Source organism: Microbacterium sp. Be9 (assembly GCF_011754135.1).
Taxonomy (GTDB): Bacteria; Actinomycetota; Actinomycetes; order Actinomycetales; family Microbacteriaceae; genus Microbacterium; species Microbacterium maritypicum_A.
Genome location: NZ_WNWT01000006.1, coordinates 1,346,077 through 1,434,501, shown reverse-complemented (window position 1 = coordinate 1,434,501; position 88,425 = coordinate 1,346,077). Strand labels below are relative to the sequence as shown.

Annotated in this window: 78 protein-coding genes (1 of these 78 only partly in view); 31 read left to right on the top strand and 47 right to left on the bottom strand. The window is 69.6% G+C overall.

What is annotated here, in order from left to right; genetic code table 11:
• Positions 1–186: 186 nt before the first annotated feature.
• Both GLO27_RS17985 and GLO27_RS17980 read left to right on the top strand, forming a co-directional pair.
• Positions 187–555, top strand: a complete 369-nt coding sequence (locus GLO27_RS17985) for a multidrug efflux SMR transporter (protein ID WP_167256120.1) — start codon at positions 187–189, stop codon at positions 553–555.
• Positions 552–875, top strand: a complete 324-nt coding sequence (locus GLO27_RS17980; protein ID WP_167256118.1) for an SMR family transporter — start codon at positions 552–554, stop codon at positions 873–875. Before GLO27_RS17985 ends, GLO27_RS17980 begins: the two co-directional genes overlap by 4 nt.
• A gap of 67 nt (positions 876–942) precedes the next feature.
• On the opposite strand, the gene GLO27_RS17975 is transcribed toward GLO27_RS17980, so the two are convergent.
• From GLO27_RS17975 to GLO27_RS17955, 5 genes are all read right to left on the bottom strand, one after another.
• Positions 943–1,167 carry a hypothetical protein gene (locus GLO27_RS17975; protein ID WP_167256116.1) on the bottom strand — a complete coding sequence of 75 codons (225 nt, stop codon included), beginning with the start codon at positions 1,165–1,167 and terminating at the stop codon, positions 943–945.
• A gap of 121 nt (positions 1,168–1,288) precedes the next feature.
• On the bottom strand, positions 1,289–1,954 hold the full coding sequence (locus tag GLO27_RS17970; protein WP_021199875.1) for an SDR family oxidoreductase: 666 nt from the start codon (positions 1,952–1,954) through the stop codon (positions 1,289–1,291).
• Positions 1,955–1,985: 31 nt separating this feature from the next.
• Positions 1,986–2,522, bottom strand: coding sequence for a hypothetical protein (locus GLO27_RS17965; RefSeq protein WP_167256114.1), 537 nt, complete (start codon positions 2,520–2,522; stop codon positions 1,986–1,988).
• Positions 2,523–2,710: 188 nt separating this feature from the next.
• The gene (gene murQ, locus GLO27_RS17960) at positions 2,711–3,646 is read right to left on the bottom strand and encodes an N-acetylmuramic acid 6-phosphate etherase (protein ID WP_029259632.1); all 936 of its coding nucleotides are present in this window, start codon (positions 3,644–3,646) and stop codon (positions 2,711–2,713) included.
• The gene (locus GLO27_RS17955) at positions 3,636–4,529 is read right to left on the bottom strand and encodes a BadF/BadG/BcrA/BcrD ATPase family protein (protein WP_167256112.1); all 894 of its coding nucleotides are present in this window, start codon (positions 4,527–4,529) and stop codon (positions 3,636–3,638) included. The genes murQ and GLO27_RS17955 overlap by 11 nt, the downstream gene beginning before the upstream one ends.
• A 109-nt stretch (positions 4,530–4,638) precedes the next feature.
• Between GLO27_RS17955 and GLO27_RS17950 the strand changes: the two genes are divergently transcribed.
• Positions 4,639–5,496, top strand: a complete 858-nt coding sequence (locus GLO27_RS17950) for a MurR/RpiR family transcriptional regulator (protein WP_167256110.1) — start codon at positions 4,639–4,641, stop codon at positions 5,494–5,496.
• Positions 5,497–5,607: 111 nt separating this feature from the next.
• Here GLO27_RS17950 and GLO27_RS17945 read toward each other — a convergent pair whose 3' ends face one another.
• The 4 genes from GLO27_RS17945 to GLO27_RS17930 form a co-directional block, all read right to left on the bottom strand.
• Positions 5,608–6,723, bottom strand: a complete 1,116-nt coding sequence (locus tag GLO27_RS17945; RefSeq protein WP_021199880.1) for a sugar-binding protein — start codon at positions 6,721–6,723, stop codon at positions 5,608–5,610.
• 62 nt (positions 6,724–6,785) lie between these two features.
• Positions 6,786–8,156: a multiple monosaccharide ABC transporter permease gene (gene mmsB, locus GLO27_RS17940; RefSeq protein ID WP_021199881.1), complete on the bottom strand. Its 1,371-nt coding sequence runs from the start codon at positions 8,154–8,156 to the stop codon at positions 6,786–6,788.
• Complete coding sequence (gene mmsA / locus GLO27_RS17935) at positions 8,153–9,673, bottom strand: multiple monosaccharide ABC transporter ATP-binding protein (RefSeq protein WP_208323964.1); 1,521 nt, start codon at positions 9,671–9,673, stop codon at positions 8,153–8,155. The genes mmsB and mmsA overlap by 4 nt, the downstream gene beginning before the upstream one ends.
• 260 nt (positions 9,674–9,933) lie before the next feature.
• Positions 9,934–10,947, bottom strand: coding sequence for a LacI family DNA-binding transcriptional regulator (locus tag GLO27_RS17930; protein WP_021199883.1), 1,014 nt, complete (start codon positions 10,945–10,947; stop codon positions 9,934–9,936).
• A gap of 180 nt (positions 10,948–11,127) precedes the next feature.
• Here GLO27_RS17930 and GLO27_RS17925 point away from each other — a divergent pair, with 180 nt between their 5' ends.
• The 14 genes from GLO27_RS17925 (at position 11,128) to GLO27_RS17860 (ending at position 31,163) form a co-directional block, all read left to right on the top strand.
• Positions 11,128–12,615 carry an amidohydrolase family protein gene (locus GLO27_RS17925; protein ID WP_167256108.1) on the top strand — a complete coding sequence of 496 codons (1,488 nt, stop codon included), beginning with the start codon at positions 11,128–11,130 and terminating at the stop codon, positions 12,613–12,615.
• On the top strand, positions 12,612–13,940 hold the full coding sequence (locus tag GLO27_RS17920; protein WP_167256106.1) for a serine hydrolase domain-containing protein: 1,329 nt from the start codon (positions 12,612–12,614) through the stop codon (positions 13,938–13,940). Before GLO27_RS17925 ends, GLO27_RS17920 begins: the two co-directional genes overlap by 4 nt.
• Positions 13,941–14,082: 142 nt before the next feature.
• Positions 14,083–15,471, top strand: a complete 1,389-nt coding sequence (locus tag GLO27_RS17915) for a serine hydrolase domain-containing protein (protein WP_167256104.1) — start codon at positions 14,083–14,085, stop codon at positions 15,469–15,471.
• Complete coding sequence (locus GLO27_RS17910; RefSeq protein WP_318387307.1) at positions 15,468–16,385, top strand: serine hydrolase; 918 nt, start codon at positions 15,468–15,470, stop codon at positions 16,383–16,385. The genes GLO27_RS17915 and GLO27_RS17910 overlap by 4 nt, the downstream gene beginning before the upstream one ends.
• A gap of 77 nt (positions 16,386–16,462) precedes the next feature.
• Positions 16,463–18,058, top strand: a complete 1,596-nt coding sequence (locus GLO27_RS17905) for an ABC transporter substrate-binding protein (RefSeq protein ID WP_167256102.1) — start codon at positions 16,463–16,465, stop codon at positions 18,056–18,058.
• 21 nt (positions 18,059–18,079) lie between these two features.
• Positions 18,080–19,078 carry an ABC transporter permease gene (locus GLO27_RS17900; RefSeq protein WP_167256100.1) on the top strand — a complete coding sequence of 333 codons (999 nt, stop codon included), beginning with the start codon at positions 18,080–18,082 and terminating at the stop codon, positions 19,076–19,078.
• Positions 19,078–21,036: a dipeptide/oligopeptide/nickel ABC transporter permease/ATP-binding protein gene (locus tag GLO27_RS17895; protein WP_021199890.1), complete on the top strand. Its 1,959-nt coding sequence runs from the start codon at positions 19,078–19,080 to the stop codon at positions 21,034–21,036. Before GLO27_RS17900 ends, GLO27_RS17895 begins: the two co-directional genes overlap by 1 nt.
• A complete protein-coding gene (locus GLO27_RS17890) occupies positions 21,033–22,076 on the top strand; it encodes an ABC transporter ATP-binding protein (protein ID WP_081860137.1) in 1,044 nt (347 codons plus the stop codon). The genes GLO27_RS17895 and GLO27_RS17890 overlap by 4 nt, the downstream gene beginning before the upstream one ends.
• A gap of 18 nt (positions 22,077–22,094) precedes the next feature.
• Complete coding sequence (locus tag GLO27_RS17885) at positions 22,095–25,427, top strand: serine hydrolase (RefSeq protein WP_167256098.1); 3,333 nt, start codon at positions 22,095–22,097, stop codon at positions 25,425–25,427.
• The gene (locus tag GLO27_RS17880) at positions 25,427–26,578 is read left to right on the top strand and encodes a M20 family metallopeptidase (RefSeq protein WP_167256096.1); all 1,152 of its coding nucleotides are present in this window, start codon (positions 25,427–25,429) and stop codon (positions 26,576–26,578) included. Before GLO27_RS17885 ends, GLO27_RS17880 begins: the two co-directional genes overlap by 1 nt.
• Entirely contained in the window at positions 26,575–27,486 is a 912-nt protein-coding gene (locus GLO27_RS17875) for a GNAT family N-acetyltransferase (protein WP_208323822.1), read from the top strand. Before GLO27_RS17880 ends, GLO27_RS17875 begins: the two co-directional genes overlap by 4 nt.
• The gene (gene menC, locus GLO27_RS17870) at positions 27,483–28,589 is read left to right on the top strand and encodes an o-succinylbenzoate synthase (RefSeq protein ID WP_021199895.1); all 1,107 of its coding nucleotides are present in this window, start codon (positions 27,483–27,485) and stop codon (positions 28,587–28,589) included. The genes GLO27_RS17875 and menC overlap by 4 nt, the downstream gene beginning before the upstream one ends.
• A gap of 124 nt (positions 28,590–28,713) precedes the next feature.
• Positions 28,714–30,384, top strand: coding sequence for a helix-turn-helix domain-containing protein (locus GLO27_RS17865; protein ID WP_167256264.1), 1,671 nt, complete (start codon positions 28,714–28,716; stop codon positions 30,382–30,384).
• Positions 30,385–30,701: 317 nt separating this feature from the next.
• A complete protein-coding gene (locus GLO27_RS17860; RefSeq protein WP_167256262.1) occupies positions 30,702–31,163 on the top strand; it encodes an Lrp/AsnC family transcriptional regulator in 462 nt (153 codons plus the stop codon).
• A 12-nt stretch (positions 31,164–31,175) separates the two neighbouring features.
• Here the strand turns inward: GLO27_RS17860 and GLO27_RS17855 are convergent, their stop codons facing one another.
• The 3 genes from GLO27_RS17855 to rsmA are packed head-to-tail and all read right to left on the bottom strand — an operon-like array spanning position 31,176 to position 34,086.
• Positions 31,176–32,108 carry a 4-(cytidine 5'-diphospho)-2-C-methyl-D-erythritol kinase gene (locus tag GLO27_RS17855; RefSeq protein WP_021199898.1) on the bottom strand — a complete coding sequence of 311 codons (933 nt, stop codon included), beginning with the start codon at positions 32,106–32,108 and terminating at the stop codon, positions 31,176–31,178.
• Between the two features lie 7 nt (positions 32,109–32,115).
• Positions 32,116–33,183: an L-glyceraldehyde 3-phosphate reductase gene (gene mgrA / locus GLO27_RS17850; RefSeq protein ID WP_021199899.1), complete on the bottom strand. Its 1,068-nt coding sequence runs from the start codon at positions 33,181–33,183 to the stop codon at positions 32,116–32,118.
• Positions 33,184–33,192: 9 nt separating this feature from the next.
• Positions 33,193–34,086: a 16S rRNA (adenine(1518)-N(6)/adenine(1519)-N(6))-dimethyltransferase RsmA gene (gene rsmA / locus GLO27_RS17845; protein WP_021199900.1), complete on the bottom strand. Its 894-nt coding sequence runs from the start codon at positions 34,084–34,086 to the stop codon at positions 33,193–33,195.
• Positions 34,087–34,140: 54 nt separating this feature from the next.
• On the opposite strand from rsmA, the gene GLO27_RS17840 reads away from it, so the two are divergent.
• Complete coding sequence (locus GLO27_RS17840) at positions 34,141–35,445, top strand: MFS transporter (RefSeq protein ID WP_292775753.1); 1,305 nt, start codon at positions 34,141–34,143, stop codon at positions 35,443–35,445.
• On the opposite strand, the gene GLO27_RS17835 is transcribed toward GLO27_RS17840, so the two are convergent.
• The 10 genes from GLO27_RS17835 to rsmI all read right to left on the bottom strand — a co-directional run bounded on the left by GLO27_RS17835 (position 35,424) and on the right by rsmI (position 48,199).
• Complete coding sequence (locus GLO27_RS17835) at positions 35,424–36,302, bottom strand: TatD family hydrolase (RefSeq protein WP_029259614.1); 879 nt, start codon at positions 36,300–36,302, stop codon at positions 35,424–35,426. The genes GLO27_RS17840 and GLO27_RS17835 overlap by 22 nt on opposite strands.
• 30 nt (positions 36,303–36,332) lie before the next feature.
• Positions 36,333–37,925, bottom strand: coding sequence for a methionine--tRNA ligase (gene metG / locus GLO27_RS17830; protein ID WP_167256094.1), 1,593 nt, complete (start codon positions 37,923–37,925; stop codon positions 36,333–36,335).
• Between the two features lie 39 nt (positions 37,926–37,964).
• Positions 37,965–39,509, bottom strand: a complete 1,545-nt coding sequence (locus tag GLO27_RS17825) for a molybdopterin-dependent oxidoreductase (RefSeq protein WP_167256258.1) — start codon at positions 39,507–39,509, stop codon at positions 37,965–37,967.
• A 75-nt stretch (positions 39,510–39,584) separates the two neighbouring features.
• A complete protein-coding gene (locus GLO27_RS17820) occupies positions 39,585–40,754 on the bottom strand; it encodes a family 1 glycosylhydrolase (protein WP_021199905.1) in 1,170 nt (389 codons plus the stop codon).
• A gap of 39 nt (positions 40,755–40,793) precedes the next feature.
• Positions 40,794–42,521 (bottom strand): ABC transporter ATP-binding protein, encoded by a 1,728-nt coding sequence (locus tag GLO27_RS17815; protein WP_167256092.1) that lies wholly within the window; start codon positions 42,519–42,521, stop codon positions 40,794–40,796.
• Positions 42,518–43,432 carry an ABC transporter permease gene (locus tag GLO27_RS17810; RefSeq protein ID WP_021199907.1) on the bottom strand — a complete coding sequence of 305 codons (915 nt, stop codon included), beginning with the start codon at positions 43,430–43,432 and terminating at the stop codon, positions 42,518–42,520. Before GLO27_RS17810 ends, GLO27_RS17815 begins: the two co-directional genes overlap by 4 nt.
• Positions 43,429–44,409, bottom strand: coding sequence for an ABC transporter permease (locus GLO27_RS17805; RefSeq protein ID WP_021199908.1), 981 nt, complete (start codon positions 44,407–44,409; stop codon positions 43,429–43,431). The genes GLO27_RS17810 and GLO27_RS17805 overlap by 4 nt, the downstream gene beginning before the upstream one ends.
• Positions 44,406–46,055: an ABC transporter substrate-binding protein gene (locus tag GLO27_RS17800; protein ID WP_021199909.1), complete on the bottom strand. Its 1,650-nt coding sequence runs from the start codon at positions 46,053–46,055 to the stop codon at positions 44,406–44,408. The genes GLO27_RS17805 and GLO27_RS17800 overlap by 4 nt, the downstream gene beginning before the upstream one ends.
• A gap of 207 nt (positions 46,056–46,262) precedes the next feature.
• On the bottom strand, positions 46,263–47,375 hold the full coding sequence (locus GLO27_RS20340) for a LacI family DNA-binding transcriptional regulator (protein WP_292775749.1): 1,113 nt from the start codon (positions 47,373–47,375) through the stop codon (positions 46,263–46,265).
• On the bottom strand, positions 47,372–48,199 hold the full coding sequence (gene rsmI, locus GLO27_RS17790; RefSeq protein ID WP_167256090.1) for a 16S rRNA (cytidine(1402)-2'-O)-methyltransferase: 828 nt from the start codon (positions 48,197–48,199) through the stop codon (positions 47,372–47,374). The genes GLO27_RS20340 and rsmI overlap by 4 nt, the downstream gene beginning before the upstream one ends.
• Before the next feature lie 62 nt (positions 48,200–48,261).
• Here rsmI and GLO27_RS17785 point away from each other — a divergent pair, with 62 nt between their 5' ends.
• Positions 48,262–49,815: a phospholipid carrier-dependent glycosyltransferase gene (locus tag GLO27_RS17785; RefSeq protein ID WP_167256088.1), complete on the top strand. Its 1,554-nt coding sequence runs from the start codon at positions 48,262–48,264 to the stop codon at positions 49,813–49,815.
• 26 nt (positions 49,816–49,841) lie between these two features.
• On the opposite strand, the gene GLO27_RS17780 is transcribed toward GLO27_RS17785, so the two are convergent.
• From GLO27_RS17780 to GLO27_RS17740, 9 genes are all read right to left on the bottom strand, one after another.
• Positions 49,842–50,714, bottom strand: a complete 873-nt coding sequence (locus GLO27_RS17780) for a hypothetical protein (RefSeq protein ID WP_167256086.1) — start codon at positions 50,712–50,714, stop codon at positions 49,842–49,844.
• 30 nt (positions 50,715–50,744) lie between these two features.
• The gene (locus GLO27_RS17775; protein WP_021199914.1) at positions 50,745–51,227 is read right to left on the bottom strand and encodes an Lrp/AsnC family transcriptional regulator; all 483 of its coding nucleotides are present in this window, start codon (positions 51,225–51,227) and stop codon (positions 50,745–50,747) included.
• Between the two features lie 2 nt (positions 51,228–51,229).
• Positions 51,230–52,633: an amino acid permease gene (locus GLO27_RS17770; protein ID WP_021199915.1), complete on the bottom strand. Its 1,404-nt coding sequence runs from the start codon at positions 52,631–52,633 to the stop codon at positions 51,230–51,232.
• Complete coding sequence (gene hisC, locus GLO27_RS17765; protein WP_167256084.1) at positions 52,630–53,748, bottom strand: histidinol-phosphate transaminase; 1,119 nt, start codon at positions 53,746–53,748, stop codon at positions 52,630–52,632. The genes GLO27_RS17770 and hisC overlap by 4 nt, the downstream gene beginning before the upstream one ends.
• 140 nt (positions 53,749–53,888) lie before the next feature.
• Positions 53,889–54,632 carry an SUMF1/EgtB/PvdO family nonheme iron enzyme gene (locus GLO27_RS17760; protein WP_167256082.1) on the bottom strand — a complete coding sequence of 248 codons (744 nt, stop codon included), beginning with the start codon at positions 54,630–54,632 and terminating at the stop codon, positions 53,889–53,891.
• A 68-nt stretch (positions 54,633–54,700) separates the two neighbouring features.
• A complete protein-coding gene (locus tag GLO27_RS17755; protein WP_167256080.1) occupies positions 54,701–56,503 on the bottom strand; it encodes a DUF255 domain-containing protein in 1,803 nt (600 codons plus the stop codon).
• A 33-nt stretch (positions 56,504–56,536) separates the two neighbouring features.
• The gene (gene msuE / locus GLO27_RS17750; RefSeq protein ID WP_029259601.1) at positions 56,537–57,106 is read right to left on the bottom strand and encodes an FMN reductase; all 570 of its coding nucleotides are present in this window, start codon (positions 57,104–57,106) and stop codon (positions 56,537–56,539) included.
• 90 nt (positions 57,107–57,196) lie between these two features.
• Complete coding sequence (locus GLO27_RS17745; RefSeq protein WP_029259600.1) at positions 57,197–58,033, bottom strand: aldo/keto reductase; 837 nt, start codon at positions 58,031–58,033, stop codon at positions 57,197–57,199.
• Positions 58,034–58,087: 54 nt separating this feature from the next.
• A complete protein-coding gene (locus GLO27_RS17740; RefSeq protein WP_021199921.1) occupies positions 58,088–58,696 on the bottom strand; it encodes a TetR/AcrR family transcriptional regulator in 609 nt (202 codons plus the stop codon).
• A 150-nt stretch (positions 58,697–58,846) separates the two neighbouring features.
• Between GLO27_RS17740 and GLO27_RS17735 the strand changes: the two genes are divergently transcribed.
• Positions 58,847–59,632 (top strand): SDR family oxidoreductase, encoded by a 786-nt coding sequence (locus GLO27_RS17735; protein WP_021199922.1) that lies wholly within the window; start codon positions 58,847–58,849, stop codon positions 59,630–59,632.
• 57 nt (positions 59,633–59,689) lie between these two features.
• Here the strand turns inward: GLO27_RS17735 and GLO27_RS17730 are convergent, their stop codons facing one another.
• Complete coding sequence (locus tag GLO27_RS17730) at positions 59,690–62,899, bottom strand: LamG-like jellyroll fold domain-containing protein (RefSeq protein WP_243844860.1); 3,210 nt, start codon at positions 62,897–62,899, stop codon at positions 59,690–59,692.
• Positions 62,900–63,210: 311 nt separating this feature from the next.
• On the bottom strand, positions 63,211–64,413 hold the full coding sequence (locus GLO27_RS17725; protein ID WP_292775728.1) for a heparan-alpha-glucosaminide N-acetyltransferase domain-containing protein: 1,203 nt from the start codon (positions 64,411–64,413) through the stop codon (positions 63,211–63,213).
• A gap of 63 nt (positions 64,414–64,476) precedes the next feature.
• Here GLO27_RS17725 and hrpA point away from each other — a divergent pair, with 63 nt between their 5' ends.
• Both hrpA and GLO27_RS17715 read left to right on the top strand, forming a co-directional pair.
• Complete coding sequence (gene hrpA, locus GLO27_RS17720; RefSeq protein WP_167256078.1) at positions 64,477–68,427, top strand: ATP-dependent RNA helicase HrpA; 3,951 nt, start codon at positions 64,477–64,479, stop codon at positions 68,425–68,427.
• Between the two features lie 38 nt (positions 68,428–68,465).
• Positions 68,466–69,410 (top strand): NADP-dependent oxidoreductase, encoded by a 945-nt coding sequence (locus GLO27_RS17715; protein WP_021199926.1) that lies wholly within the window; start codon positions 68,466–68,468, stop codon positions 69,408–69,410.
• 15 nt (positions 69,411–69,425) lie between these two features.
• On the opposite strand, the gene GLO27_RS17710 is transcribed toward GLO27_RS17715, so the two are convergent.
• The 8 genes from GLO27_RS17710 to GLO27_RS17675 all read right to left on the bottom strand — a co-directional run bounded on the left by GLO27_RS17710 (position 69,426) and on the right by GLO27_RS17675 (position 78,399).
• The gene (locus GLO27_RS17710; RefSeq protein WP_167256076.1) at positions 69,426–70,034 is read right to left on the bottom strand and encodes an alkylhydroperoxidase domain protein; all 609 of its coding nucleotides are present in this window, start codon (positions 70,032–70,034) and stop codon (positions 69,426–69,428) included.
• Entirely contained in the window at positions 70,031–70,663 is a 633-nt protein-coding gene (locus GLO27_RS17705; protein WP_167256074.1) for a CMD domain protein, read from the bottom strand. The genes GLO27_RS17710 and GLO27_RS17705 overlap by 4 nt, the downstream gene beginning before the upstream one ends.
• Positions 70,660–71,700, bottom strand: a complete 1,041-nt coding sequence (locus GLO27_RS17700; RefSeq protein WP_167256072.1) for a putative FMN-dependent luciferase-like monooxygenase — start codon at positions 71,698–71,700, stop codon at positions 70,660–70,662. Before GLO27_RS17700 ends, GLO27_RS17705 begins: the two co-directional genes overlap by 4 nt.
• Positions 71,697–73,313 (bottom strand): ABC transporter ATP-binding protein, encoded by a 1,617-nt coding sequence (locus GLO27_RS17695; RefSeq protein ID WP_021199930.1) that lies wholly within the window; start codon positions 73,311–73,313, stop codon positions 71,697–71,699. The genes GLO27_RS17700 and GLO27_RS17695 overlap by 4 nt, the downstream gene beginning before the upstream one ends.
• On the bottom strand, positions 73,310–74,206 hold the full coding sequence (locus GLO27_RS17690) for an ABC transporter permease (protein WP_167256070.1): 897 nt from the start codon (positions 74,204–74,206) through the stop codon (positions 73,310–73,312). Before GLO27_RS17690 ends, GLO27_RS17695 begins: the two co-directional genes overlap by 4 nt.
• Positions 74,203–75,192: an ABC transporter permease gene (locus GLO27_RS17685; RefSeq protein WP_167256068.1), complete on the bottom strand. Its 990-nt coding sequence runs from the start codon at positions 75,190–75,192 to the stop codon at positions 74,203–74,205. The genes GLO27_RS17690 and GLO27_RS17685 overlap by 4 nt, the downstream gene beginning before the upstream one ends.
• Before the next feature lie 16 nt (positions 75,193–75,208).
• Positions 75,209–76,843 (bottom strand): TIGR04028 family ABC transporter substrate-binding protein, encoded by a 1,635-nt coding sequence (locus GLO27_RS17680; protein WP_167256066.1) that lies wholly within the window; start codon positions 76,841–76,843, stop codon positions 75,209–75,211.
• A 143-nt stretch (positions 76,844–76,986) separates the two neighbouring features.
• Positions 76,987–78,399 carry an NtaA/DmoA family FMN-dependent monooxygenase gene (locus tag GLO27_RS17675; RefSeq protein ID WP_167256064.1) on the bottom strand — a complete coding sequence of 471 codons (1,413 nt, stop codon included), beginning with the start codon at positions 78,397–78,399 and terminating at the stop codon, positions 76,987–76,989.
• A 105-nt stretch (positions 78,400–78,504) separates the two neighbouring features.
• Between GLO27_RS17675 and GLO27_RS17670 the strand changes: the two genes are divergently transcribed.
• Together GLO27_RS17670 and GLO27_RS17665 are read left to right on the top strand one after the other, a co-directional pair.
• Complete coding sequence (locus GLO27_RS17670) at positions 78,505–79,491, top strand: Gfo/Idh/MocA family oxidoreductase (RefSeq protein ID WP_021199935.1); 987 nt, start codon at positions 78,505–78,507, stop codon at positions 79,489–79,491.
• A 2-nt stretch (positions 79,492–79,493) separates the two neighbouring features.
• Positions 79,494–80,465 carry an NYN domain-containing protein gene (locus tag GLO27_RS17665; protein WP_136024188.1) on the top strand — a complete coding sequence of 324 codons (972 nt, stop codon included), beginning with the start codon at positions 79,494–79,496 and terminating at the stop codon, positions 80,463–80,465.
• A 105-nt stretch (positions 80,466–80,570) separates the two neighbouring features.
• On the opposite strand, the gene GLO27_RS17660 is transcribed toward GLO27_RS17665, so the two are convergent.
• Together GLO27_RS17660 and GLO27_RS17655 are read right to left on the bottom strand one after the other, a co-directional pair.
• Positions 80,571–81,725 (bottom strand): Gfo/Idh/MocA family oxidoreductase, encoded by a 1,155-nt coding sequence (locus GLO27_RS17660; protein WP_167256062.1) that lies wholly within the window; start codon positions 81,723–81,725, stop codon positions 80,571–80,573.
• Positions 81,725–82,531 (bottom strand): sugar phosphate isomerase/epimerase, encoded by an 807-nt coding sequence (locus tag GLO27_RS17655; protein WP_167256060.1) that lies wholly within the window; start codon positions 82,529–82,531, stop codon positions 81,725–81,727. Before GLO27_RS17655 ends, GLO27_RS17660 begins: the two co-directional genes overlap by 1 nt.
• A gap of 108 nt (positions 82,532–82,639) precedes the next feature.
• Between GLO27_RS17655 and GLO27_RS17650 the strand changes: the two genes are divergently transcribed.
• The 3 genes from GLO27_RS17650 to GLO27_RS17640 are packed head-to-tail and all read left to right on the top strand — an operon-like array spanning position 82,640 to position 84,905.
• A complete protein-coding gene (locus GLO27_RS17650) occupies positions 82,640–83,257 on the top strand; it encodes a TetR/AcrR family transcriptional regulator (protein ID WP_167256058.1) in 618 nt (205 codons plus the stop codon).
• A 50-nt stretch (positions 83,258–83,307) separates the two neighbouring features.
• Positions 83,308–83,940 carry a DUF4166 domain-containing protein gene (locus GLO27_RS17645; protein ID WP_021199940.1) on the top strand — a complete coding sequence of 211 codons (633 nt, stop codon included), beginning with the start codon at positions 83,308–83,310 and terminating at the stop codon, positions 83,938–83,940.
• Entirely contained in the window at positions 83,937–84,905 is a 969-nt protein-coding gene (locus GLO27_RS17640; protein ID WP_136024184.1) for a DUF1731 domain-containing protein, read from the top strand. The genes GLO27_RS17645 and GLO27_RS17640 overlap by 4 nt, the downstream gene beginning before the upstream one ends.
• On the opposite strand, the gene GLO27_RS17635 is transcribed toward GLO27_RS17640, so the two are convergent.
• From GLO27_RS17635 to GLO27_RS17625, 3 genes are read right to left on the bottom strand one after another with little or no spacing between them, the layout of a single operon-like run.
• The gene (locus GLO27_RS17635) at positions 84,902–85,291 is read right to left on the bottom strand and encodes a PLDc N-terminal domain-containing protein (RefSeq protein ID WP_021199942.1); all 390 of its coding nucleotides are present in this window, start codon (positions 85,289–85,291) and stop codon (positions 84,902–84,904) included. The two genes, GLO27_RS17640 and GLO27_RS17635, sit on opposite strands and share 4 nt — an antisense overlap.
• Before the next feature lie 38 nt (positions 85,292–85,329).
• Positions 85,330–86,265 carry an aldo/keto reductase gene (locus GLO27_RS17630; protein WP_029259579.1) on the bottom strand — a complete coding sequence of 312 codons (936 nt, stop codon included), beginning with the start codon at positions 86,263–86,265 and terminating at the stop codon, positions 85,330–85,332.
• Positions 86,266–86,291: 26 nt separating this feature from the next.
• A complete protein-coding gene (locus GLO27_RS17625; RefSeq protein WP_243844859.1) occupies positions 86,292–86,522 on the bottom strand; it encodes a helix-turn-helix transcriptional regulator in 231 nt (76 codons plus the stop codon).
• Between the two features lie 94 nt (positions 86,523–86,616).
• On the opposite strand from GLO27_RS17625, the gene GLO27_RS17620 reads away from it, so the two are divergent.
• The 3 genes from GLO27_RS17620 to GLO27_RS17610 are packed head-to-tail and all read left to right on the top strand — an operon-like array spanning position 86,617 to position 88,037.
• On the top strand, positions 86,617–86,991 hold the full coding sequence (locus GLO27_RS17620; RefSeq protein WP_231479904.1) for a helix-turn-helix transcriptional regulator: 375 nt from the start codon (positions 86,617–86,619) through the stop codon (positions 86,989–86,991).
• A gap of 24 nt (positions 86,992–87,015) precedes the next feature.
• On the top strand, positions 87,016–87,426 hold the full coding sequence (locus GLO27_RS17615; RefSeq protein ID WP_268741825.1) for a zinc metallopeptidase: 411 nt from the start codon (positions 87,016–87,018) through the stop codon (positions 87,424–87,426).
• Between the two features lie 8 nt (positions 87,427–87,434).
• A complete protein-coding gene (locus tag GLO27_RS17610; RefSeq protein ID WP_021199947.1) occupies positions 87,435–88,037 on the top strand; it encodes a GNAT family protein in 603 nt (200 codons plus the stop codon).
• Positions 88,038–88,093: 56 nt separating this feature from the next.
• Here GLO27_RS17610 and GLO27_RS17605 read toward each other — a convergent pair whose 3' ends face one another.
• Positions 88,094–88,297 (bottom strand): hypothetical protein, encoded by a 204-nt coding sequence (locus GLO27_RS17605; RefSeq protein WP_021199948.1) that lies wholly within the window; start codon positions 88,295–88,297, stop codon positions 88,094–88,096.
• Between the two features lie 90 nt (positions 88,298–88,387).
• Here GLO27_RS17605 and GLO27_RS17600 point away from each other — a divergent pair, with 90 nt between their 5' ends.
• Positions 88,388–88,425 carry the beginning of an NAD(P)H-dependent oxidoreductase gene (locus GLO27_RS17600; RefSeq protein WP_029259577.1) on the top strand. The gene runs 574 nt beyond the window's last position, so the window shows 38 of its 612 coding nt (coding positions 1–38); its start codon is at positions 88,388–88,390; its stop codon lies beyond the right edge, outside the window.

Here is an 88,425-nt window from a genome sequence, read left to right as displayed (position 1 = left end):
ACCACCGACATTCGAAGCTATGTTCGAATGAATACCGGCATATCAGCGGTGACACGATCCCTCTCCTGTCCGACGTCGACAGCTCGCTCCCGTCCGGCTCTCGACCGCCATCGATTCCACACGCGCCGGGAATCCTGCACGCCGACCTCGCGTTCTCCCCTTCGGACCCTCCACGAAAGGCCCCCGATGACAGATCGTCCTCGCCGTTCGGCATGGCCGCCCCTGCTGCTCGCGATTGCACTGGAGGTCACCGCGACCCTCTCGCTGCGTGCGGCAGAGGGATTCACGCATCCGCTCTGGCTGATCGTCGTGGTTCTGGGCTACTCCGGCTCACTGTGGCTGCTGTCGGTGGTGCTCGATCGCGGCATGGCCGTCGGGGTCGCGTACGGCATCTGGTCGGCGATCGGAGTCGTGCTGACCGCTGTGCTCGGCACCGTGCTGTTCGGCGAGCTGCTGGGACCGGTGCAGATCGTCGGCGTCGGCGTGATCGTGGTCGGCGTGCTGCTCGTCGAGCTCGGCTCCCACACGCGCGAGACCAGGGAGGTGGCGCAGTGACCTGGCTGCTCCTCTCCCTCGCGATCGTCAGCGAGGTCACCGCGACGTTGAGTCTGCGCGCATCCGAGGGGCTGCGACGTCGCCGTTGGATCCCCGTGATCGTCGTCGGCTACCTCGCGGCATTCACACTGCTCGGCACGATCCTGGCGATGGGAATGCCGGTGGGCGTCGCCTACGGAATCTGGGCCGCCGCCGGCGTCGCACTGACCGCCGTGCTGGGACGGGTGATCTTCAAAGACCATTTCTCGAGCATGATGGCCGTCGGCGTCGCACTCATCGCCGTCGGGGTCGGGATGATCGAGTTCGGCGGCGGGCACTGACGATCATCGTGCCGACTCGTTTCCGCGCCGTGCAATCGGCAGAAGACGACCCGCGTGCCGGAATTCCTCAAGCGTTGAGAACCGCCGCCTTCGCGGCGTTCACGAGCTCCGTGTAGTTCGGCATCAACGGCTCGACGAGCTTCGTCTCGAGTTGCGATTCCAGATCCCGCAGCACGCGATGCTCCGCCTCATCGACGATGAGCTCTTTCGCGTCGTTCATCGCCGCGAGCCACTCGAACAGCACCAGCGCTTCGGCGGTCGTCAGCCGCAACTCGACGTTCTCGTCCGTCATGCCAGCTCCTTCGCGATGCTCCCAGCGACCTGTGCGCCGTTCCGAAGCCTAGCGAGCCACCCCGTCAGATGCATTCCCGGAGCGGCTCCGGCTCTCCACCGCTCGCGACATGCCGCACCCCTCAGTACTGCGCCGAGAACGCGCCGTCGGACTTCAGCAGTTGCCCGGAGATCCAGCGCCCCTCGTCCGACACGAGGAACTCCACCACCGCAGCCACGTCCGCCGGCTGCCCGAGGCGCCCGAGGGGCGTCATCCCGGCCAGACCCGTGCGCGTCTCGTCGTCCATCCAGCCGGTGTCGATGGGCCCGGGGTTCAGCACGTTCGCCGAGATCCCGCGCGGACCGAGCTCGCGCGCCGCAGAGATCACGAGGCGGTCGAGGGCGCCCTTGGATGCGCCGTATGGGAGGTTGCCGGTGACGTGGTCGCTGGTGAGCGCGAGGATCACTCCCCCATCGTCGCCGATCTGCCGCGCGAACGCGGCGATCAGCAGCAGAGTCGCCCGCGCGTTCACGGCGACGTGCAGGTCGAAGCTCTCGGCGGTCGTGTCGAGGATGCCCGACTCCACGTCGTGCGCGTGGCTCAGGATGAGGGCGGTGATCGGTCCGTGCGCGGCGGTGACCTCGGCGATCAGCGCCTCCGGTCCCTCGTGCGTCGAGAGGTCGGCCGGGTGGTCGGCATCGTGCAGGTCGCTAGTGACGACGGTCCATCCGGCGGCGCGCAGTCGAGGGACGATGCCGGCGGCGATGCTGTCGGCACGGGCGGCACCGGTGATCAGAGCGAGGGGCATGTCGCCACGCTATCGGAACCCGGAACTCCCCTCACGTCGCCAGGCACATCAGGGCGACCCCGGCGGCCAGCGCCCACGATTCGGTCGCGACCATTCGCGCGGTGCGCCCGTGATGGACGGGCTCGACGAACCAGTCCGCCACGACGGTCCACAGCACCACGCCGATCACGCCGGCGACGATCAGGACCGACAGCAGCCCCGAGAGACCTCCATGACCTCCGTGCGCCCCCGCACCGGCCTCTGGAGCCTCGCCTGTCACCGCACTCTCGAACGCGCAGACGGCGAGGAGCAGGGCGATGAGCGCACGACGGAAGCACTCGCCGGCAGCCGAGGTTCCGCGCACCCCCACCGTGCCGAGCATGGCGGAGAGCAGAAGCACGACCCCCAGTCCCAGACCGACCATCGGGGCATCTCCGGCGAGCGCGGCCACGAGCATCGCGGCCGCCATGACCAGCACGGCCTGTCGACCCTGCCACGGCACGGCGCGCCCCGCGATCAGCGAGGCCACCGCCGCGACGACGGCCGCACCGACGAGCAACCAGGGCGCCGCCGGAACGAGATCATCCACACCCGAATCCTATTGACGTCGGAGCGCCCCGGGGCCGCGCCCGGCGTCCGGAATCAACGCCGCACGCGGCAGCCTGAATCAACGCCGCACGCGGCAGCCGGAATCAATGCAGCACGCGACGTCCGGAATCAGCACCGCGCCCGGCGTCCGAGAACCAGGTGCGCACCGACCTCAGGGGCGCGCCACGTTCAGGCGAGTGCCGCGATCGCGTCGCGAAGGATGCCGTCGGCCTCGTCGAGGGCGGATGCCGCATCCTCGGGCGTCGCGTCGGCGGCGAGCATGAGGAGTGCGAGCTTGACCGAGCCGTCCGCCGCCTGCAGCGCCCCGGCCGCCTGATCGGTGTCGACGCCGGCGAGCTGCGACACCGTGCGGATGGAGCGGGCGTGGAGCTTCTCGTTCGTGGCCAGCAGGTCGACCATCACCCCTCGATATGTCTTGCCGAGGTTGATCATCGACAGCGTGGTGAGCATGTTGACGACGAGCTTCTGCGCGGTGCCCGACTTGAGCCGGGTGGATCCGGAGATGAACTCGGGACCGGTGACGACCTCGATCGCGATCTCGGCGGCCGCACCGATCTCGGAGTCGGCGTTCGAGGCGATCGCGACAGTGAAGGCGCCGACGCTGCGCGCGTAGGTCAGCCCTCCCACGACATAGGGGGTGCGGCCGGATGCCGAGATGCCGACCACCGTGTCGCTCTCCGAGAGTGCGAGCCTCCGCAGCGAAGCCTCCGCGGCGGTGTCGTCGTCTTCGGCGTTCTCCACGGCCGAGCGGATCGCGGTCTCTCCGCCGGCGATCAGACCGACCACCATCGAGGGATCGGTGCCGAAGGTCGGCGGGCACTCGCTCGCGTCGAGCACGCCGATACGGCCTGCCGTGCCGGCGCCGATGTAGATGAGGCGCCCCCCGCGCCGGAACCGCGCGGTGATGCCGTCGACGGCGGCCGCGATCTCCTCGGCGTGCTCGGCGACGGCCTCGGGCACCCGCCGGTCCTCGGCGTTCATGCGCCGGACGAGCTCAGCGGTGCCGAGCAGGTCGAGGTCGCCGCGCTCGGTCGTCGAGGCCTCGGTGTCGAGGCGGTCGAGCACGGAGAGGAGGGCGGCGAGGCGGGAATCGTCATTCGGCACGGTGGACGAACCTTTCGTGGGGGAGGTCGGTGCGGCGTGCGAGCAGCAGCGCACCGTCGAGGGCGTCACCGCGCGCGGGGACGACCCGACGCCCGGCAGCCTGCAGGGAGGAGGTGAGGCACTCGCGGAACCACGAATGCGCGGTGAGTCCGCCATGGAGCACGACGTCGGCCGTGAGCGCGGACGCGGCGGACGCCGTCGCCGTGAGCAGTCGGATCCCCTCGGTGACGATCGCGCCGGCGACGACGTCGCCCGACTGCGCGGCGTCGAGGACGAGCGGGGCGAGCGTCGCGAGGCGCCGAGGGAGCGGACCGCCGCCCGCGAGCCAGGACTGGATGTCGGTGACCGCGCCGACGGGCTCGGCGATGGCCTCGGTGAGCACTGTGTCCGGCGCCAACCCGTCGTCGGCGCGCAGCACCGCACGCAGCGCTTCGCGCCCGAGCCACGAACCGCTGCCGAAGTCGCCGAGATCCGGCCCCCAGCCGTCGACGAGCCGTGCGTCATCGACGTCGATGCCGAGCGCCACCGCTCCGGTGCCCGCGATGAGGAGCACTCCCCCGGCCCCGTCGAGCGCACCTGCGTGGGCGGTGACCACGTCGGAGGCGACAGCGACTGCGGCACCGGTCTCGGCGGCGAGCCGAGAGGACAGCCCCTGCGCCGCATCCGGTGCCATCCAGGCTCCCGCGGCACCGACGCCGATCCGGTCGAGTCGCTCCCCCGCCAGGAGCGGGAGGATGGCGTCGAACGCGCTGGCCACCCCGCCTGCTGCGGCCAGGCCGGGAGCGCCGACACCGTCACGTTCGATCCGGCCCTCGGCGTCGGAGACCAGGACACGACACCGCGACTTGCCGAGATCGACGGAGGCGCTCTTCTGCACGCTCATCGGCTCTCCTCGGATCGGCGGAAAAAGGCTATGAAAAGAGACTACATGCGAAGTAGACTCTGCAAAAAGAATTTTCACCGCACCGGCGGCACCGCACGATGGAGGACCGATGAGCATCCAGTCGACGATCGAAGCCGCGGCCTCCACCCTCACGCCGTCGCTCGCCCGCATCGCGCTGGTCGTCCGGGAGAACCCCTCGGTCGTGATCGACAACACGATCAACGAGCTGGCCGCGGAATGCGAGACCTCGATCGCGTCGGTCGTGCGCTTCTGCCGCGCCATCGGCTTCAGCGGCTACGCGCCGCTGCGCATGGCCCTGGCCGCCGAGCTCGGCAAGGAGGCGGCGCAGTTCTCGACACGCGGAGCCTACGGGTCGGAGATCTCCGACGACGACACCCTGCAGGAGGCGGTGTCGAAGGTCGCAGCTCTCGAACTGCTGGCGATCGAGGAGACCGTCGCCCGTCTCGACTTCGCCGTGCTCGAAGCCGCGGTCGATGCGCTCGATCGCGCCGACCGCATCCTCCTCTACGGGCTCGGCGCCAGTCGGTTCGTGGCCGAAGACCTCACCCACAAACTCCTGCGCGTCGGTCGGAACGCGCACATGCCGGCAGACCCGCACGAAGCCGTGGCCGTCTCGGTGCTGCCCACCGCTCTGACCGTCGCGATCGGCTTCTCCCATTCGGGGTCCACGCTCGAGACGGTGCGCTTCCTAGAGACCGCACGCGCCAGCGGTGCCGCCACGATCGCGGTGACGTCGGCCAAGGATTCTGCCCTCGCGCGTGCGGCCGATCACCCGCTCTTCACCGAGGTGCGCGAATCGACCTTCCGCGCCGGCGCCATGGTGAGCCGCATCGCCCAGCTCACGCTCGTGGACTGCCTGTTCATCGGCGTCGCGAAGCGTCGATACACCGAGACCGTCGATGCTCTGCAGCGCACGGGCCAGGCCACCCGCGCCCTCCGCGGCTGAGGAAAGCGGCGGACGGACCACGCCGGTGCCGAACGCGAGCGAGCCGCCCCGACCCGAAGGTCAGGACGGCTCGCCGTTCCACGACGGTGAGCGTCGTGAAGAGGGTGCGTCTTACTGGTACGACTTCACGATCTCGAGGAGGCTCGGGACGTTGGCGTAGGCCTCTGCCGCGTTCTCCTTCGTGACGATGATCGGGTCGAGCAGGTAGGCCGGAACGACCTTCACGCCGTTGTCGTACTGCTCGGTGTCGTTGACGTCGACCTTCTCACCCTTCTGCAGCTGGCCGACCATCTTGATCGACTGCTCGACGAGGAGCGTGGTGTCCTTGTTGATCGTGGAGTACTGCACACCCTCCATGATCGACTTGACCGACTCGACCTCGGAGTCCTGACCCGTGACCACCGGGACCGGCTTGCCCGCACCCTGCACCGAGGTGATGATGGCGCGAGCGAGGGTGTCGTTCGGGGACAGGACGCCGTCCAGCGTCTCGGAGCTGTACGTCGACGTCAGGATCGAGTCCATGCGGCGCTGTGCGTTCTCCGCCTTCCAGCCCTCGGTCGCCGTCTGGGCGATCTCGGTCTGACCGGACACGACCTTCAGCGTGCCGTCGTCGATCTTCGGCTGAAGCACGTCCATCGCACCGTTGAAGAACACGGCCGAGTTCGCGTCATCGGGCGAGCCCGAGAACAGCTCGATGTTGTACGGAGCTTCATGACCCGCGCGCTCGGCGAGCCCGTCGAGCAGAGCCTGACCCTGCAGCTGACCGACCTTGAAGTTGTCGAACGCGACGTAGTAGTCGACGGCTTCGGTGTTCTCGATCAGACGGTCGTAGGCGATGACGGTGACGCCGGCGTCACGGGCGGCCTCGACCTGGGTGGCGAGCTGCTTGCCGTCCTTCGCACCGATGATGATGACCTTGGCGCCACCGGTGACCATCGCCTGGATCTGGTTCTGCTGCTCGGCGACCGTGTTGCTGGCCGGCGCGTACTGCACGTCAGCCTTGAACCCGGCCTTCTCCAGGCCGTCCGTGAACAGCTGACCGGCGAGGACCCAGTTCTCCGAGGTCTTGTCCGGAAGGGCGACGCCGATCGTGGCATCGGCGGCGAAGCCCTTGGCCTCGTCCCCCGATCCGGAACCGGTGTCACCGCCGCGCTCCGAGGAGCAGCCGGTGAGGGCGAAGGCGCCCGCGACGACAAGCGCTGTCGCCGACAGAAGAATCTTCTTCATGTGATCTCTTTCTCTGGTGTGTGAAGGTCCAGGTGCGCGTGCGGTACGCGCCTGGGCCCCTACTATCCGCGCGTCTCTTCGACGGCGGGGGCTTCGTACTTCTGGCTCGTGGGGTAGTTCGTCTTGGTCGGATCGAACGTGTCGGTCGCCGGGTCCTGCTTGCGGCCGAAGCGACGCGTGAGGAATCCGATGATCGACGGGCGGCCCTGCTGCTTGTTCCAGACGTCGACCCCGACGGCGAACAGGAGCACGAGGCCCTTGATCATGGAGACGACGTCGGCTCCGGCGCCCAGGAGGGCGAGGCCGTTGTTGAGGAACGCCATCACGAGACCACCGATGATCGACCCGATCACGGTTCCGATTCCACCGGAGACGGCTGCGCCACCGATGAAGACAGCGGCGATGGCATCCAGCTCCCAGCCGTTGCCGTCCTGCGGGCCGGAGGCCGTCGCCCTGGCGACGTAGATCATGCCGGCCAACGAGGCGAGCACGGACATGTTCATCATCACGAAGAAGTCGACCCAGCGGTCCTTCACACCCGACAGTCGCGCGGCCTGCCGGTTGCCGCCGACCGCGTAGATGTGGCGACCGAAGACGGTGTTGTTCGTGATGAACGAGTAGAGGATGACGAGGGCCAGCAGGATGATGCCCGAGATCGGGAAGCTGGTGCCCTCGCGCCCGGTGGCGAACAGCCAACCGGCGACGAGGATCACGACCGAGATGAGCACGACCTTGGTGACGCTCACCCAGAGCGGCGCCATGTCGGCGCCCATCTTGTGCTGGATGCGACGGGTGCGGATCTCCCAGAACACGATCCACGCGACGCCGGCGAGAGCGAGGAGCATGGTGAAGACGTTGAAGGGCACCGGGATGAACGACAGCTCGGGAAGGTATCCCGCGCCGATGACCTTGAAGCCCTGCGGCACCGGAATCGACAGCGAGTCGCCCACCGCCTGGTTCGCCCCTCGGAAGAACAGCATGCCGGCCAGCGTCACGATGAACGCCGGCACCCCGACGTAGGCGACCCAGAATCCCTGCCAGGCACCGACCAGCACGCCGACACCGAGACCGAGGAGGATGCCCAACGGCCAGGGGAGGTTCCAGTCCTGCATGGCCTTGGCCACGACGATGCCCGTGAACGCGGCGACGGATCCGACGGAGAGGTCGATGTGACCCATGATGATGACCATCACCATGCCGATGGCCAGGATCAGGATGTACGAGTACTGGTTGACGACGTTGATCAGGTTGCCGGAGGACAGCGTCAGTCCGGTGCCCTTGAAGATCCACGTCAGCACCTGGAAGACGACCAGGATCACGACCAGGCTGCCGAGGATGCCGAACTGACGGAGGGTCGACTGCCCTCCCCCGAACATCTTCGTGATGTCCTTGAAGTGGAAGCCGCGCTTCGTTGCGGTGGTGTCGGTGGTCATGCGGATGCTTTCTGGGTCGCGGAGGTCATGCTGCGCATGAGGTCCTCAGGTGTCGCCTGGTCGGCCGGGATGCAGTCGGTGACCCGACCTTCGAAGACGGTGTAGATGCGGTCGGAGATGCCGAGGAGTTCGGGGAGCTCGCTGGAGATGACGATGACGCCCTTGCCCTGAGCCGCGAGTTCGTTGATGATCGCGTAGATCTCGTACTTCGCACCGACGTCGATGCCACGCGTGGGCTCGTCGAGGATGAGCAGGTCGGGGTCGGTGAACATCCACTTCGCCAGCACGACCTTCTGCTGGTTCCCACCGGACAGCTTGCCGACACCCTCTTCGACGGAGGGCGTCTTGATGCGAAGCGCCTTGCGATAGCGCTCAGCCACCGAGAACTCCTCACGGGAGTCGACGACGCCGTTGTGCGCGATCTTCGAGAGCTTCGCCGCGACGATGGACCGCTTGATCGTGTCGAGCAGGTTGAGTCCGAGCACCTTGCGGTCCTCGCTGACGTACGCGAGCCCGTGCTTGATCGCCGAGGCGACGTCGTGCAGGGCGACCTCCTGGCCGTCCTTGATCAGGGTGCCGGAGAGGAAGGTGCCGTAGGAGCGCCCGAAGATGCTCATCGCGAACTCGGTGCGACCCGCGCCCATGAGACCGGCGATGCCGACGACCTCGCCGCGGCGCACGTTGATGTTCGAGCCCTTGACGACCATGCGCTCCGGCACGGTCGGGTGCTGCACCCGCCAGTCCTTGACCTCGAAGAACACCTCGCCGATCTCGGGGGTGCGATCCGGGTAGCGGCTCTCGAGCGAACGACCGACCATGCCGCGGATGATGCGATCCTCGTTGATCTCCCCGCGTGAGATGTCGAGCGTCTCGACCGTGCGGCCGTCTCGGATGATCGTGATCTCGTCGGCGATCTGCTCGATCTCGTTGAGCTTGTGGCTGATCATGATCGACGCGATGCCCTTGGCCTTCAGCCCCAGGATCAGGTCGAGCAGGTGCTGCGAGTCGTTCTCGTTGAGGGCAGCGGTCGGCTCGTCGAGGATGAGCAGCTTGACGTCCTTGTTCAGCGCCTTGGCGATCTCGATGAGCTGCTGCTTGCCGACGCCGAGGGTCTTGATCGGCACGTCGGGGTCTTCGCTCAGCCCGACGCGGGCGAGGAGCTCGATGGCCCGCTCCTTCTGAGCCGTCCAGTCGATGCGTCCGCCGCGCTGGATCTCGTTGCCGAGGAAGATGTTCTCGGTGACCGAGAGTTCGGGGATGAGCGCGAGCTCCTGGTGGATGATCGCGATACCCGCCTGCTCGCTGGCCGCGATGTCCCTGAACCGCTGCTCCTCACCGTAGAGCAGGATCTCGCCGTCGTAGGTTCCGTAGGGGTAGACCCCGGACAGAACCTTCATCAGGGTCGACTTCCCGGCGCCGTTCTCCCCGCAGATCGCGTGGATCTCGCCGGCGCGGACGGTGATGGAGACGTCGGCCAACGCCTTGACCCCAGGGAACTCCTTGGTGATGCTGCGCATCTCCAGGATGGGGCCTGACACGGTAGGCAACGTTGCTGTGGTGCTCACGGATCTTCCTCGCGACGTGCGGTCACCTTCGATGTGACCGTTCACATCGGTATATCGTCGTCTTCCGTGGGACCGGTGTCAAGTCGGCACCGGCAATTCGAATCCGGACCGTGACACTGTTGCTGCCGGCGCCATCTCGATCCACCACGCGACGGCACGGATCGAAAGGATTCGATGAATTCGAGCGGCGCGCCAGCGCTGCACGGAACGCGTCAGCGGATCGCGGCGGACTCGCGCGCGCGCAGGATCGTCTGCAGCGGCCCGAACGTCGGCGGCTGCTCCCCCCGGATCTGCGCGAGCAGGATGCGCACTGCTCGACGACCGAGCTCGGGGAAGTCCTGGTGCACGGTGCTGAGCGTGGGAGCCACGTGCGCCGCGACCGGGATGTCGTCGAAGCCGATGACGCTCACATCGTGCGGCACCCGCACACCGGAATCACGGAAACCGTGCATCAGCCCGATCGCCATCAGATCGTTCGCGGCGAACACCGCAGTGAAGTCACGCCGGAGCGACAGCTCCTTGCCGGCGAAGTAACCGAAGTCGGCCGTCCAGTCGCCGCGGATCGGCGGGAACGTCGGCAGATCGGCCTCGCGCAGACCGTCGAGATAGCCGCGCATGCGCGACTCCGCCTCGATCCAGTCCTGGGGACCGGCCAGGTGCAGGATGTCGCTGTGACCGAGCGAGATCAGGTGCTCGGTCGCCGCTTTGGCACCCGCGACCTGATCGGCGGACAGGCTCACGCCATCGGAACCCGAAGCCGTCTGCAGGGTCACGAACGGCATGTCGACCGACATGCCGCGCAGCACATGGAACACCCGCACCTGCGGGGCGAGCACCACGATGCCGTCGGCCTGCTCACGCGACAGCTGCCGCACCGCATGGCCGATGGCTTCCGGTGTCGTGTCGGCGAGGTTCAGGGTCGAGACCGAATAGCCCTCCTCCCGCGCCGCATCCTCGATGCCGGCGATGGACGAGGTGGGTCCGAACTCGCCGATCGTCGCGGACAGGATGCCCAGCATGTTCGACTTGCTGGTGACCAGGGCGCGCGCGGCGAGGTTCGGCCGGTAGTCGAGGACCGAGATGGCGTCGAGCACCTTGGCCTTCGTCTCGGGCCGGATGCTCGGATGATCGTTGAGCACGCGGGACACGGTCTGATGCGAGACACCGGCGAGGCGGGCGACGTCGCGAATGCTCGGCAGGCGGGCGCGCTCGGAGGCGGTGGACATCACTTGCCTCCTTGCGTGTGCACGGTCACATCCCCATTACATTATGTCGGTCGACGCCGGCGCGTGCACCTCTCGACGTCGGGACCATCGCCGAACGACTTGTGCCCGGGCACCGGAATGACCCCCCGGTTTCGTCGGGCGGCACCGGATCCACTCCGGCCTGCATGGCATGGTGACGACGTGGACACTCTGCTGCGCGGCGGGCGCGTGATCGACCCGAAGACGGAGACCGACCGGATCACCGATCTGCTGATCGCGGGCGGGCGGGTGGCGGCGGTCGGCGACGGGCTCACGGCGCCACCCGATGGCGAGGTCATCGATGCCGCCGGCCTCATCATCGGGCCGGGTTTCGTCGACCTGCACAGCCACGTGCACTCGATCGCGGGGCACCGGCTGCAGGCGATGGACGGTGTCACCACCGCCCTCGACCTCGAAGCAGGGCTCATGCCGATCGCCGAGGCCCTCGCGCGCGCCGCGGCCGACGGGCGCCCCCTGAACTACGGGTTCTCGGCCTCCTGGTCGCAGGCACGGGCATACGCGCACCTCGACCGGGTGCCCGTCGCCGACTTCACCGCGTCGATGGATCTGCTCGGCACGCCCGAGTGGCAGCGCTCCTCCTCCCCCGCGGAACGCCGCCGCTGGCTCGGTCTGCTCGAAGACGAGCTGGGGGCGGGGGCTCTCGGCATCGGCGTTCTCATGGGATACGCACCACGGTCCGATCCCGACGAATATCTCGACCTCGCACGTCTGGCCGCCGCAGCGCACGCCCCGACCTTCACGCACGTGCGGGAGCTGATCGAAGCCGACCCCCGCACGCCGATCGACGGCTCGGAAGAGCTCGTGCGCGCCGCTGCCGAGACCGGGGCCGCGATGCACCACTGCCATGTGAACAGCACCTCGCTGCGCCACGTCGACCGCGTGCTGGGCCTGCTCGACCGCAGCCGCGCCGCCGGATCCCGCGTCACCGTCGAGGCGTACCCCTACGGGGCCGGCAGCACAGCGATCGGCGCCTTCTTCCTGGCGCCGGAGAAGCTCCCAGGCCTCGGCATCACTCCACGGTCTCTCGTGCTCGTCGACACCGGCGAGCGCATCGCCGATGAGGCCCGCCTGCGCGAGGTACGCGCGACGGACCCCGGCGCCACCTGCATCGTCACGTTCCTCGACGAGGGCGACCCGTTCGACCGCGCACACCTGCACCGTGCCCTGGCCTACCCGGATTCGATCGTGGCGAGCGATGCGATGCCGATCTCGTGGAACGCGAGCGGCGGACGCACCGTGTACGAACAGCGCGACTGGCCGCTTCCCGCCGGCGGCCACACTCATCCGCGCACCGCGGGTACCTTCGCGAAGTCGTTGCGGCTCATGGTTCTCGAGAGCGGCACGTGGAGCTGGCTCGAAGCCTTCCGCCGCTGCTCGTTCCTCCCCGCGCGGGTCCTGGACGAGGTCTCGTCCGGCATGCGGGGCAAGGGACATCTGGCGGTCGGGGCGGATGCCGACATCGTGGTGATCGACCCGACGACGTTGACCGACAGGGCGAGCTACGCCGACCCGATCCGACCGTCGCGGGGCGTCCGGGAGCTCTACGTCCGCGGCACTCGCGTCGTGCACGAAGGAGAGATCGTGACCGCAGCCCTGCCGGGCCGCGCCGTACGAGGGGATGCCGCGTGAACGACGACCTGCAGGAGTTCTTGGACGCCACCGCCGCAGACCTGGGCGTACCCGGCGCGGTGGTCGGTGTGATCGACGGGGATCGGGAGCTCATCGCGACGACCGGCGTCGCCGCGGTCGACACCGGCGCCGCGGTGACGGAGAGCACCCTGTTCCAGGTCGGCTCGACCTCGAAGACCTTCACGGGAACCGTCGCGATGCACCTGGTCGAGAACGGCGCGCTCGACCTGGACACACGCGTGGTCGACGTGCTCCCCGACTTTCGTCTCGCCGACGGGGAGGCCCTCGCGGCGCTGCGCATCCGGCACCTCCTCACGCATTCCGGAGGGTTCCTGGGTGACGCGGATGATCAGCCAGGGTGGGATGACGACGCCCTCGCCCGCAACGTGGCCACCTTCTCCGATCTTCCGCAGTTCTTCGCGCCCGGTACCATCGCCTCTTACAGCAACGCCGGCATCCGGCTGCTGGGTCGCGTGATCGAGACGATCACGGGTGAGACGTTCGAGCAGGCGGTGCAGCGCGTCGTCCTCGATCCGCTGGGCATGACGGAGACGTTCTTCTTCCCGTGGGACGTGATCGCTCGCCCCCATGCGGTGGGGCATGTCCCCGGCGAGAACGGAGCGATGGCGACCTTCCCGCACTGGCCCCTGACTCGCGACATCGCGGCCGAGGGCGGCATCGTGTCGTCGGTGCGCGATCAGCTCGCCTACGCCCGTTTCCAGATGCGCGGCGAGTCCGAGGGCACGCCACCCGTGGGCGACGCGACCCGGCTCCTGATGCAGCAGCCCCACCTCGCCGCCGGTCCGCCCATCGACGCGATCGGTCTGCCCTGGCTGCTCAGCCGACACGGTTCGGCTCGCGTCGTGATGCACGGGGGGAACATCTCCGACACGCAGCTGAGCGAGTTCGTGATGGCTCCGGAGGAAGACCTGGCCGTCACCGTGCTGACCAACAGCGGCAGCGGCAAGGCACTCGGGGCGCAGCTCGTCGACTGGTGCTTCGCACGGCTTCGCGGCATCGAGAAGCCCCCCGAGACGGCGGAGCTGCACGCGGTGGAGCTGCTCGAGGAGATGGTCGGCACCTACGACGCCGGGCAGTGGCGCTACGACGTCACCCGTGTCGGCGATGCGCTCGAGTTCGCGATGGTGCTGCGTGAGGACATCGCCGCCCTCGGCATCCCGGCCCGCCCGCCGCTGCGGCTGCGCGTGCGCGCCGACGGCGCCCTCATCACCGACGCCGATCAGCCCGTCGGGCGCGTGCTCGACGCGGCTGAGGGCGGTCCCGAGCTGCTCCACGTGGGCATGCGCGCCGTGCGACGCCGCTGACCGCCGATCCTTCGTCCGAGCGCACCAAGGTCTGGGGAAGTCTCGTCGCCGGGCACCAACGAGGCGATGGAGCACGCGAATAGTCTCGGCCCCATCGCCGTCGCCCGAAGACGACGGCCCCACTCGACGAAGAGGAGCGCACGTGTCCGACCTGAACGAAATCGGCAGCTGGGTGCGGGAGAACCTTCCCACGATGCTGGCCGACGCGCACATCCCCGCGGCATCCGTCGCGATCCTGGCCGGTGGCGAGATCTTCACCACCGCAGCCGGGATCCTCAACCGCAACACCGGCGTCGAAGCCGACGAGGACTCGGTCTTCCAGATCGGCTCGATCACGAAGACGTGGACCGCGACGCTCATCATGCAGCTCGTCGACGAGGGTCTGCTCGACCTCGATGCCCCGGTGCGCGACACCGTGCCCGCGTTCGCGATCGGCGATGACGCGGCGGCGAGCGCGATCACCCCCCGCCAGCTGCTGAGCCACGTGAGCGGGTTCGAGGGCGACCTCTTCAACGACACGGGTGTCGGCGATGACGCGGTCGAGAAGTATCTCGCGACGATCGCCGACGCTCCGCAGCTCTTCGCCCCCGGCGAGCGCTTCTCGTACAACAACGCCGCATTCGTGGTGCTCGGCCGCATCGTCGAGGTGCTGCGCGGCACGTCGTACGACCAGGCACTGCGCACGCACCTCGCCGCCCCGCTGGGCCTCACGCACGTGGCCACGACGGCCGCCGAGGCGATCATGTTCCGTGCAGCGCTCGGGCACATCCCCGCCGAGAGCGGCGATGAGCCGGTCCCCGCGCCGGTGTGGAGCCTGGTGCGCTCGAACGCCCCGGCCGGATCGATGCTCGCCATGACGGCACGCGACCTCGTGACCTACGCCCGCATGCACCTCGACGGCGGGGTCTCCGCCGACGGCACGCGGGTGCTCTCGGAGCAGAGCGTGCGAGCGATGCAGGAGCGGCAGGTCGATCTGCCGGAGCTCGGCCTGATGGGCGATGCCTGGGGCCTCGGCTGGGAGATCTTCGACTGGGACGGCGGACCCGTGATCGGGCACGACGGCGGCACGATCGGACAGAACGCGTTCCTGCGGATGGTCCCTGGCGCGGGGGTCGCGGTGGCCGTGCTCACGAACGGCGGGCGCACGGTCGACGCCTATCACGCGATCACATCGAAGGTGCTGGCGGCTCTCGCCGGGGTCACCGTACCCACGCTCCCCTCGGTTCCGGAGTCACCGGTGCCGATCGACCTCGAACGGGTGCTGGGCACCTACTCGTCGTCGGTCTCCGACTCGACGGTGCGTGTCGACGACCAGGGTCGCATCTGGCTGGAGCGCACCATGAAGGGCATCTTCGCCGAGCTGGGTCCGGCTCCCGAACCGGTGGAGCTCGTCGGCTGGGCCGGCGACACCCTGCTCCCGCGCGAACCGCAGAACGGCATGCACATGCCGCATGCGTTCGTCGGCGACGACGGCAGCGGCCGCGCGCTGTACCTGCACACCGGACGCGCCGATCGCCGGGTGGACGCGTGACCATCACGACGACCCCGGCATCCGAGACGTCCGCGCAGATCGCCGAGATCTTCGCCGACGCGGGAGCCACGGGCTTCCTGCACGCGCGGGAGATCGGCGTGGCCGACGGTCCCGAGGTGACCGTCGGCGCCGACGATCCGGTGGTGCTCGCCTCGGTCTTCAAGATCCTGGTGCTCACCGCCTACGTGCGGGCGGTCGCCGCGGGCGAGCTCGACCCGACGGCCCGCACGACCGTGACGGCGCGCTACCGGATCGGCGGCGTGGGCACCGCCGGGTTCGCGGACGACGTCGAGGCCAGTTGGCGCGACCTGGCGCTGAACATGATGTCGATGAGCGACAACGCGGCGACCGACGTGATCTACCACCGCCTCGGAACCGAGGCGGTGGACCGGGTCATCGCCGACCTGGGGTTGGCGGACACCCGACTCATCGGATGCTGCGAAGACCTGTTCGCCTCGGTGATCGCCGACCTCGGCGGTACCCCGGACAGCCACCTGGACGAGCTGTTCACCGGCGCGACCGCAGAGCAGATCCTCGCGCTCGACGCCGTGCAGCCGCTGCGGACCTCGCACTCCACGCCGCGGGATGTCACCACACTGCTGAATGCCCTGTGGACCGACACCGCAGCCACGGCCGAGGCCTGCCGTCAGGCGCGCGACATCATGGCGCTGCAGATCTGGCCGCATCGGCTGACCGCCGGATTCCCCAGCGACGTGCGCATCGCCGCGAAGACCGGCACGCTGCCCACCTGGCGCAACGAGGCCGGCGTCGTGACCTATCCCGACGGCCGTCGGTACGCGGTGGCCGTGTTCACCCGGGCCGCCTCGCTCGCCGACCGGCAGCCGCTCGTCGACGCCTCGATCGGCCGTGCCGCCTTCGCCGCCGTCGAGGCCCTGCGCACACAGACCGTCTGATCCGCACTCCCCCTGCACCACCGCACTCCCCCTGCACGACCCACCTGCACCATCCCGAACACTGCTGGAGGCTTCTGATGCGTTCTCGTACCCCGCTGATCGCGCTGCTCGGCGCTGCGGCGCTGGCCCTGACATCCTGCGCCGCAGGCGCCCCACCGAGCGGAGGCGACGGCGCCGACGGCGTGCTCGCCGACGGCAAGACCTTCACCTCGGTGATCTCCACCGATCCGGGCAGTCTCGATCCGTTCGTCACCGTGATGTCGGTGGCGCGATCCATCGACCGTTTCCTCTACGCACGGCTCGTGGAAGTGCTGGAGGACGGCAGCATCGCCTCAGGCCTCGCCGACTCCTGGGAGGCGGACACGACCACGGCGACCTTCACGCTGCGCGACGGCATCACCTGTGAAGACGGCACCCCGCTGACGGCGACCGATGTGGCGGCGAACATCACCCACATCGGCGACCCCGCCAACGGCTCTCCCCTGGTCGGGCTGCAGGTGCAGCCGGGCACCAGTGCCGTGGGTGACGACGCCACCGGCACCGTGACGGTCACCAGCGGACGACCGGACTCGTTCCTGATCGAGAACATCGGGAGCATCTCCATCGTCTGCGGCTCGGTGATCGACGACCCGGATGCGCTCGCGAAGGGCGCCGGCGCGACCGGGATGTTCACCATGACCGAGGTCGTGCCGAACAGCCAGTACACGCTGACCCGCCGCGACGACTTCACCTGGGGACCCGACGACTGGGACCCGAAGCAGAAGGGTCTCCCCGACGCGGTGGTGTTCCGGGTGGTCCCGAACGAGACGACGGCCACCAACCTGCTGCTCTCCGGTGAGGTCAACGCCGCTCTCGTGATCGGCCCCGACAACCAGCGCCTGAACGACGCGGGCCTGTTCCACACCGAGATCCCGACTCCGGCGGGGCAGTTCATCTTCAATCAGGCGGAGGGACGCCCCACGGCTGATCAGGCCGTGCGCGAAGCGCTGATCGAAGCCCTCGACCTCGACCAGATGCGCCAGGTGCTCGGCAGCGGCGCCGGCACCGTTCCGACGGGTCTCGTGACCGTGTCGCCGAATCCCTGCCGCGCCGACGTGCTCACGGGCTTCATGCCGGAGTTCGATGCGAAGGCCGCCGCCACCGCCCTCGACAGCGCCGGGTGGAAGGCCGGCAGCGACGGGGTGCGCACCAAGGACGGCGAGACGCTGACGCTGCGCATGATCTACTCCTCGCAGCTCGGCGACGCCGGCAACGCGTCGGCGGAGCTCGCCCAGGCCGCGTGGAAGGATCTCGGAGTCGACATCACCGTCGCCGCCGTGGACTCCCCGACGCTGAGCGAGACCCTGTTCTCCACCGGCGACTGGGACATCTCGGCCGCACCGCTCACGGTCTCGCTGCCCAGCATGCTCGTGCCGTTCTACTCCGGTCCGACACCGCCCAACGGCACCAACTTCGCCTCCATCGACAACCCGGAGTACACCGACGCCGTCACCGCGGCATCCGCCAAGGCCGGCAGTGAAGGATGCGACGACTGGGGCGCTGCGGAACAGGCCCTGTACGCGACGACCAGCGTCGTGCCGTACGCGAACATCAACCGCTCGACCTTCGCGACCAAATCGACGTTCACCGAGGGCGACGGCATCGACCCCACGTCGATCCGCATGTACGAGTAGACCGAAGACCGGAGACAGCCGATGGCCAGCACCACCGCCACGCAGGCGATACTGATCAGATCCGCACGGTCGGACAACCCGTGGGTGTCCTTCCTGGTCCGGCGCGGAGGGCAGTTCGTGCTCTCGGTGTGGGTGCTGGTCACGGCTGCCTTCCTCATGATCCACCTCGTGCCGGGCGACCCGGTGCGCGCTGCCCTCGGGCTGAACGCCCCGGCCGAGCTGGTCGAGGCCCGACGCGCGGCGCTCGGCCTCGACCAGCCGCTCATCGTGCAGTACTTCCGCTACATCGGGGGCCTGTTCACGGGCGACATGGGCTCCTCGATGCTCACCAGTCAGCCGGTCTCCGAGATCATCGCCACCCGACTCCCCGCCACGCTGCAGCTCGCCGTGCTCGCTGTCGTGCTCGTGCTCCTGGTCTCGGTCCCCCTCGGGGTGACGATGGCCGTCGCCACCCGCGGCGGGCGGCGACGTGGCCTCGAACTCGCCTTCGCGACCGGATCGGTCATCCTGGCCGCGATTCCCGAGTTCCTGCTCGCCGTCGGTCTCGTCTACGTCTTCGCGGTGTCGCTGGGCTGGTTCCCGGTGGCGGGCAACACCGCGCCGTTCTCGCTCGTGCTGCCCGTGGTGGCGCTCGCGGTCGGACCGATCGCCGTGTTCTCCCGCATCATCCGGGTCGAGGTGCTCTCGGTGCTCGGTCAAGACTTCATCCGCACCGCACGGGCGAAACGTCTGGCCCCGCACCGCATCTACTCGCGCCACGCGCTGCCGAACGCCATGACCGCGACCCTCACCCTCACCGGCCTGCTCCTGACCGGCATGGTCGCCGGCACCGTGCTGGTGGAGAACGTCTTCGCCTGGCCGGGCCTTGGCACCATGATCGTGCAGTCGATCCTCAGCAAGGATTACTCCGTCGTGCAGGGCATCGTGCTCGTCTACGGGGTCGGGGTGCTCGTCGTGAACCTCGTGATCGACGTGATCCTCGCGCTCCTCGATCCTCGCTCCACCATCAGGGAGGCATGATGTCGGCACGCACCGCCTGGTCGGGCATCGTCCGTTCACCCCTCGGGATCACGGCTCTCAGCCTGATGCTCCTCGTCACCCTCGGCGCGATCTTCGCCCCGATCATCTGGGGTGCGCAGGCCGAGCAGGTGAATCCGGCCGCCATCACCCAGGGCCCCAGCGCCGAGCATCTGCTGGGCACCGACACCCTCGGACGCGACGTGCTCGCCCGTGTCCTGGTCGCGACCCGGCTCTCCGTGGTGCTCGCGGTGATCGCCGTGATCATCGGGGTGGTCGCGGGCACCCTCCTCGGCACGGCGCCGTCGGTGCTCCCCCGGTGGCTCGGACGCCCGATCGTCGGGTTCGTCAACATCGCGGTCGCCTTTCCCGGGCTCCTGCTCGCCCTGTTCTTCGCGGTCATCTTCGGCGTCGGCTCCACGGGCGCCGTGCTTGCGATCGGATTCGCGATGGCTCCGCAGTTCGCCCGACTCACGCAGACCCTGTCGGCCGCGATCGCGGGCCGCGACTTCATCTCCGCCGCCCAGGTCGCCGGCGTCTCGCGCTTCCGCATCCTGATCCGCCACGTCCTGCCGAACATCGGCGAACCGCTCATCGTGAACGCGACAGTGGCGGCCGGCTCGGCGCTGCTCGCCTTCGCCGGGCTGTCGTTCCTCGGCCTCGGCGTGCAGGTGCCCGAGTACGACTGGGGCCGACTGCTCGGCGAGGGTCTGAACCGCATCTACTTGAACCCGGCGGCCGCCCTCGGCCCCGCCGTGGCGGTCGTCATCGCGGGACTCGCGTTCAACCTCCTCGGCGAGACCGCGGCCGCAGCCCTCGGCGGACGATCCGCCAGGCGCCGGCACCGTCTCCCCGCCGTCGCGCTCCCCGGCGCGAGCACACCCGGCGCCGCCCAGCCCGCGCAGGTCGACGGTGAAGAAGTGGTGCTCCTCGTCGACGACCTGCGCGTCTCCTTCCCGACGCCGGCCGGCTGGGTCACCCCGGTGCGCGGCGTCTCGTTCACGATCTCGCGCGGTGAGGCGATCGGTGTCGTCGGCGAATCCGGCTCGGGCAAGAGCCTCACCGCGCTCGCGGCCGCCCGCCTCATCGAACGCCCGGGTCATGTCGCCGCCGCCCGCCTCGACTTCTGCGGCACGCCGTTGATGACCACATCGGACCGCGCGGTGCGGAGCCTGCTCGGCACCTCGCTCTCGATGGTGTTCCAGGACCCGATGACCTCGTTCAATCCGACCAGGCGCATCGGATCGCAGCTCGCCGAGGCCGCCTCCGAGCACCAGGACATCACCCGGAAGCAGGCCATGGATCGGGCGATCGAACGCCTGCAGTCGGTCCGGGTGCCCGCGGCCACCCGACGCGCCCACCAGTACCCCCACGAGTTCTCCGGCGGCATGCGACAGCGCGCCATGATCGCCATGGGACTCATGAACCACCCGCGTCTGATCATCGCGGATGAGCCGACGACGGCGCTCGACGTGACCGTGCAGCGGCAGGTGCTCCAGCTGTTGGCGGGCGTGCGCCGCGACACCGATGCGGCCATCCTGCTGATCAGCCACGACATCGCCGTGGTCGCCCAGACCTGCGACCGCGTGCTGGTCATGTACGCGGGCCGCATCGTCGAGGACCTGCCTGCGGCCACGCTGCACACCGACGCCCGGCACCCGTACACGCGAGCCCTGCTCGAGGTCGTTCCCGAGCTCGACGCCGACCGCAGCGAGCCGCTCAAGATGATCCCCGGCCGTCCCCCGGCTCCCGGCGCATTCCCGGTCGGCTGCGCGTTCGCCGCCCGCTGTCCTCTCGCGACCGATCTCTGCCGCGAGAGCGATCCCGAGCTGGTGGCGGATGCCGATGGACACCGCGTCGCGTGCTGGCACCCGGTGGACGGCGAGGCCCCGGTCCCGGTGGCGATCGCCACGGTCGCCGACGAGACGACCGCAGAAGAGGAAGAGACGGTCCTGCGATGAGCGAGCTGCGTTTCGATCAGGTCAGCGTGCGCTACGGCACGCATCGTTCCGGCCTCACCGCCGTCGACGACGTCTCGCTCGTGGTCCCATCCGGATCCGTCGTCGGACTCGTCGGCGAGTCGGGATCCGGAAAGTCGACCCTGGCCCGCGCGGCGATCGGGCTGGCCCCGATCAGCGAGGGGACCATCACGCTCGACGGCGTGGACGTGCGGACCTTCCGTCGTCGTCGCCCGATCCAGATGGTGTTCCAGGATCCGTTCTCCTCACTCGATCCGCGCATGACGATCGGCGAGTCGATCGCCGAGGCGCTGCCGCGTGACATCCGCGGTGCGAACGCCCGGCGCACCGAGGTCGCCCGTCTGCTCGACCTCGTGAGCCTCGACGCCGACCGCGCGCAGTCGCTCCCGGCCGCGCTCTCGGGCGGACAGCGTCAGCGCATCGCCCTGGCCAGGGCGCTCGCCGCCCGGCCCGAGGTCGTGATCGCCGACGAGATCACCTCAGCACTCGACGTGTCGGTGCAGGGCTCCGTGCTCAACCTCGTGCGGGAGCTGCGTGGCGAGCTCGACCTCACGATGCTGTTCATCTCGCACAATCTGTCTGTCGTGCGCTACCTGAGCGACCACATCGCGGTGATGTACCTCGGGCGCATCGTCGAGTTCGGGCCCACCGAGCAGGTGCTCGCCGACCCGCAGCACCCGTACACGCGGGATCTGCTGCAGGCGGCGCCCACCCGGCACGGGAACCTGCTCGCGGTCGATCCGCTCGCACCGATCGATGTCGAGCCGGCCGATCCGCACGCGCCGCCCAGCGGATGCCGCTTCCACCCGCGGTGTCCGATCGGCCCGGCCGCACGACCCGACCGTCAGATCTGCGTCATCGCGGAGCCTCCGCTGCCCACGGGCACGGCGGGCGCTGCCTGTCATTTCGCGGGGACGCCTGCCGACGCCGCGCTCGGGACTGTGCCCACCTCCCAAAGCATCCCCCTGGTTTCGGCCGCGACCACAACACGGTCCCCGCTCTCAGCGGACACAGTGGACTGACCATCGATTGGAGCTCTCATGAACCGCGTCACCGTCGACGACCTGCTCTCCGTCCGCACGCCCGAGCAGCCCGCGCTGTCTCCGGACGGCACCCGCATCGCCTTCGTGCTGCGGACCACCGACCGCGACGGCGACCGCGACGCACGGGCGCTGTGGCAGGTTCCGGCCGCGGGCGGAACCCCCTCCGCGCTGACCTACGCGACGGCGGACTCGACGCCGGTATGGAGCCCGGACGGCTCGCAGCTGGCGTTCCTGCGCGCGCAGGACGGCCCCGCGCAGATCTGGCTCCTCCCGGCTGCCGGTGGCGAGGCGCGCAACCTCACGACTCTCCCCCTCGGCGCCGGCGCCCCCGCCTGGAGCCCCGACGGACAGCGCATCGCCTTCACGGCGCCGGTCGACGGCGCCGCGCTCCCCGGCGAGGGCGCGGAGACCATCCTCGCCCGGCGTTCGGCACCGACGGCCACCGACCGTCTCGGCTACAAGGCGGACGGCGCGGGGAACCTCGGCACCCTCGTGCAGCAGGTGCACGTGCTCGACGTCGACTCGGGCGCCGTCACGGTCCTCACCCGCGGATCCTCCCACGCCTCCGAGCCGTTCTGGTCGCCCGACGGCACGCGGATCGCCTACTCGTCGAGTGTCGAGGACGATGCGGACCTGACGATGCGGATCCCCGTGTTCGTGCGCTCCTCCACCGACCCGAACAGCGAGGCCGTGCAGATCAGTGCCGCCGACGTGCAGGCCACAGCGGTCGGCTGGACTCCGGACGGTCGCCACGTGCTGGCGGCCGGACGTCTCGACACCGAGGTCGGCAACGCGGATCTGCTGCTGTTCCCGGTCGACGGCGGAGAGCCGCAGAACATCACGGGAAGCCTCGACCGCAACGTGATGCCGGGTGGCCCCGGCTACCCCGGTGGGATGCCGCGGTTCACCGACGGCGGGGACATCGTGTTCTGCCTGCGTGACAACGGCTACTCGCACGTGTACCGCGTGGCCCCCGACGGGTCGGGCGCTGTGACGCTCGTCGGCGGCACCGCGAACGTGTCCGGGCTGTCGGTCGCCGGAGCATCCGCGGCGATCGTGCTCGCCACACCGGAGTCGTTCGGCGACGTCGCACTCCTGGACCTCGCCGACGGGACGACGAGCGTGCTCACCGGATACGGCACCCCCGACTTCGACCTCGTCCGCGCCGAGGAGCGCCGCTTCACGATCTCGGACGGCACGGTCGTCACCGGATGGCTGCGTCGAGACCCCGACGCCGCAGGGCCTCTCCCGCTGCTGCTCGACATCCACGGCGGCCCGCACAACGCGTGGAACGGCGCGGCCGACGTCATCCACCCGTATCACCAGGTGCTCGCACGACGCGGCTGGGCCGTCCTCACCCTCAATCCGCGCGGCAGCGACGGCTACGGCGACGCCTTCTTCTCCGCAGTCTCCGGAGGGTGGGGCGTCAGCGACGCGAACGACTTCCTCGAGCCGATCGACCAGCTCGTGGCCGAGGGCATCGCGGATCCGGCTCGCCTCGCCGTCACCGGCTACAGCTACGGCGGCTTCATGACCTGCTTCCTCACCTCGCGCGACGACCGCTTCGCCGCTGCCGTCGCCGGAGGTGTGGTCACCGACCTGTTCTCGATGGGAGGCACGTCCGACTTCGGCCACTACCTGTCGTCGAAGGAGAACGGCGGACTGCCCTGGCGCGACGAGGAGCGCATCTCGGCGCAGTCCCCGTTCACGCAGGTCGATCGGGTCACCACGCCCACCCTCATCCTGCACGGAGCGGCCGACGACCGCTGCCCGGTCGGTCAGGCGGAGCAGTGGTTCACCGCCCTGCGCGAACGCGGTGTCCCCACGCGTCTCGTGCTCTACCCCGGCGGTTCTCACCTATTCGTCCTCTCCGGCGCGCCCTCGCACCGGGCGGACTTCTCACAGCGCGTGATCGACTGGGTCGAGCAGTACGCCCCGCCAGCGGGGAAGCCCGTGCGCGCACGACTCGACGCCCGGCATTGGCAGCAGCGACTGAGCGCCCTGGCCGAGGCGCACAAGGTTCCCGGGGCGACCCTCGGCATCCTCCGTCTCGGGGAAGAGCCCGTGTATGCGCACCACGGCATACTCAACGTGCGCACGGGGATCGAGACCACCGACGACTCGGTGTTCCAGATCGGCTCGATGAGCAAGGTGTGGACCACCTCGGTGGTGATGAAGCTCGTCGACGAGGGCAGGCTCGACCTCGACACCCCGATCGTGGAGTACGTCCCGGAGTTCGCCTCGTCGGATCCCGAGGTCACCCGCACCGTGACGATGCGCCACCTGCTCAACCACACGAGCGGGATCGACGGCGACGTGTTCACCGATACCGGCCGCGGAGACGACACCCTGGAGAAGTACGTCGCGCTGCTCGACGGCATCGCGCAGAACCACCCGCTCGGTGCCACGATGTCGTACTGCAACTCCGGATTCGTGCTGGCCGGTCGGGTGATCGAGAAGATCACGGGTACCAGCTGGGACCAGGCGATGCGCGACCTGTTGATGACGCCCCTCGGTCTCACGCACTCCTGCACGCTCCCCGAAGAGGCCATCATGTTCCGGGCGGCCAGCGGCCACACCGAGACCGGCGACGACGGTCCCGTGCTCGCCCCGGCGTGGATGCTCCCCCGCGCGATGGGACCCGCGGGACTGGTGAACTCCACGACCGCCGACGTGCTCGCGTTCGCGCGCATGCACCTCACGGGGGGACTCGCCGCCGACGGCACGCGGGTGCTGTCGGAGGAGAGCGTGCGACGGATGCAGCAGCGGGAGGTCGACATGCCCGATCCGTACTCGCTCGGAGACGCCTGGGGCGTGGGGTGGATCCTGTTCGACTGGGACGGGCGCCGACTCTACGGTCACGACGGGAACACCATCGGCCAAGCCGCGTTCCTGCGCATCCTGCCGGACGAGCAGCTCGCGGTGACGATGCTCACCAACGGCGGCAACACGCATGACCTGTATGCCGAGCTGTTCGACGAGATCTTCTCCGAGCTCGCGGATGTGCACGTGCCGGCGGGCCTCACCCCTCCGGAGGAGCCGTTCGCCGACGACTTCTCCGAGTTCGAGGGCATCTACGACCGCTCCGGGGTCCGCACCGAGATCTTCCGCGGTGACGAAGGTCTCCGCATGCGCACCACGCTCAACGGCCCCCTCGCCGCGCTGCTCCCCGACCCGGTGCAGGAGCACCCGCTGGTCCCGGTGCGTCACGGCGAGTTCGTGATGCGGCCGGAGGGCGAGCAGGGGTGGCATGCCGTGGTCTTCTACTCCCTGCCCACCGGCGAGCGCTACCTGCACCACGGCGTCCGCGCGGCGCCGAAGGTGTCGTGATGAGCGTGCAGGCGGACGTGGACCTCGACCGGGTCCTGGCCGACATCGAGACCCTCGTCTCCTGCGAGTCCCCCTCCGACGACCTCGACGCCGTCTCCCGCAGCGCCGATGTCGTCGCATCCCTCGGCGAGCGGCTGCTGGGCGTGGCCCCCGAGCGCATCGTGATCGAAGGGCGCACGCATCTGCGATGGCGGTTCGGCGAACCGGTGGTGCTGGTCCTCGGTCATCACGACACGGTCTGGCCGCTCGGCTCGCTGCGGAGACTTCCGTTCCGCCTCGACGACGGCGTGCTGCGGGGGCCGGGATGCTTCGACATGAAGACCGGCGTGGCGATGGCATTGCATGCCGTGGCGGCGCTGCCCGACCGCACCGGCGTCAGCATCCTGATCACGGGTGACGAGGAACTCGGTTCGCCGAGCTCACGCGCACTGATCGAGCAGGAGGCGCTCGGCTGTGCCGCGGCTTTCGTACTGGAGGCCGCGGCCGAGGGCGGCGCCGTGAAGATCGCGCGCAAGGGCGTCTCGCTCTACCGGGTGCACGTCACCGGCCGGGCGGCTCACGCCGGGCTGGAACCGGAGCGCGGGGTGAACGCCGCCATCGAGGCCGCGCATCTGCTGCTCGCGATCGCCGACCTCGGCGACCGCGCGGCGGGGACCAGTGTGACCCCTACGCTCGTGCGCGCCGGCAGCACCACGAACACGGTGCCGGCCGCGGCGGAGTTCGCGGTCGACGTACGGGTGCGCACAGTGGCGGAGCAGGACAGGGTGGATGCGGCGCTCCGCGACCTCCGTCCGACGATTCCGGGTGCGTCCGTCCGTATCGAGGGCGGTGCGAACCGACGTCCGCTGGAGCCGGAGTCGTCGGCGCACCTGTTCGCGCAGGCGGTCGCGATCGCCGCGCGCACCGGACTCACTCCGTTCCAGGGCGTCGCGGTCGGCGGGGCCTCGGACGGCAACTTCACCGCAGCGCTCGGCGTGCCGACGCTCGACGGCCTCGGTGCCGTCGGCGGTGGCGCGCACGCCGATGACGAGCACGTGGTGATCGCGATGATCCCCGAACGCACCCTGCTGCTGCAGGAGCTGATCGCCACCGTCCTGGCCGAGCGGGAGACACCGCTCGATCGGGATGCACGGGCCGGAGGAAGGGCATGAGCATGACGGATGCCGCCGCGTTCCGCGCTTCGCCGGAGGAGGCGGCCGATGCCGCGAGCGCCGCAGCCAGGAGAGCGGGAGTGGATATCCGCCTGCTTTCGGAGGTGGACGACTTCGCCCGGGTCGCCGAGCTGTTCCAGGGCATCTGGACGAAGCAGGGCGAGGCCTCTCCCGTCAACGTCGAGACCCTGCGGGCGCTGTCGAAGGCCGGCAGCTACGTGGGCGGCGCCTTCGAGCACGACGAGCTGGTGGGAGCGTGCTTCGGGTTCTTCGCCGCCCCCGGCCAGCGCGCCCTGCACAGCCACATCGCCGGTGTCTCCTCGCGCATGCGGGGCCGCAGCGTCGGCTTCGCCCTCAAGGTGCATCAGCGGGCATGGGCGCTCGACGAGGGGCTGGACGAGATCTCCTGGACGTTCGATCCGCTCATCAGCCGAAACGCGCATTTCAACCTCGTGAAGCTCGCGGCGAGCCCGACGTCGTATCACCGCAACTTCTACGGACACATGGCCGACGCCCTCAACGGCGCGGACGACACCGATCGGATGCTGGTGACCTGGTATGTGCGCGACCCCCGGGTCGTGGCCGCCTGCCACGGCGATCCCGCCGTCTCCGCCGACCGACCCGACGAGGGATTGACCGACGGATCCGCCGACGGATCCGCGCACGTCGAGCCCCTGCTCAGCGTGGGCGAGGATCTCGGGCCGCTCCGTCATCGCACCGACGCGCGCCTGGTGCGCGTGGCGTTGCCGCGCGACATCGAGACCCTGCGTCTGACCGAACCCGCCCGCGCGACCGCGTGGCGTCTGGCGCTGCGGGAGACGCTCGGATCATCGCTGGAGGGTGGAGGTCGCGTGCTCGCGTTCGACCGCTCCGGCGCCTACACCATCGACAGAGGAGAACAGGGATGAAGCTCACCGGATTCGAGCTGCGCGTGATCGAGATGCCCCTGGTATCGCCGTTCCGGACGTCGTTCGGGGTGCAGACCGTGCGCGAGGCGCTGCTGGTCCGCGCGGTCACCGACGAGGCGGAGGGCTGGGGCGAGGGGGTCGCGATGAACGACCCGTTGTACTCCTCCGAGTACGTGGAGGCGAGCGTGGATGTGATCACGCGATTCCTGCTACCGGCGCTCGCGCAGGTGAAGGATCTGGACGCGGGTGGCGTCGCGCCGGCGCTGGCGAAGTTCAAGGGGCACCGCATGTCGAAGGCCGCGGTCGAGCTGGCGATCCTCGATGCGCAGCTGCGCGCGGCCGGAGTGCCGCTCTCCCGCGAGCTCGGTGCCGTGCGCGACCGGGTCGACTGCGGTGTCTCGGTCGGCATCATGGACTCCATTCCCGAGTTGCTCGACGCCGTCGGCGGATACCTCGACGAGGGGTACGTGCGCATCAAGCTGAAGATCGAACCGGGATGGGACATCGACCCCGTGCGCGCGGTGCGGGAGCGCTTCGGCGACGACGTGCTGCTGCAGGTCGACGCGAACACCGCGTACCACCGCGGCGACGCCCGGCATCTTGCCAAGCTCGACCCGTTCGACCTGCTCCTGATCGAACAGCCCCTCGACGAGGAGGATCTGCTCGGCCACGCGCAGCTCGCCCGGGCCATCACGACTCCGGTGTGCCTCGACGAGTCGATCGTGTCGGCCCGCGCGGCGGCGGATGCGATCGCCCTCGGCGCGTGCTCGATCGTGAACATCAAGCCCGGCCGCGTCGGCGGATACCTCGAAGCGCGTCGCATCCACGACGTGTGCGTGGCCAACGACATCCCGGTGTGGTGCGGCGGGATGCTCGAGACCGGGATCGGCCGTGCGGCGAACGTCGCTCTCGCGGCGCTGCCGGGCTTCACGCTCCCCGGCGACACCTCGGGTTCGGGCCGCTACTACTCCCGCGACATCACCGAGCCGTTCGTCGTCGAAGACGGCACGCTCACGGTTCCGACGGGCCCGGGGATCGGTGTCACCCCGGACCAGGCTGCGCTGGACGCCGTGACGGTCCGCACCGAGTGGATCGCCGTCTGAGCACAGGATGACCGCCCGAGCGGGGCACGACGATCCTGTCGAGATCGACCAAGAGTCGATACGATTTCGTCGTGCCCCACAGCTCCGCGACCGGCGGTCTCCCCCTACCCTGGGCCCTGTGCTCATGTCCGTGACGACCAGGCCCCGCGCCAGCCTCGGCCGGGTCATCGAAGACCTCGGCAACACCCTGCTCGAGGTCGTGAGCGGTGCGGCCGACGACGACGCCGAGATCGAGACGGTCGTCATCCACGACGTCCTCGACGACGCCATGCCGATGCGCGGTGCCCTCGTCCTCGGCGTCGGGCTGAGCGACCCCGAGGAGATCGCCGCACTGCTGCAGACCCTCGCCGCCCAGCACGCCTCCGCCCTCGTGCTACGCGCCCCGGTGCGCGCCGAGCAGCCGGTGCGCGATGCGTCCGAGGCCACCGGCATCCCTGTCCTCGCCCTCACCCGCGGGGCGTCGTGGGCACAGTTGGCCGCGATGCTGCGCTCGCTCATCGCCGAGGGCGACGTCGGCGATCAGGGAGCCACCACGCTCGGCGGGATGCCTTCCGGCGATCTCTTCGCCCTCGCCAACGCGATCGCCACCCTGTTGAACGCACCGGTCACGATCGAGGACCGCAACTCCCGGGTCGTCGCGTTCTCGGGGCGCCAGCACGAAGCCGATCCGGCACGCATCGAGACGGTTCTCGGACGACAGGTCCCCGAGCGGTTCGCACGCCAGCTCGAAGAGCGCGGGGTCTTCCAGGAGCTGTATCGCAGCGAGGATCCTATCGACGTCGGCCCCGTGCTCAACACCGAGGGCCTTCCGTCCTTCCCCCGCGTGGCCCTGGCCGTGCGCGCGGGCGACGAGATCCTCGGATCGATCTGGGCCGCGGTGCAGGAACCGCTCTCCCCCGACCGTGTGCGTGCGCTGAAGGACTCGGCCGGCTTGGTGGCCCTGCACATGCTGCGCCTGCGGGCCGGTGCCGATGTCGAGCGCCGGCTGCGCGCCGACCTGCTCGCCACCATCCTCGAAGGGGGTCCGGGGGCGGCGGATGCCACGGCGCGGCTGCGGCTGAACGACCACCGATGCGTGGTCCTCGCGCTGTCCGCCGCGGAAGAAGCCGACGACGAACCATCGGCCGGCGCCCGGGGCGTCGCGGAGAGACAGCACATCGCCGACGCCTTCGCCGTGCACCTGGGCGCGGTCTACCTCCGTTCCGCCGTCGCCGTGATCGGCGATGTCGTGTACGCCGTGGTCGGCACCCGCCCGGAGCAGGGCGATGCCGAATCCGGAGCCGAGCGCAGCGACGCGGACAACCGCGCTGCGCGTGTGGCCACCGACTTCCTCGGTCGGCTCGGAGCGACCAGCGAGATCCGCATCGGCGTCGGTACCGTGGCGGACGAGACCACCGGCATCCCCTCATCCCGCGCGAACGCCGACCGCGCCCTCCGCGTGGTCCGACAGGCCCCGTCGCATGAACCGGTGGCACGCTTCACCGCTGTGCAGATGGAGGCACTGCTGGTCGAGCTCGGCGACCTCGTGCGTGCACGGGGTGACCAGCCCACCGGCCCCGTCGCCCATCTCCTCGCCCAGGATCGGGAGAAGGGCACGCACCTGGTCGAGACGCTGCGGGCCTGGCTCGATGCCTTCGGCGATGTCGCGGTGGCCGCGGCCCGGGTCTACACGCACCCGAACACCTTCCGGTATCGGCTGCGCCGACTGTCGGAGATCAGCGGACTCGATCTGACCGATCCGGAAGCCCGGTTCTCGGCCATGGTGCAGCTGCGTCTGCTCGTTCCCCGCGACTGACGCACCCCTCGCACCATCAGGGGACAGCGCCACCTCAGGGACAGGGCCGCATCAGCGGACAGCGCCACCTCAGGGACAGCGCCTGCCCCGCCCCTCCCGGGGACGGGGCCGGCAGAGGCTCGTGGCCCGTCGCCGTCGACACCCGGCAGGGGCGGCTCGTGGCCTCTCCGTCGAGTGCGCGTGATGCCCGCTCGTGGCCGACATCCTGCGTATCTGACACTCATTTCAACACGTATAGGGCATTCAGACCATAGAGTGAGTTTCGATTGATCGATCCGATCAATCCACGCGACCCGAAGAAGGTGACGGTGATCGAAATGGCCAACCTCGACGAGACCGACCGACGGATCCTCACGGTGCTCGACACCGACCCACGGCGCCCGGTGGCCCTGATCGCCCAGGACCTCGGCCTCGCACGCGGCACCGTGCACGCACGTCTCGACCGTCTCGAGTCGGGTGGCTATCTGCGTGCGCACAGCTCGCGCATCCTCCCGCAGGCACTGGGCCGCGGCGTCGCCGCCTCGATCCTCGTCGAGCTCGACCAGCACAAGATCACCGCCGCGATCGAGGCGCTCAGCCGTGTTCCCGAGGTGCTGGAGTGCTTCGCGCCGGCCGGTGACACCGACCTGCTGCTGCGCGTCGTCGCCCGGGACCCGGACGACCTCTACCGCGTCGCCGAGGTGGTGCGGCTGTGCCCCGGCATCCTCCGCACCTCGACGAGCCTGTTCCTGCGCGAGGTCATCCCCTACCGGGTGAGCGCACTGCTGCACGCGGAGTGAGCGTCTCGCCCGTCAGCCGATGATGCGCGCGCCCGGAACGGGACCGTGCACATGCAGGGGGTCGAGCCCTCCCTCCCGCAGCGAGGACTGCACGTCCTGTGCGGTCTCGGGATCGGGGCACAGCAGTGCCACGGTGGGTCCGGAACCGGAGACGATGCCCTGCAACGCGCCGGCAGCGACCCCCTGACGGATCGTGTCAGCGAGGTCGGGTCGCTCGTAGAGGGCCGCAGCCTGCAGATCGTTGAACAGCGTCTCGGCGAGCCTCACCGGGTCGCCCGACCGGAGCGCCTGCAGCACCGGGATCGGCACGTCGAGCGACAGCGGCGGATCGTCGGCGAGAGCCCCCTCCTCCTCGCGCAGCAGGTCGAGGCGCTCGTAGACCACGGGCGTCGAGAGCCCTTGCTCGCTGGGCACCAGGATCCAGTCGAAGCGTCCGCGCGCGAGTGCCGGGTTGAGCTGATCGCCGCGACCGGTGCCGACCGCCGTGCCGCCGTGCAGCGCGAAGGGCACATCCGCGCCGAGACGCGCGGCGAGGTCGTGCAGGCGCGTCTGCGACAGCCCGGTGCCCCACAGCGCATCGCAGGCGACCAGGGCGGCCGCAGCATCCGCAGATCCTCCCCCCATGCCCCCCGCGACGGGCACACTCTTGCGGATCTCCAGGGCGACTCCGCCGCGATGATCTACGGCCGCGGCGAGCAGCTTGGCCGCACGCATCGCGAGGTTGCGGTCGTCGAGAGGAACCGAGCCGATGTCTTCCACACCCGAGACCGTGACCGAGAAGTCGTCGGCCGGGCGCGCGATCACGTCTTCGTAGAGGGAGACCGCCTGGAACACCGTCGCCAGCGCGTGGTAGCCGTCGTCATGCCGCCCGCCGACCCCGAGGAAGACGTTGATCTTCCCCGGGGCGCGCACGTGCACGGAATCGGTGAACGCGGCATGGCTCATGATCGGGTCACAGCTCCGAGGACTTCGCCCACAGGTTGACGTCGATGGCGCCGGCGAGCTCGTCGATGCGGGCGAGCTCCTCCGTCGTGAAGGCGGGTCCGTTCACCGCCGCGATGTTCTCGTCCAGCTGTTCGGGACGGGAAGCGCCGATCAGTGCGGAGGCCACGACGGGGGTGCGCAGCGTCCACTGCAGGGCGAGCTGCGCGAGCGACTGGCCGCGTCCCTGCGCGACCTCGTTGAGTGAACGCAGCGTCTGCACCGCGTCGTCGGTGAGCCGCCCCTCCGGCAGCGAGCCGCGCTTCTGCGCGCGCTCGGCCGTACCGTCGCCGAGGTACTTGTCGGTGAGCAGCCCCTGCGCCAGCGGCGTGAAGGCGATCGCCCCCAGGCCCGACTGCTCGAGGGTGTCGGTCAGGCCGTCCTCGACCCAGCGGTTGAGGATCGAATATGCGGGCTGATGGATGACCAGCGGCGTGCCGAGGTCCTTCGCGACCGCGACGGCCTCGGCCGTGCGCTCGGCGCTGTAGGACGAGATCCCGACGTACAGGGCCTTGCCCTGCCGCACCAGGGTGTCGAGCGCGCCGACCGTCTCGGCGATCGGGGTGACCGGGTCGACGCGGTGCGAGTAGAAGATGTCGACGTAGTCGAGACCCATGCGGGTCAAGGACTGCTCTGCACTGGCGAGGATGTACTTGCGGCTCGCGAAGTCGCCGTAGGGGCCGGGCCACATGTCCCACCCGGCCTTCGACGAGATGATCAGCTCGTCGCGGTACGGGCGGAGGTCTTCGGCGAAGATGCGCCCGAAGTTCTTCTCGGCCGAGCCGTAGGGCGGGCCGTAGTTGTTCGCCAGATCGAAGTGCGTGATGCCGCGGTCGAACGCGTGGCGCAGCAGTGCGCGCTGGTTGTCGAGCGGGATGTTGTCGCCGAAGTTCCACCACAGCCCGAGCGAGATCGGGGGCAGGTAGAGGCCGGACGTGCCGACCTGGCGGTAGGCGAACTGCTGGTAGCGGTTCTCGTCCGCCGCATACGGACGGTGCAGCTCGGGGACATCGGGGCGGAAGCGGGGGGAGTCGGTCACGGTGCCAGATTACTGGGTGGGAGCGACGTCGTCGGTGACGATCTCCGCAGCGGCGTCCGCCGCCGGGGCGTGCTGCGCGATGCGCTGGTAGTCCTCGACCGTGAGGTCTTCTCCACGTGCGGTCGGGGCGACACCGGCGGCGATCAGCACCTCCGACGCCGCGGCCGAGCTGCCGAAGATCCCGGAGAGGGCCTGGCGGAGCATCTTGCGGCGCTGGTTGAACGCCGCGTCCACGATCTGGAACGTGCGGCGACGCTCCTCCTCGGTGCCGCGCTCGCCCTCGGAGCGGTCGAAGCCGACCAGCAGGCTGTCGACGTTCGGCACCGGCCAGAACACCTGGCGGGAGACGTTTCCGGACAGCTTCCACTCCCCATACCAGGCGGCCTTGACGCTGGGCGAGCCGTAGATCTTCGAGCCGGGCTTCGCGGCCAGGCGCTCTGCGACCTCGGCCTGGACCATCACGACGCCGCGCTGGAGGTAGGCGAAGTTCTCGAGGAAGTGCAGCAGCACCGGCACCGAGACGTTGTAGGGCAGGTTGGCCACCAGCACGGTGGGCTCCCCCGGCAGCGCGGTGATGCGCAGTGCATCCGCATCGACGACCGTGAGCCGATCGGCCTCGACGCCGTGCTCGGCCGCGGTCTGCGCGAGACGGGCGGCCAGTCGGTGATCGATCTCGACGGCTGTGACGGAGGCGCCGGTCTCGAGGATCGCGAGCGTCAGGGAGCCGAGCCCCGGTCCGACCTCGACCACACGCTCGTGCGGCTGCACGCGGGCCGCCTGCACGATCTTGCGGACGGTGTTCGCATCGGTGACGAAGTTCTGGCCGAGCTTCTTCGTCGGGGTGACGTCGAGCTCGGCGGCGAGGCGGCGGATCTCGGTGGCGCCGAGCAGGGTGACGGTCATCCCCCCATTCTCCCCCACTCCTTCGATGTCCCCCGCCGTCAGTAGTCTTCTCTGGTGCCTTCTCTCGGTGAACTCGTCGCGCCCCGCCGCATGGGCCGAGACTTCCGCTGGCTGCTCGCGTCGTCGTGGACGAGCAACGTCGGCGACGGCGTCGCGCTCGCGGCCGCTCCGCTGCTCATCGCGTCGATGACCTCGTCGCCGATCCTGGTGGCGGCCGGCGCGATCCTGCAGTTCCTCCCCTGGCTGCTCTTCGGCCTGCACGCCGGCGCGATCGCCGACCGCTTCGACCGTCGTCGCCTGGTCATGTTCGCCAACGCGGCCAGAGCCCTCGTACTCGCAGCTCTCTGCGTGTTCCTCCTCACCGGGGTCGCGAACATCTGGATCGTGCTCGCGGTCGCGTTCCTCTACGGCACCGCCGAGGTCTTCGTCGACACGGCGGGAAGCACGCTGCTGCCCATGCTCGTGAAACCCGCAGACCTCGGCGTCGGCAACGCGCGCCTGCAGGCCGGATACCTGGTCGCGAACCAGTTCGCCGGTCCCCCGCTGGGAGCATTCCTGTTCGCGGCCGGCACGGCGTGGCCCTTCCTGCTCGAGGTCGTGTGCGTGAGCTTCGCCGTGGTGCTCATCTCGCGCATGGCGAAGACGCCCGTCCCGCCCCGGGAGACCGACACCCACCCGCCCGTGCACACCGACATCGCCGAAGGCCTGCGGTGGCTGTGGCGCAACCCGCCGGTGCGGATGCTGGTGCTCATCATCCTGGTCTTCAACATCACCTGGGCGGCACCCTGGGGCGTCCTCGTGCTGTACGCCACCGAGCACCTGCACATGGGCGCGGTCGGCTACGGTGCACTCACGACGGCATCGGCGGCCGGGGGGATCCTCGCGACCCTCAGCTTCGGCTGGTTGGAACGGCACGTGTCGTTCGCGACGCTGATGCGCGTCGTGCTCTCGCTCGAGGTGCTCATGCACCTGTCTTTCGCACTCACCACCACCGGGTGGGTCGCCCTGGTCATCATGTTCTTCTTCGGCGCCTACGCGTTCGTGTGGGGCACGATCTCCACGACCGTGCGACAGCGACTGGTCCCCGCCGAGCTCCAGGGACGGGTGGCGTCGGTGAACATGGTCGGAGTGTTCGGCGGCATGGTCGTCGGGCAGGCGCTCGGCGGCGTGATCGCCCAGGTGTGGGGGCTCACCGCACCGTGGTGGTTCGCGTTCGTCGGTGCCGCCCTCACGCTGCTGCTGGTGTGGAAGCCCATCTCGCAGATCGTGTCGGCGAAGCCCATCGCCGACACCGCGCCCGACGACGCGGAACCCGCGAGTCCGTCGGCGAACGAGCCTCAGGAGTCGAAGGAGCCGTAGACCCGCAGCGTGTTCTCGGCGAGCTGGGCGCACAGCTCATCCACGTCGAGGCCGAGCTCTGCGGCCATGAAGCGCACCGTGATCGGCACCAGGTAGGGCGCGTTCGGGCGTCCGCGCAGCGGCACCGGGGTGAGGAACGGCGCATCCGTCTCGACCAGGAGGCGATCGAGCGGGGTGACCTTCAACGCATCGCGCAGATTCTGGGCGTTCTTGAACGTGACGTTGCCGGCGAACGACAGGTGGTACCCGGCGTCGGCGCAGATGCGCGCCATCGCGTCGTCGCCCGAGAAGCAGTGGAACACCGTGCGCTCCGGGGCGCCGAGGCGGGAGAGCGTCTCCAGCACGGCGTCGTGCGCGTCGCGGTCGTGGATCTGCATCGCGATGCCGTGCTTCTTCGCGAGCGCGATGTGCGCCTCGAACGACTCGAACTGCGGCGCCTGCCGCTCTGGCTCCGTGCGGAAGAAGTCGAGCCCCGTCTCGCCGATCGCCCGGGTGCGCGGGTGTGCGGCGAGCTCGTCGATCACCGCGATCGCCTCATCCAGACGCCCCTCCTCTGCGTACGTCGGCGCATCGTTCGGGTGGATCGCGACGGCGGCCAGCACACGAGGGTCGGATGCCGCGGCCTCGACCGCCCACCGCGACGACTCGATGTCGCCCGAAGCCTGCACGACCCCGGCGATGCCCACGGCCGCCGCCCGGTCGAGCTGCTCGGTCAGCGACAGCGGCTGATCACCGTCGACGATCTCCAGGTGCGCATGGTTGTCGTACACCGGAACCGTCAGCGGTTCGGGGGCGGACGGATACTTCAGATCCTTGCGTCCGTCCCCCGAACGCTCACGCACGTAGGTCTCGGCCATCTCTTCGCGCTCTGTGTTCCGGGCCGCGGCTCAGCCCGCTGACTCCACCCGCGGGAACAGCGGCGAGAGGCCGTTGACACTGGTACCGGGGCGCAGCACGCCCCAGGCGCCCGCCTCGCGGATCGGCTGGTCCTGCAGGCGACCCAGGGTCTCGGCGGCGCCGAGGGCGACCCAGAGCTTCTCGGTCGATTCCGGCATCACCGGCGACAGCAGCACCGCGAGCGCGCGCAGCCCCTCGGCGCAGGTGTACAGCACGGTGCCGAGGCGTGCGCGCTGGCCCTCGTCTCCGCTGTTCGTCTGCTTGGCCAGTGCCCACGGCTCGTTCGCGGTGATGTAGCCGTTGAGCGCATCGACGATCGTCCAGATCGCCGAGATCGCCTCATCGATGCGGAACTGCGCGATGGACGCATCCGCATTCGTCGCCGCATCCGCCACGATCTTCTGGATCGCGAGGTCCTTCTCGGTGTACTCGGCCGCGGGCGGCACGACGCCCTCGAAGTACTTCTCGATCATCGCGGTGGTGCGCGAGGCGAGGTTGCCGAAGCCGTTCGCGAGCTCGGCCTGGTAGCGGGCGGACAGGTCCTCCCACGAGAAGGAGCCGTCCTGACCGAAGGCGATCGCCGAGAGGAAGTAGAAGCGGTACGCGTCGGAACCGAAGACGTCGGTGATCTCGGTCGGCGCGATGCCGGTGAGCTTCGACTTCGACATCTTCTCGCCGCCGACGAGCAGCCAGCCGTGCGCGAACACGCCCTTGGGCACGTCGAGGCCGGCCGCCATCAGCAGCGCGGGCCAGATCACGGCGTGGAAGCGCAGGATGTCCTTGCCGACCACGTGGTAGGCGGGCCAGCGGCGTGCGAAAGTCTCCTCATCGGAGCCGTAGCCCACGGCCGTGGCGTAGTTCAGCAGGGCGTCGACCCACACGTAGATGACATGCGATTCGTCCCAGGGCAGCGGGATGCCCCAGTCGAAGGTCGAACGCGAGATCGACAGGTCCTTCAGACCCTGGCTCACGAAGGAGACGACCTCGTTGCGCGCGGAGTCGGGGCGCACGAAATCGGGCTGGGTCTTGTAGAGCTCGAGCAGGCGGTCCTGGAACTCGCTGAGCTTGAAGAAGTAGTTCTTCTCCTGCAGCAGTTCGAGAGGCTTGGAGTGGATCGCGCAGACCTTGAGTCCCTCGAAAGGACCGGTGCCGTCGACGATCTCCGACTCGGGCTTGAACTCCTCGCAGCCCACACAGTAGAGCGCCTCGTACTCGCCCGCGTAGATGTACCCGCGGTCGTACAGGCGTTGGAAGAACGTCTGCACGTTCGTCTCGTGCCGCTCCTGCGTCGTGCGGATGAAGTCGTCGTTGGCGACGTCGAGCGTCGTCAGCAGCGGGAACCAGCTCTCGCTGACGAGCTTGTCGACCCATTCCTGCGGGGTGACGTTGTTCGCCGCCGCCGCGCGCAGCATCTTCTGACCGTGCTCGTCGGTGCCCGTGAGCATCCAGGTGTCATCCCCCGCCTGGCGGTGCCACCGTGCGAGCGTGTCGACGGCCACCGTCGTGTACCCGTGACCGATGTGAGGCACGTCGGACGGGTAGTAGATGGGCGTGGTGATGTAGAAGGATTCGCCTGCGGGCATGGAGCAATTCTAGGTGCGATGCCGCGGGTGGTTACGCGCTCAGCCGACGGAGACGTCGATGCGGTGCCATCCCTGAGCGCCGTCGGGTGCCGGAGCAGCCGGATCCGAGGTCTGCGTCTCGCCGTCGGCGCTCAGCGCCCGGCATTCGATGGTGTGCGCACCGCTCTCGGCGGTCCAGTCGAGACTCCACTGCACCCAGGTGTCGGCGGAGATCGCGGTCGCGAGCTCGGCGGCGCGCCACGGGCCGTCGTCGATGCGCACCTCCACCCCGGCGATGCCGACGTGCTGCTGCCAGGCCATCCCGGCGATCACCGCGGCCCCCGCCGGGACCGACTGCCCACGGCGCGGGACGTCGATGCGGGACTGCAGCTTGATGGGCCCGCGATCCGACCACCCTCGCGTCGTCCAGTAGGCCGTGGCACGGTCGAACCGCGTCACCTCCAGCTGTGTGACCCACTTCGTGGCCGACACATAGCCGTAGAGACCCGGCACCACCATCCGCACCGGGAATCCGTGCTCGATCGGCAGCGGCTCTCCGTTCATGCCGATCGCGAGCAGAGCGTCGCGGTCATCCGTGAGCGCCTCGATCGGGGTCGATGCCGTGAAGCCGTCGGCCGAGGTCGAGAGCACCATGTCGGCGTCGCGATCCACACCCGCGCGCGCGAGCAGCGCCCGCACCGGAAGACCCAGCCAGCGGGCGTTGCCGATCAGTGATCCCCCGACCTCGTTCGACACGCAGGCGAGCGTCACGTCGGACTCCTGCATCGGCATGGCCAGCAGCTCGTCCCAGGTGATCTCGATCTCGCGGTCGACCATCCCGTGGATGCGCAACGACCAGTCGGCCGGGTCGACCTGCGGCACGATGAGCGCGGTGTCGATCCGGTAGAACTCCGCGTTCGGTGTCACGACGGAAGCCAGACCGCGGATCCCCAGCTCCGCGCCGGCAGGAACCGCGGCCGCTGCGCGTGCCGCGCTCGGCAGCCGCAGGGCATCGCGGACGGCTTCGATCGAACGGCTCGCGCCGCGCGCGACGTTCCCGACGATGAGAGCCACGGCGCCGGCCGCGGCGACCCCGGCGGTCCACAGCAGGAACCGTCTCCGGTCCTCGCCGTCGGGCTGCAGGCCCGCGACCGGTCGCAGTCGCGCCACGAGGAGACGCAGAGTGATCACCGCCACGAGCCCGGCGATGAGACCGGGGAGCCAGGCGAAGGGTCCCGCGCCGGGTCGGATCATCGCCGCGACGACGGCGAGAACGCCGAGGGCTCCCAGGATCACCGCCCCGAGACCGGATCGTCTGCGCTCCAGGATCCCGGCGACGGCGGCGACGACGACGAGCACGACGGCGATCCCCGTGATCAGGGCCGCCTTGTCCCCGGTGCCGAATAGCGCGATGGCGGTGTCCTTCGCCCAGCTCGGTGCGAGATCGATGAGCCCGCTCCCGATCACGGCGAACGGGCTCGCGCTCGGCTCCACCACCGCGGCGACGAGCTCCGCCAGGCCGACGGCGAGGAACGACGCGCTCAGGCCGGCGGCGGCTGCCCGGAGGGCGTCCCGCCGCGTCTCTTCCCCCCGCGTCGCGTGCATCGCGTTCGTCATGACCCGAGGGTAACCCCGCCGCGGATGCCGGGGGCGCATCCGCGGCGGGGTCGGCGGCGCCTCTCAAAGGCCGTTGCGGCGCGCGACCTCTCCGAGCCAGGCGAGCGACGGCTTCGGCGAGCGCTCGAACGTCTCGTGGTCGAAGCCGATCAGGCCGAACGTGGGCCGGAAGCCGCTGGCCCATTCGTAGTTGTCGAGCGCGCTCCAGTGCTGGTAGGCGCGCACGTCGATGCCGTCGGAGATGGCGCGGTGCAGTCCTTCGAGCGCACCCTGCGTGTAGGCGATGCGCCGCGTGTCGTCAGCGGTCGCGATGCCGTTCTCGGTCACGAGCACGGGCACTCCCCCGCTGCGCTCCCAGGCGCTGCGCACTCCCATCTCGAGCGCCTCGGGGAAGAACTCCCAGCCGGTCAGCGTGGTCTCCACATCGTCCGCCACCGGGCGCGGGCCCTCGGGACCGATGAAGGTGCGGGTGTAGGCCTGCACGCCGACGAAGTCGTCGCCGGCCGACTGGTCGAGGTACCAGTGGTCGCGAGGGTCGCCGTACGCGGCGAGCATCTCGTCGGCGCCAGGCTCTCCCGTGGAGTGGAAGGCCTGCGTGGCGATGGTCCATCCGGCCTTGACACCGGGCACCGAGTGCAGGATCTCCGATGCGCGGTGGTGCGCCTCGAGCAGCGTGTCGGCGACGGCGAGATCGGGGTTCGGGAGGCCGTAGGCGACGAGGTTCGCCGCGTCCTCTCCCCCGGCCAGCATCGCCGCGATGTTCGGCTCGTTGATCGTGCACACGTAGTCGATGCCGTCGAGGATCGGCAGCACGGTCTCGACGTAGCGGGCGAACAGATCCACCGCGTCGTCGGCACGCCAGAAGCCGTCCTTCTGGAACCACTGCGGCACCGTGAAGTGCATGAGCGTGACCGTGGGGTCGAGCCCGTTCTCGCGGGCGGTGTCGATCATGCGACGGTAGTGGTCGAGCATCGCCCGGGAGACGAAGCCGCGCTCGGGCTCGATCCGCGCCCACTCCACCGAGAACCGGTAGGAGTTCAGCCCGGCGGCGGCGAGCAGCCGCATGTCCTCCGGGTAGCGGTGGAAGTGGTCGGCGGCGTCACCGGAGGGCTCCACCATGGGCGAGCCGGGCGCGTGTTCCATCGCCCACCAGTTGCTCGTGGTGTTGTTGCCCTCCACCTGGTGGGCCGCTGTCGCGGCACCCCACAGGAAGCCGTCGGGGAATGCGAGCACGAGTGCTCTCCTCTCTCTCTTGTGTTGAAGTCGTGACGGTCAGCGCAGGCGCGCGGGGTTGGGCACGGCGTCGAGCAACTGGATCGTGTACGGATCCTCCGGATGCTGCAGCACCTCCGCGGTCTCGCCGCGTTCGACCACCCGACCGCCGTTGAGCACCAGGATGTTCTGGGTCACCAGGCGCGCGCTCAGCAGGTCATGCGTGATGTAGAGCATGCTGATGCCCCACCTCTCGCGCAGATCCTCCAGCAGAGCCAGCACCCCGGCGCGCAGCGAGACGTCGAGCATCGAGACGGGTTCATCGGCGATCAGCACCTGCGGGTCGCTCGCGAGCGCCCTGGCGATCACGACGCGCTGCCGCTGCCCGCCGGAGAGCTGGTGCGGCAGCTTGGCCGCGAACTGCTCGACGGGCGTGAGACCGACCGTCTCGAGCAGTTCGAGCACTCGCGCCCTGGCCTCTGGCCCGCGCAGCGTCGTGTAGTTCATGACCGGACGGGTGAGGGCGTATTCGACGGTGTGCAGCGGGTTGAGCGCCGCATACGGATCCTGGAACACCATCTGCACGTCCTTGCGGAGGTCACGCAGACCGTGTCGCTTGAGAGAGGCCACGTCGACATCGCCGAAGTGCACCGTACCGGAGGTCGGCTTCTCGACGCCCGTCAACATCTTGGCGATGGTCGACTTGCCCGAGCCCGAGGCGCCCACGAGTGCCAGGGCCTCCCCCGGTTCGAGCCGGAACGACACGTCGTCGACCGCGGTCACGGCGTCCTGCCCACGTCGAGGGGCCGGGTAGTGCTTCGAGACGCCCTCCACCACGATCGCCGCATCCGCACGACGGGTGTCGCGCGACGACACGGTCGGCAGCGTCTCGGTGACGTCGGTCCGCGCACGTCCTTCACGACGGCGGGTACCGGCATCGAGGAAGCCGGGGATCTCGATCTTCTCCGCGCGGGGGTCCGCGTAGTGGCTCAGCAGCATCCGGGTGTACTCGTCCTGCGGGCGCTCGAGGATGTCGATGCTCCTGGCGTCTTCGACGATGTGCCCTTCGTGCATCACCATCACCCGGTCGGTCGCCTCCAGCACGATGCCGAGGTCGTGACTGATGAGGATGGCGGTGAAGTGCTCGGCCCGCTGCAGCTCCTTGATCGTGTCCATCACCGCGTGCTGCACGAGCACGTCGAGCGCCGTGGTGGGCTCGTCGAACACCATCAGCTGTGGTTCGAGAGACAGCGCGAGCGCGATCGAGGCACGCTGGCGCATACCGCCGGAGAGCTCGCCCGGGTAACGGGCGAGCACCGACGCGTCGAGGCCGACCTTGCCGATGAGCTCACGGGCACGCGCATCGCGGGCGTCCTTGGGCACGTGTCCGTGCGCCGCGAAGATGTCGCGGAAGTGGTTGCCGATGGTGCGCACGGGGTTGAGGGCGTTCATGCCCGACTGCAGCACCATGGCGAATCCGCCCTGACGCTGACGACGCAGCTCCTCGGCATCCAGCTCGCGGATGTCGCGCCCGCCGAAGAGGATGCGCCCCGCGCTGATGCGCGCCGGGGGCTTCTGCAGTCGCGTGAGGGCGAAGCCGAGGGTCGACTTGCCCGACCCCGACTCGCCGACCAGACCGACGAACTCGCCGCGGCGGAGCGAGAACGACACGTTCTCGACCGCGGTGACGGGCTTCGTGCCCGGCGAGGCGTATTCGACGGACAGCCCCTGCACCTCGAGCAGGATGTCGTTCTCCGTGGTGGTGGTCGCGGGTGCCATGGCGGTCATCGACCCTTCCCCTCTCGCAGGCGCGGATTGGAGATGCCGTCCACGCCGAAGTTGATCAGTGTCAGGCTCAACGCCAGCAGTGCGATGCACAGACCGGGGGCGAACAGCAGCAGCCATTGTCCGGTGAGCAGGGAGTTGGAGTTCTGCGCCCAGTAGAGCATGGTGCCCCAGCTGACGATGCTGGAGTCGCCGAGGCCGAGGAACTCCAGGCCTGCCTCCGCCAGGATCGCGGCCGTCGCCGCCCCGAAGAGCGTGCCGGCGATGATCGACGTCATGTTGGGCAGGATCTCGCGGAAGATGATGCGCGTCCTGCTGTCACCCGAGAACTGCGCCGAGGTGACGAAGTCGTTGCCGCGCAGCGACTGCGTCTGGCTGCGGAGCACACGGGCGCCCCAGGCCCAGCCGGTCACCACGATGACCGCGATGATCATCAGGATGCCGCCGTTCTGCAGGTACGCGGCGATCACGATCATGAGCGGGAGTCCGGGGATCACCAGGAAGAGGTTGACGATGAAGCCGACCACCTCGCCGGCGAAACCGCGCATGTAGCCCCAGCTGAGACCGATGAGCACCGCCACGATGGTCGACAGGATGCCGGCGGCGAAGCCGACGAGCAGGCTGACCTGTGCGCCGTAGATGAGCTGGCTGAGCACGTCCTCCCCCGCGGCCGTCGTGCCGAGCCAGTGCGCCCACGACGCATCGGCGTTGCGCTCGAAGGTGTTGTCCTTCGCGCCGTAGGGGGCGAGGACGGGGGCGAACACCGCCACGAGCACGAAGAAGGCAAGGATGCACAACCCGAGCCGTGCCTTGCCATTGCTCCAGAGGGTGGCGACCATGCGTCCGAAGGCGCGCCATGGGCTGGGCGCAGCGATGCGCTCGGCGGGGATCTTGACGTTCATGGTGGAAGTCATCGGCGGGTCCTTGGGTCGAGTACCCCGTACAGGATGTCAACGAGGAAGTTGGCGATGAGCACGCTCACGGTGATCATCAGGAAGAGCGCCTGCATGAGCGGGTAGTCCTGCCCGATCACGGCGTTGAAGAGCAGATAGCCGATGCCCGGATACCCGAACACCTGTTCCACCAGGATCGATCCGCCGACCACACCGCCGAGCGTGAGCCCGAAGCCGGTGAGGTTCGGCAGGATCGCGTTGCGCGCGGCGTAGCGGAGGGCGATCGTGCGGCCGTGCAGCCCGTTCGCCTCGCCGAACGTGATGTAGTCCTCGCCGAGCGTGTTGATCATGGCGTTGCGCATGCCGATGATCCATCCGCCCAGGGAGGTGAGCAGGATCGTCAGGGCCGGCAGGAACGCGTGGCTGAGCAGGTCTCCGAGGAACTCCCAGGTGAACCCGGGTGTCGTGGTCGCCGAATAGGCGCCGGTGGTCGGGAACCAGTGCAGCACGTAGCCGAAGAAGAACAGCAGCAGCAGCGCGGTCCAGAAGTACGGGAACGTGCTGAGGAACGAACCGGTCAGCGTCGGGAGCGTGTCGAGCCAGGTGCCGCGACGCCAGGCGGCAGCGACGCCGATCAGCGTGCCGATCACGAACGCGAGGATCGTGACGATGCCGACGAGCCCGATCGTGTACGGCAGCGCCGTGGACACCATGCTCGACACCGACTGCGGATAGAACGTGTACGAGACGCCGAAGTCGAGCCGGACGACCTGGCCGAGATAGGCGATGTACTGGTCCCACAGCGATCCGGTCGGAACCCCCAGCTGCGCCTCGATGGCGGCGCGCGTGGCGTCCGACACCGGCCCGTTCTGGGACAGCTTGGCGATGGCGGCATCCGCCGGGGAACCGGGCATCATGCGCGGGAGGAAGAAGTTCAGGGTGACCGCGGCCCACAGGGTGAGCACGAACAGGCCGAACTTCTGGAGCACGTACTTCACTTGTCGTCCTCCTTCACGCGCTCGAGCCGGGTGAAGATGCCCAGCGGCGCGGAGTCGTAGTTCTGCGGGATCATGTACGGGTCTTCCTCACTCGGCCAGCCGGTGAACTTGGCGTCGCTGAACAGGCCCCAGATGCCGCCGTAGTAGAGGCCGATCACAGGCATCTCGTCGTAGACGACGCCCTGCAGCTCCTTCACGATCTCGGCCTGGCGGGCGGCGTCGACGGTCTCGCGATACTCGGCGAGCAGTGCGTCGACCTTGTCCGACTTGTAGCGCTCGAAGTTGTTCGCGGTCGGCTTTCCCGACGGCACGTAGAACTCGCTGGAAAGCAGGTTGTTGTAGGCCTGGTACACGTCGCCGTTGCCCATGCCGCCGATCGCCATCTCGAAGTCGCCGTTGCTGATCGCGCTCTGATATCCCGCGGGCTGCGGAAGCTTGAGGGTGACCTTCACGCCGACGTCGGCGAGCTGGCTGCGCACGGTCTGCGCCGCCCTGGTCCAGTCGGAATACCCGTTCGCCGTGGTCAGCGCGAACTCGAGTTGCTCGCCGTTCGCGTCGACGAGACGGTCGCCGTCGAGGGTGTAGCCCGCGTCGGCGAAGGCGGCGAGAGCGGCATCCTCGTCCTGCGTGATCATGCCCTGATCGGGGATGCTCGGATCCAGGTACTGCTCCTGGTTCGGAAGGATGAGACCGGTCTGACCCGCCGGCTTCATGTATCCCTCGGAGGCGGTCTCTGCGATCTCCTCACGATCGAGGGAGAGCGCGATGCCGCGTCGCACGTTCACGTCGTCGAAGGGCGCGACCTCGAGGTTCGGCATCAACGCGATCACGCCGCCGGGCGGGAACCACCACGCGTTGTGCTCGCTCGCCGCACCCCAGGTGCCCTCGACGTCGGAGATGAAGGAGTAGGCCCAGTCATAACCGCGGGTGACGGTGTCGAGCTGCGAGTTCGTGGCGGGGAGGATGATGTGCTCGATCTCGATCGAGTCGGCCTGCCAGTAGTCGGGGTTCTTGTCCATCGAGTACTGCTGGTCGTTGTAGTTGCCGAGCACGAACGGCCCGGTTCCGACCGGATCCTCGTTGCGATACGTGCCGGGGTCCTTCACATCGGACCAGAGGTGCTCGGGCACGATCATGGTCTGACCGAGGATCGCCAGCGATGGCGCGTCCTCGGTCTTGAGGTGCAGGATCACGTCGCTGCCCTCGGTCTCGACGCTGTCGAGGTGCTGCCATGCGCCCTTGATGTCGAGCGACGGGTTGTCCTTGAGCAGCTGGAACGTGAAGGCCACGTCCTCGGGTGTCAGGTCTTCGCCGTCGCTCCACTTCACGTCGTCGCGGATCGTCATGACGATCGTGCGCGCGTCGGGCTGACTCCATTCGGAGGCGAGCCACGGGTTCTGCGTGCCGTCGAGCGGATTGATCAGGATCAGCGGCTCGTAGATCCACCGCGACGCGGTGCGCGTGTTGGTGAGGTACGGGTTGAAGTTCTTCGTGAAGAACGGGTTGCCCTTGTCGGCATTGATCAGCATCGTGTCGGCGCCGATCGACGGATCGGGTTGGGATGTGATCTGGATGCTGCAGCCGCTGAGGGCGACCGCCACGGCCGCGAGGCCCACGATCGTCGCTCGGCGCCAGCGCTGCATCATGCGCCGTCCCGGTGTTCTGCCACCTGACATCTGCCACCTCATGTCGTCTCTGTCATGAAGGGCGCCCCTGCCGGACCACCGGAACTTCGGAACACCCGCACGGCCTGCGCCGTCTCAGGGCGGTGTGCACCGCCTCAGTGATTGTAAGCGCATACATTTTGCGATCGCAACCCCTTGACACGGGCGCGCCGACCATGGCCGCGCCGTTCAGACGGGGCGCTGAGAGCTCTCGCGCAGCAGGATCTGGAGGGGCAGCCGGGCGACCACCGGGTCGGCTTCCGCGTTCTCCAGCCGCCGGGCGAGCACCTGAACGGCCGCCCGGCCGAGGTCGATCATCGGCTGACGGATCGTGGTCAGCGGAGGCTGCGACAGCGCGGCGGCCTCGATCCCGTCGAAGCCCGTCACCAGGACGTCGTCCGGCACGCGGATACCGGCGCCTCGGAGCACGTCGAGCGCTCCGAGCGCCATCTGATCGTTCGCGGCGATCAGCGCGGCCGGCACCCCCGCGGCGAGAAGCTCCTCGGCCGCGCGGCGCCCCGATGCGCGGGTGAAGTCACCGCGCAGCACGGTCACGTCGTCGAGCCCACCACCGGCAGCCGTCACGGCGGCCGCGAACCCCTCCCAGCGCTGCAGGCCGTCCGGCGAATCCGCGGGCCCCGCGAGGAACGCGAGCCGCCCGTCTCCCACCTGCGCCAGCACGTGCCTGGTCAGCTCACCCATCGCCTCGGCGTTGCTCACCGTGACGTGGTCGTAGTGATCGCCGCGGGGAGGACCCGAGAGCACCACCACGGGGATGCGCCGCGCCAGCCGGGCCAGCACGTCGTCCGGCACGCTGCTCGCGAGGACCATGAGCCCGTCCACACGGCCCGCCATGTCGCGCACGGTAGAGCGATCCGGGTCGTCCCGCCCGACGCCGACCATCAGCACGAAACCCTGCTTCCAGGCCTCCAGCTCCGCACCGCGCAGCACCTCGTCGAGGAACAGCATCGAGGTGTGCCGGCCGTCGGATTCCACCTCGTCGCGGACGATCTCGAACGGCGGTGCGTCGGCGTCGGCGGCGGAGAGCGCGTCGAGGGGCGGAGCATCCTCGGCGGCGTCGAACCCCGGGAAGTACAGCCCGAGCACCCCGGTTCGACGCTCGGCGAGTCCGCGGGCGCTGCCGCTGGGCACGTACCCCAGCGCGGCGACGGCGTCGAGCACGCGCTCACGGGTGACCGGGCGCACCGCATCCGGCGAGCGCAGCACACGCGAGACCGTGGCGATCGAGACGCCGGCCCGATCGGCCACGTCGTACACGGTCGCCGCCTTGCTCACGGTCACGCTCCTCCGGAGCGGGCGGCGAGGGCGGCCTGATAGAGGTCGCGGGAGGAGAGACCCGTGAGGCCGGCGACCTCGGAGGCGGCGTCCTTCAACCGGATGCCGTCGGCGACGAGCTTCTGCACCTGCGCGAGAGCGTCTTCCGGGGAGGCATCGCGGTGCGCCGCCCCTTCGACCACGACGACGATCTCACCCTTCACGCCGTCCTCGGCCCAGGCGACGAGTTCCGAGGCTGTGCCGCGGCGCACCTCCTCGTACAGTTTCGTCAGCTCTCGGCACACCGCGATCCGCCGGTCGTCGCCGAATGCCGCCCCCATGTCGGCGACGGAGCTCGCGAGGCGGGCGGGCGATTCGAAGAAGACCATGGTGCGGGGTTCGGCCACCAGCGCGCGCAGAGTCGAACGCCGCTCCCCCGGCTTGCGCGGCAGGAACCCCTCGAACGTGAAGCGGTCGGTGGGCAGGCCCGAGATCGCGAGTGCCATCAGCACCGCGCTCGGCCCGGGGATCGCGGTCACTGTGACGCCCTGAGCGACCGCTTCGGCGACCAGCCCGTAGCCGGGGTCGCTCACGGTGGGCATCCCGGCATCGCTCATCACCACGATGTCGGTCTCGGCCGCGAGAGCCGCCAGCTCGGCGGCCTTCTGCTTCTCGTTGTGGTCGTGCAGGGCGATCAGGCGCGGGCGATTCTCGATCTGCAGGGCCTTCAGCAGACGTTGCGTGGTGCGGGTGTCTTCGGCCACGACGACCTCGGCGTTCTCCAAGACCTCCACGAGACGGCGCGACGCGTCGCCGAGATTTCCGATCGGAGTGGCGGCGAGGATGATCACCCGCCCAGCTTAGGCGGGCCGGATGCAGCCGGCCGAGAAGGCCGGTTGTCTAGGCTGGAGCGGTGACCGCGCCCGTGCCCCTGCTTCCCGCTCCCGATGAGCGGTTGACGCGCTACGGGCGACTGCGTGACCGCCTGCTCAACGCCCCAGACTGGGGACGCGCGATCCGGTGGCTCGCACCCCTCGTCCTCACCGCGATCGCTGCCCTCCTCCGGCTGATCAACGTCGCCCATCCGCATCAGCTCGCTTTCGACGAGACGTACTACGTCAAAGACGCCTGGTCGCTGTGGACGCTCGGCTACGAGGGCACCTGGGGCGAGAACGCCAACGACGCCTTCGTCACGCTGCAGCAGCTGCCGCTGTCCGAACAGGGCGCGTTCATCGTGCATCCGCCGCTCGGCAAGTGGCTCATCGCGCTCGGCATGGCGATCGGCGGGCCGGACAACAGCGCCGGCTGGCGACTCGCGACCGCGGTGCTCGGCAGCGCCTCGGTGCTCCTGGTCTACCTGATCGCGCGACGGCTCAGCGGTTCCGTGATCGTCGCGAGCGTGGCCGGGACGCTGCTCGCGATCGACGGTCTCAGCATCGTGATGAGTCGCATCGCCCTGCTCGACGGCATCCTGACGTTCTTCGTCCTGCTGGGTGTGCTCTTCGTGATCATCGACCGGCAGCGGACGATCCCCGTGCTCGAGAAGCGCGATCCCGACACCCCGGATCCGTTCTGGGGTCCGGTGCTCTGGCGTCGTCCGTGGCTGATCGCCGCGGGAGCCGCCCTCGGCGCGGCGTCGGCCGTGAAGTGGTCGGGGCTGTACGTGCTGGCGGGCTTCGGCCTGTACGTCGTCGTCACGGATGCGCTCGCCCGCCGTCGCGCGGGAGTGGTGCTGTGGCCGACTGCGGCCGCGTTCCGACAGGGGCCGGTCTCGTTCGTGCTGCTCGTCTTCCCCGCCCTGGCGGTGTACCTGATCAGCTGGACCGGCTGGCTGGTGACGGCAGGGGGCTATGACCGCCAGAGCGACCCGAACCCGCTGATCGCGCTGTGGAAGTACCACGAGTCGATGCTCGGCTTCCACGTCGGCCTCACTCGCGGCCACCCCTACGCGAGTCCCGCCTGGGAGTGGCCGTTCCTGCTGCGCCCCACGGCGGTCTGGGTCGACTCCGACCCCGCGGGCTGCGGGACGGACCACTGCATCGGCGTGATCTCGGCGATCCCGAATCCGCTCATCTGGTACGCGGGCGTGGCCGCAGCGATCTACCTGCTCTACCGCCTGGTGCGCGGCTGGATCACCCGGCAGCCCGTCGGCCCGGAACTGAGCATCCCCCTGGTCGGCCTCGCCGTCACCTACGTGCCGTGGCTGATGTTCCCCGACCGCACGATCTTCCAGTTCTACACCGTCGTGATGATGCCGTTCCTCGTGCTCGCGCTGGCGATGACGCTGCGGATCATCGCCGGGCGACGTGAGGATCCGCTGCACCGGCGGCAGTCCGGCGAGCGCACCGTGATGATCTTCCTCGCGTTCGTGGTGCTCGTGTCGGCGTTCTTCCTTCCCCTGTGGACGGGGATGAGCGTGCCGTACGAGTTCTGGCTGGTGCACAACTGGCTGCCCGGCTGGGTGTGAGCCCGCCCGACGCACCACGGCGTCCCTCAGACCGCGAGTGACCCCACGATCTCGTCGAGCGTGCGCCCGAACGCGAAGCGGTACCAGTCCAGGGCGTCCTCGCCGGAGAGCTGAGCGACGTGACCGTCCTCGCGGGTGAACGACCATCGCGAGGTGCCTGGGGGCCAGGACGCCATCGTCTCCGGCTGCGGAACCTCCGTCGACGCGGATGGCGGCAACGGAGGAAGGCCGTGCGCCTGCCGTCCACGCGCCCCCACAGCCGTCGCGAGCCAGAGCTCGGCGAAGGCGCGGGGACGCAGCGACGCGATCGGTGCGGGGGTCTCCGCCCGGTAGACGACCGTCATGGAGTCGGAGCGCCCGACGACCCATCGCTCGCCCGCGGCGAAGAACCGACAGCGCACGTCGGAGTGCAGGTCGATCGTCGCGCCGAGCCGCACGAGCGCGCCGACGGCCGCTGCGGAGAGCAGCTTCTCCGGCACCTCCCGTTCGCGGCGGCGCTGTTCCGCCTCCAGGCGCTCGGCCGCGAGCGGCGCGTACTCCACGCTCAGGGCATCCCGATTCGCCGCAGCGCCCGCCGCCAGTCGCCCGTGCAGCCACTGCGGATCGAGCTGCAGGAAGTAGCGGAAGACGACCGGGATCGGCGACGCCGACCCTCGCAGTCGGCGGTTCCTGACCAGCAGACGCACACCGTGGTCCACCGACCACACCGCCGACACGGTGCCGTCGACGACGGCGACCCACGACCATCCGCGGTTCTCGATCTCGGGATGCGTCGCCTCGAGCAGATCTGCCAGGCGCGTGCCGCCCGGAAACGACAGGCAGCGCGCATGGGAGGACATGTCGTCGCCCATCGCGACGCTGTCACGGTCGAGGTCCACGAGCACAGGAGCAGCGACCATGACGACGATGCTAGCGGGATCGCCGTCGCCCTAGAGCACCTCGTCCGCGGCGACGTGCTCGACCAGCGGGAGCACACGGCCCGAGAGATGCGTGCGCATCGCGATCGACGAGGCGGTGCGCGCGACTCCCGGCACCAGGGCGACCCGATCGAGCACCTCCTGCAGCCGCGTGGCATCGCGCGCCACCAGCCGCAGCTGCATGTCGCTGGCCCCCGTGACGGTGTGCATGTCGACGATCTCGGGGACCGCATCCGCAAGAGCCGTGGCGACGTCGTCGTGCCCCACCTTCTGATCGATCTCGACCAGGCAGAACGCGACGACGCCGTAGCCGAAACCCGCCGGATCGATCCGCGGCACGATCGCCTCGATCACCCCGCCCTCGTGCAGGCGCGCGAGCCGGCTCGTCGCGGTGCCGCGCGCGATCCCGAGTCGCCGTGCGCACTCCAGGATCGGTAGCTGCGGCGACTCCGTGAGCAGGCGGATGAGCTGGGCGTCGAGGCGATCGATGCGCATCGCTACTCCCGTGGGACGCCGGGCCGGGCCACGCTCCTGGTCGCCCGGGCGACGAGGAGGAGGACGGCGGTGAGACCCAGCGTGAGCAGCAGCTGGATGCGCGCGGCCTCATCGATCATCGCGAGGGCGATCACTGCGGCGAGCAGCACCAGGCACAGCCACGACAGCCAGGGGAAGCCCCACATACGCATCGGCATCGCCTCGCCGGCACGATCCGCGCGACGGCGGAGGATGATCTGCGCCACCGCGGTGGCGGTCCAGATCACGAGCAGCGTCGAGCCGACCACGTTGAGCAGGGCGGGCAGCACCACGTCAGGGAAGGCCCAGTTGAGCCCGACCGTGACGAACCCGAACGCCACGGAGGCCAGCACGGCGACGAACGGCACGCCCTTGAGGCTCGTGCGGGTCGCGGCCAGCGGGGCGAGCCCGCGCTCCCCCAGCGAATACGCCATGCGCGAGGCGCCGTAGATGTTGGCGTTCATGGCCGACAGCAGCGCGATGATCACGATGAGGTCCATCACCAGACCGACGCCGGGCACGTTCAGCGTCTCGAGCACCGCCGAGAAGGGCCCCGCCTTCACGGCGGGGTCGTTCCAGGGCAGCACAGCCACGATCACGAAGATCGATCCGACGTAGAAGACGAGGATGCGCACGAGCACCTCCCGCACGATGCGGCGGATGTTGTGCGCGGGATCGTTCGACTCCGCGGCGGCGATCGCGACGACCTCGGTACCTCCGAACGCGAAGACGACGATCAGCAGGGCGCCGGCGATCCCGGCGATGCCGTTCGGTGCGAAGCCGCCGTTGTCGACCAGGTTCGCGATGCCGGTCGCCGGCACACCGGGGATCAGCCCGACGATCGCGCACACCCCCACCACGAGGAAGGCGATGATCGCCGCGACCTTGATCGCCGCGAACCAGAACTCGAAGCGGCCGTAGTTGCGCACCCCGAACAGATTCACCGCAGTGAGCGCGACGACGAAGATCAGCACCCACACCCAGGCCGGGATGCCCGGTGTCCAGTTGGCCACGATCGCACCAGCACCGGTCGCCTCCGCGGCGATCACCACGACCAGCTGGATCCAGTAGAGCCAGCCGACCGCGCTGCCGGCGCTGCGTCCCATCGCCTTCTGGGCGTATGAGCTGAAAGCCCCCGAGCTGGGCCGAGCGGCGACCATCTCGGCCAGCATCGCCATCACGAGCACGACGATGCCGCCCGCGACCAGGTACGACACCAGCACGGCGGGCCCCGCGATGCTGATCGCCTGACCTGATCCGACGAACAGCCCGGCGCCGATCGCACCGCCCAGCCCCATCATCGAGATCTGGCGGCGGGTCAGGCCCGGGTGCAGACCCTTGGTGGTCGTGGTGGTCGGGGGGATCTCGGTCATGCGGTCATCGGTCATGCGCCGACCTCCACACGCTCAGCGGCACCGCGTTCCCGGGCGGCGCCTGCGAGCGCGGCCTCCACCCGGTCGATGTCCTCCACAGAGCCCGAGGAGATGCGGATGCCCTCCCCGGCAAAGGCGCGCGCGATCACGCCGCCCGCCTGCAGCAGGTGCTCGAGCTCCGCGGTGCGGTCGGCGGACGGCACCCACACGAAGTTCGCCTGGGACTGGACGGCGGGCCATCCGGCCGCCACGAGCACGGCATGGAGCCGGTCGCGCTGCACGACGACCTCGTCGATGCGTGTCGCGAGCTCGTCCTCGGCGTCCAGCGAGGCGAGCGCCGCGGTCTGCGCGAGGTCGGTCACGCCGAACGGCACGGCGACCTTGCGCTGGTTCTCCGCGACGGCGGCCGGGGCGATCGCATAGCCGATGCGCAGGCCCGCGAGCCCGTAGGCCTTGGAGAACGTGTGCAGCACCGCCACATGCGGGTGCCGCCGGAACAGCTGGATGCCGGCACCTCGACTCTCGGTGCGATCGAAGTGCACATAGGCCTCGTCGATCACCACGAGCACGTCGTGCGGTACCGCGGCGACGAAGCGCTCGAGCTCGTCGGCGCCGACCACGGTGCCCGTCGGGTTGTTCGGGTTGCACACGAAGATCAGGCGGGTGCGCGGGGTGATCGCCGCGAGCATCGCGTCGAGGTCGTGTCCGTGGTCTGCGTCGAGCGGGACCGGGACGGGCGTGGCACCCGCGATGCGAACCAGGGACGGGTACGCCTCGAACGACCGCCACGCGAAGACCACCTCGTCACCATCGCCGGCGACCGCGTGGATGAGCTGAGCGGCGATCTCGACCGACCCCGCACCGACCGTGACCTCCGACGGATCGACGCCGCAGCGGTCGGCCAGCCGTTCGCGCAGGGCGGCAGCGCTCATGTCCGGGTAGCGGTGGATGCCGTCGAGGCGGTCGCGCACGGCCGCGACGACCGAGGGCAGCGGCGGATGCGGGGACTCGTTCGAGGAGAGCTTCGAAGCACCGGCCGGGGCGGAGCGCCCCTGACGGTACGCGGGAACGGCGTCGAGTCCGGCGCGGGTGGGGAGGGGCATCGTCAGAGCGTCCTTGCTGTGATCCATGGGCGGCCCCCGAGCGGCACCGCCTGCTGTCGCGCAACAGTAGAACGGATCGCATCCACTGGGCAATCGGCGCACCGGAAGCTGCGCATCTCGCGCAACCGACCGCCACTCCTGGGGCGACGGTTAGTCAGATTGCACAGTCACGCTGTCGCGATCGCGGGCGCCGCGAGTCGGAAGCCGATGCCCACAGCGACGAGGTCCGCCTCGTACGCCCCGTGCCGTCGGGCGCAGCGGGCAAGATCCACGTCGTGGCGGAACGCTCCGCCGCGTGTGATGTGCGGGTCGGCCGCCCAGTCCTCGACGGCAGGGACGTCATCGGGCGCCCCCGGATACGGCGCGTACAGGGTCGAGGTCCACTCGTCGACGTTGCCGGCCATGTCGAGCACCCCGAACGGACTGGCGCCTTCGGGAAACGAACCGACGGGTGTCGTGGTGCCGAGTCCCAGGTCGAACAGGTTCGCCCGGCCCTGGACGTACTCGTCACCCCACGGGAACTCGCGGGTGTCGTCGCCGCGCGCCGCCCGCTCCCACTCGTCTTCGGTGGGCAGGCGGGCGTCCACACCGTGCTGCGAGCCGATCCAGGCGGCGTACGCGGTGGCCTCGTGCCACGAGACCCCGACCACCGGATGCTCGTCGATGCCGGAGATGGCACGGGCGCCGGTCGCCTCCGCGAACGCCGTCCACTGCGCCACCGTCACCGGGGTGCGGGCGAGTCGGAACGCCGGGACGGCGACCGCCAGGCGCGGCGTCTCCTTCCGATACCAGGCGGGCGGAACACCGGTGGCGGCATACCGGACGGTGAGGGCATCGATCTGATCGAGCGGCGTTCCCCGCTGCAGTGTCCCCGCCGGGATGTCGACCCACTCGATGTGCTGCACGGTCATGCCCGTTCCTCCCTCGAAACCGGTTCGTTCCCAGCGTAGGAGCCCCCGGCGGGAGCGCGGGCCGACGGTCAGCGCCCGACCGACACCTCGGCGGGATCACTCACCGGCAGTCGGCACACGAACGCCCGGCAGTCGTAGGCGCGTTCCGTCGTCGTATCCTTGCCCTGGAACAGGGCGAATCCCGCATCCGCGAACGATCGCGCCTGCTCGGCGCTGACCACGGCGACCACCTCGGCGTCCGCACCCCTCCCCGCCACGGCCAGGGCGCTGCCACGTGCCTCGGTGACCACGACGAGCTGGCGAGGTGGAACGGCGAGTCCTGCGGCCACCCGCAGCAGCGTGCCGTGGGCGAACGGCTGCTCCCGAGAGCGCTCGGCGAGCGCGCGCACCGTCGAGACGGTCGCTTCGCGATATCGCTCCCCCGCCCCCAGCCACCAGGCCGTCAGGGCGGCACCGGCGACGGCCGCCGCGTCTGAGGGCAGGTCGCCATCGGTCTGATCAGGCGACGTCGCGATGCCCTGGGCCGACAGGAGCGGGTCGTCACCGGCCGCCCCCTCGAGAGCCTCGTCGAGGACGACGCGCGCCTCGACCGCCCACCCCGCGTCGCCCGTCGCCAGGGCGAGCGCGAACAGACCGTCGGCGAGCAGCCCGAGGTCGGCGGCGGTCGCGACCGCGGCGGATGCCCGCCCGTCGAGGGAAGCACGTACCAGGGCACCGTCGGCATCCTGGTTGATCCGGAGCACCTGTTCCGCAGCGGAGACGGCCGCGTCGATCCAGCCCTGCTCCCCGAAGGCCGCCCCCGCCCGGGCGAGGGCGGCGATCGCGAGTCCGTTCCAACCGGTGATCACCTTCCCGTCGACGGCCGGCACCTCCAGACCCGTACGGTCGGCGAGGGCGCGAAGGTAGTACCCGCCCTCGTTGCGCACGCCGTCGATCGTCGACTCCGAGTCCTGCGCCGCACCGAATCCCCCGCCGTCGCGCTGGAGCACGTCGATCAGGAAGGAGGCGATGCCCCGCACGGTCTGCTCGTCTCCCGCGTCGCGCGCGATCTCGAGCAGCTGCGCGTTGTCGGTCAGCATCCGCTCGTAGTGCGGCACGGTCCAGTCACGCTGTGTCGCATAACGGAAGAATCCTCCATCGGCGTCGCGCAGGTCCGAACCCGCCATCGCCGCGAGCGCGCGTGCCGCCGCGGCCGCCGCCTCGGGCGCGCCTTCTCGCACGAGCGGATGCTGCAGGAATCGCAGCGTCGTGGCGACGGGGAACTTGGGCGCACCTCCGAAGCCGCCGAACTGCCGATCCTCGCGCTGCGCGATGGACGCGGCCGCCGCGGCGATCGCCACCATGTCCGGCAGGTCGGATGGTGTGGATTCCGCCGCCCGGGCGAGCGCGTCGGTCACGGCATCCGCCGACTCCTCCGCCTGCGCACGACGCAGCGTCCACGCCTCCCGCACCGCCGCGAGCACGTCGCGGAATGCGGGCATCGGCGGCCGGGCTTCCGGTGGCCAGTAGGTGCCGGCATAGAAGGTGCGCCCACGCGGTGTGGCGAACACGGTGAGCGGCCAGCCGAGGTTCTGCGTGAAGGCGGAGGCCGCGGCCATGTAGGCGCCGTCCACCTGCGGGTGCTCCTCACGGTCGACTTTGACGGCCACGAACCCGTCGTTGATGAGCGCGGCGGTGGCCGGGTCGGCGAACGACTCCCGAGCCATCACATGGCACCAGTGGCAGGTCGAGTAGCCGATCGAGATCAGGAGCGGCACATCCCGCCGCCGCGCCTCGTCGAATGCCTCCTCGCCCCACGGGTACCAGTCGACGGGGTTGTCGGCGTGCGCGCGGAGATACGGGCTGAGAGTGTCGGCGAGCCGATTGGTCATGCCTTCACGCTACGCCGCGCGGAGGGGGTGCGGTCAGCCGACGAGCAGCTCGATCGGACGCGATGCCGCATACCCCACCAGCGGAAGGGCGCGCTCGGCAGCCAACGCGATGCGGGCCTCGAGCACCTCGGAGGCGATCTCGTAGCCGTCGAAGTCGGTGTTGCTCGCGTAGACGCCGAGCGGAAGGGTGAGCGCCTGGAAGAACGCGAACAGCGGACGCAGCTGGTGCTCGATGATCAACGCGTGCTTCTCGCCGCCACCGGTCGCGGCGAGCAGCACCGGCTTGCCCACCAGGTCGTACTGGCCGACGAAATCGAACAGGTGCTTGAAGAGCCCCGTGAACGACGCCCGGTAGACGGGGCTGCCCACGATCAGCAGGTCGGCCGATTCGATCGCCTGCAGCTGCGCCTCGACCTCCGGCGGCAGCTGATCGCGCTGCAGCGCGCCGGCCAGTCCCGGACCGATCTGCGTCAGTTCGATGAGCTGCGACTCGACCTCGGCGCGCTCGGCGATGGCGGCGGTGATCGCGCGGACGAGGGCGGTCGTCTTGCTGGGCTCGTGCAGGGATCCCGACACGGCGACGACGCGGAACGGAGCTGTCATGCCTCGACGGTACTCACGACGGCGCCCCGTGTCGCGCGATGCGACACGGGGCGTCATGTGAGCCCGAGGCTCCGTCCCACGGGAGCGGGGTCAGTTGACCTCGTCCGGGTGCGAGCCGACGCGGCCGGAGCCGTCGAGCGGGTCGAGGGCGTCGATCGCCGCGATCTCGGCGTCGGTCAGTTCGAAGCCGAAGACGTCGAGGTTCTCACGCAGCCGCTCGGCGCGCACCGACTTCGGGAACACGATGATGCCCTTCTGCAGGTGCCAGCGGAGCACCGCCTGTGCCGGGGTGACGCCGTGCGCTGCGGCGGCATCTGCCACCGCAGGGATGCCGAAGAGGTCGTACTTGCCCTGGCCGAGAGGACCCCACGCCTCGATGCGGACGCCGTTCGCGTCGGCCCAGGCGACCTCTTCGCGGCGCTGGTACGCCGGGTGCAGCTCGATCTGGTTCACGGCCGGGACGACGCCGGTCTCCTTGACCGTGCGCTCCAGGTGCGGGACCAGGAAGTTCGAGACGCCGATGCTGCGGGTGAGACCCGCCTCGCGGAGCTCGATGAGCTTCGCGAACGCGTGCACATAGTCGTCCTTGGCCGGGGTCGGCCAGTGCACGAGGTAGAGGTCGACCTCGTCGAGTCCGAGCTTCTCGAGGCTCTCGCCGATGGCGGCGCGCGGCTCGTCGTCGTGGTGACGGTCGTTCCAGAGCTTCGTCGTGATGAACAGCTCGTCGCGCGGGATGCCGGAGGCGGCGATGGCGGCGCCGACGCCCTCTTCGTTGCCGTAGATGGCGGCGGTGTCGATGTGGCGGTAGCCGATCTCGAGCGCCTCGCTCACCGCCCGCTCGGTCTCTGCCGGCGGCACCTTGAAGACGCCGTAGCCGAGCTGCGGGATGGAGTTGCCGTCGTTCAGTTCGAGTGCAGGAATCGTCATGCCTCCAGCCTATGACCTGTGATGACAGGTCGGACCGGCCGGTGACGAAAGAAGTCAGTCGAGCCCGTCGAGCCCCTGCGACATGGCCTGGAAGGCCTCGACAGCGCGCTCCGCGGGACGAGCACCGTCGGGATCCGCCGCCCACTGCTCGAGACCGACGCGGATGGAGGCCGTCGCGACAGCGGCGAGCAGAGCCGCATCCCACACCGCGATCCCCCGCTCCCGGAGGATCGCTCGCAGTCGACGCTCGGAGTCGTCGTTGACGCGCAGCCAGACATCGCGCATCGCCGTGTCGTCGTCGAGGCCCCGGAGCACGCCGAGCATCGTGTCGAGTTCGAGCCCGTCGGATGACCGCTCCCCTGACCCGTCCTCGGCGAGCTGGGCGTGGATCACGGCGGGGATCCGCTCCCGCAGCGAAAGCTCCCCCACCTGCGCGAATGCCTCCTGCCAGCGCTGGGCGCCGACGCTGAGGATGGGCGTGATCGCGTCTTCCTTCCGGGCGAAGTACCGGTAGAACGTACGCACCGAGACACCCGCGCGCGCCGCGATCTGCTCGGCGGTGACCCCCGCCACGCTCTGCTCGGCGAACAGCGCGGCGGCGGCGGCCGCGATGTCCCGCTCGGTCGCGGCCCGGCGGCGTTCGGTGAGGGTCGAGGTCTCCACCGTCACAGCGTACGGGAATAGGCGAACGCCGCGGCAGGTTGGGTCTATGTGGCACGTTCTGTCATACAGGCATACTCTGCCTACAACGGAACGTCGCCTCGCGACACCATCACCGCATCCACCACGACATTCACCACGAAAGGGAAGATCATGAACCGCTACGAAGGACGTCGGGCGCTCGTCACCGGCGGAGGGTCGGGCATCGGTCAGGCCACCGTGCTGCGCATGCTCCGCGAAGGCGGCAGCGTCGTCGCCGCCGACGTCAGCACCGCGGGTCTCGAAGACACGGTCGCCCAGGCCGGCGCACTCGCCGAACGCCTCACGACCGTCACGATGAACATCGCCGACGAAGCCTCCGTGGCTGCCGGCGTCGCCGAGGCCGTCGCTGCTCTGGGCGGACTCGACGTGCTCGTGAACGCCGCCGGAATCCTGCGCTCCTCGCACACCCACGAGACGACGCTCGACCAGTTCGAGCAGGTCATCCGGATCAACCTGGTCGGCACGTTCCTCGTGATCCGCGCGGCGATCCCCGCACTGCTCGAAGGCTCGTCGTCCGCCGTGGTGAACTTCAGCTCGACCTCAGCCGGCTTCGCGCACCCCTACATGGCGGCCTACGCGGCCAGCAAGGGCGGCGTGCAGTCGATGACCCACGCGCTCGCCGCCGAATACGCGAAGAGCGGGATCCGCTTCACCGCGGTGCAGCCCGGGTCGATCTCGTCCGGCATGACCGACGGATCCGGCCAGAGTAACCAGAGCAACGGTCCGGGCCTGCCCGCCGACGCCGACATGAGCCTGTTCATGAAGCTCGCGCCCGCGATCGGTCAGGGTTTCGCCGGACCGGAGTCGGTCGCCGGCGTCGTGGCGATGCTCGCGAGCGAGGACGGTGCGTTCATCACCGGCACCGAGGTGCGCATCGACGGCGGCACGCACTTCTGAGAGGACCCGGTGGGGGCACCCGATCCGGTGCCCCCACCCGCGCACTCGTTCCTGAGCTCACTCGCCCGAGCGGATGGCCTTGACCTCGTGCACCCGCACGATGTTCGTGCCGGTCGCGCTGCCGGCCCGATACGAGAACACCGACGGCGATCCCTCGCCCTGGAGCGTCGACGTCGCATCCGTCGCGGACACCTGCCACGCCGCCGGCTCGGGCTGGCCGTCGGCCCACACCTTGGCGCGGATGGTCGTCGACGGTGAACCCGACGTCTCCGTCGACAGGTGGAACATCGTCCCGGCACTCCAGGTCAGACCGGGGACCGCCGCGCTGGCGATCGCCGTCCCGTTGCGCTGGATCACCACCCAGACCGCCCCATCGGCGCGATGCCAGGCCAGGGCTCGGAACCCGCTGTCGCCGGCGCGACGAGAACCCGCACCGACGTACGCCGTGCCGGACTCCGGACCGGCCGAGAGCGTGTAGGACATCGTCGTGGCGGAATCCCGCACCGATGCATCGTCCAGCAGCATCTCGCGCGTCTGCCCTGCGGCGAGGTCGATCACCCCGGCACCCTCTGCCACGGAGAGCGCGGTCGACTTGCCCTGCATCGGCGTCCACAGACCACCGACATCAGCGGTGCCCCAGCCGGAATCGACCGCACGGTCGAACCCGTCCGATGCCACGACGACATCGGCGACGACGGGGGCCGTGACCACGACCTGCTTCTCGCTCGATGCCGACAGTCCACGACTGTCCGTCACCGTCACGCGCACCGTGTAGGTCCCCGCTGCAGCGTATTCGTGCGTCGCGGTCGCGCCCGTGGCCGTCGAACCGTCGCCGAAGTCCCAGGCGTAAGCACTGATCGATGCTCCGCCGTCCGCGGACGAGCCCGACGCGTCGACCGCCACGCTCAGATCGGTCGACTGCGCCGTGAATGCCGCCGTCGGAGCCTTCATGCCCTTCCCCAGCTGGAAGTGCGACCGCACCTGATCCGCGTTCAACGCGAACGGGTACACCGCCGCCTCGTCCAGCGCACCCTTGAAGTAGTTCGACGAGGGAGCCGACGGCCAGCCCGCGAGGGCATCGCCGCCGATGCGGAGGTAGGCGGAGTCGGTCCTGGACGTCGTCACCGCGGGATCCGAGGCGACGAGCTCACCGTCGACGTAGAGCTTCATCCCCTCCGCGTTCTGCGAGACGACCGCGTGATGCCACGTTCCGTCGTTCAGCGCTTTGTCCCCTGCCACCGTGGCGCGCGTCTGACCGGCGAAGACGCCGAAGGTCAGAGTGCCGCTGTTCGTCATGTAGAGCTGTCGGTCGACGGTCGCGGAGCTTCCCGTCTTGGCGGCTCCGGAGCCGATGAGCATGCCGCCGGTCTTCGTGGTCGTCTGGAACCAGATCTCCGAGGAGAAATCCTTCGACACCGCCGCCTTGGCGTCGGACGACACCCGGCCGGTCGTGGTGCCGTTGAAGGCGGTCGATCCCGTGCCGCTGTTCTCGATGCCGGCCGACGAGACCGTGGCGCCCGACCCGTTCACCGGGGTGTTAGCGCCCGCCCAATCCTTCGAGATGTTTCCCATCGGGTAGTACAGCGAGGGACCGTCCGCGAGGACCTTGGCCGTGTATGCCGAGACGGTCCCCGCGTTCGCCTTCGCGTTCACGCTCGCACTGGTCGCGGTGTTCCCGGCGGCGTCCTTCGCGACCACGGTGTAGCTCTGCGTCGCGCCCGGCGTCGCCGTCGGGTCATCGAGCGTGACCGTCGCGCGCTTCCACCAGGTGCCGTCCGCAGTCGTGCTCGCCACAGGTTCAGCGGTTCCGGCTCGGTACAGCTCGTAGGTGAGGGTCAGGTCATCCCGATCCCAGTTCGTCTGGATCGTCACGCGAGCGCGCCCGGGGACGGGCGATGTGCCCGCCGTGGGCTTCCAGTCCGCAGCGGCGACACGGGGAGCGTCCTTGGCGCCGCCAGGCGGGTTCGTGGAGAACCGGACCAGTCCCTCGAACTGACCGCCGTTGACGGATCGGAACTCGCCGCCGATCGAGATCATGTCGCCCGCGCCGGTGATGGACAGGCCCGCCTGGCCGAGTCCGGTGGTGGTGCCCACCGACCAGTCCGGTGCCCACTGGTAGGGCGACGGCGCAGGGGTTCCCGCCCAGTTGGCGTACCCCGAGTAGGTGTTCGCGGAGAGGGTGCCGCGCGCATCGGCCGTGTACGCCTCGGCGTACTGGTAGACCGCCGGGTTCTTCTGCGGCTGCAGGCCCATCGTGTTGCAGGAGTGCATGTGGCTCGTCGTGTAGACGACCTTGCCGGTCGAGTACACGCCGTAGTGATCACCGTGGCAATCCGCGATCCAGCGCACCGCTCCTGTTCCCGCCTCTGCGGCGAACGTGCCCTCGAGGTTGCCCCCGCCGGCCCAGCTCCACCCGGTGCCGTAGACCGAGTTCGCGTCGGTGGCGAGGGCGAAGATACCGGAGTTGCTGCTGCTCCCGCTGTTCTTCACGACCTGGGAGATGCCCCAGGAGGTGTCCGCTGCACCGGTGGATTTGTCCACAGCGGCCGAGCCACGGAGACTGCTGCCGTTGACCGTCGAGAAGCGACCTCCGACGATGACGTTCGTGCCGGCCGGATCCATCACCAGGGCATCGACCTGGCGGTCGGCCTGGGGAGCCCAGCTCAGCAGCGCACCGTTCTTCTGGTCGAAGGCAGCGAGGTTCTTCCGGGCGACGCCGTTGGCCTGAGTGAACAGACCCCCGAGGTAGATGTTCGATCCGTCGGTGGTGATCGCGTACACGCCACTGCCGCCGATCGACGGCGCGAACTGCGGGACCAGCTCGCCGGTCTTCGCATCGAGTGCCGCGAAGTTCCACCGGTCCTTGCCGTTCACACTGTTGAAGGATCCGCCGATGTAGATGCGCGTGCCGTCGGGCGATGCCGCGACGGCCTTGATCACGCCGTTGACCTTCGGGGCGAACGACGACAGCGCGCCGGAGACGATGTCGTACGCCAGCACGTTCGAGCGTGCGGTGAGGGCCGTGCCGGGCGCGGCCTTCGGCTCACGCGCGTTGTCGAACTTGCCGACCGCGTACACGGTGGTGCCGATCGTGGTCTGCGCCCACACGTATCCGTTGTCGATCTGGACGGTCGGAATCGGATCCGACGTCACCACGTTCTCGTCGCGCTGCAGCTGCGGCGGCGTCGTCGGCGGCACGTCGGCTGCAGCGGCCGCCGTCGCTCCCACACCGGACAGACCCGCGATCAGCAGGCCGGCCGTCAGCATTGATGCGACGGCACCGCGTGCCCGTCGCCCGAAACTCGTGTTCCCCACCGTGACTCCCCAGTCGATGCCGTTCCGAACGCGCAGGCGTCATCCCCCGCGCACTCGACGACATCGAGACGGCGAATGGATCGCCGCAAAGCGGTGGTGTGAACTCCCCAGTTCGAAACTCCCCAGTCCGACCCGAGATCGGGGTCGGTCGCGAACGCCAGAAAGCGTCGCCGTTCCACGCTAGCACATCGTCTTCTCGGCCCTCGTCGTGGTCGGCGACGTGGTCGGCCCTATGGTCGGCGACGTGGTCGGCATCGACGGAGTCAGCTCCGGGGCACCGACGCCATCGCCGTCGCTCCCCGACCGACCAGGCGTTCGAGCGGTCCGCGGCCGAAGAACATCGACCAGAGCGTGGTCAGCAGGAGCAGACCGATCGCGGTCGCGGCCCAGAACGTGTTGCTGGTGAAGAACGACCCCGGTCCACCGACCAGCATGATCGAGAGCACATGCGCACTGTATGCCGAGAGCGGCATGGAACCGAGCGCACCCAGCGGGAGCAGCGCCCAGCGCACAGGTGTGCTCAGCAGCAGGCACAGGGCGATGACGACGAGGGCGAACCCGCCGGAACCGAGGATCTCGGCCGTACCTCCACTGTGCGGGTCGACGGCGAAGACCGCCGTGAGCACGGCACGGAGCGGGTCGGTCTCGGCGAACGCCTGCGGGTAGGCCTCCCACCCGGTTGGAGCCGTGCCCATGTCGACGAAGCCGGGGTCGACGATCGAGCTGCCCGATGAGACCTCCGTCCCCGATGAGCCGTTCCCGACGTCGCCGGCGAGACCGGCGGCGTGGCCGACCCCGCCCAGGCCGTACCCGACCACCACGAGCGCGAATCCGACGCCGAGCGCGACCGCCGCGGTGCGCATCCGCTCGACGCGCAGGCGTCCGAGGGCCATGCCGGCCAGCACCAGTGACATCCAGACCGTGATCGGGTACGTGCCGTACAGCACGAACCCGATGCCGGAACCGTAGGGGTTCAGCATCACCGCGTTCAGGAACGCGAGCAGCGCCGGACCGAGGAGTGCGAGCACCGCCGCCCCCGTCAGCAGCTGCCAGGGCCTCCAGCGCAGGAACGGGATGACCGCGACGTAGAGCAGACCGTAGAGCGTGAGGATCACTGCGATCGGGGTGTTCAACATCTCGAGGGCCAGGCCGATCACGAAGATCACCGCGCCCCGGCCGATGAGGTTCAGGCGGATGCCGGGGATGCGCTCACGTTCGGGCAGCGCGCTGCGTCCCGTCATGAGGGCGATCGAGATGCCCGCGAGCACCGCGAACAGGATCGACGAGCGTCCATGCACCAGGTCGGTCCACGTCGACGGGTCGAACCAGTCGAACGGCTCGGTCTCGCCGATGTGCGCTCCGGCCATGCCGAGGATCGCCAGTCCTCGGGCGACGTCGAGCCCGAGGATGCGCGGAGGTCGTCCGAACTCGTGGAACCACCGGACGGGGGCGAGAGCAGTGATCACCCCCTGATCGTAGAGGCCGGCATCGGTGCGTGGATGACCGATCCCGGCATACGATGGAGGGCTATGTCTTCCCCCGTGATCTCCTATCCCCCGGAGCTGCCGGTCAGCACCGCCAGGGCTGAGATCGCCGACGCCATCCGCGACCACCAGGTCGTGATCGTCGCCGGTGCGACCGGATCGGGAAAGACCACCCAGCTGCCGAAGATCGCCCTGGAACTCGGTCGGGAGCGCATCGCCCACACGCAACCGCGACGCCTCGCCGCCCGCACGATCGCCGAGCGCGTCGCCGAAGAGCTCCACGTCGAGCTGGGCACGCTCGTCGGATACAAGGTGCGGTTCACCGACAAGGTGTCGGACGCCACGCGCATCGCCCTGATGACCGACGGCATCCTGCTCAACGAGATCCACCGCGACCGGTTACTCACCCGCTACGACACGATCATCATCGACGAGGCGCACGAGCGCTCCCTCAATGTCGACTTCCTGCTCGGCTACCTGTCCCGCATCCTCCCGGAGCGACCCGACCTCAAGGTGATCATCACCTCGGCGACGATCGATCCGGAGAGCTTCGCCACGCACTTCGCCGCACCGGACGGCACCCCGGCACCGATCATCGAGGTCTCCGGCCGCACCTATCCGGTGGAGATCCGCTACCGCGGGCCGGTCGAGGATGCAGACGAAGAGGATGCGCCGCCCGAGCCGGAGGACGAGGTCTCGGCGATCGTCGCGGCCCTGCGCGAGCTCGACCGGGAAGCACCGGGCGATGTGCTCGTCTTCCTCCCCGGCGAGGCCGAGATCCGCGATGCCGCCGATGCCGTGCGCGGCGCCTACGCGAGCGACCGCGCCCCCACCGAGGTGCTGCCGCTGTTCGGACGGCTCTCCGCCGCCGACCAGCATCGGGTGTTCGAGCGCAGCCGGGTGGCCGGCGTGCGCCGCCGGGTGATCCTCGCCACGAACGTCGCCGAGACCAGCCTCACGGTGCCCGGCATCAAATACGTGATTGACACCGGCACCGCGCGTATCTCCCGGTACAGCAACCGGTCCAAGGTGCAGCGCCTGCCGATCGAGGCCGTCTCCCAGGCCTCGGCCAATCAGCGTTCCGGCCGTGCGGGCCGCACCAGCGACGGCATCGCGATCCGTCTCTACTCGGAAGAGGACTACGACAAGCGACCGGAGTACACCGAGCCCGAGATCCTGCGCACCTCGCTGGCCTCGGTCATCCTGCAGATGCTGTCGCTCGGATTCGGCGACATCACCGCGTTCCCCTTCCTCACCCCGCCCGACTCGCGGGGCGTGAAGGCCGCGTTCGACCTGCTCACCGAGCTCGGCGCCGTCGAGGCATCGCGCCGCGACGGTACCCCGCACCTCACCCGCACGGGTCGCGACATCTCCCGCATGCCGATCGATCCGCGGTTCGCACGCATGCTGATCGAAGCAGGGAAGGCGGACTCCGGCGGCACCGTGACGCGTGACGTGCTCGCGATCGTCTCGGGCATGACCATCCAGGACGTGCGGGAGCGGCCGGAGGAGCGCCGGGACGAAGCCGACCGGATGCACGCGCGTTTCGTCGACCCGACCAGTGACTTCCTCACCCTGCTGAACCTCTGGAACCACCTGCGCGAGCAGCAGCGCGAGCTCGGCTCGAGCGCGTTCCGCCGCCTGTGCCGTTCCGAGCACCTCAACTACGTGCGGGTGCGCGAGTGGTTCGACGTGCATCGCCAGCTGCGCACGCTCGTGAAGACGCCCGACCGCCCCCGCGACGACCGGAGAGCGGGCGGCGACGGCGGCACCAGCGATCCCGATGCCATCCACCGTGCACTGCTGTCGGGCCTGCTCTCGCAGATCGGCATCCTCGACGAGCGCACCGCCCCCGCAGGCAAGGTGCACTCCCCTGCGAAGGAACCGAAAGGCCGTCGCATCGCCGAGTACCGCGGGGCGCGCGGCATCCGCTTCTCGATCTTCCCCGGCTCCGGTCTGCGCAAGAAGAGTCCGCGGGCGGTGATCGCCGCCGAGATCGTCGAGACCTCCCGCACGTTCGCCCGCACGGTCGCCGCGATCGACCCCGCCTGGGCCGAGCCCCTCGCCGGCGACCTCGCCAAGCGTCAGGTCACCGAGCCGCACTGGTCGAAGGATGCCGGTGCTGCGGTCGCCTTCGAGAAGGTGACCCTGTTCGGCCTCGAGATCATCCCGCGTCGGCGCGTGCAGTTCGCCCGCATCGACCGCGCTGCCTCACGCGAGCTGTTCGTGCGGCACGCTCTCGTCGAGGGCGAGTGGGATCCGCCACGGCTCGACAAGCGGGTGAGCGCGTTCTGGCGCAGCAACGCCGAACTGCGCAAGCGCCTCGAGAAGCTCGAGGAGCGCGAGCGTCGCCGCGACATCCTCGCCGGCGACGAGGCCGTGTTCCGCTTCTACGACGAGCGCATCCCCGCCGAGGTGTTCGACGTGCGGTCGTTCGAGAGCTGGTGGCGAGAGGCCATGGCGACGACGCCGAAGCTGCTCGTGATGCGCGAGAGCGACCTGATCGACGACGAGGAGCGTGCGGATCAGCGCGAGTTCCCGACCCGGTGGACCCAGGGCGACCAGGTGCTCGGCCTCGCGTATCGGTTCGAGCCGGGCGCCGACGACGACGGCGTGAGCGTGGTCGTGCCGCTACCGCTCCTCGCGCAGATCGAGGACCGCGGCTTCGACTGGCAGGTTCCCGGTCTGCGTGCCGAACTGGTGACGGGCCTGCTGCGCGCCCTCCCCAAGGCGATCCGTCGCCACGTGGTCCCCGCCGCAGACTGGGCCGAGAAGTTCGGTGCCGAGCTCGTCGAGGAGGGGCCGGAGTCGCACGGCGGCCTGCCTCCGCGCACGCTCAAGGAGGCGCTCGCCCGCCGCATCCAGCCGCTCGCGAACCAGCTGGTCTCCGCCGCCGACTTCGACGACGAGCGCGTGCCCCCGCACCTGCGCATGAACTTCCGCGCCGTCGACGAACGCGGCAGGATCGTCGGATCCGGACGCGACCTGCGGGCGCTGCAGACCCAGCTCTCGGACCGCGCCCGCAGCAGCGTCGCCCGCTCGATCGCAGCTCCTCCCCGCTCCGGGGGGACGGGAGCGAGACGCGGCACCGAACGCGGGGGGATCGAACGCATCGCGTCCGCGCCCCTCGAGCAGACCGGCCTCACGGCGTGGACGTTCGGAGAACTGCCCGAGGTGCTCGACACCCGCGTCGCCGGCGGCGTCGTGCGGGGGTACCCGGCCATCGTCGACCAGGGCAAGAGCGTGTCGGTGCGCGTCGAATCGACCCCGGATGCCGCGGCGGCCGCCACCCGCGACGGCGTGCTGCGCCTCGTTCTTCTGGGTGTGCCCTCGCCCTCCTCGTACGTGCAGGAGCACCTGACGAGCCAGGAGAAGCTCGCTCTCGCCGCCTCGCCCTATCCGTCGGCCGCCGCCCTCATCGAGGACTCGCGTGCGGCGGTCGCCCGCACAGTCATCGAAGACATCGTGCCGGATGGCATCGTGCGCGACGAGGCGGGTTTCGCCCGCGTGCGCGACGCGGTCTCCGCCGTCCTCGTCGACGAACTGTTCGCCTGCGTCTCCCTGGTCGCACGCATCCTCACGAAGTCACGCGACGTGGAGCGCGGCATCAAGTCGCAGAACTCGCTCGCCCTCCTCGGCCCGCTGAACGACATCCGCACCCAGTTGAGCGGACTGCTGCACCCCGGGTTCGTCTCCACCGCCGGTGTCGACCGCCTCGCGCACTTCCCCCGGTACCTGGAGGGGATGCTCGACCGGTTGAAGACCCTGTCCAGCGAGCCCGGCAAGGACCGTGCACGCATGACCGAGTACGAGCGGATGGCGAAGGCCTTCGAAGACGCCGGTGGCACGATCCCGCTCGCGGCCGACGCCTCGCCGGCGCTCGTCGAGGCGCGCTGGCTGCTCGAGGAGTACCGCGTGAGCGTGTTCGCGCAGCGTCTGGGCACCGCGCAGCCGGTGTCGCCGCAGCGCATCATGAAGGTGCTGTCCGGGCGCTGATCCGTGACCGCTACTGTCGGCGCAGGTAGCCTGAATGCATGGCTCGCGCGATCGTGTACACCGAAATCGGCTCCCCCGCTGTCCTGCATCTGATCGAGATCCCCGACCCCGTGGCGGGCCGCGGCGAGGTCGTCGTCCGCATCGAGGCGGCGGGGGCGAACCCGATCGATGCGAAGCTGCGCGGCGGCAAGCGCCCGTCGCCGCCGATCACCGAACCGCGTCCGGTCGGCTTCGACGGTGCCGGTGTCGTCGAAGCGCTCGGCGAAGGCGTCGACGACTTCGCGGTCGGCGACCGGGTGGCGATCCGCGATGGGCACGGCACCTACGCGTCGGCGCTCGCCGTCCCGGCCGAGAACCTCGCGAAGCTCCCCGACTCCGTGACCACCGCAGAGGGCGCCGGCATCGGCATCCCCGCCGGAACCGCCTACCAGGCGCTGCGCTCGCTCGGGGTGACCGAGGGCGACGTGCTGCTCGTGCACGGCGGCTCCGGAGCCGTCGGGCAGGCAGCCGTGCAGTTCGCCGTCGCCTGGGGCGCGACCGTGATCGCGACCGGGAGCCCCGCCCGCCACGATCAGCTGCGCGAGCTGGGCGCGATCCCGGTGGCGTACGGCGACGGCCTGCTCGAGCGGGTCCGCGAGGCGGCTCCCTCCGCCGTCACAGTGGTACTCGACTGCGCGGGAACCGACGAGGCGATCGAGACCTCGCTCGCCCTGGTGTCCGACCGCGACCGCATCGCGACGATCGTGCGGGGGCCGGATGCCGCATCCTTCGGCATCCGTGCCTTCTCCGGTGGATCGCCGGTGCCGCTGACCGACCAGGAACTCGCCTGGCGTGCCGAGGCCCTCGCCGAGACGATCGCCCTCCTGGACACCGGCGACTTCACGATCGAGCTCGGACCGCAGCTGCCGCTCGCCGAAGCGGCGCAGGCCCATGAGCTCATGGAATCCGGCGCCGCCTCGGGCAAGATCATCCTGCTCCCGTAGTCGCAGGGCTCCGGGTCAGGCCGGAGCCACCGGCCGTCCGATCGACAGCATCAGCCGGTTCGCCCAGTTGAAGAACGCGGCGCCGTGGATGACGTCCGCGACCTCCAGATCGTCGAGCCCTGCCGCGCGCAGCCGGGCGATCTCGTGCTCCCTGAATGCGCTGGGCGTGTCGGTGAGGGCGACGGATGCCGCGACGATCGCGTTCCATCGCTCGCCCAGGTCCGCGTCCACGCCCTCCTCGAGCAGCAAGTCGACGTCGTCCGTGCGCTTGCTGTGGTGCGCGGCGAAGCGCGAGTGCACCGAGGCGCAGAACACGCAGCCGTTGCGACGGGATGCCGCAGTGGCCGCCAGCTCGCGGTCGGCACGCGGGAGCCCCTCGGCCGCGTTGTAGAAGATGTCCTTGTCGACGAGGGTCCGCGCCCTGAGCACCTCGGGGTCGCGGGCGAGCAGTCGGAAGTAGTCGTTCTTCGCCCGCGCGGCGTCGACGAGACCGTCGTGGTGCCGCTCAGTCAGCTCGTCTTCCGCGAGGGGTTCCAGGTGCGGGACCCAGCCGACCTCCCCGCGGGTGAAGGCGTGCGGGTGCGGAGCGTCGTCGTGACGGAGCACGGTCTGTTCGATGGTCATGCGGCTTCCTCTTCCTCGGAGACGGCGGTAGCGGGAGCGGTCGCCAGCCCCGCGGCCCCGAGCACGCGGAGTCCGGTGACGACGCGCTGCTGGAAGGCGAGGAACGACACCAGCTGCGACAGCGTCACGATCCCGTCGGTCGACCACCCGGCGTCGAGCAGCCGCCCGAGGTCGGCTCCCGAGGCCTCGCGGGGCCGGAACACGAGCAGGTGCGTGTGTGCGAGGGCGGCGGCGAGGCGCTCACCGATGACCGCGGTGACCGCGTCGGAGGGGACGTACCGCTCCCCCTCCGTGTTCTCCTCCTGCAGCCCCAGCTCGGTGTACGCGCCGAAGGGTCCGCTGACGGCCGCGCCGGCGGCCTCGGTGAGCACGACGCTCGCGGTCTCCGGATCCGCGTCCTGTGCGCGGTCGGCATAGAACACCGCGGTCGCGTCATCCGCTCCGGCGAGCCCCGTCGCGAAGGCGGCGACGAGCTCGCGCTCCGCCTGCGAGACGTGTTCGACCGTGACCGGTCGGAAGAGTGCGTCGAAGCTCGCCTGCAACTGCTCTCGGGTGACCGGCCGGCGACGGCGCAGCGCATCCAGCTCCGGCGTCACCTCCACGATGCGGTCCACGATGTCGTCGGTCATGCGTTCTCCTTGAGGGTGAGGGTGTCTGGGGCGGAAGGGCTGAGTGCGTAGCCGAGGGCCGGCGCGACCTCATCGGCGAAGAGGGCGATGGATCGCAGCACGTGCTCGTGCGGGGCGTCGACCGAGTGCACCTGGAAGGCCACTTCGGTCGCGCGGGCGAGGGTGGCGTCGGCGGCGAGCGACTCCGCCACCTCCTCCGGCGTGCCGAGGTGCGTGTCGAGAGCGGCGATCAACTCGTCAATGCTGTCTCCGGGGATGGTCTGCCCCTGTCGGCGGAAGCCCTCCGCCCCCCGGCGCAGCCCGACCTCGGCGAACCGCAGTGCCTCGGCGCGGTCGTCCGCGACGAACACGGTCCGCGACGCGGTGATCCTCGGCTCCACCCCGGCCGGAAGCGCCTCGAGGTACGCGTCGATGATCGGATCCTGCAGTTCGGAGAGCGGTGCGTGCAGCCGGTCGGCGCGGCGAGGCTGCGTGCGCGAGAGCAGCAGTCCGTGCCCGTGCACCCCGGCGCGGTGCCCACCGGGCGCCGAGAAGGTGGCCTGCCAGATGCGGTCGGCGAGATCTCCGGCATCCGGGTAGAGCGTGTTGCCCGCCCCGATGTCGCGACCCGCCAGCCCGTCGAGCAGCGTGCGCAGCTTGCGGTCGTAGGTCGGTGCCTTGTCGCGTACGTCCTCCCCGAAGGGCACGAACGACGACGGTGTCCCCCCGCTGCCGAGTCCCAGATCCACGCGCCCCCCGGAGAGCAGATCAGCGACCACGGCATCTTCGGCCACCCGCACCGGATCCTCCAGCGGCAGGGTGATGACCCCGGTTCCGAGCCGGATGCCGCGGGTCACGGCGGCCACGTGGGCGAGGAACACCAGAGGGGACGGCAGCCCGCCCTCGGCCGCGTGGAAGTGGTGTTGGGCGACCCAGGCCCGCCCGATCCCGTGCCGCTCGGCCTGCTGGATCTGCGCGGTCGCGAGCGCATACCTCTCGACAGGTGCAGCGTCGTCGAGCAGGCGGGTGAAGAAGGCGACGGTGGGTGCGGTGGTCATACGACGGTCTCCGTTCGTCCGGGGACAGCGGCGAGCAGCTCCCGGGTGTAGTCGTGCTGCGGGTCGCGGAAGAGTTCCTCCGTCTGCCCTTCCTCGACGATCCGGCCACGACGCATCACCGAGACCGTGTGGCTGATCCTGCGCACCACCGCGAGGTCGTGCGAGATGAACAGGTACGTGAGTCCGAGCTCGGACTGCAGCGAGGTGAGCAGCTCGAGGATGCGCGCCTGCACGGTCACGTCCAGCGCTGACACCGCCTCGTCGAGCACCACGACCTCCGGATCGATCGCGAGCGCCCTGGCGATCGCGACGCGCTGTCGCTGGCCGCCCGAGAGCTCGCGCGGAGTGCGCCTCGCGACGTCGGCCGGGAGCGAGACCCGGTCGAGGAGGGCCAGCGCCCGTTCTCGGCGCTCGGCGCTCGATCCGACGCGGAAGTTCTGCAGCGGCTCCGCCACGATGTCGATGATGTGCTGACGAGGATCCAACGAGGCGAACGGGTTCTGGTAGACGAGTTGCACGCGTCGGCGCAGCGCGCGCAGCTGTTCGCGCTTCGCGTGGGTCACGTCTTCGCCGTCGACCTCGATCGTGCCGGCGTCGGGCTGATGGAAGCGCGTGACCAGCCGCGCCGTGGTCGTCTTGCCTGACCCGGACTCCCCGACGAGAGCATGAGTGGTGCCCCGACGCACGCGGAACGAGACGTCGTCGACCGCGCGGAAGCGCTCGCGCCCCGCGACGCGGAACTCCTTCACGAGCCCCTCGGCCACGATCGCATAGGGGTTCTCCGCGGCGACGGCCGCCGCGTCCCGCAGGAACGGCGGCGCCTCCGGGCGGCGGAATCCGGTCGTGAATGCAGGAGCATCGGCGAGCAGCTGCCGCGTGTACGGGTCGGACGGCGCAGCGAGCACCGCTGCGCTCGGGCCCTGCTCCACGATCCGGCCGTCTTTGAGCACGACCAGCCTTTCCGCGCGATCGGCGGCCACACCGAGGTCGTGGGTCACGAGCAGGATGCTGGTGCCCTCCTCACGTTGCAGCTCGTCGAGCAGGTCGAGCACCTTGCGCTGCACCGTGGCATCGAGGGCGCTGGTCGGTTCGTCCGCGATCAGCAGGCGCGGCTGCAGGGCGATCGCGGTCGCGATCAGCACGCGCTGCCGCATACCGCCGGAGAGCTCGTGCGGGTACTGGCGCGCCCGCAGGTCCGGATCGTCGATGCCGACGCGGTCGAGCAGCTCGATCGCACGCGCGCGACGCGAACGCCGGTCCCGGTGTCCGTGCAGGCGCAGGATCTCCTCGACCTGCGCGCCGATCGGACGCACCGGATCGAGCGAGGTCGTGGGGTCCTGCGGCACGAGGCCGATCTCCGCGCCGCGGATGCCCCGCAGCGCGCGATCGGTCCATCCGGAGATGTCGAGGTCTCCGAGTGCCACGGTCCCGCCATCGACCTTCCCGCCGGCCGGAAGCAGACCGAGGAGCGCATGAGCGGTCGTGGACTTGCCCGATCCCGACTCGCCGACGAGCGCGAGGGTCTCGCCCTCCTCGATCTCGAACGAGATGCCGTGCACGACTTCGCGACCCCCGTAGGAGATCCGCAGATCCGTCGCAGCCAGAACGCTCATCGCGTCCCCCTTCCGATGCGGTGGCTGATGCGGTTGGCGCTGAGCACGACCGCGACGACGACGAGACCGGGAAGTGCCGTGAGCCACCAGGCGGTCCCCACGTAGTTGCGTCCTTCGGCGATCAGCAGCCCCCATTCCGGGGTGGGCGGCGGGGCGCCGTAGCCGAGGAAGCCGAGAGTCGAGATCGCCAGGATCGCGGTGCCGAACTGCAGCGCAGCGAGCGCCACGATGGGTGTGAGCGAATTGGGCAGCACATGCCGACGCAGCACCGCGAAGAAGGTGGCGCCGCTGCCGAAGGCCGCCTCGACGTACTCGGTGCGCCGCACGCGGGCGACCTCGGCGCGCATCAGCCGGGCGAAGGCGGCGACGCTGCCGAGACCGACCGCGATGGCGGCATTGACGGTGCCGAATCCGAGCAGGATGATGACCGACAGCGACAGCAGGAGCCCGGGGATCGCGAGGAGCACGTCGACGACGCGCATGAGCACGTCATCGACCACACCGCCCACGGCCCCGGCGATCGCGCCCAGCACCGTGCCGAGCGCGAGGCCGACCGTGACCGCGATCAGCGCGCCGGAGAGCGAATGCACCGCGCCATGGACGACGCGTCCGAACAGGTCGCGTCCGAGGGTGTCGGTTCCGAACCAGTGGGCGGCGCTCGGTGGCAGCAGCTTGTCGGCCGGTACGCCGGTGAGCGGGTCGCCGGGGGCGAACACCCCGGGGATGACTGCCCAGAGCACGGCGAGCGCCACGACGGCGAGCGCCAGATACAGGCCCCAGGCGCGGCCGCGCAGACGACCACGCCGCCGAGGTGCCGGCGCTTGCTCCTGAGGGATCGGTGCCGGCACGGCTCCGGGCTCGACGCTCGTCTCGGCGATCACGGGAGCGGTCATGCAGACACCTCCTGAGGTGCGGGCTTCGAGGCGGCGAACGCGGCGGATGGGCGGGAGCGCGTGAGCGTCCGCTGGCGCGGGTCGATGAGCGGGGTGACGAGGTCGACCGCGAAGCTGATGACCACGAAACCGAGAGCGGAGAGCAGCACGACGCCCTGCAGCACCGGGATGTCCTGGTTCGTGACGGCCTGCTCCGTGAGCCTGCCCACTCCCGTGCGACCGAACACGGTCTCGGTCACGACCGCTCCCCCGACGAGCTCTCCGAACAGCACGCCGGCGATGGTCAACGTCGGCACCGCGGCGTTGCGGGCGACCGAGCGCGTGAGCACCCAGAGCGGCGGCGCGCCCTTCGCGCGCACCACCGTGACGAACGGCTGCGCCTGCACCTGATCGATCGCCCGGACCAGCACCTGCGCCAAGGGCGCCGAGATCGGCACCGCGAGGGTCAGCACGGGGAGGATGAGCCCGCTCGCCGGGTCGGCCCCGACGATCGGCACCCAGCCGAGTCCGAAAGAGAACACCTGGATGAGCAGGATGCCCAGCCAGAACACCGGCACGGCGACGAAGAGGCCGGGGATCTGGCGCAGACCATCACGCAGCCAGGCGAACGGCGCGAGGGACGAGAGCCCCGCGATCAGGACCGCCAGCAGCAGCGCGACGAGGAGTCCGAGCGACGCGAGCAGCAGTGTCGCCGGCAGCGCCTCGGCGAGCATCGCCAGCACCGGCGTGCCGAACTGCGTCGAGAATCCGAAGTCCCCGGCGAGGAAGCCGAGCCCTGCGTGCACGTACTGCTGCCACCAGGGCAGGTCGGCACCGTACGTGGCGCGGATGCTGTCGAGCTGATCCGGCGACAGCCCGAGGCTGGGGTCGGAGAACTTGATCAGGATCGCATCGCCCGGCAACAGCTGCAGCAGGAAGAAGGTGGCCGTGAAGGCCGCGATCAGAACGATCGCGGCCTGCCCGGCTCGTCGGAGGACGAAATTCATCGACGCACCATGCCGATCAGTGCTCGGAGAGCCAGACGCCGGAGAACGTCGGGCGCCCCACCGACTCGAACGCGACGCCGTGCACATATGTCGCCGTGCCGTACACCTGCGGCTCCTCGAACAGCGGGATGACGTAGGCCTGCTCGGCGATGTAGTCCTGCACGGCCTGCGACGCGGCGACGCGCTTGTCGGCGTCGGGCTCGGAGGCCACCGCGAGGAGCAGCTCGTCGAGCTTCGCATCCTTCGAGATGAGCACGTCGCGGTTCTTCGTGAAGTACTGGCTCTTGATCACGTCGAGATCCGCCCGGCCGACCATCGAGTGGTAGAAGCCGGTCTTCAGCGGGTCACGGGTGTCTTCGGCGTAGCTGCCGGCGTCGCCGGGCTTGACGGAGAGCTCGACACCCACCTTCGCCAGCTGCTGCGCGACGAGTTCGAGGGTCTGCTTCGACAGGGGCTGGGGCTTCGCCTCGTAGACCGTGATCGCGAGACGCTCGCCGTCCTTCTCGCGGATGCCGTCGGCACCGGGCTTCCATCCGGCCTCGTCGAGCAGCTTCTCGGCCTTCTTCGGGTCGTACTCGTAGTGCTCCGACTCGTCCTTGTAGCCGAGGGCCTGAGAGGACAGCACCGAGGTCGCCACCGGGTAGTTCTCGGTGAAGAGCGTGTCCACGACCTCCTGCGCATCCACGGCGGAGATGATCGCCTGCCGGACGCGGATGTCGGAGAGCAGCGGGTTCTCGGGGCGGAGGGCGATCGAGTTGTTCACGCCGCGGGTCTGCGGGGCGTAGAGCGTGAAGCCGGCCCCCTCGACGCGGTCCTCGTCGAACGCCTGCACGTAGCGGACGTAGTCGGCCTGGCCTGCGAGCAGCGAGCCGATGCGCACCGAGTCCTCCGGCGTGATCAGCACGTGCACGGCATCCAGGTAGGGGCGACCGTCGTTGTCGACGCTGTCGGGGCCCCAGTCGTAGTCGTCGCGGGCGGTGAGCGTGTACTCGGTGCCGAGCTTCTCTCCCGTGACGGTGAACGGCCCCGAGCCGATGATCTCGGCCGCGTTGCCCGCACCGAAGTCCTCGATCGTGCCGTCGAGGGTCGCAGGCGACAGGAGGCCCGAGTTGATCGTCGAGGTCGCCTGCAGGAACCCGGGCGACGGCGCCGAGAAATGGAATGTGACGGTGTCCTCGTCGACCACCTCACTGCTGGCGTAGTTGTTGATCGCCTCGGAGACAGTGAGTCCCCGCTCGGCATCGCCCAGCCCGTAGGTATCGAAGTTCTTCTTCACGGCCGCGGCGTCGAGCACCGTGCCGTCCGAGAACGTGACGTCGGGGTTCAGGTTGAACGTGTACTCGGTGGCGTCGTCGTTCACGGTCCAGTCGGAGGCGATCCAGGGCTCGATCTCGAGCGTTTCCGGATTCTGCCAGGTGAGACGGGCCGCGATGTTGTTCACGATGCCGCCGTTCGGGTAGAAGCCGGCCTGCGGCGGGTAGAGGTTCGTGTACGCCTGGTGCTCGAGGTAGGTGAGCGTTCCTCCTGTGACGGGGTCGCCGCCTTCGGCAGGCGAGTTCGCCGGTGCGGGCGTCGACGCGCAGGCGGCGAGGCTGCCCGCGAGGACGAGCGGCAGCGCGATGGCGGCGGCGCGGATGAGACGACGGTTCATGGGTGGGCCTCCAGGATTCGGGTGCGGTGCTTCGGGTGCTGTGGTGTGCTTCTGGTGCTGTGGTGAGGTGACTTCACCGTAGGAATCGCGGTTCCTCCGGCGCGAGGTGGCCGACTCCGGATGTCGCGTGGCGACACGCGTGGTCACGCGTCGACATACGAGGAAATGCGCAGACGGTCGCGGAGGGTCGCTCGGGTGCTCTCCTGCGCGTCTCGCAGCAGGCCGCGACGACGCAGCTCGGGAGCCGCCTGTCGCGTGAAAGCCTCGAACTGCGCGGGCTGGAACGCCGACAGCACGTTGAACCCGTCCGCGGCGCCCTCCTCACGCCAGGTCTCGAAATGATCGGCGATCGTCGCCGCGTCTCCCACGACGAACGCCGCCGGCACCGCATGCGCGGCGACCAGGTGCCGCCATGTGAGCGGATCGCCGTTCCCGATGCCCGATCCCGAGACCTTCGATGCGGAGACGCGCAGCCCGGCGATGATGCCGAGGCGCTCGATCAGCGCGGCGCCGCGCTCTCCCAGCCGCAGGGCCTCCGCAGAGGTCACGGGGGCGTCGAAGGTCGAGGTGCGCAGCGGGTCGTCGAGCGGGACGTCGAGTGCATCGGCGAGCGCGGCGACGGTGCGATTCGACGGGAACGCCGTTCTGGCCGCCTGGTGCCCCTCGGCCAGCGGCACCAGGGCGAGCAGCCGCTCCACGATGCGTCGCGCGTCGGCATCCGTGTCCGCGACGACGGGAAGCACCGGGGCGATCACCTTCAGCGCATCCGGCGATCGTCCGGATTCCGCCGCGATGTCACGCAGCAGTCGACGGGTCGCGATCGCATCGGCCAGCGTGGGCGCGGCCGTCAGCGCGAGATCGGCTTCGGTGGCCGCGAGCGCCCTGGAGCGCGGCGACGTCCCCGCGTGCACGATCGGGATCTGTCCCTGCGGCGGGCGGGCGACGTTGAGCGGTCCCGTGACGCGCACCTGCGTTCCCCGCAGGTCGGCGGCGCGGAGTGCCTCCGGGTCGATCAGCACCCCGCGGTCGGCGTCGGCGATCCAGGCGTCCTCGCCCCACGAGTCCCACAGTCGGCGCAGTGCCTCGACGAACTCCTCCGCCCGGTCGTAGCGGGACTCGTTGTCGGCGTGCTCCTCGCGGCCGTGGTTGCCCGCTGCACGCGGCTCGGCGCCGGTGACGAGGTTGATCCCGGCACGGCCTCGGGTGAGCACGTCGAGGGACGCCAGCGAGCGTGCCGTCGTGTACGGGTCGGCGTACGTGGTGTTGACCGTGGCGATCAGGCCGATCCGCGAGGTCACCCCCGCGAGGAAGAGCACGGCGCTCACGGGATCGATGCGGGCCAGCAGGTATGGGTCGCGGAACTCCAGATCCGGGCCGGTGGCGAGCCAGTCCCCGAAGAAGAGGTAGTCGAGGCCGGCGTCCTCCCCCTCCCGCGCGATGTGCCGCAGGATGTCGGCGTCGGACGCGGGATCACGATGCGCGCCGGGCTGCCGCCAGCCCGAGGGGTACGCGCCCAGGGTGCGCACCATGGCGCCGATGATGAGGGGCTCGGTCATGGCGTCACGGTAGGAGCCGTCGAGCCTCCGCTGCCAGGGCGCCGATGCCGGGCGTCACGGGATGTAACAGTCCGTCACAGCCGGCACACCCCCTACGCTGAGACCATGACAGGTCTTCGGTGGGGAATCCTCGCGACCGGCGGTATCGCCGGCGCATTCGCGTCCGATCTGAGAACCGCGGGGCTCGACCTCGTGGCCGTCGGGTCCCGCTCGCAGGAGTCGGCGGACGCGTTCGCCGCCCGCTTCGACATCCCCCGCGCGCACCCCTCGTACGAGGCGCTGGTGTCCGATCCAGACGTCGACATCATCTACGTGTCGACGCCGCACCCCATGCATCACGAGAACGCCCGGCTCGCGCTCGAGAACGGCAAGCACGTGCTCGCCGAGAAGGCGTTCACGCTGAACCGCGCGGAGGCGGAGGATCTGCAGGCGCTTGCGGCCGAACGCGGCCTGCTCGTCATGGAGGCGATGTGGACCCGCTACCTGCCGCACATGGTCCGCATCCGCGAGCTCATCGCCGACGGCGTCCTCGGCGAGATCCGCGCAGTGAACGCCGACCACACGCAACTGCTGCCCTCCGACCCCACCCACCGCCTCAATGCCCTCGAGCTCGGCGGCGGCGCGCTCCTCGACCTCGGGATCTACCCGATCTCCTTCATCTGGGACATCCTCGGCGCACCGACCACGCTCCACGCCGTCGGCCGGCTCGTGGAGACCGGAGCCGACTCCGAGGTCGCGACCGTCATGACGCACGAGGGCGGAGCGATCTCGACCAGTCTGTCGTCATCGCGCGCCGCCGGACCCAACGTCGCGAGCATCATCGGCACGGCCGCCCGCATCGACATCGATGCGGTCTGGTACAGCCCGACCACGTTCCGGGTCGTCCTCCCCGACGGCACCGTTCACGAGACCTACACGTCCGAGGTCGAGGGCCGCGGGATGCAGTACCAGGCACTCGCCGCCGAGCGGCTCGTTCGCGACGGCATCCTCGAGGGCGACATCCTGCCCATCGCCGAGAGCGTCGCCATCATGGGCGCTCTCGACGAGATCAGAGCGCAGATCGGCGTCCGCTATCCCCGTGAGGAGGTCTGATCATGGCCGAGACCACCGATGCCCGCGTGGCCGTCTACCTCGACTTCGACAACATCGTCATCTCCTGGTACGACCGCGTGCACGGACGCAACGCCTACGGCAAGGACCGTCAGCGGATCAGCGAGAACCCGAACGATCCCGAGGTCACCGACCGACTGAGTCGCGCGATGATCGAGGTCGGCGCCATCATCGACTACGCGGCCTCGTTCGGCACCCTGGTGCTCACGAGGGCCTACGCCGACTGGTCGTCTCCCGTGAACGCCGAGTACCGTTCGCAGCTCGTGGCGCGCGCCGTCGACCTCGTGCAGCTGTTCCCGGCAGCCGCCTACGCCAAGAACGGCGCCGACATCCGCCTCGCCGTCGATGCGGTCGAGGACATGTTCCGGTTGCCCGACCTCACGCACGTCGTGATCGTGGCGGGCGACAGCGACTACGTGCCGCTGGCTCAGCGGTGCAAGCGTCTCGGACGCTACGTGATCGGCGTCGGAGTGTCAGGCTCCACAGCCAAGTCGCTGGCCGCCGCGTGCGACGAGTTCGAATCCTACGACTCGCTTCCCGGTGTGGTCCGCCCCGTGAAGGCGGCGCCCGCCGTCGCCGCGAAGGCCGAGGCCGTCGCGGAGCCCGCGCCCGAGGCTGTGCCCGATGTCGCAGACGCGGTCAAGGCGAAGACCCCGCGCCGGGCGAAGTCGAAGGCGGCCGCACCCAAGGTCGAGGAGCCCAAGCTCGACGAGCAGGGCGAGGCGACCCAGTTGCTCGAGCGCGCGCTGCGTCTCGGCCACGACAAGGCCGACGCCGACGAGTGGCTGCACAGCTCAGCGGTCAAGACGCACATGCGCCGCATGGATCCGTCCTTCAGCGAGAAGGCCCTCGGCTACCGCTCGTTCTCCGATTTCCTGAAGTCGCGCGACGACATCGCCGAACTCGAGGAGACCGGGCACGAGCGACTCGTCCGTCTGCGCGAGCCCGCCGCCTGATCGACGCGCTGCCTGATCAGCACGCGCGAACCTGCCCCCTGATCCGGTCGGTGGCGACGAAGGCTCGGTGATCCGAACCTCCGCCGCCACCGCCACCGGCTGCGATCAGAGCGTCGCTTCGAACGGGTCGAAGTCAGAGGCGATCGAACCGACCTGATCGAGCGTGCTCTCGACCTCGACGAAGCTGCGCGATTCGGCGGCCTCCTCGATCGACAGGAGCGTGTCGAGCACGTGGTAGCCGAACTCCCCCGTCGCCACGTGCGGGCGACCGGCGGCGATCGAGCGTGCCATGTCGAGCAGCCCCACGCCGCGGCCGGAGAGCACACCCTCCTGCTCGACGTCGATGATGTCCTGCTGGACGGGCTCCGGTGGGATGAACAGACGCGTGAGCGGTCGGGTGATCGAGATCGCGCCGCCGAAGGTGTTCGGGTCGGGGATCACGATGGTGCCCTCGGTGCCGGTGATCTCGACGATCCCCTGCCGGATGACGGGCGAGTCGGTGCTGTAGACGCTCTGCGCCTGGCCTCCCTGCTCGAAGTCCATCAGCACGCTCAGGGTCGACGGGATCTCGACCGGGAACTCCTGACCGGCCAACTCGCCGACCTGCACACGCCGCGTCGGCGTCCCCTGCAGCCCGAGGGCCGCGACCGAGGCGACCGGGCCGAAGACGTGCACGAGGGCCGATACATAGTAGGGGCCCATGTCGAGCAGCGGGCCCGCGCCCTTGGCGTACAGGAATGCGGGGTTCGGGTGGAAGATCTCCGGCCCCGACCACTGGAACGTGGTCTGCGCGAACAGCGGACGGCCGATGTCGCCGCGCGCGATCGCCCGCTTCGCCGTCTGCACACCCGGTCCGAGCACGGTATCGGGGGCGACTCCGATGCGGAGACCGGCCGCATCCGCCTTCTCCAGCAGTCGGCGGGACTCCTCACGGCTCACGCCGATCGGCTTCTCGGTCCAGACATGCTTGCCCGCCGCGATGATCGCCTCGGACACCTCGACGTGCACGGCAGGGATCGTGAGGTTCACGACGATGTCGATCTCCGGATCGGCGAGCACCGCGTCGACGCCTCCGGAGCGCGGGACGCCGTATTTCTCGGCTTGCGCCTGCGCGCGGTCCTCGAGCAGGTCGCCGATCGCGAGGACGCGCACATCCGGGAACGTCGTGAGGTTCGACAGGTACTGATCGCTGATGTTCCCGGCGCCGATGATGCCGACGCCGACGGGGCCGTCCTCGAACGAACGGGTGGCGCCCACCATCAGCCGGCGACCTTCTCGTCGAGGTACACCCGGCTGCGCTCGATGGCGTCGAACAGGTCGCCCTCGTAGTGGTCGAACTCCACGATCGCGAGCTCGAGGGCCGGAGCCGCGGCGATGGCCTCGACGAGCGGAACGGATCCTTCGCCCGCGGCCACCTGGTCGGCGGGCGGGTAGGCGCCGGCGAGCGCGGGGTCGAGCGTGCCGTCCTTGGCGTGCACGGCCACGACGCGGCTGTCCAGACGCTCGAGCAGCGCGACGGGGTCGACGCCGCCGCGGGCGACCCAGTACAGGTCGACCTCGAGCACGACGCGCTCGTCGAGGAGGCCCGCGAGGACCTCCAGTCCGGTGACGCCGTCGAACACGGCCTCCAGCTCGTGTGCGTGGTTGTGGTATCCGACGCGCACGCCCACGGTCGCACCGATCTCCGCCGCCTCGTTCAGCAGTCGCGCGGTCTGCTCGATCTGCTCGACCGACTCCCAGCGCGCGGGCTCGGTGTACGGATCGATGACCGTGTCCATGCCGAGCACCTTCGCTGCGGCGAAGACCTCTGCGGGCGACGGCACCGGCACCGTGGTGCCGCTGCCGTCGGGGTTCACGAACGACTCCGACGCCAGGAAGGCGTGGCCGGACGGGGCGACCATCCCGGCGGTGGACAGTGCGGCAGCGAGGGGCTCGGCGCGGCGGACGAAGTCATAGGGCTCCACGGCGGTGAATCCGCGGGCGGCGACCGCCGCCAGGGAGGATTCGAGGTCGGCCTCCAGCTCGTCCTTGATCGTGAACAGCTGCAGGGAAGTCCGAATCGTCATCGGTCGTGCTCCTTCGGTCATCGGTGACGTGGCGGGACCGCTGTCCCGTGCAGGCACGCTATCACCAAATACCTCCATGCGGAAGTTTTGATTGGCTAGACTCGCCACATGCCCCCCGACACGTCCGATCACGCCGATCCTCCCCGCCCACGCGGCGCGTACGCCAAAGGGATCGCTCGACGACAGGAGATCCTCGATCGCGCGATCGAGGTCTTCGCCGAGCGCGGCGCGGACCGCACGAGCCTGCGGGCGATCGCTCGCGAGGTCGGGGTCACCCATGCGGCGCTCACGCACTACTTCGGCTCGCTCGAAGAGCTCCTCGTCGCCGTCTACGAGGAGAGCACGGTCCCGTCCCGTCAGTCCGGCTCTCCCCCGGAGGATGCGACACCGGTGGAGATGATGATCGAATCCGCGCGGACCAACCGCGCGATCCCCGGCCTCGTCCAGCTCTACTCGACCCTCGTCGCCACCGCTCTCGAAGAGGGACACCCGGCGGCCCGCACGTTCGCCACCGGTCGCTTCAGCCGCCTCCGCGCCCGACTCGCCGACGTCGTCCGTCGCCAGCAGGAGGACGGCCGGATCCGCGACGATATCGACCCGGATGCGGTCGCCGCCCTCGTCGTCGCGGCATCCGACGGCTTGCAGACGCAGTGGCTGCTCGACGAGACCGCACCGCAGCACGAAGCGCTCGCGCTCCTCGACCGACTGCTGCGACCCGCATCCTGAGCAGGACGTGGCGCGGATCGGGACCCCGACGACCGGGCTAGGCTCGAAACGTGACGCCCGTGCCGCAGTCTCCCTACGCCCGGGCGCTCGGCGAGCGCATCGATGAGCTGCATCCCCGGCTTCGCACGTACTTCGAGGCGATCCCCGACGGCGCCGTCGGCATCGGCGATGGGGTGTTCGGGCGCGTCGGCACCCCGCGGCGATGGCTGTGGCCGTTGCTCCGGCTGCTCGAGCGCCGCGGGGTGGTCGCCGCAGGATGGGAGCGCGATGTGCCGTTCCGCGTGGAGAATCGGACCATCGCGTCGAGGGCCATCGGAGAGCGCACCTTCCAGTTTCGTCACGGCGCGTGGACCATGCGCGACGCGGCCGCACTCACGCGACACGGTCGCGTGGTCGACGAGCTCGGAGAGCCCGCCCTCCTCGCCGCCTGCTTCGATGTGGACGTCCACCACGGGGCCCTGCACCTCACCAGTCGCGCGGTCGGCCTGCGTCTCGGACGCCTTCGGGTGCGCCTCCCGCGTGCGGTCACCCCCGTGATCCGCCTCACCGAACGCTTCGACGACGCCCTCGACCGTCAGCGCATGTCGCTGACCGTCGACGCGCCGCTGCTGGGCCGCGTGTACGAGTATCGAGGCGACTTCACTTACCGCATCCACCATTCCGAGACGGAGCAGATGGCATGAGCGCAGGACGGGTCGTGGTCGGCGGGTCCACGGGTTTCATGGGCAGATTCCTGCTGCCGCGGTTCCGCGCCGAGGGCCGTGAAGTCGTCACGATCTCCCGTTCGGGCGCCGACATCCGCTGGGGCGACCAGGTCGAGATCGACCGCGCCGTCGATGGCGCGGCCCTCGTGGTCGGCCTGGCCGGCAAGAGCGTGAACTGTCGTTACACACCGGAGAATCGCGCGGAGATCTTCCGCTCACGCCTCGACACGACGGCATCCTTGAGCACCGCGATCGCCCGCGCCTCGACGCCGCCGGCGCTCTGGGTGAACTCCTCGACCGCGACCATCTACCGTCATGCGGAAGACCGTGCCATGACCGAGTCGACCGGCGAGATCGGCACCGGGTTCTCGGTCGAGGTCGCCAAGGCCTGGGAGAAGGCCCTGTTCGCCGACGACCTCCCCTCCACGCGACGCGTCGCGCTGCGCAGCGCCATCGTCCTCGGCCACGGCGGTGTCCTCGGTCCGGTGAAAGACCTCGCCCGGCTCGGGCTCGGCGGATCCCAGCACGACGGACGATGGCCGGTCAGCGCTGCGCGTCGGGCCGCAGGCACCGGCCACTTCCCCGGCGCCCGTCGCGGCCGCCAGCGCTTCAGCTGGGTGCACATCGAAGACGTGGCCCGCATCATCGAATTCCTCGAGCAGACGCCTTCCCTCGAAGGGCCCGTCAACGCCGCATCTCCGCACCCGGTCGACAACGTCGAATTCATGGCGACGGTGCGTCGGGTGCTGGGCGCGCGCATCGGTGTGCCGATGCCGCGGTGGATGCTGGAACTCGGAGCGATCGGCATGCGCACCGAGACCGAGCTGATCTTGAAGAGTCGGTGGGTGTTGCCGGAGAAGCTCACCACGGCCGGATTCGAGTTCCGATACCCGACCCTCGAAGAGGCGATCCGCGAGTCGTTCGACCGCGAACCCGCTGCTTAGCCGGCGTTCGCCGCCCCGGCGGGCCCCTCGCCGTCGGTGCCGCGCTTCTTCTCGATCTCCTGGCGCAATCGCCACTCCTCGATCTCACGGTCGAGGTCGGCGATCTGCTGCTCCGTCGTGCGGGTGTCCCTGGGTGGCGCCGGACGCACATCGGTCGGCGTCGCGGGTCGCTCGGCTCTCCGCATCCGCGGCATCTGGATGCCGGACTCGCCGTAGTCACGCCCGAGCCCGAACCACAGCAGGCCACCGATCAACGGCAGCAGGATCACGATGATGATCCACGCCAGCTTCGGCAGGAACTTCACCAGCGAGCTGTCCCGCGTGATGATGTCGATCAGTGCACCGATCATCAGCGCGATGACGAGGAGCGAGAACAGGAACGACATGAGTTCAGGGTAGACGACGCCGCGCCGTGCCGCTCGGGCTACGGCAGCAGATGCCCGCCGGCGCGGAACAGTTCGTACCACTCGGGCCGCGTGAGCGTGATGTCGGCTCCGGCCGCCGCGTCCTGCACCCGCTGGGGTGTGGTGGTACCGAGCACGACCTGCATACCGGCGGGGTGGCGAGTGATCCACGCGGTCGCGATGGCGATCGGCGCGACGTCGTACGCCGCTGCGAGGCGATCGATCACGGCGTTCAGTTCCGCGTATTCGGGGTTGCCGAGGAACACCCCGTGGGAGAACCCGTCCTGGAACGGCGACCAGGCCTGGATCGTGATGTCGTTGATGCGGCAGTACTCCACGATGCCACCGCCGTCGCGCACCACGCTCTGCTCCTGCCCGGCCATGTTGGCTGCGACCGGCTGCGCGATGATCGGCGCGTGCGTGATCGACAGCTGCAGCTGATTCGCGACCAGCGGCTGCCGGACCGCCGTGCGGAGGAGGTCGATCTGGCGAGGCGTGTGGTTCGAGACGCCGAACGCCCTGACCTTGCCCGCGCGCTCCAGGTCGTCGAACGCGCGCGCCACCTCGTCGGGCTCGACGAGCGCGTCGGGGCGGTGGAGCAGGAGCACGTCGAGGCGGTCCGTGCGCAGCGCCGCGAGCGAGCCCTCCACCTGCGCCAGGATGTGCGCGTACGAGAAGTCGAACATCCCCTGCGAGGGCACGATGCCGCACTTCGTCTGCAGCACGATCTCGTCACGCTCGGATGGGGTGAGCTGCAACGCGTCGGCGAACCGCGCCTCGCAATGGTGCATGCTGCCGCCGTAGATGTCGGCGTGGTCGAAGAAGTCGATGCCCGCCGTCCGCGCGGTGCCGTACAGCGTGCGGATGTGAGCATCGTCCTTGTCGTCGATGCGCATCATGCCGGCGATCACGGCGGGGGCGGTGGCTGATCCGAACGGCACTGTCTTCATGCGCATCACGCTACCGCCCCGCACCGACGTCGTCAGGAATCTTCGGTCGCGGCGCCGGGAATCAGCGCCGTGACCGGAACGCCGAGGACTCCGGCGATGCGCGCGAGGTCGACCACCGTGAAGTCCTCCATGCCGTCGAGCAGATTCCCCAGGGCATCGGGGTCGATGCCGGAGCGCGCGGAGAGCTCGGAGAAGGACACTCCGGCGTGGAACCGGGCCCCGTCGACTTCGGATGCCAGCAAATGACGCAAGTCTGTCCCCATACGCCTACACTACCGCCACGAACGAACCCGCATGGTGGTCGAATGGACCAGAATGGCAGCATTTTGGCGTCGTCTCGCTGCTATGGTGAGCCGGGTGAAGACACCTGCCGAGGATTTCAACGACGCTGTCGGGCGCCAGATGCGTGCCGAGATCGCCGCGTCGCGCAGCAGCATCGCCGCCATGGCGCGCACCATCGGGATCGCGCGCAGCGCACTGGACAACTACGTGACGGGCAAGCGTGCGATCCCGGTCCCCGTCGTCTACGCGGTGTGCGCCGATCTCGGTGTCGAACCCCACGTGCTGCTGGCACGCGCGGAAGAACGTCTCCGCGCCGACGGAGAGGCCGTCGCGCGCATCACGCCGATCCGACGCGCGCCCGATGTCGCCGGCCCGCGCGAAGATACCCGAGAGGTCGCCTTCGAATCCGGTGTCCGCCACGACGCCGACACCGACGACCTCTACGAATAGGCCGGACACCGCTCCCGGCGCGAGATCGGCACGGGAGGAGTGACCATGCACCACCTTCTCCGGCTCGCCGATGAACAGCGGGTTCGCGTCGTCGAGCGGACCGGTCGAACGCGCGGGGGCTACGACCCCGCGACTCGCACGATCCGCCTCAGCCCCGGCATGAGCGTCCGCACCACTCGCAGCGTGCTCGCGCACGAGCTCGGACACGCCGCTCTCGGCCACGTTCCCGCCCCGACCCCCGCCATCCGCGCCCAGCAGGAGCGCCAGGCGGATGAATGGGCGGCGTCGCAGCTCATCACGCCGCGCGCCTACGCGGAAGCAGAAGCGGTTCGAGGTCCGCATCTCGCGAGCTTGGCCTTCGAGCTGGAGGTCACGATCGAGCTCGTCACGGCCTACCAGCGGCTGCTGCGTCAGACGATCCTCGTCGCTGGTTGAATATCGTCATGCCCTTCCTCGTCACGCCCTCCCCTGTCACCCTGACCGGCGAACTCGTCGAACTCCGTCCCCTCGAACGCGCCCACGTCGATGGACTGATCGAGGCCGTGGAGGAGGGCGACCTGTGGAAGACGGCCTGGTACACCTCGGTACCCGCACCCGATGGTGTCGCCGCGGAGGTCGAGCGCCGGCTCGGGCTCGTCGAGAAGGGCGAGATGGTCCCTTTCACGACGTTCGACGCCACTGGTCGCATCCTGGGACTCACGTCGTACTACGACATCGTCGCCGACGTTCCCCGGCTGCACATCGGCTTCACGTGGAACCGACCGTCGGCACACGGCACGGGCACGAATGCCGAGTCCAAGCTGCTGCTGCTCCGGCACGCGTTCGAGACGCTGGGAGCCTTCCGCGTGGGCCTGACCACGCAATGGGTGAACTTCCAGTCGCGCACGGCGATCGAGCGGCTCGGCGCCAAGCAGGACGGCGTCATGCGGGCCATGAGCCGCTACCGCAACGGCGCGCTGCGCGACAGCGTGGAGTATTCCATCATCGAGCCGGAGTGGCCCGCTGTCAGGGCGAACCTCGAAGCGAGGCTCGCCAGACGACGGTGAACCGTCGACCGTCGGCGGTCAGCCGCCACGCTTGACGACCTGCGGACCGCGGGGAGTCACTCGGTGGCGTTGCCCGACCAGTTGTTCGACCGGCGGGTGGCCGAGCCGCCCTGGCGGAAGAGGAAGGCCATGGCCAGGGTCACCAGCAGGAGGCCACCGCAGAAGGCGAGAGCCTGGAACGCCGGCAGCCCGAACGAGATGCCCATCAGCAGGATCCCTCCGATGAAGAGGATCATGAAGAAGAGGAAGCTGAGGATCACGGGATCTCCTGTCGTCGGTGCCGTCTACCAGGATAGCCCGGACTCGGAAACCCCCTGTGCATGTTCTTCCTCGTCTGGTCTGCTCGGAGCATGAAGACACCACTGACCGCCGTCGCCATCTCCTGCAC

What these genes read in the sequence shown, in the direction of transcription:
- GLO27_RS17985 (WP_167256120.1), top strand. Translation starts at nt 187, where the DNA reads ATGACAGATCGTCCTCGCCGTTCGGCATGGCCGCCCCTGCTGCTCGCG.
- GLO27_RS17975 (WP_167256116.1), bottom strand. Translation starts at nt 1,167, where the DNA reads ATGACGGACGAGAACGTCGAGTTGCGGCTGACGACCGCCGAAGCGCTG.
- GLO27_RS17970 (WP_021199875.1), bottom strand. Translation starts at nt 1,954, where the DNA reads ATGCCCCTCGCTCTGATCACCGGTGCCGCCCGTGCCGACAGCATCGCC.
- GLO27_RS17955 (WP_167256112.1), bottom strand. Translation starts at nt 4,529, where the DNA reads ATGAGCGTGCAGAAGAGCGCCTCCGTCGATCTCGGCAAGTCGCGGTGT.
- GLO27_RS17950 (WP_167256110.1), top strand. Translation starts at nt 4,639, where the DNA reads ATGAGCATCCAGTCGACGATCGAAGCCGCGGCCTCCACCCTCACGCCG.
- GLO27_RS17945 (WP_021199880.1), bottom strand. Translation starts at nt 6,723, where the DNA reads ATGAAGAAGATTCTTCTGTCGGCGACAGCGCTTGTCGTCGCGGGCGCC.
- mmsB (WP_021199881.1), bottom strand. Translation starts at nt 8,156, where the DNA reads ATGACCACCGACACCACCGCAACGAAGCGCGGCTTCCACTTCAAGGAC.
- mmsA (WP_208323964.1), bottom strand. Translation starts at nt 9,673, where the DNA reads ATGCGCAGCATCACCAAGGAGTTCCCTGGGGTCAAGGCGTTGGCCGAC.
- GLO27_RS17930 (WP_021199883.1), bottom strand. Translation starts at nt 10,947, where the DNA reads ATGTCCACCGCCTCCGAGCGCGCCCGCCTGCCGAGCATTCGCGACGTC.
- GLO27_RS17905 (WP_167256102.1), top strand. Translation starts at nt 16,463, where the DNA reads ATGCGTTCTCGTACCCCGCTGATCGCGCTGCTCGGCGCTGCGGCGCTG.
- GLO27_RS17900 (WP_167256100.1), top strand. Translation starts at nt 18,080, where the DNA reads ATGGCCAGCACCACCGCCACGCAGGCGATACTGATCAGATCCGCACGG.
- GLO27_RS17895 (WP_021199890.1), top strand. Translation starts at nt 19,078, where the DNA reads ATGTCGGCACGCACCGCCTGGTCGGGCATCGTCCGTTCACCCCTCGGG.
- GLO27_RS17890 (WP_081860137.1), top strand. Translation starts at nt 21,033, where the DNA reads ATGAGCGAGCTGCGTTTCGATCAGGTCAGCGTGCGCTACGGCACGCAT.
- GLO27_RS17885 (WP_167256098.1), top strand. Translation starts at nt 22,095, where the DNA reads ATGAACCGCGTCACCGTCGACGACCTGCTCTCCGTCCGCACGCCCGAG.
- GLO27_RS17880 (WP_167256096.1), top strand. Translation starts at nt 25,427, where the DNA reads ATGAGCGTGCAGGCGGACGTGGACCTCGACCGGGTCCTGGCCGACATC.
- GLO27_RS17875 (WP_208323822.1), top strand. Translation starts at nt 26,575, where the DNA reads ATGAGCATGACGGATGCCGCCGCGTTCCGCGCTTCGCCGGAGGAGGCG.
- menC (WP_021199895.1), top strand. Translation starts at nt 27,483, where the DNA reads ATGAAGCTCACCGGATTCGAGCTGCGCGTGATCGAGATGCCCCTGGTA.
- GLO27_RS17865 (WP_167256264.1), top strand. Translation starts at nt 28,714, where the DNA reads ATGTCCGTGACGACCAGGCCCCGCGCCAGCCTCGGCCGGGTCATCGAA.
- GLO27_RS17860 (WP_167256262.1), top strand. Translation starts at nt 30,702, where the DNA reads ATGGCCAACCTCGACGAGACCGACCGACGGATCCTCACGGTGCTCGAC.
- GLO27_RS17855 (WP_021199898.1), bottom strand. Translation starts at nt 32,108, where the DNA reads ATGAGCCATGCCGCGTTCACCGATTCCGTGCACGTGCGCGCCCCGGGG.
- rsmA (WP_021199900.1), bottom strand. Translation starts at nt 34,086, where the DNA reads ATGACCGTCACCCTGCTCGGCGCCACCGAGATCCGCCGCCTCGCCGCC.
- GLO27_RS17835 (WP_029259614.1), bottom strand. Translation starts at nt 36,302, where the DNA reads ATGGCCGAGACCTACGTGCGTGAGCGTTCGGGGGACGGACGCAAGGAT.
- metG (WP_167256094.1), bottom strand. Translation starts at nt 37,925, where the DNA reads ATGCCCGCAGGCGAATCCTTCTACATCACCACGCCCATCTACTACCCG.
- GLO27_RS17825 (WP_167256258.1), bottom strand. Translation starts at nt 39,509, where the DNA reads ATGCACGCGACGCGGGGGGAAGAGACGCGGCGGGACGCCCTCCGGGCA.
- GLO27_RS17815 (WP_167256092.1), bottom strand. Translation starts at nt 42,521, where the DNA reads ATGACCGCCATGGCACCCGCGACCACCACCACGGAGAACGACATCCTG.
- GLO27_RS17810 (WP_021199907.1), bottom strand. Translation starts at nt 43,432, where the DNA reads ATGACTTCCACCATGAACGTCAAGATCCCCGCCGAGCGCATCGCTGCG.
- GLO27_RS17800 (WP_021199909.1), bottom strand. Translation starts at nt 46,055, where the DNA reads ATGATGCAGCGCTGGCGCCGAGCGACGATCGTGGGCCTCGCGGCCGTG.
- GLO27_RS17780 (WP_167256086.1), bottom strand. Translation starts at nt 50,714, where the DNA reads ATGGTCGCTGCTCCTGTGCTCGTGGACCTCGACCGTGACAGCGTCGCG.
- GLO27_RS17775 (WP_021199914.1), bottom strand. Translation starts at nt 51,227, where the DNA reads ATGCGCATCGATCGCCTCGACGCCCAGCTCATCCGCCTGCTCACGGAG.
- GLO27_RS17770 (WP_021199915.1), bottom strand. Translation starts at nt 52,633, where the DNA reads ATGACCGATGACCGCATGACCGAGATCCCCCCGACCACCACGACCACC.
- hisC (WP_167256084.1), bottom strand. Translation starts at nt 53,748, where the DNA reads ATGGATCACAGCAAGGACGCTCTGACGATGCCCCTCCCCACCCGCGCC.
- GLO27_RS17760 (WP_167256082.1), bottom strand. Translation starts at nt 54,632, where the DNA reads ATGACCGTGCAGCACATCGAGTGGGTCGACATCCCGGCGGGGACACTG.
- GLO27_RS17755 (WP_167256080.1), bottom strand. Translation starts at nt 56,503, where the DNA reads ATGACCAATCGGCTCGCCGACACTCTCAGCCCGTATCTCCGCGCGCAC.
- msuE (WP_029259601.1), bottom strand. Translation starts at nt 57,106, where the DNA reads ATGACAGCTCCGTTCCGCGTCGTCGCCGTGTCGGGATCCCTGCACGAG.
- GLO27_RS17745 (WP_029259600.1), bottom strand. Translation starts at nt 58,033, where the DNA reads ATGACGATTCCTGCACTCGAACTGAACGACGGCAACTCCATCCCGCAG.
- GLO27_RS17735 (WP_021199922.1), top strand. Translation starts at nt 58,847, where the DNA reads ATGAACCGCTACGAAGGACGTCGGGCGCTCGTCACCGGCGGAGGGTCG.
- GLO27_RS17730 (WP_243844860.1), bottom strand. Translation starts at nt 62,899, where the DNA reads ATGCTGACGGCCGGCCTGCTGATCGCGGGTCTGTCCGGTGTGGGAGCG.
- hrpA (WP_167256078.1), top strand. Translation starts at nt 64,477, where the DNA reads ATGTCTTCCCCCGTGATCTCCTATCCCCCGGAGCTGCCGGTCAGCACC.
- GLO27_RS17715 (WP_021199926.1), top strand. Translation starts at nt 68,466, where the DNA reads ATGGCTCGCGCGATCGTGTACACCGAAATCGGCTCCCCCGCTGTCCTG.
- GLO27_RS17710 (WP_167256076.1), bottom strand. Translation starts at nt 70,034, where the DNA reads ATGACCATCGAACAGACCGTGCTCCGTCACGACGACGCTCCGCACCCG.
- GLO27_RS17705 (WP_167256074.1), bottom strand. Translation starts at nt 70,663, where the DNA reads ATGACCGACGACATCGTGGACCGCATCGTGGAGGTGACGCCGGAGCTG.
- GLO27_RS17700 (WP_167256072.1), bottom strand. Translation starts at nt 71,700, where the DNA reads ATGACCACCGCACCCACCGTCGCCTTCTTCACCCGCCTGCTCGACGAC.
- GLO27_RS17695 (WP_021199930.1), bottom strand. Translation starts at nt 73,313, where the DNA reads ATGAGCGTTCTGGCTGCGACGGATCTGCGGATCTCCTACGGGGGTCGC.
- GLO27_RS17690 (WP_167256070.1), bottom strand. Translation starts at nt 74,206, where the DNA reads ATGACCGCTCCCGTGATCGCCGAGACGAGCGTCGAGCCCGGAGCCGTG.
- GLO27_RS17685 (WP_167256068.1), bottom strand. Translation starts at nt 75,192, where the DNA reads ATGAATTTCGTCCTCCGACGAGCCGGGCAGGCCGCGATCGTTCTGATC.
- GLO27_RS17680 (WP_167256066.1), bottom strand. Translation starts at nt 76,843, where the DNA reads ATGAACCGTCGTCTCATCCGCGCCGCCGCCATCGCGCTGCCGCTCGTC.
- GLO27_RS17675 (WP_167256064.1), bottom strand. Translation starts at nt 78,399, where the DNA reads ATGACCGAGCCCCTCATCATCGGCGCCATGGTGCGCACCCTGGGCGCG.
- GLO27_RS17670 (WP_021199935.1), top strand. Translation starts at nt 78,505, where the DNA reads ATGACAGGTCTTCGGTGGGGAATCCTCGCGACCGGCGGTATCGCCGGC.
- GLO27_RS17665 (WP_136024188.1), top strand. Translation starts at nt 79,494, where the DNA reads ATGGCCGAGACCACCGATGCCCGCGTGGCCGTCTACCTCGACTTCGAC.
- GLO27_RS17660 (WP_167256062.1), bottom strand. Translation starts at nt 81,725, where the DNA reads ATGGTGGGCGCCACCCGTTCGTTCGAGGACGGCCCCGTCGGCGTCGGC.
- GLO27_RS17655 (WP_167256060.1), bottom strand. Translation starts at nt 82,531, where the DNA reads ATGACGATTCGGACTTCCCTGCAGCTGTTCACGATCAAGGACGAGCTG.
- GLO27_RS17650 (WP_167256058.1), top strand. Translation starts at nt 82,640, where the DNA reads ATGCCCCCCGACACGTCCGATCACGCCGATCCTCCCCGCCCACGCGGC.
- GLO27_RS17640 (WP_136024184.1), top strand. Translation starts at nt 83,937, where the DNA reads ATGAGCGCAGGACGGGTCGTGGTCGGCGGGTCCACGGGTTTCATGGGC.
- GLO27_RS17635 (WP_021199942.1), bottom strand. Translation starts at nt 85,291, where the DNA reads ATGTCGTTCCTGTTCTCGCTCCTCGTCATCGCGCTGATGATCGGTGCA.
- GLO27_RS17630 (WP_029259579.1), bottom strand. Translation starts at nt 86,265, where the DNA reads ATGCGCATGAAGACAGTGCCGTTCGGATCAGCCACCGCCCCCGCCGTG.
- GLO27_RS17625 (WP_243844859.1), bottom strand. Translation starts at nt 86,522, where the DNA reads ATGGGGACAGACTTGCGTCATTTGCTGGCATCCGAAGTCGACGGGGCC.
- GLO27_RS17610 (WP_021199947.1), top strand. Translation starts at nt 87,435, where the DNA reads ATGCCCTTCCTCGTCACGCCCTCCCCTGTCACCCTGACCGGCGAACTC.